At 39.6% G+C, this 115,343-nt stretch carries 109 protein-coding genes, 5 tRNA genes, 1 other RNA gene and 4 pseudogenes (2 of these 119 running past the window's edge); 51 read left to right on the forward strand and 68 right to left on the reverse strand.

The features are described from left to right. The 12 genes from EXS92_RS02160 to EXS92_RS02215 form a co-directional block, all read right to left on the reverse strand. Nucleotides 1–302, reverse strand: the beginning of a protein-coding gene (locus EXS92_RS02160) for a mannose-1-phosphate guanylyltransferase/mannose-6-phosphate isomerase (protein ID WP_165515409.1). Its footprint begins 1,117 nt before the window's first position; 302 of the gene's 1,419 nt are visible here — the first part of the coding sequence; its start codon is at nt 300–302; its stop codon lies off the left edge, out of view. A gap of 69 nt (nt 303–371) precedes the next feature. Next, nucleotides 372–1,502 (reverse strand): DNA type IV secretion system protein ComB10, encoded by a 1,131-nt coding sequence (locus tag EXS92_RS02165; protein ID WP_165515410.1) that lies wholly within the window; start codon nt 1,500–1,502, stop codon nt 372–374. Beyond that, nucleotides 1,495–2,472 carry a TrbG/VirB9 family P-type conjugative transfer protein gene (locus EXS92_RS02170; RefSeq protein ID WP_165515411.1) on the reverse strand — a complete coding sequence of 326 codons (978 nt, stop codon included), beginning with the start codon at nt 2,470–2,472 and terminating at the stop codon, nt 1,495–1,497. The genes EXS92_RS02165 and EXS92_RS02170 overlap by 8 nt, the downstream gene beginning before the upstream one ends. Further along, nucleotides 2,472–3,215 (reverse strand): VirB8 family type IV secretion system protein, encoded by a 744-nt coding sequence (locus EXS92_RS02175; RefSeq protein WP_165515412.1) that lies wholly within the window; start codon nt 3,213–3,215, stop codon nt 2,472–2,474. Before EXS92_RS02175 ends, EXS92_RS02170 begins: the two co-directional genes overlap by 1 nt. After that, nucleotides 3,212–3,325: a hypothetical protein gene (locus EXS92_RS02180; RefSeq protein ID WP_001217873.1), complete on the reverse strand. Its 114-nt coding sequence runs from the start codon at nt 3,323–3,325 to the stop codon at nt 3,212–3,214. The genes EXS92_RS02175 and EXS92_RS02180 overlap by 4 nt, the downstream gene beginning before the upstream one ends. A gap of 15 nt (nt 3,326–3,340) precedes the next feature. After that, nucleotides 3,341–4,396, reverse strand: coding sequence for a type IV secretion system protein (locus tag EXS92_RS02185; protein WP_165515543.1), 1,056 nt, complete (start codon nt 4,394–4,396; stop codon nt 3,341–3,343). A gap of 7 nt (nt 4,397–4,403) precedes the next feature. Next, nucleotides 4,404–5,408: a PDZ domain-containing protein gene (locus tag EXS92_RS02190; RefSeq protein ID WP_165515544.1), complete on the reverse strand. Its 1,005-nt coding sequence runs from the start codon at nt 5,406–5,408 to the stop codon at nt 4,404–4,406. Further along, nucleotides 5,408–5,710, reverse strand: coding sequence for a YbaB/EbfC family nucleoid-associated protein (locus EXS92_RS02195; RefSeq protein ID WP_000347926.1), 303 nt, complete (start codon nt 5,708–5,710; stop codon nt 5,408–5,410). Before EXS92_RS02195 ends, EXS92_RS02190 begins: the two co-directional genes overlap by 1 nt. A 2-nt stretch (nt 5,711–5,712) precedes the next feature. Further along, entirely contained in the window at nt 5,713–6,066 is a 354-nt protein-coding gene (gene panD / locus EXS92_RS02200) for an aspartate 1-decarboxylase (protein ID WP_000142278.1), read from the reverse strand. Continuing rightward, nucleotides 6,056–8,281: an AAA family ATPase gene (locus EXS92_RS02205; protein ID WP_165515413.1), complete on the reverse strand. Its 2,226-nt coding sequence runs from the start codon at nt 8,279–8,281 to the stop codon at nt 6,056–6,058. Before EXS92_RS02205 ends, panD begins: the two co-directional genes overlap by 11 nt. After that, nucleotides 8,281–8,556: an ATP-dependent Clp protease adaptor ClpS gene (locus tag EXS92_RS02210; RefSeq protein WP_000784907.1), complete on the reverse strand. Its 276-nt coding sequence runs from the start codon at nt 8,554–8,556 to the stop codon at nt 8,281–8,283. The genes EXS92_RS02205 and EXS92_RS02210 overlap by 1 nt, the downstream gene beginning before the upstream one ends. Nucleotides 8,557–8,576: 20 nt before the next feature. Beyond that, nucleotides 8,577–8,990, reverse strand: a complete 414-nt coding sequence (locus tag EXS92_RS02215) for a universal stress protein (protein ID WP_001023008.1) — start codon at nt 8,988–8,990, stop codon at nt 8,577–8,579. A 108-nt stretch (nt 8,991–9,098) separates the two neighbouring features. Between EXS92_RS02215 and EXS92_RS02220 the strand changes: the two genes are divergently transcribed. Continuing rightward, nucleotides 9,099–10,814 (forward strand): DUF3293 domain-containing protein, encoded by a 1,716-nt coding sequence (locus EXS92_RS02220; protein ID WP_165515414.1) that lies wholly within the window; start codon nt 9,099–9,101, stop codon nt 10,812–10,814. 3 nt (nt 10,815–10,817) lie between these two features. Next, entirely contained in the window at nt 10,818–11,474 is a 657-nt protein-coding gene (gene bioD / locus EXS92_RS02225; RefSeq protein WP_165515415.1) for a dethiobiotin synthase, read from the forward strand. On the opposite strand, the gene EXS92_RS02230 is transcribed toward bioD, so the two are convergent. Continuing rightward, nucleotides 11,451–11,978, reverse strand: a complete 528-nt coding sequence (locus EXS92_RS02230; RefSeq protein ID WP_165515416.1) for a DUF1523 family protein — start codon at nt 11,976–11,978, stop codon at nt 11,451–11,453. The two genes, bioD and EXS92_RS02230, sit on opposite strands and share 24 nt — an antisense overlap. Before the next feature lie 69 nt (nt 11,979–12,047). Further along, nucleotides 12,048–13,325 carry an isocitrate dehydrogenase (NADP(+)) gene (gene icd / locus EXS92_RS02235; RefSeq protein WP_000323961.1) on the reverse strand — a complete coding sequence of 426 codons (1,278 nt, stop codon included), beginning with the start codon at nt 13,323–13,325 and terminating at the stop codon, nt 12,048–12,050. 197 nt (nt 13,326–13,522) lie between these two features. Here icd and EXS92_RS02240 point away from each other — a divergent pair, with 197 nt between their 5' ends. From EXS92_RS02240 to lpxE, 4 genes are all read left to right on the forward strand, one after another. Then, nucleotides 13,523–14,803 carry a citrate synthase gene (locus EXS92_RS02240; RefSeq protein ID WP_165515417.1) on the forward strand — a complete coding sequence of 427 codons (1,281 nt, stop codon included), beginning with the start codon at nt 13,523–13,525 and terminating at the stop codon, nt 14,801–14,803. 684 nt (nt 14,804–15,487) lie between these two features. Then, nucleotides 15,488–17,563, forward strand: a complete 2,076-nt coding sequence (gene sabA, locus EXS92_RS02245; protein WP_165515418.1) for a Hop family adhesin SabA/HopD — start codon at nt 15,488–15,490, stop codon at nt 17,561–17,563. A 596-nt stretch (nt 17,564–18,159) separates the two neighbouring features. After that, on the forward strand, nt 18,160–19,725 hold the full coding sequence (gene eptA, locus EXS92_RS02250; protein ID WP_165515419.1) for a phosphoethanolamine--lipid A transferase EptA: 1,566 nt from the start codon (nt 18,160–18,162) through the stop codon (nt 19,723–19,725). Nucleotides 19,726–19,774: 49 nt separating this feature from the next. Next, the gene (gene lpxE / locus EXS92_RS02255; protein ID WP_242673978.1) at nt 19,775–20,308 is read left to right on the forward strand and encodes a lipid A 1-phosphatase LpxE; all 534 of its coding nucleotides are present in this window, start codon (nt 19,775–19,777) and stop codon (nt 20,306–20,308) included. A gap of 9 nt (nt 20,309–20,317) precedes the next feature. Here lpxE and nspC read toward each other — a convergent pair whose 3' ends face one another. The 3 genes from nspC to EXS92_RS02270 form a co-directional block, all read right to left on the reverse strand. Beyond that, nucleotides 20,318–21,535, reverse strand: coding sequence for a carboxynorspermidine decarboxylase (gene nspC / locus EXS92_RS02260; RefSeq protein WP_165515421.1), 1,218 nt, complete (start codon nt 21,533–21,535; stop codon nt 20,318–20,320). Then, entirely contained in the window at nt 21,532–22,497 is a 966-nt protein-coding gene (gene cheV1 / locus EXS92_RS02265) for a chemotaxis protein CheV1 (protein ID WP_000785446.1), read from the reverse strand. The genes nspC and cheV1 overlap by 4 nt, the downstream gene beginning before the upstream one ends. A gap of 107 nt (nt 22,498–22,604) precedes the next feature. Then, nucleotides 22,605–23,945, reverse strand: coding sequence for a COG3014 family protein (locus EXS92_RS02270; protein WP_165515422.1), 1,341 nt, complete (start codon nt 23,943–23,945; stop codon nt 22,605–22,607). 173 nt (nt 23,946–24,118) lie between these two features. Between EXS92_RS02270 and ffs the strand changes: the two genes are divergently transcribed. Next, an RNA gene (gene ffs / locus EXS92_RS02275) (signal recognition particle sRNA small type) lies at nt 24,119–24,216 on the forward strand. A 30-nt stretch (nt 24,217–24,246) separates the two neighbouring features. Here the strand turns inward: ffs and EXS92_RS02280 are convergent. The 6 genes from EXS92_RS02280 to dnaG form a co-directional block, all read right to left on the reverse strand. Further along, entirely contained in the window at nt 24,247–26,610 is a 2,364-nt protein-coding gene (locus EXS92_RS02280) for a VirB4 family type IV secretion/conjugal transfer ATPase (protein ID WP_165515423.1), read from the reverse strand. Nucleotide 26,611: 1 nt separating this feature from the next. Further along, nucleotides 26,612–26,875: a hypothetical protein gene (locus EXS92_RS02285; protein WP_000584958.1), complete on the reverse strand. Its 264-nt coding sequence runs from the start codon at nt 26,873–26,875 to the stop codon at nt 26,612–26,614. Further along, nucleotides 26,875–27,156: a TrbC/VirB2 family protein gene (locus tag EXS92_RS02290; protein ID WP_001272686.1), complete on the reverse strand. Its 282-nt coding sequence runs from the start codon at nt 27,154–27,156 to the stop codon at nt 26,875–26,877. Before EXS92_RS02290 ends, EXS92_RS02285 begins: the two co-directional genes overlap by 1 nt. A gap of 146 nt (nt 27,157–27,302) precedes the next feature. Continuing rightward, a complete protein-coding gene (locus tag EXS92_RS02295) occupies nt 27,303–28,130 on the reverse strand; it encodes a DUF5718 family protein (RefSeq protein ID WP_165515424.1) in 828 nt (275 codons plus the stop codon). 93 nt (nt 28,131–28,223) lie between these two features. Then, a complete protein-coding gene (locus EXS92_RS02300; protein WP_165515425.1) occupies nt 28,224–29,276 on the reverse strand; it encodes an MnmA/TRMU family protein in 1,053 nt (350 codons plus the stop codon). Beyond that, a complete protein-coding gene (gene dnaG, locus EXS92_RS02305; RefSeq protein WP_165515426.1) occupies nt 29,273–30,952 on the reverse strand; it encodes a DNA primase in 1,680 nt (559 codons plus the stop codon). Before dnaG ends, EXS92_RS02300 begins: the two co-directional genes overlap by 4 nt. 287 nt (nt 30,953–31,239) lie before the next feature. On the opposite strand from dnaG, the gene groES reads away from it, so the two are divergent. From groES to EXS92_RS02345, 8 genes are all read left to right on the forward strand, one after another. Then, nucleotides 31,240–31,596 (forward strand): co-chaperone GroES, encoded by a 357-nt coding sequence (gene groES / locus EXS92_RS02310; protein WP_001940784.1) that lies wholly within the window; start codon nt 31,240–31,242, stop codon nt 31,594–31,596. 25 nt (nt 31,597–31,621) lie between these two features. Further along, the gene (groL, locus tag EXS92_RS02315; protein WP_165515427.1) at nt 31,622–33,262 is read left to right on the forward strand and encodes a chaperonin GroEL; all 1,641 of its coding nucleotides are present in this window, start codon (nt 31,622–31,624) and stop codon (nt 33,260–33,262) included. A gap of 218 nt (nt 33,263–33,480) precedes the next feature. Next, complete coding sequence (sabA, locus tag EXS92_RS02320) at nt 33,481–35,628, forward strand: Hop family adhesin SabA/HopD (protein WP_425251218.1); 2,148 nt, start codon at nt 33,481–33,483, stop codon at nt 35,626–35,628. A 756-nt stretch (nt 35,629–36,384) separates the two neighbouring features. Next, nucleotides 36,385–36,460, forward strand: a tRNA-Lys gene (locus EXS92_RS02325). 12 nt (nt 36,461–36,472) lie between these two features. Beyond that, nucleotides 36,473–36,547, forward strand: a tRNA-Glu gene (locus tag EXS92_RS02330). Nucleotides 36,548–36,589: 42 nt separating this feature from the next. Beyond that, nucleotides 36,590–36,665, forward strand: a tRNA-Val gene (locus EXS92_RS02335). A gap of 51 nt (nt 36,666–36,716) precedes the next feature. Beyond that, a tRNA-Asp gene (locus EXS92_RS02340) sits at nt 36,717–36,793 on the forward strand. A gap of 58 nt (nt 36,794–36,851) precedes the next feature. Further along, a tRNA-Glu gene (locus EXS92_RS02345) sits at nt 36,852–36,927 on the forward strand. A 13-nt stretch (nt 36,928–36,940) separates the two neighbouring features. Here EXS92_RS02345 and panC read toward each other — a convergent pair. Both panC and pyrF read right to left on the reverse strand, forming a co-directional pair. Beyond that, on the reverse strand, nt 36,941–37,771 hold the full coding sequence (gene panC / locus EXS92_RS02350; protein WP_165515428.1) for a pantoate--beta-alanine ligase: 831 nt from the start codon (nt 37,769–37,771) through the stop codon (nt 36,941–36,943). Next, nucleotides 37,772–38,455: an orotidine-5'-phosphate decarboxylase gene (gene pyrF, locus EXS92_RS02355; RefSeq protein ID WP_165515429.1), complete on the reverse strand. Its 684-nt coding sequence runs from the start codon at nt 38,453–38,455 to the stop codon at nt 37,772–37,774. Nucleotides 38,456–38,577: 122 nt separating this feature from the next. On the opposite strand from pyrF, the gene EXS92_RS02360 reads away from it, so the two are divergent. The 8 genes and pseudogenes from EXS92_RS02360 (at nt 38,578) to EXS92_RS07840 (ending at nt 44,484) form a co-directional block, all read left to right on the forward strand. Continuing rightward, nucleotides 38,578–39,243, forward strand: coding sequence for a carbonic anhydrase (locus EXS92_RS02360; RefSeq protein ID WP_165515430.1), 666 nt, complete (start codon nt 38,578–38,580; stop codon nt 39,241–39,243). Beyond that, nucleotides 39,230–40,060: a 3-deoxy-8-phosphooctulonate synthase gene (kdsA, locus tag EXS92_RS02365; protein ID WP_165515431.1), complete on the forward strand. Its 831-nt coding sequence runs from the start codon at nt 39,230–39,232 to the stop codon at nt 40,058–40,060. The genes EXS92_RS02360 and kdsA overlap by 14 nt, the downstream gene beginning before the upstream one ends. Before the next feature lie 9 nt (nt 40,061–40,069). Then, the gene (gene ribH / locus EXS92_RS02370; RefSeq protein WP_165515432.1) at nt 40,070–40,540 is read left to right on the forward strand and encodes a 6,7-dimethyl-8-ribityllumazine synthase; all 471 of its coding nucleotides are present in this window, start codon (nt 40,070–40,072) and stop codon (nt 40,538–40,540) included. 1 nt (nt 40,541) lies between these two features. Further along, nucleotides 40,542–40,958 carry a transcription antitermination factor NusB gene (gene nusB / locus EXS92_RS02375; protein WP_000235749.1) on the forward strand — a complete coding sequence of 139 codons (417 nt, stop codon included), beginning with the start codon at nt 40,542–40,544 and terminating at the stop codon, nt 40,956–40,958. 226 nt (nt 40,959–41,184) lie between these two features. Beyond that, the gene (locus tag EXS92_RS02380) at nt 41,185–41,904 is read left to right on the forward strand and encodes a YaaW family protein (protein WP_207618829.1); all 720 of its coding nucleotides are present in this window, start codon (nt 41,185–41,187) and stop codon (nt 41,902–41,904) included. Between the two features lie 266 nt (nt 41,905–42,170). Further along, nucleotides 42,171–42,932, forward strand: coding sequence for a YaaW family protein (locus EXS92_RS02385; RefSeq protein ID WP_000323696.1), 762 nt, complete (start codon nt 42,171–42,173; stop codon nt 42,930–42,932). An 84-nt stretch (nt 42,933–43,016) separates the two neighbouring features. Further along, nucleotides 43,017–43,157: a hypothetical protein gene (locus EXS92_RS02390; RefSeq protein WP_000071328.1), complete on the forward strand. Its 141-nt coding sequence runs from the start codon at nt 43,017–43,019 to the stop codon at nt 43,155–43,157. A 348-nt stretch (nt 43,158–43,505) separates the two neighbouring features. After that, a pseudogene (locus EXS92_RS07840) lies at nt 43,506–44,484 on the forward strand (DUF3944 domain-containing protein). Nucleotides 44,485–44,505: 21 nt separating this feature from the next. On the opposite strand, the gene flgG reads toward EXS92_RS07840, so the two are convergent. The 4 genes from flgG to pdxJ all read right to left on the reverse strand — a co-directional run bounded on the left by flgG (nt 44,506) and on the right by pdxJ (nt 48,927). Next, on the reverse strand, nt 44,506–45,294 hold the full coding sequence (flgG, locus tag EXS92_RS02410) for a flagellar basal-body rod protein FlgG (protein ID WP_000946438.1): 789 nt from the start codon (nt 45,292–45,294) through the stop codon (nt 44,506–44,508). An 833-nt stretch (nt 45,295–46,127) separates the two neighbouring features. Further along, complete coding sequence (gene tsaD / locus EXS92_RS02415) at nt 46,128–47,150, reverse strand: tRNA (adenosine(37)-N6)-threonylcarbamoyltransferase complex transferase subunit TsaD (protein WP_165515435.1); 1,023 nt, start codon at nt 47,148–47,150, stop codon at nt 46,128–46,130. Nucleotides 47,151–47,213: 63 nt separating this feature from the next. Further along, nucleotides 47,214–48,137 (reverse strand): 4-hydroxythreonine-4-phosphate dehydrogenase, encoded by a 924-nt coding sequence (gene pdxA / locus EXS92_RS02420; RefSeq protein ID WP_165515436.1) that lies wholly within the window; start codon nt 48,135–48,137, stop codon nt 47,214–47,216. Between the two features lies 1 nt (nt 48,138). Next, complete coding sequence (gene pdxJ / locus EXS92_RS02425) at nt 48,139–48,927, reverse strand: pyridoxine 5'-phosphate synthase (RefSeq protein ID WP_165515437.1); 789 nt, start codon at nt 48,925–48,927, stop codon at nt 48,139–48,141. 139 nt (nt 48,928–49,066) lie between these two features. Here pdxJ and wecA point away from each other — a divergent pair. From wecA to EXS92_RS02440, 3 genes and pseudogenes are all read left to right on the forward strand, one after another. Next, nucleotides 49,067–50,073: pseudogene (wecA, locus tag EXS92_RS02430) on the forward strand (undecaprenylphosphate N-acetylglucosaminyl transferase WecA). After that, complete coding sequence (lpxF, locus tag EXS92_RS02435; RefSeq protein ID WP_000734377.1) at nt 50,073–50,669, forward strand: lipid A 4'-phosphatase; 597 nt, start codon at nt 50,073–50,075, stop codon at nt 50,667–50,669. Before wecA ends, lpxF begins: the two are co-directional and overlap by 1 nt. Nucleotides 50,670–50,678: 9 nt before the next feature. After that, nucleotides 50,679–51,110 (forward strand): hypothetical protein, encoded by a 432-nt coding sequence (locus EXS92_RS02440; protein WP_097710530.1) that lies wholly within the window; start codon nt 50,679–50,681, stop codon nt 51,108–51,110. A gap of 186 nt (nt 51,111–51,296) precedes the next feature. On the opposite strand, the gene metI is transcribed toward EXS92_RS02440, so the two are convergent. Genes metI through ribE form a run of 4 tightly spaced genes read right to left on the reverse strand, consistent with a single transcriptional unit; the run spans nt 51,297 to nt 53,844 of the window. Further along, nucleotides 51,297–51,944, reverse strand: coding sequence for a methionine ABC transporter permease (gene metI, locus EXS92_RS02445; protein ID WP_000625450.1), 648 nt, complete (start codon nt 51,942–51,944; stop codon nt 51,297–51,299). Between the two features lies 1 nt (nt 51,945). After that, the gene (locus tag EXS92_RS02450; RefSeq protein ID WP_165515438.1) at nt 51,946–52,929 is read right to left on the reverse strand and encodes a methionine ABC transporter ATP-binding protein; all 984 of its coding nucleotides are present in this window, start codon (nt 52,927–52,929) and stop codon (nt 51,946–51,948) included. A gap of 21 nt (nt 52,930–52,950) precedes the next feature. Beyond that, entirely contained in the window at nt 52,951–53,223 is a 273-nt protein-coding gene (locus tag EXS92_RS02455) for a FlhB-like flagellar biosynthesis protein (RefSeq protein ID WP_001044047.1), read from the reverse strand. Beyond that, nucleotides 53,224–53,844, reverse strand: coding sequence for a riboflavin synthase (gene ribE, locus EXS92_RS02460; protein ID WP_165515439.1), 621 nt, complete (start codon nt 53,842–53,844; stop codon nt 53,224–53,226). A 74-nt stretch (nt 53,845–53,918) separates the two neighbouring features. Between ribE and EXS92_RS02465 the strand changes: the two genes are divergently transcribed. The 10 genes from EXS92_RS02465 to EXS92_RS08075 all read left to right on the forward strand — a co-directional run bounded on the left by EXS92_RS02465 (nt 53,919) and on the right by EXS92_RS08075 (nt 61,573). Continuing rightward, nucleotides 53,919–54,683, forward strand: a complete 765-nt coding sequence (locus EXS92_RS02465; RefSeq protein WP_165515440.1) for a TatD family hydrolase — start codon at nt 53,919–53,921, stop codon at nt 54,681–54,683. Nucleotides 54,684–54,766: 83 nt separating this feature from the next. Beyond that, nucleotides 54,767–55,885, forward strand: a complete 1,119-nt coding sequence (locus EXS92_RS02470) for a lytic transglycosylase domain-containing protein (protein ID WP_165515441.1) — start codon at nt 54,767–54,769, stop codon at nt 55,883–55,885. Next, on the forward strand, nt 55,885–56,829 hold the full coding sequence (locus EXS92_RS02475; protein ID WP_165515442.1) for a septal ring lytic transglycosylase RlpA family protein: 945 nt from the start codon (nt 55,885–55,887) through the stop codon (nt 56,827–56,829). Before EXS92_RS02470 ends, EXS92_RS02475 begins: the two co-directional genes overlap by 1 nt. Then, the gene (locus EXS92_RS02480; protein ID WP_165515443.1) at nt 56,826–57,320 is read left to right on the forward strand and encodes a KdsC family phosphatase; all 495 of its coding nucleotides are present in this window, start codon (nt 56,826–56,828) and stop codon (nt 57,318–57,320) included. The genes EXS92_RS02475 and EXS92_RS02480 overlap by 4 nt, the downstream gene beginning before the upstream one ends. After that, nucleotides 57,295–57,888, forward strand: coding sequence for a hypothetical protein (locus tag EXS92_RS02485; protein ID WP_165515444.1), 594 nt, complete (start codon nt 57,295–57,297; stop codon nt 57,886–57,888). The genes EXS92_RS02480 and EXS92_RS02485 overlap by 26 nt, the downstream gene beginning before the upstream one ends. Then, entirely contained in the window at nt 57,888–58,445 is a 558-nt protein-coding gene (gene lptA / locus EXS92_RS02490) for a lipopolysaccharide transport periplasmic protein LptA (RefSeq protein WP_150200047.1), read from the forward strand. The genes EXS92_RS02485 and lptA overlap by 1 nt, the downstream gene beginning before the upstream one ends. Further along, a complete protein-coding gene (gene yihA / locus EXS92_RS02495) occupies nt 58,442–59,068 on the forward strand; it encodes a ribosome biogenesis GTP-binding protein YihA/YsxC (protein ID WP_108305572.1) in 627 nt (208 codons plus the stop codon). Before lptA ends, yihA begins: the two co-directional genes overlap by 4 nt. A 12-nt stretch (nt 59,069–59,080) precedes the next feature. Continuing rightward, nucleotides 59,081–59,524 carry a hypothetical protein gene (locus EXS92_RS02500; RefSeq protein ID WP_078271448.1) on the forward strand — a complete coding sequence of 148 codons (444 nt, stop codon included), beginning with the start codon at nt 59,081–59,083 and terminating at the stop codon, nt 59,522–59,524. Next, a complete protein-coding gene (gene mrdA / locus EXS92_RS02505) occupies nt 59,505–61,271 on the forward strand; it encodes a penicillin-binding protein 2 (protein WP_165515445.1) in 1,767 nt (588 codons plus the stop codon). The genes EXS92_RS02500 and mrdA overlap by 20 nt, the downstream gene beginning before the upstream one ends. Before the next feature lie 170 nt (nt 61,272–61,441). Beyond that, complete coding sequence (locus EXS92_RS08075) at nt 61,442–61,573, forward strand: hypothetical protein (RefSeq protein WP_001872511.1); 132 nt, start codon at nt 61,442–61,444, stop codon at nt 61,571–61,573. 415 nt (nt 61,574–61,988) lie between these two features. On the opposite strand, the gene EXS92_RS02510 is transcribed toward EXS92_RS08075, so the two are convergent. Then, on the reverse strand, nt 61,989–62,804 hold the full coding sequence (locus EXS92_RS02510; protein WP_001921499.1) for a MetQ/NlpA family ABC transporter substrate-binding protein: 816 nt from the start codon (nt 62,802–62,804) through the stop codon (nt 61,989–61,991). Nucleotides 62,805–62,950: 146 nt separating this feature from the next. After that, nucleotides 62,951–63,547, reverse strand: coding sequence for a peroxiredoxin (locus EXS92_RS02515; protein ID WP_078260505.1), 597 nt, complete (start codon nt 63,545–63,547; stop codon nt 62,951–62,953). A gap of 238 nt (nt 63,548–63,785) precedes the next feature. Between EXS92_RS02515 and EXS92_RS02520 the strand changes: the two genes are divergently transcribed. After that, nucleotides 63,786–64,787, forward strand: coding sequence for an ABC transporter substrate-binding protein (locus EXS92_RS02520; RefSeq protein WP_165515446.1), 1,002 nt, complete (start codon nt 63,786–63,788; stop codon nt 64,785–64,787). A 207-nt stretch (nt 64,788–64,994) separates the two neighbouring features. After that, entirely contained in the window at nt 64,995–66,002 is a 1,008-nt protein-coding gene (locus tag EXS92_RS02525) for an ABC transporter substrate-binding protein (protein WP_165515447.1), read from the forward strand. A gap of 24 nt (nt 66,003–66,026) precedes the next feature. Here EXS92_RS02525 and EXS92_RS02530 read toward each other — a convergent pair whose 3' ends face one another. Further along, nucleotides 66,027–67,193: an FtsW/RodA/SpoVE family cell cycle protein gene (locus EXS92_RS02530; protein ID WP_156577861.1), complete on the reverse strand. Its 1,167-nt coding sequence runs from the start codon at nt 67,191–67,193 to the stop codon at nt 66,027–66,029. A gap of 216 nt (nt 67,194–67,409) precedes the next feature. Between EXS92_RS02530 and flgB the strand changes: the two genes are divergently transcribed. The 5 genes from flgB (at nt 67,410) to EXS92_RS02555 (ending at nt 70,789) form a co-directional block, all read left to right on the forward strand. Further along, nucleotides 67,410–67,832, forward strand: a complete 423-nt coding sequence (flgB, locus tag EXS92_RS02535; RefSeq protein WP_000347746.1) for a flagellar basal body rod protein FlgB — start codon at nt 67,410–67,412, stop codon at nt 67,830–67,832. Nucleotides 67,833–67,844: 12 nt separating this feature from the next. Then, the gene (gene flgC, locus EXS92_RS02540; protein WP_000480095.1) at nt 67,845–68,330 is read left to right on the forward strand and encodes a flagellar basal body rod protein FlgC; all 486 of its coding nucleotides are present in this window, start codon (nt 67,845–67,847) and stop codon (nt 68,328–68,330) included. A gap of 126 nt (nt 68,331–68,456) precedes the next feature. Beyond that, nucleotides 68,457–68,786 carry a flagellar hook-basal body complex protein FliE gene (gene fliE / locus EXS92_RS02545; RefSeq protein WP_001147916.1) on the forward strand — a complete coding sequence of 110 codons (330 nt, stop codon included), beginning with the start codon at nt 68,457–68,459 and terminating at the stop codon, nt 68,784–68,786. Nucleotides 68,787–68,809: 23 nt separating this feature from the next. Further along, nucleotides 68,810–68,935 (forward strand): transcriptional regulator, encoded by a 126-nt coding sequence (locus EXS92_RS02550; protein ID WP_165515448.1) that lies wholly within the window; start codon nt 68,810–68,812, stop codon nt 68,933–68,935. Nucleotides 68,936–68,941: 6 nt separating this feature from the next. Then, a complete protein-coding gene (locus EXS92_RS02555) occupies nt 68,942–70,789 on the forward strand; it encodes a peptidoglycan D,D-transpeptidase FtsI family protein (protein WP_165515449.1) in 1,848 nt (615 codons plus the stop codon). Between the two features lie 397 nt (nt 70,790–71,186). Here the strand turns inward: EXS92_RS02555 and EXS92_RS02560 are convergent, their stop codons facing one another. From EXS92_RS02560 to EXS92_RS02645, 18 genes and pseudogenes are all read right to left on the reverse strand, one after another. Continuing rightward, entirely contained in the window at nt 71,187–71,723 is a 537-nt protein-coding gene (locus tag EXS92_RS02560) for a sulfatase-like hydrolase/transferase (RefSeq protein ID WP_165515450.1), read from the reverse strand. Beyond that, nucleotides 71,720–72,850, reverse strand: a pseudogene (locus tag EXS92_RS02565) (sulfatase-like hydrolase/transferase). Before EXS92_RS02565 ends, EXS92_RS02560 begins: the two are co-directional and overlap by 4 nt. Nucleotides 72,851–73,020: 170 nt before the next feature. Further along, complete coding sequence (locus EXS92_RS02570) at nt 73,021–73,878, reverse strand: cytochrome c1 (protein WP_078251466.1); 858 nt, start codon at nt 73,876–73,878, stop codon at nt 73,021–73,023. Next, nucleotides 73,875–75,113: a cytochrome b gene (locus EXS92_RS02575; protein ID WP_077642824.1), complete on the reverse strand. Its 1,239-nt coding sequence runs from the start codon at nt 75,111–75,113 to the stop codon at nt 73,875–73,877. Before EXS92_RS02575 ends, EXS92_RS02570 begins: the two co-directional genes overlap by 4 nt. 10 nt (nt 75,114–75,123) lie before the next feature. Then, on the reverse strand, nt 75,124–75,627 hold the full coding sequence (locus EXS92_RS02580) for a ubiquinol-cytochrome c reductase iron-sulfur subunit (RefSeq protein WP_000763659.1): 504 nt from the start codon (nt 75,625–75,627) through the stop codon (nt 75,124–75,126). Nucleotides 75,628–75,751: 124 nt separating this feature from the next. After that, nucleotides 75,752–78,751, reverse strand: coding sequence for a transcription-repair coupling factor (gene mfd / locus EXS92_RS02585; protein ID WP_165515451.1), 3,000 nt, complete (start codon nt 78,749–78,751; stop codon nt 75,752–75,754). Nucleotides 78,752–78,754: 3 nt separating this feature from the next. After that, a complete protein-coding gene (locus EXS92_RS02590) occupies nt 78,755–79,165 on the reverse strand; it encodes a bactofilin family protein (RefSeq protein WP_033704949.1) in 411 nt (136 codons plus the stop codon). After that, nucleotides 79,084–80,019, reverse strand: a complete 936-nt coding sequence (csd1, locus tag EXS92_RS02595) for a peptidoglycan DD-metalloendopeptidase Csd1 (protein WP_165515452.1) — start codon at nt 80,017–80,019, stop codon at nt 79,084–79,086. Before csd1 ends, EXS92_RS02590 begins: the two co-directional genes overlap by 82 nt. Nucleotides 80,020–80,027: 8 nt before the next feature. Further along, on the reverse strand, nt 80,028–80,954 hold the full coding sequence (gene csd2, locus EXS92_RS02600; protein ID WP_165515453.1) for a M23B family cell shape-determining DD-metalloendopeptidase Csd2: 927 nt from the start codon (nt 80,952–80,954) through the stop codon (nt 80,028–80,030). After that, nucleotides 80,954–82,129, reverse strand: a complete 1,176-nt coding sequence (locus EXS92_RS02605; protein ID WP_165515454.1) for a folylpolyglutamate synthase/dihydrofolate synthase family protein — start codon at nt 82,127–82,129, stop codon at nt 80,954–80,956. Before EXS92_RS02605 ends, csd2 begins: the two co-directional genes overlap by 1 nt. Beyond that, nucleotides 82,119–82,631 (reverse strand): LPS assembly lipoprotein LptE, encoded by a 513-nt coding sequence (gene lptE / locus EXS92_RS02610; protein ID WP_001264907.1) that lies wholly within the window; start codon nt 82,629–82,631, stop codon nt 82,119–82,121. The genes EXS92_RS02605 and lptE overlap by 11 nt, the downstream gene beginning before the upstream one ends. Continuing rightward, nucleotides 82,628–85,048 carry a leucine--tRNA ligase gene (gene leuS / locus EXS92_RS02615; protein ID WP_165515455.1) on the reverse strand — a complete coding sequence of 807 codons (2,421 nt, stop codon included), beginning with the start codon at nt 85,046–85,048 and terminating at the stop codon, nt 82,628–82,630. The genes lptE and leuS overlap by 4 nt, the downstream gene beginning before the upstream one ends. A gap of 10 nt (nt 85,049–85,058) precedes the next feature. Next, nucleotides 85,059–85,397 (reverse strand): DUF6394 family protein, encoded by a 339-nt coding sequence (locus EXS92_RS02620; protein WP_000383774.1) that lies wholly within the window; start codon nt 85,395–85,397, stop codon nt 85,059–85,061. 9 nt (nt 85,398–85,406) lie between these two features. Beyond that, nucleotides 85,407–86,378: a protein translocase subunit SecF gene (gene secF / locus EXS92_RS02625; RefSeq protein ID WP_078248898.1), complete on the reverse strand. Its 972-nt coding sequence runs from the start codon at nt 86,376–86,378 to the stop codon at nt 85,407–85,409. Between the two features lie 8 nt (nt 86,379–86,386). Further along, nucleotides 86,387–87,964 carry a protein translocase subunit SecD gene (secD, locus tag EXS92_RS02630; RefSeq protein ID WP_165515456.1) on the reverse strand — a complete coding sequence of 526 codons (1,578 nt, stop codon included), beginning with the start codon at nt 87,962–87,964 and terminating at the stop codon, nt 86,387–86,389. Then, on the reverse strand, nt 87,961–88,344 hold the full coding sequence (gene yajC / locus EXS92_RS02635; protein WP_000529766.1) for a preprotein translocase subunit YajC: 384 nt from the start codon (nt 88,342–88,344) through the stop codon (nt 87,961–87,963). The genes secD and yajC overlap by 4 nt, the downstream gene beginning before the upstream one ends. Before the next feature lie 47 nt (nt 88,345–88,391). Then, nucleotides 88,392–89,708 carry a sodium/proton antiporter NhaA gene (gene nhaA, locus EXS92_RS02640; protein WP_165515457.1) on the reverse strand — a complete coding sequence of 439 codons (1,317 nt, stop codon included), beginning with the start codon at nt 89,706–89,708 and terminating at the stop codon, nt 88,392–88,394. A 23-nt stretch (nt 89,709–89,731) separates the two neighbouring features. Further along, nucleotides 89,732–92,620 (reverse strand): RecB-like helicase, encoded by a 2,889-nt coding sequence (locus EXS92_RS02645; RefSeq protein ID WP_165515458.1) that lies wholly within the window; start codon nt 92,618–92,620, stop codon nt 89,732–89,734. A 250-nt stretch (nt 92,621–92,870) separates the two neighbouring features. Between EXS92_RS02645 and rpsB the strand changes: the two genes are divergently transcribed. Both rpsB and tsf read left to right on the forward strand, forming a co-directional pair. Further along, on the forward strand, nt 92,871–93,665 hold the full coding sequence (rpsB, locus tag EXS92_RS02650) for a 30S ribosomal protein S2 (protein ID WP_000258276.1): 795 nt from the start codon (nt 92,871–92,873) through the stop codon (nt 93,663–93,665). Continuing rightward, entirely contained in the window at nt 93,665–94,732 is a 1,068-nt protein-coding gene (tsf, locus tag EXS92_RS02655; protein ID WP_165515459.1) for a translation elongation factor Ts, read from the forward strand. The genes rpsB and tsf overlap by 1 nt, the downstream gene beginning before the upstream one ends. Nucleotides 94,733–94,876: 144 nt before the next feature. On the opposite strand, the gene EXS92_RS02660 is transcribed toward tsf, so the two are convergent. The 4 genes from EXS92_RS02660 to EXS92_RS02675 are packed head-to-tail and all read right to left on the reverse strand — an operon-like array spanning nt 94,877 to nt 97,585. Further along, nucleotides 94,877–95,608, reverse strand: coding sequence for a type II restriction endonuclease (locus EXS92_RS02660; RefSeq protein ID WP_165515460.1), 732 nt, complete (start codon nt 95,606–95,608; stop codon nt 94,877–94,879). Continuing rightward, entirely contained in the window at nt 95,601–96,497 is an 897-nt protein-coding gene (locus tag EXS92_RS02665) for an SAM-dependent methyltransferase (protein WP_165515461.1), read from the reverse strand. Before EXS92_RS02665 ends, EXS92_RS02660 begins: the two co-directional genes overlap by 8 nt. A gap of 12 nt (nt 96,498–96,509) precedes the next feature. Beyond that, nucleotides 96,510–96,713 carry a hypothetical protein gene (locus EXS92_RS02670; RefSeq protein ID WP_001900028.1) on the reverse strand — a complete coding sequence of 68 codons (204 nt, stop codon included), beginning with the start codon at nt 96,711–96,713 and terminating at the stop codon, nt 96,510–96,512. Beyond that, entirely contained in the window at nt 96,713–97,585 is an 873-nt protein-coding gene (locus EXS92_RS02675) for a class 1 fructose-bisphosphatase (protein WP_165515462.1), read from the reverse strand. Before EXS92_RS02675 ends, EXS92_RS02670 begins: the two co-directional genes overlap by 1 nt. Before the next feature lie 70 nt (nt 97,586–97,655). Here EXS92_RS02675 and rpe point away from each other — a divergent pair, with 70 nt between their 5' ends. Together rpe and EXS92_RS02685 are read left to right on the forward strand one after the other, a co-directional pair. Next, complete coding sequence (gene rpe / locus EXS92_RS02680) at nt 97,656–98,309, forward strand: ribulose-phosphate 3-epimerase (protein WP_077232572.1); 654 nt, start codon at nt 97,656–97,658, stop codon at nt 98,307–98,309. Continuing rightward, nucleotides 98,287–99,150 (forward strand): 3'-5' exonuclease, encoded by an 864-nt coding sequence (locus tag EXS92_RS02685; RefSeq protein ID WP_165515463.1) that lies wholly within the window; start codon nt 98,287–98,289, stop codon nt 99,148–99,150. Before rpe ends, EXS92_RS02685 begins: the two co-directional genes overlap by 23 nt. Before the next feature lie 38 nt (nt 99,151–99,188). Here the strand turns inward: EXS92_RS02685 and EXS92_RS02690 are convergent, their stop codons facing one another. From EXS92_RS02690 to EXS92_RS02710, 5 genes are all read right to left on the reverse strand, one after another. Further along, nucleotides 99,189–99,842 (reverse strand): tetratricopeptide repeat protein, encoded by a 654-nt coding sequence (locus tag EXS92_RS02690; protein WP_165515464.1) that lies wholly within the window; start codon nt 99,840–99,842, stop codon nt 99,189–99,191. Between the two features lie 136 nt (nt 99,843–99,978). Continuing rightward, a complete protein-coding gene (locus EXS92_RS02695) occupies nt 99,979–100,275 on the reverse strand; it encodes a hypothetical protein (RefSeq protein WP_000539097.1) in 297 nt (98 codons plus the stop codon). Nucleotides 100,276–100,293: 18 nt separating this feature from the next. Continuing rightward, complete coding sequence (locus EXS92_RS02700) at nt 100,294–101,601, reverse strand: NFACT family protein (RefSeq protein ID WP_165515465.1); 1,308 nt, start codon at nt 101,599–101,601, stop codon at nt 100,294–100,296. After that, entirely contained in the window at nt 101,598–103,172 is a 1,575-nt protein-coding gene (locus EXS92_RS02705) for a DNA repair protein RecN (RefSeq protein ID WP_165515466.1), read from the reverse strand. Before EXS92_RS02705 ends, EXS92_RS02700 begins: the two co-directional genes overlap by 4 nt. A gap of 12 nt (nt 103,173–103,184) precedes the next feature. Then, nucleotides 103,185–104,039 (reverse strand): NAD(+)/NADH kinase, encoded by an 855-nt coding sequence (locus EXS92_RS02710; RefSeq protein ID WP_165515467.1) that lies wholly within the window; start codon nt 104,037–104,039, stop codon nt 103,185–103,187. Between the two features lie 184 nt (nt 104,040–104,223). Here EXS92_RS02710 and EXS92_RS02715 point away from each other — a divergent pair, with 184 nt between their 5' ends. Continuing rightward, nucleotides 104,224–104,952: an outer membrane protein gene (locus EXS92_RS02715; RefSeq protein ID WP_165515468.1), complete on the forward strand. Its 729-nt coding sequence runs from the start codon at nt 104,224–104,226 to the stop codon at nt 104,950–104,952. Nucleotides 104,953–104,962: 10 nt separating this feature from the next. Here the strand turns inward: EXS92_RS02715 and EXS92_RS08175 are convergent, their stop codons facing one another. The 4 genes from EXS92_RS08175 to EXS92_RS02730 all read right to left on the reverse strand — a co-directional run bounded on the left by EXS92_RS08175 (nt 104,963) and on the right by EXS92_RS02730 (nt 109,348). Beyond that, nucleotides 104,963–105,328: an HNH endonuclease family protein gene (locus EXS92_RS08175; protein WP_425251216.1), complete on the reverse strand. Its 366-nt coding sequence runs from the start codon at nt 105,326–105,328 to the stop codon at nt 104,963–104,965. A 4-nt stretch (nt 105,329–105,332) separates the two neighbouring features. Next, nucleotides 105,333–106,700, reverse strand: a complete 1,368-nt coding sequence (locus EXS92_RS02720) for a DUF262 domain-containing protein (protein WP_425251217.1) — start codon at nt 106,698–106,700, stop codon at nt 105,333–105,335. Nucleotides 106,701–106,838: 138 nt separating this feature from the next. Beyond that, on the reverse strand, nt 106,839–107,936 hold the full coding sequence (locus EXS92_RS02725) for an NAD(P)-dependent alcohol dehydrogenase (protein ID WP_165515469.1): 1,098 nt from the start codon (nt 107,934–107,936) through the stop codon (nt 106,839–106,841). A 269-nt stretch (nt 107,937–108,205) separates the two neighbouring features. After that, nucleotides 108,206–109,348 (reverse strand): alanine dehydrogenase, encoded by a 1,143-nt coding sequence (locus EXS92_RS02730; protein ID WP_165515470.1) that lies wholly within the window; start codon nt 109,346–109,348, stop codon nt 108,206–108,208. 200 nt (nt 109,349–109,548) lie between these two features. Between EXS92_RS02730 and EXS92_RS02735 the strand changes: the two are divergent. From EXS92_RS02735 to EXS92_RS02745, 3 genes and pseudogenes are all read left to right on the forward strand, one after another. Continuing rightward, nucleotides 109,549–110,975: pseudogene (locus EXS92_RS02735) on the forward strand (amino acid permease). 12 nt (nt 110,976–110,987) lie between these two features. Then, nucleotides 110,988–111,956, forward strand: a complete 969-nt coding sequence (gene rocF, locus EXS92_RS02740) for an arginase (RefSeq protein WP_165515471.1) — start codon at nt 110,988–110,990, stop codon at nt 111,954–111,956. 342 nt (nt 111,957–112,298) lie between these two features. Beyond that, nucleotides 112,299–114,824, forward strand: coding sequence for a TonB-dependent receptor family protein (locus EXS92_RS02745; RefSeq protein ID WP_165508212.1), 2,526 nt, complete (start codon nt 112,299–112,301; stop codon nt 114,822–114,824). A gap of 99 nt (nt 114,825–114,923) precedes the next feature. Here EXS92_RS02745 and EXS92_RS02750 read toward each other — a convergent pair whose 3' ends face one another. Beyond that, a protein-coding gene (locus tag EXS92_RS02750) for a YgjP family zinc-dependent metalloprotease (RefSeq protein WP_165515472.1) crosses the window boundary here: on the reverse strand, nt 114,924–115,343 show its 3' portion. 288 nt of this gene lie beyond the right edge of the window; only the last 420 of its 708 coding nucleotides appear in the window; its start codon lies beyond the right edge, outside the window; the stop codon is at nt 114,924–114,926.

The raw sequence follows: 115,343 nt of genomic DNA on the forward strand, positions 1-115,343 counted from the left end.
TTATCGCTCATTAAAGCGCTCAAAGCAATGGCGTTAGCGGTGTTTTTACTCAAGCTCTCTAATAAAAAACCCACGCTTTTGTTTTTGATTTCATTCTTTATCTCTTCTAGGGCTAAAAAATAATGTTTTTCATTGCACACAACGAGCGTTTCATCTACTAAGGAAGCGTTTCTTTTAAAACTCAATTCAAACAAGCTTTCATTGCCAAAAAGCTTTAAAAATTGCTTAGGATATAGGCTACGGCTTAAAGGCCATAGGCGTTTGCCACTCCCCCCACTCAGTAAGATATTTTTAATTTTCATAAGTTTTCTTGTCAGGCTCTCTTTTGTTTTTTAGGGTTATTATAGCGTTTTTAATTGGGCATTTTTGAGTTACCTCAAAAACTCAGCGATGACTTCATTCTCTCTGGGTATAGGGAAGAAGATGTCAGTATTAGGCGAAATGAAAACCCTACTTCCCTCTCTAATCACCACAATAGGAGCGATTTTGCTCTTGTCTCTTAAAATTTGATTGACCACTTGATTGATCCCCATGCCGCTTTGCCTCATCAATTGCATTAAAAGATAATCCCCAAAGAAATTGGTGGCTCCTTCTTTATTGCCTCTGTTGTTTAAAGCCGAAGTGATCCCAATCAACAAGCCGTTAGTGAGAGTAGAAAGCAGTAACGGCACGCCATAGCGCTGGAAATTCCTTTCAATCAATTCCCCCACTAAGCCGTTATAACCTTTAATGTCCGCCCCCTTAGCGTTAGTGAGCATGATATTAATGCCATGGGGAGTGATGATTCGACTCCATACAATATCCAAGCGGTATTCGCCCATTTTGTTGTTGTTGCTGTAATAGCCTATGACTTTAGAGCCTTTGGGGATTAAGACGGCTTTTCCCATGTGAGCAAAAATATCGCTTTCCACTTGTGCAATCACTTTACCAGCGATCTGGCTAGAAATGGGCGTGATCAAAAAAGCGGGTATCATTTTATCGGCTGTAATGGTGCGTAAAAGCTTGTTTTCATTAGTGGCGGTGTCTTTTTCTTTAAGGTTAGTGAAACCATCAATGCCATTAGGGTTATCCACAGGGAAAATCAGGTTTTCTTCGTAATTTTTAGGGCTTTGTTTGAAAGGGGTGATGCGAGCGGCTAGTAAATCTAATTGTTTTGGAGAAAAATCTTTTTTAGGGGGGGTTGTTTTTGGATCCATGGGAGGGCTAGTAAAAGTTTCTTCTTTGGAATAGTTCATTTCTTTGGAGTTTAGGGCTTTTAAAGCGGCTTTGAGCTGTTCTTGTAAGGCTTTGATGGTAGCGTCTTTAGAGCTTTCCGTGTTAGTTGGCTGTGGGTTTTGAGTGAATGTGTAGTCTTGTAAGGGGTATTTCACCTCATCGTCATTCAAAAGATTGGGTTGGTTATTTAAGGGGGCTTTTGGTTTTTGATGATAGATTAAAGAAATGGTCATAATCGTTGCAAAACCCCCTACAAAAACAACCGCCCCTTTAATCCACTTATTCACCTTTGCTCCTTTTGACAAAACGGATACACAGATAATCCTTACCCAGCCTTAAAGTCCATTTAGCCGAAACGTCTTCAGCGATAATGTAATCGCCCACAATCCTTGTATTCACCGGGTTATCATAGCCATCAACGACTTTATAAATCACCGGGAATTTAGAGAGCGCTAATCTTTTGTCAAATTTGAAATAAGTGAATTGTTTGTCGTTAAAAATTTCTTTAGGCATTAAGGAGAGTTTGGATTTTTTAGAACAAGCCCATAAACAATACCATTTCCTTTGAGAGCTTTTTAAAGCCTTATAGCCTTTTTGGATGTCTTTTTTAATAATTTTCATCGCGTTGGTGTTATCGCCAATAATTATCACCTCTTCTTTTTCTTTAGTTTCTTCTTTTTCTTCTTTTAATGGTTTGTTGTTTATGGGGGCATCTTTAGGGGCATTTTCAGCCATATTTTCTTTATTTTGGGGCTTCAAAAAAGCGTTGGAATAATAATTTTTATCTTCTATGAAAACCTGCAAATTAGGGTGTTTGGAACTGGTGAAAGTGGTAGAAAACACATAGAAAGAAAAAATCTTACCATCGCTATCAATCACGCTGATATTGGAATCCACGCCGATTTGTAAAGGTTTGATGAGTAAAATGCGATCGTTGCTCTCTAAGATTTTCGCATCAAAGCCCACCTTATCCCCTAAAACAAAATCGCTAATGGGTTTTGAAAAAAACAATAAGGTCGCCATCGCATAACGCAAGCGGATTTTATAGGTTTGCCCTTGAAAATAATCAATGTTCAAGGTGTTGGACATTTTGGAGCGGTTTTTGTCAAAAAAGCTCCCTTGAATGGCATTTAAATCTTGCATGGGGTGGTTTAAATGCGCTGGGGCTGTTTCGTTCGCTTCTTCTAAAAAGTCATCGGCTTTTAAAGCGCTAAAAACCAACAAAAAACCCATGAGAGCGTATAAAACCTTACGCATCAATCGCCCCTGTTAGTCGGCACGATTTCAGTGATGCTGTAGCGAGTGATTTTAAAGCCGGTAGGGTTTTTAGGCATGGAAGCGTAATCAAAATCCGGGGTGTCAAACAAATAACTCAGCACGATTTTATAACGCTTTTCATACACGAGCTTGTTTTCATTCGTGAGTTTAGCCGCAATGGAAACGCTCGCAATGGGGTTATTGTCTTGCTGATAGATCGCAATATTGACGATATGGACTTCTCTTTCTAAATGGCTTTGCGCATAGATGCTGTTTTGGGCTTTGATCAAATCTTCAAAGCGTTGCCACACTTTAGAGCTGCTTTGCAAGCGCACCAGTTCATAGCGGGATTTATCGTCAATGCGATTAATACTCTCTCGGTTTAACACATACGCCCCAATGAGCGAACGAGCCAACGCTTCATTACTGGAAATGCTTTTATCCGCTCTTTGGATAATGGCGTAATGCTTGTCCTGGTTTAAAAAATCCACGAAATGGTGTTCGGTTTTTTGTAAGGGCAGGATACTGATTAAAACGATCGCTAAGACAAGCGCGATAAAGCTCATCAAACCTAAAAGCCTGTAAGCGATTTTCAAGCGGTTCCTTTCTAATCTAAATACGCTTTGCATGTCCAAATCATTCACCGAAAAACCAGAAAGCTTGTTTTCTAAATGCTTTTCTTGGTGGCTTAAAAGCTCTTCTAAATAGATCAACTGCTCGCTGTTGAAAGGCTTTTCTCTCATGCGAGATTTAACCTGTTTTCATACAAGGTGCAAGGGCTTTTTTTCATCTCATGCACCTTACTGGTGCAACCAAAAAACACAAGTCCCATGATAACAAAAAAAATTCTCATTAAATTCCTATTTATTTAAATTTCATTTTTTGTATTTATTGTATCCTTTTTAACCTTTTTTTGCTTGAAATTTGGGATTTTTACATCTAATTGAGTGGTTTCTACCTTAAAAGTGGGGGAATGCGTTTCTTTTTCTTTAGAGACGCTACCGCTTGTAGAAGGAGAAACGCTAGAGGGAGCGGGCGAGGTCGTGATATATTGTAAGGAAGTAAGAGCGTTTTGGCTGAGGTTGGCGCTCAAATTGGTGGCGAGTTTGTAAGTTTCTTTAAGGCTGTTTTGCACCCTAAACAAAGCGTTGATGAAAAAAGGCACGCCTATGATAAAAACGCAACACAAAAATAACGCTACCACCAATAAAAGGCTTAAGTCTTGTTTTTCTTGCATATGAGCGTCTATCAAAGCCTTAGTAACTGAAACATTCAAAAACCCCACCAACAACAAAAAAGGCTTGTAAAACCCAAGAGCGAAGCATTTTTTTAGGCATATAATTACAACGCTCCTCCAGGTTTTGAAAAACCCAAACGCTAAAAACAGCGCCCCTAAAGAGCACCACACATGCACTTCCAAATACACTAAAATGATGATCGCAAACAAAACGCTCAAAAAAAGCGCTTGCAAGATGCTTAAAAAAAGCCACACAGACATTTCATTATGGCTCAAATCGCTAATAAAGCTAAGGGCATAGAAACCATGATTAAAGATAAAATCTAAAGAAAGTGCATGGTTAGAAAAGTTACTCAAGCTTTGAGAAAGGCTTTGCGCGATCATGTTAGGTGCAATAAAAATAGCGTTTTGAAACAATTCATAAAAGCGCGAAGGGTTTTTTAAAGCGTAGTTAAACAGCGCAAAAAACCCCACAAACAATAACGCTTCTGTTAGCGCGCTAGCGCTGAAGAAATTCTGTTCTTTCAAACTCCTATAAGCAAAGAGCATGAACGCCAAAGCGACCACGCTATTAAACACCAATTGCGCATGCAAGGTGTAGAGGAAAAATTCAGCGAAACGCCCTAAAATCGCCGTGAGAGGCGTGATAAACCAAGAAAGAATGATTTCATAAGCGTCATTTTTCATCAATACTTCAACGGACTTTAATGTAAAATTCAAAGCCTTTACGCCACACTAATAATTCAATTTTAGGCGCGCTTAACGCTTCTCTTAAAGCCTTTGGGTTGGACGCCACATTTTTACGATTCACCCATAAAATCCTATCCCCAAGCTTTAAAAAATCCAAGCCTTTGGGCAAATGACTGCCTATTTTAGTGATAATGAAACGCTTGTCTAAAGCGATGCCATAGCGCTCTAAAAAAGTGTCTTTGAGCAAAAACCCCCCATAACGCTTATTGACTTTGAGCGTTACTTCTTTGATTTTATGGTTTCGTTTGATGCTTACTTTTGCAAGGCTTTGGTATTTAAGATTGCTCACCACCCATTCAAACTCGGCTAATGAGCGGATCTTTTGATGGTTGATCGCTAGGATTTCATCGTTTTTTAAAAAAGGGTTTTTAGGGAAAAAGGGATCAAATTGCACTACCACTAAACGCTTATGATGTTCTTTTAAACGCACCCCAATATCCCCATAATAAGGCTCTTTTTGGTTTAAAAAGCGCTTGATAAATTTCGTTTCTATAAAGCCATTCCCCCCTACCCCTAGCCCTAGCATTTGATAGCAAATATTGCTGATAACGCCATTTTTTTGGGTTTTTTGTGAAATTTGAGCGTAGCGGTCATAGCCTTTTTGCCCCGCCAATAATCGCGCTTCTAGGACTTCTTTATCCCCTATGCTAGCCATTGGCCTTATCAGGGCGTCTTTGTCCAAATCCCTTAAGGTATAAACATACTCACTTGGCGCGCTTTGCAACAAATACAACCCTACAAAGGGATCGGATTTGATGACTTTGGCGTGTTTAGGGTAGGTTTTGGAATAATACAAATACACGCCTTTAGGCAGTTCTTTTAAAGCCACGCCTCCTTTTTGAAGACTCGCTTTTTTAAAAAACGCCTGACAATGCTTGAAATCATAAGCCCCTAAGCCATTCAAAAAAAACCATAGAACGATAAAGGTAATAAGGGCTTTGTGAAACATCACAATTTAGCGAAATTCCCCAACATGTTAAAGGCTAAATTTTTTCGGTTTTCTTCTACGGCTTTATACCCATCATTCAAAGCGCTCATCAAATAGATTTGCATCGCTTCTTTATCTTCTAACAGGCTGTCATCAATTTGCAAATCCACTAATTCCCCCAACCCATTAAAACTCACGCTCACCATTCCCCCACCGCTTTTGGAAGTGTGGATCGTGTCTTTATTCTTTTCTTCTAGTTGGGAAAACTCTTTTTTCATGCCGTCTAATAACCCGCTTAACCCGCCCAATTGACTAAAATCCATCTCTAACCCTTTTCTAAAATTTCATTCTTTTCATCCACTAGCACGATGCATGGCTTGTGCGCATTGATTTCATCTTCATTCATGCTCGCATAAGCTAAAATGATCACCACATCGCCTATGGCCACCTTTCTAGCTGCTGCACCATTGACGCAAATTTCGCCCTTTTTTTTCCCTAAAATCACATAGGTGCTGAAGCGTTCGCCGTTATTGACATCCACGATTTCCACTTTCATGCCCTCTCTGAGCTTAGCGAGCTTGGCTAAATCCTCATCTATGGTGATCGAGCCTACATAATTGAGGTTAGCGTCTGTGATAGTAGCCCTATGGATTTTACTATAAAGCATTTCAAAAGTCATTTTCTTTCACCTTTTGCGCGCGCTTGATTTCTTTTAAAACCAATTGGTTTTTTTCTAGCAAGCAAGCGATCTTACAAGGTTTTTTAAGCGATTGCAAGAGCAGTAGATCGCTTAATTTAGTTTTGATTTCATGGTGAATGATTTTTTTAATTTCTCTCGCTCCTAAAGTCGTTTGGTAGCTCTTTTGCGCGATGCATTTCACAACTTCTTTATGGAATTTTAAGATCACGCCTTGCTCTAACGCTAGGGCTTTTAATTTGTCTAATTCCACAGAGACAATGCGTTCAAAATCCTCCAAACTGAGCGCGTTAAAAGGCACGATCGCATCGATTCTGGATCGCAATTCAGGGGTTAAAAGCTCTTTAACGGCTTTATCATACTTGGCGTTTTTAGCGCTAAAAAACCCTAGCGTGTCCTTATCCTTACTCCCCACATTTGAAGTCATAATCAAAATCACATGCTTAAAACTCGCCTGATTGCCTAAATTATCGCTCAAAGTAGCGTTATCCATCACTTGCAACAACAAATCATACACATTAGAATGGGCTTTTTCTATCTCATCTAAAAGCAACAAACAATGCGGGTGTTTTTTAATTGCATTCACTAGTAACCCCCCTTGCTCAAACCCCACATAACCGCTAGGACTCCCGATGAGTTTTGCCACGCTATGGGCTTCTTTGTATTCGCTCATGTCAAAGCGTTCAAAATGCAAATTCAAATTCAAGGCCAATTCTTTAGCCAATTCTGTTTTCCCCACCCCACTAGGCCCCACGAATAAAAAGCTCCCCACAGGCTTATTTTTAGAAGAAAGCCCGCAATGCTGGATTTTAATCGCATTGCTGATAAGATTGATCGCTTCTGCTTGGGCAAAAATCTTATTTTTAAGCGATTTTTCTAAATTCCTTAAAAGGGCTTTTTTATCGCTGCTCAAACGCATTTTAGGGATTTTAAGCTTTAGAGCGAGCGTTTCTTTCACGTCATCAACGCCGATTTTTTTGCCCTTTTTGGGGTTGATTTTTTTCCTCGATCCCACCTCATCTAATAATTCAATCGCTTTATCCGGCAAGAATTTATCATGCATGTAATCACTCGTTAAATCCACGCATGCCTTAAACACGCTCTCATCATAACGCACCTGGTGGTGTTCTTCATAAAGGGGAGCGATCTTTTTTAAAATCAAGTAACACGCTTCTTTGGAAGGCTCTTCAACTTTTATGACTGAAAAACGCCTGTTAAAAGCCTTGTCTTTTTCAAACACGCTGCGGTATTCTTCAAAAGTGGTCGCTCCCAAACATTTCAAGCTCCCATCCGTTAAAACCGGTTTTAATATGTTCGCCGCGTCCAAGCTCCCAGCGTTACTGCTCCCTGTGCCTAAAAGGGTGTGGATTTCATCAATGAATAAAATGATACGGCCGTTTTGTTGGATTTCTTTGAGCGTTTTTTTCAAGCGTTTTTCAAAATCCCCTCTGTATTTTGCCCCAGCCACCATTAAAGCCAAATCCAAAGAATAGACTTCATATTCTTGCAAAAACTCCGGCACTTCTTTTTGAGCGATTTTTAAAGCCAAAGCTTCAGCGATGGAGGTTTTCCCTACGCCCGCTTCGCCAATTAAAAGCGGGTTATTCTTTTTTCTGCGCCCTAAAATTTCTATCACTCTTAAAATCTCTTCTTCTCTGCCAATGACTGGATCTAAAGCGTTATCTTGGGCTAAAGCGCTCAAATTTTTAGCGTATTTTTTTAGGGGAGTGTTTTTGGGCGCTTCTTCATTATCATTAATGTCATTAGGAATACCATGGTTATCCAAATCCAATAAAGCAGGATTAGAATACAAACGAGCGATACCAAAACTATCCATGAGTTTTGAAGCGTAACAATCGGGGTGATCCAGCATTAAAATAAGCAATTCTTCCACGCCCACGCTCTCAAAACAACTCGCATACATTCTTTTAAGCATTCTTAATAGCACAAAACTCCTAGCAGGCATTTTGGCTGGATCGCTCTTTAAAGGCACATATTGCAACAAATAGTCTTTAAGGATTTGTTTTAATTTATCATAGTCATCTCTTTCTAAAGCGCCAATAATCTTTTCCCCGCTCTCATGTTCTAAAATGACTAGTAGCACATGCTCTGTGGTGCAAAGGGCGTGGTTAAGATCTAGGGCTAAATTTAAAGCTTGGTTTAGAACTTCATTGAGATCTTGATTGAATTTAGCCATTATTTTATCTCTTCTACCAATAATTTTAAGGGGAGATCTAGCTCTCTGGCCTTATCCCTAACCCATGCTGCCCTATGCCTGGCAATATCATAAGGATAGACGCCACAAACCCCCTCACCATCACGATGGATGCTTGATGTGAGAGCTTTGGCCTCTTCTAAAGACTTGTCAAAAAAATCCCTCAAAGCAGAGATGACAAATTCCGCTGTCGTAATGGGGTCATCAACCATGATCACTTGCGCCATGGTGGGGGTGGGTATGTTATACATTTTCATGTTCATGCCGCTTATCCATGCTACTTGGCGATCACAACAGGGATACTGGATTGTTCAACCAAGCTATTTTGGTGCGAAATGAACAAACGATACAACAAATTAGATTCGCTCGCCCCAATCAATAACAAATCATAATCCTTAGCCATTTCTAAAACCACATCAATCAAATCACCGCTTTTTAGAACGCTCTCGCACTCTATATTTTCTTTTTTGAAAGCGTCTTCAAATTGCTTTAACAAAGCCTTAGCCTTTTCTTCTTCTAAGGCTTCTGTTTGGCCATAATCCATCATCCCGCTTTCGCTATAAATAAACACTTCCATGCTCACATGCAACAAGGTGAAACGGACCTCTTTAAGCGAATGGGCTAATTTGACAGCGAATTTGATAGCGTTATAACATTCTTGCGTGTCGCTAATCCCAAATAAAATATTCATAAGAACCAACCTTAAATGAAGTTTTGGTATTATACCAAATAAACTCTAATGACCCGCTGAAAGCTCAAAGATAAAGCGCTACAATCTCGCTTAGAAAAAGGACACAAAATGTTATTGAATTACGACTTTTTAGAATTGGTTGATGAACCACAAAGAAACACTTCCTTGACATCAGCTATTGATAAGGCGTTAGCGGACAAGAAATTAGCTAGACAAAATAAACCTAGAGTAAAGATAAAAGCTAACTTGTCTTTAAGAGCGTCATTAGATGCCTTTGGCGATGAACTCTCACGACTTAAAAACTCACAAGATACGACTATTAAAGGCTCTACAATTGAGAGTGTTAATCTTAACAGCATTGTCAATAAAATCAAAAGCGGGCTACCTTTTGGGACTATCTCTGCGTTTAGACCTTTTAAAGACGCTTTTCTTAAAGACTTCACTGAAAAACAACGACAATTATTGATAGCTTCTTATAAGAGCGGTTATAGGAAAGACGAAGCCGATAAAATAATGAAGCTTTGGCAAGACCAATACGCTGAAGTAGATTGGCACAAACCTATAAAAGCTAATGACTTCTTTAAAGGGAATACTAACATTTACAGAACACTTCGCAATTTATTTGGACAGAAATTTATGGACAAATACACTGCCCCTAATAGTAAAGCCACAATGAAAGACTTTATGTCTAGCGATAAATTTATCAAAAAATACCGCTATACTGAAAAAGACAATATGGAAAGGACACGACAGCTAAAATCACTATTGGATAGTAAGCGACACTTTTTAGGTTATATTCAAGTAATCGGTTATTGGAAAGACAATCTTGATGACGACCTTATCCCTGATAAAGAGACTAGCTTTTTTGTATTCGCAAACGAACCTAGTATCACATTTGATTTGGCGAGCTATTTATTGTTGTTAGCGAGACTATTCAATCAAGCGGCGATTTGTTATTGTGAAAACGCCAAGACTGGCAAAGTGGATTTACTATTAGCGACACAAGAGGATTTTGGTAAAGTGTATTGGACTTTTACAGGCACTACATTCTCTGCTCCTAATCCATTACCACAATCTCTCACACGCTTACACAATAGCGTTTATACATTCTTTAAAAAAGAGGGCAAGGACAATTATGGGGTATTCTTTGATGAGTTAAGTAAGACACAAATTAAGGCGATGAATATTCCAAAGAATACTGATGGTTTTTACAGACAGCTTGCGAATGGGGTTAAAAGCTTTATTAAAGCAAGGCAATATCATGGCAGTCCTAGAACTTTTAATGCTGATGACATAGAGAAATATGAACTACAAGCTATTAAAGAGCGAGAAAACAGAAAGAAAGTTTTGAATGCTAGTTTTAGACAAAGCTATGAAAAGGCGCTTAAAGTCAATAACCTTGTCAATGCTATGCTACAAGGCAAAGAAGTAAGTAGGACATTGATTGCTAAAGTGCTTGCTAACACCATAGACACCGATGCAGGTTATTGCTTTATCTCGCCGACAGATTTAGCGACACAACTTGGTAACATCAGCCCCAGACTATCTAAAAGCATCGTTACCGCTATTGAGCAAGCAGAGGGAGTTAGACTGAATTATGCGTTGATTGACAAGGTTACTTATAACTCACTCCACAATACCTTAAGTTTCATTTTTGATATTGATAACCCTTTAAGCGACCAAGCGTTTGAGAGACTAGTCATTGAAGTCCCAAGAGAAGCGCTAAAAAATGTGAAGTTACCACAAATCAAAAATGTATTGACCGCTCAAATCTTTGAGGGCGCTTACCACTTTAGAGGTAATGACCATAAATTTAAAGGTTAAACCATGCTCTTTATCAGCGCGACTAACACCAATGCCGGAAAAACCACATGCGCCAGGCTATTAGCCCAATATTGCAACGCTTGTGGCATTAAAACGATTTTATTAAAGCCCATTGAAACGGGCGTTAATGACACCATTAACCACTTTAGCGATGCGCATTTATTCTTACAGGATAACCGCCTTTTAGATCGCTCTTTAACCTTAAAAGACATTTCATTCTATCGTTATCATAAAGCTTCAGCCCCCCTCATCGCCCAACAAGAAGAAGATCCAAACGCCCCCATTGACACCAATCATTTAACCCAACGCCTTCACAATTTCACCAAAACTTACGATTTAGTCATCGTTGAAGGGGCTGGGGGGCTATGCGTGCCTATCACTTTAGAAGAAAACATGCTGGATTTGGCCCTGAAATTAAAAGCCAAAATGCTTTTGATTAGCCATGATAATTTGGGTTTAATCAATGATTGTTTGTTGAATGACTTTTTATTGAAATCCCACCAACTAGATTATAAAATCGCTATCAATTTAAAAGGAAACAACACCGCTTTTCACAGCATCAGTTTGCCCTATATTGAGCTTTTTAATACATGCTCCAATAACCCCATTGTGATTTTCCAACAAAGCCTAAAAGAATTAATGAGCTTTGCCCTTAAATAAAGCGCAAACAGAACGCGCACTGATAAAAAAGCCCGCTAGTAGCAAGGCGTATAAAATCCAGCTAAAAACGGGTTTTGACATCTCAGCACCCTCTTTTAAGGGCTTTAAAAAAATCACATTAGGGAACATGTTAAACAAATTGATCCGCCAGCCATAGTATTGCACTTCCACTTGCTGGTTGACTAAACTTTGAGCGAGGGCTGAAATATCAGCCGAATTAAACTTAAAATAAAAAGGGAAGCTAAAGCGCGTGTCTTCGTTACGATAGACGGTCACGCTTTTTTTATCCTTAGGGTCGTAAGTTTGCACAAAATAGACATCTCTAGCGAGGGTTTTTACTTCCTTATTATTGGGCGTGTTTTCATTTTCATTCATTCTTTTGACTTCCACCCCGCTAATGACAGCCGCACTATAATGGGGCATGCAATAACTCACTAAAAGCATGAGCGCTAAAAAGATCGCTGTTAAAATGAATAAAACCACATTACGCACAAATTTTATCAACTTTATTCCTTAATGATAGTATTAGCCTATAATCGCATTCAAACACCATTTAAGAGCTTAAAGGCTCTTTCACATGTTTTCAATCATCACGCTAGCGAATTCAGAGCATTTCACTTCTTTAGCCCCATCCATTAAACGAGCGAAATCATAAGTTACTTTCTTGCTCTTAATGGCTTTTTCCATAGCAGAGACGATCAAATCAGCCGCTTCCACCCAACCCATATGCCTTAACATCATTTCCGCGCTCAAAATAATAGACCCCGGATTGACTTTATCCAGCCCAGCGTATTTAGGAGCGGTGCCATGGGTGGCTTCAAACATGCCCACCGTGTCATTGAGATTAGCCCCAGGAGCGATACCAATACCCCCCACCATCGCCGCTAACGCATCAGAGATATAATCCCCATTCAAATTCATGGTCGCAATGACGCTGTATTCGCTAGGGCGTAATAAGATTTGTTGCAAAAACGCGTCAGCGATCATGTCTTTAATGATGATTTCTTTACCGGTTTTAGGGTTTTTCAAAGAACACCATGGGCCTTTATCAATGACTTGAGCGTTAAATTCTTTTTGAGCGAGCGCATAGCCCCATTTCATGAACGCCCCTTCGGTGTATTTCATGATATTGCCCTTATGCACAAAAGTTACGCTTGGCTTGTCGTTATCAATAGCGTATTCAATCGCTTTTTTCACCAACCTCTCTGTGCCTTCCTTACTAATGGGTTTTACCCCTATGCCGCTGCTTTCAGGGAAGCGGATTTTTTTAACCTTTAGTTCATTTTGTAAAAAATGAATGAGTTTTTTCGCTTCCGCGCTGCCTTCTTGCCATTCAATGCCCGCATAAATGTCTTCAGAATTTTCTCTAAAAATCACCATATCCACTTTTTGTGGTTCTTTAACCGGACTCGGACTCCCATACCACCTTACCGGCCTCAAGCACACATACAGATCCATTTTTTGGCGTAACGCCACATTCAAAGATCTAAACCCCTCACCAATAGGCGTGGTCAAAGGCCCTTTAATGGAAACCTTATAATGGTTAATCGCTTCAATAGTGTCCGGTAACAGCCATTGCTCTTCGGGGCTTAATTCCTTGTGATCTTTAAATTTTTGATAGCATTTTTCGCCCACAAACACTTCATACCATGCGATTTTTTTCTCGCCCTTGTACGCTTTTTGAACCGCGCTATCCACCACTTTAATCATCGCCGGGGTAATATCTGATCCAATGCCATCGCCCTCAATGAAAGGGATAATGGGGTGGTTTGGCACATGCAATTTGTTGTCTTTAATCGTAATTTCTTCGCCCTCTTTAGGCTTTTGTAAAATTTTAGGGTTGTAAGCCATCTCTTGTCCTTTTTATAAAATTGAAGTAACTATACTAGCGCAAAAATACTATATAACCCCTAAAAATCTTTTTTGAATGCGTGTTTAAAAGTAGCGGTTGGAAATAACTTGAAAAAACGCAATGTTTTTAAAAAGAAATCATTTAATTTTTTGGCTTATAATGGAGTGCTATCATCCTAAAAACTTAAGGAAGTCAAATGTCTGTTACTTTAATCAATAATGAAAATAATGAACGCTATGAATTTGAAACGATTGAAAGCACTCGTGGGCCTAAAGCGGTGGATTTTTCCAAGCTTTTTGAAACGACCGGGTTTTTTTCTTACGATCCAGGGTATTCTTCTACCGCTGGGTGCCAATCTAAGATCAGCTATGTCAATGGCAAGCAAGGCGAATTGTATTACAGAGGGCATAGAATAGAAGATTTAGTCGCCAAATACAAATATGTAGATGTGTGCAAATTGCTCCTCACAGGGGAATTACCCAAAAATCAAGATGAAAGCTTGGAATTTGAACTGGAACTACGCCACAGAAGCTTTGTGCATGAGAGCTTACTCAACATGTTTTCAGCTTTCCCTAGTAACGCCCACCCTATGGCGAAGCTCTCTAGCGGTGTGTCTATTTTATCCACCCTTTATTCCACGCACCAAAACATGCACACTGAAGAAGATTACCAAACGATGGCCAGAAGGATTGTCGCTAAGATCCCCACGCTTGCGGCTATTTGCTATCGTAATGAAGTGGGAGCACCTATTATTTATCCGGATATCGCGCGCTCTTATGTGGAAAATATCCTTTTCATGCTGAGAGGGTATCCTTACAGCCGCTTGAAACACACCACTCAAGGCGAAGTGGAAATCACACCCCTAGAAGTGGAAGCCTTTGATAAAATCCTAACCTTACACGCTGATCACAGCCAAAACGCCTCTTCTACCACGGTAAGGAATGTCGCTAGCACCGGCGTGCATCCTTATGCAGCTATAAGCGCTGGCATTAGCGCTTTGTGGGGGCATTTGCATGGCGGAGCAAATGAAAAAGTGCTTATCCAATTAGAAGAAATCGGCGATGTGAAAAATGTGGATAAATATATTGCACGAGTGAAAGACAAAAACGACAGTTTCAAACTCATGGGCTTTGGGCATAGGGTGTATAAAAGCTACGATCCGCGCGCTAAAATCTTAAAAGGCTTGAAAGACGAACTGCATCAAAAAGGCGTTAAAATGGACGAACGCTTGAGCGAAATCGCCGCGAAAGTGGAAGAAATCGCCCTAAAAGACGAGTATTTCATTGAAAGGAATCTCTACCCTAATGTGGATTTTTACTCCGGCACCATTTTAAGGGCTTTAAAAATCCCGGTGCGTTTTTTCACGCCGGTGTTTGTCATTGGCAGAACCGTGGGCTGGTGCGCTCAGCTTTTAGAGCATGTCAAAAGCCCGCAAGCTAGGATCACGCGCCCAAGACAAGTCTATGTAGGGGATTAATCTTAAGCTAGGCTTTGTTTTAATAAAGCGTTGGTGATAGTTTTAAGAAACGCTCAAAGCCTTTTTAAAAGAGCAAGGATCTCGCACCAAGCAAGCGGTAATTTTTAAATAACCGCATGCAAACGCCCCAAAACTCAAGGATAACCCCGCTTTTTTAAAGAACCCTTGAGCGTTTTAAGTTTAGGGAACGCTCTTAGAAATTAGCGTTTCATTGAAACCACCGCTTTTTTAAAGAACCCTTGAGTGTTTGGGGGGAATGATTGCAAAACCTTTCTATCTCCTTAAGAAAATCCTTTTTATAACAAAATTTACAACAAATCTAAAGAAAAAATCATTTTTATAACAAACCAAACAAGCAAATCTTATTTTTTAGAAAAATCCTTTTTACAACAAACCAAAAGCAATCAAACGATCAAAGTTAAAAACCCCCCTTTTTTATAACTACCCCCATTCAAACAACCTCATTTCTTTTAAAATGACCTTTATTGGTTTAATATTTGTTTAGAAACGCTACAAAAACCTTTTTTTTTTTTTTTGAAAGGGCAAAAACGCCTAATTAATATCAAAATCCCATTAATTTATACTATATTAACGAAAGCTTGCGGTATAGTCTTACTTAAAGACACACTTCCGCAAGATTTACGGACAAAATCAATCTTATTTTAATAAAGTAAAGGAGAAAACATGAAGAAAAAATTTCTGTCATTAACCTTAGGTTCGCTTTTAGTTTCCGCTTTAAGCGCTGAAGACAACGGCTTTTTTGTGAGCGCCGGCTATCAAATCGGCGAATCCGCTCAAATGGTGAAAAACACCAAAGGCATTCAAGATCTTTCAGACAGCTATGAAAGATTGAACAACCTTTTAACGAATTATAGCGTCCTAAACGCTCTCATCAGGCAGTCCGCCGACCCCAACGCTATCAATAACGCAAGGGGCAATTTGAACGCTAGCGCGAAGAATTTGATCAATGACAAAAAGAATTCCCCGGCGTATCAAGCCGTGCTTTTAGCCTTGAATGCGGCAGCGGGCTTGTGGCAAGTCATGAGCTATGCGATCAGTCCTTGTGGTCCCGGTAAAGACACAAGCAAAAATGGGGGCGTTCAAACTTTCCACAACACGCCTTCAAATCAATGGGGAGGCACTACCATTACTTGTGGCACTACTGGTTATGAACCAGGACCATACAGCATTTTATCCACTGAAAATTACGCGAAAATCAATAGAGCTTATCAAATCATCCAAAAGGCTTTTGGAGCAAGCGGGCAAGAAATCCCAGCCTTAAGCGACACCAACACAGAACTCAAATTCACAATCAATAAAAATAATGGAAACACGAATACGAATAATAATGGAGAAGAAATTGTTACAAAAAATAACGCTCAAGTTCTTTTAGAACAGGCTAGCACCATTATAACTACCCTTAATAGCGCATGCCCATGGATCAATAATGGTGGTGCAGGTGGTGCGAGTAGTGGTAGTTTATGGGAAGGAATATATTTGAAAGGCGATGGGAGCGCGTGCGGGATTTTTAAAAATGAAATCAGCGCGATTCAAGACATGATTAAAAACGCTGAAATAGCCGTAGAGCAATCCAAGATCGTTGCTGCCAACGCGCAAAACCAGCACAACCTAGACACTGGGAAGACATTCAACCCCTATAAAGATGCCAACTTCGCCCAAAGCATGTTCGCTAACGCTAAAGCGCAAGCGGAGATTTTAAACCGCGCCCAAGCAGTGGTGAAAGACTTTGAAAGAATCCCTGCAGCCTTTGTGAAAGACTCTTTAGGGGTATGCCATGAAAAGGGTAGCGATGGCAATCTCCGTGGCACGCCATCCGGCACAGTGACTTCTAACACTTGGGGAGCCGGTTGCGCGTATGTGGGAGAGACCGTAACGAATTTAAAAGACAGCATCGCTCATTTTGGCGACCAAGCGGAGCGAATCCATAACGCGCGCAACCTCGCCTACACTTTAGCGAACTTCAGCAGTCAGTATCAAAAGCTAGGCGAACACTATGACAGCATCACAGCAGCGCTCTCTAGCTTGCCTGACGCTCAGTCTTTACAAAATGTGGTGAGCAAAAAGACTAACCCTAATAGCCCGCAAGGCATACAGGATAACTACTACATTGACTCCAACATCCATTCTCAAGTGCAATCCAGGAGCCAGGAACTCGGCAGTAACCCTTTCAGACGTGCCGGACTAATCGCCGCTTCTACCACCAATAACGGCGCGATGAATGGGATCGGCTTTCAAGTGGGCTATAAGCAATTCTTTGGGAAAAACAAACGATGGGGCGCGAGATACTACGGCTTTGTGGATTACAACCACACCTATAACAAATCCCAATTTTTCAACTCCGATTCTGATGTTTGGACTTATGGCGTGGGGAGCGATTTGTTAGTGAATTTCATCAACGATAAAGCCACTAAACACAATAAAATTTCTTTTGGCGCGTTTGGCGGTATCCAACTAGCCGGGACTTCATGGCTTAATTCTCAGTATGTGAATTTAGCGAATGTGAACAATTACTATAAAGCTAAAATCAACACCTCTAACTTCCAATTCTTATTCAATCTGGGCTTAAGGACCAATCTCGCCAGGAATAAGAGGAGAGGCGCTGATCATAGCGCGCAACATGGCATGGAATTAGGCGTGAAGATCCCCACGATCAACACGAATTACTATTCTCTGCTAGGCACTACCTTGCAATACAGAAGGCTTTATAGCGTGTATCTCAACTATGTGTTTGCTTACTAAAGCATTAAACCCCTTTTTAAACCCTCTTTTTAGGGGGTTTAATCTTTTTTCGCTGACTTCTCTCACTCGCTTTTTAACTTTTCATAAAGCTTTTATTTTTCTAAACTTTTTTAATTTTTTCCACCAAATAAAGTTTTTTGACTTCAAGCGTTAATCATAAAAAATACTCAAGGGCGTTTTTTACAATCTAAATAAAAATTAGCGTTATTCAAGCGATCATTTTTATAACCCAATGCAAACGCCCCAAAGTCAAGGACAAACCCGCTTCACATAAGGAAACCCCTAAGCTTTTTAGGCTTAGGGAACGCTCTTAGAAATTAGCGTTTTATCAAAAACACTACCTTAAACCAAGAAAAAGAAATTTCAAGGTATAATAGTTTCCAAGAGCGTTTGCCACTTTTACGCTTCATGGCATGCTCCTTATTTGGATTTGCCCCATATCCTAACTATGGGGCGTGATGAAACCCTACAACAAACACGCTTTAAAGCCCTTAAATGCAACCACCCTAAAAAATGCGCTTTCCACTTTAAAATAAACCATAAAATCCCCATACCTACGATATAATCCTAAAATTGATTGATTTTAAGGGGCGTGTTTGACATCATTATTCCATCTGAAGTTTTTAAAGCCCCTAAGTTGTCTGCAAGCCGGTTTGCTTTATAGCCTTATTTTTGGCGTTTTATACCATTTCCCTTTGTTCGCTTATGTTTATAAAGAAAGCAACCAAGTTAGTTTTATAGCCATGATTATTATCGTGCTTTTTTGCGTTAATGGCGCTCTTTTTTTGGCGTTAGGCTTGATCTCTGCTTCTTTGATGCGCTTAAGCGCGGTTGTTTTTAGTTGGCTCAATTCTGTCGCTTTCTATTTCATTAGCGCTTATAAGGTGTTTTTAAATAAGAGCATGATGGGCAATGTCTTAAACACCAACACGCATGAAGTTTTAGGCTTTTTGAGCGTTAAATTATTCGTTTTTATCGTTGTTTTTGGGATGTTACCCGGCTATATCATTTATAAAATCCCCATCAAAAATTCTTCTAAAAAAGCGCCCTTTTTAGCGATCTTGGCGTTAGTGTTTATTTTTATCGCTAGCGCTTTAGCTAACGCTAAAAATTGGCTGTGGTTTGACAAGCATGCGAAATTCATAGGGGGCTTAATCCTGCCCTTCGCTTATAGCGTGAACGCTTTTAGAGTGAGCGCTCTTAAATTTTTCGCCCCCACTATCAAGCCGCTCCCTCTCTTTTCGCCCAACCATTCTCATTCGTTTGTGGTGCTAGTTATTGGCGAAAGCGCTAGGAAACACAATTACGCCCTTTATGGCTATCACAAACCCACCACCCCAAGATTAAGCAAACGCTTAGAAAATCATGAACTCACCCTTTTTAACGCCACTTCTTGCGCCACTTACACGACAGCGAGTTTGGAATGCATTTTAGATTCTTCTTTTAAAAACAACGCTTATGAAAATTTACCGACTTATTTGACTAAAGCCGGTATCAAAGTCTTTTGGTATAGCGCAAATGACGGCGAAAAGAATGTTAAGGTTACAAGCTATCGTAAAAACTACGAATTGATTCAAAAATGCCCCAATTGCGAAGCGATCGCTCCTTATGATGAATCCTTACTCTATAATTTGCCTAACCTTTTAAAAGAACACTCTAACGAAAATGTCTTACTCATCTTACACCTTGCCGGCTCGCATGGCCCCAACTATGACAACAAAGTGCCTTTAAATTTTAGGGTGTTTAAGCCCTATTGTTCAAGCGCTGATCTGTCTTCTTGCTCCAAAGAAAGCCTGATTAACGCCTATGACAACACCATTTTTTACAACGACTATCTGTTAGACAAAATCATTAGCATGCTTGAAAACGCCAAACAGCCCGCCTTAATGATCTATTTAAGCGATCATGGCGAAAGCTTGGGCGAAGAAGCGTTCTATTTGCATGGCATTCCTAAAAGCATCGCCCCTAAAGAGCAATACGAGATCCCCTTTATCGTTTATGCCAACGATCTTTTTAAAGAGAAGCATTCCATCATTCAAACCCAAACCCCCATTAATCAAAATACCATTTTCCATAGCATTTTAGGGGTGTTTGAGGATTTTAAAACCCCTAGTGCTGTTTATCGCCCTTCTTTAGATCTGCTTAAACACAAAAAAGAGTAAAATAACACTCATGAAAAAATTCTTATTTAAACAAAAATTTTGTGAAAGCCTGCCCAAAAGCTTTTCTAAAACTTTGTTAGCGCTCAGTTTGGGCTTGATTTTATTGGGTGTTTTTATCCCTTTCCCTAAAGTCCCTAAACACCAAAATGTGCCTTTGGCGCTTCATTTCACCGAGCATTACGCGCGCTTTATCCCTACGATTTTATCTGTGGCGATTCCCTTGATCCAAAGAGATGCGATAGGGCTTTTTCAAGTCGCTAACGCCTCTATCGCTACAACCCTTCTCACGCACACCACTAAAAGAGCCTTAAACCATGTAACGATCAATGAGCAGCGTTTGGGCGAGCGCCCTTATGGGGGTAATTTCAACATGCCAAGCGGGCATTCGTCTATGGTAGGTTTGGCGGTGGCGTTTTTAATGCGCCGTTATTCTTTTAAAAAATACTTGTGGCTCTTGCCTTTAATCCCCTTAACCATGCTCGCTCGCATTTATTTAGACATGCACACCATTGGCGCTGTGTTGGCTGGGCTTGGCACTGGAATGTTGTGTGTAGGCCTTTTTACAAGCCCCAAAAAGCCTTAATCAAAAGATCTAATTTCTGTTTTTATAATCTTCATAAGAAAAGTTTTTAAGGATTTTAAACCCTTGTTGATCCAATTTAGCCAGACTTGGGAGCGGCACGCCATTAAACGAATTGTTTTTAACAATCGTATAATGGAGCATGTCTTGAAACACGATTTTATCGCCCCTTTTTAAAGGCGTTTCAAAACTAAAGCTCCCCATAAAATCCCCCGCTAAACAAGTAGGGCCGCCTAAAAAATAAGAAAACGCCCCTTGATTTTCACCCTTTTCAACTTCAATAATTTCTTCATCGTTTTCTACGGAAATTTTAAGAATACTAGGGCGATAAGGCATTTCTAAGCAATCGGGCATGTGAGCGCTAAAAGAAGCGTCTAAAATTGCAATTTCTTGATCGTTTTGAACGATGTCTATCACGCTTGCGATTAAAAACCCGCATTGCCACCCTATGGCTTCCCCAGGCTCTAAGATCACTTCTATATTGTGGTAGCGTTCTTTAAAATCCTTAATCGTTTGGATGAGCAAATTCACATCATAATCGCTCCTGGTGATATGATGCCCCCCACCAAAATTCACCCACGCCATGTTTTCTAAATAGGGCTTGAAATGCTTTTCTACATGCTCTAAAGTCCGGCACAAAGCGTCGGCGTTTTGCTCGCAATGCGTATGGAAATGCAACCCGCTCACCCCCTCTAAGCCATGCTCTTTCACCCCCTTTTCAAATCCGCTAGGCGTAATCCCTAACCGGCTTGTTTTAGAGCATGGGTTATAGATCGCTGGGGTTACTTCGCTGTAGAGAGGGTTGATCCTCAAACCCATTTTAATGGGGCTTAAGCCCAAGTTTTCTAACTGCTTGTTTTTGTCTAAAATCCTGTCTTTATAGGTAGCGTATTGGTGAAAAGAGTTGAAAATAATGCTTGTCGCTAGGGGTAAAATCGCGCTCATTTCAGCCTCTTTAAAAGCCGGGCTGTAAACGCAAATTTCTTTGTGGCTCTCTCGCCCCCCAAATTCTTCAAAAGCGAGCTTAGCCTCATAAAGACCGCTCGCGCAACACCCGTTCAATCTTTGCCTTAAAATCCCAAACTCACGCCAAAACGCATACCCCTTTAAAGCGAGCAAAACCTTTGCCCCGCTTTGCTGGCGCACAATTTCTAAAATCTTGGCGTTTTTTTCTAAGCGTTCGCTCTCTAACACATAGCAAGGGGTGGGGATAGCGCTGTATTTTTTCATGCTAATTCCAAAAATTGCTTAACCACTCGCTGGATGTCTTTAGGGTTAGACTTAGAGATGAAATCATCGGCCTTCAAACTCCTGGCCATGTCTTCATTAGAACTGCCGCTCATAGAAGAATTGACCACGATAGGGATTTTTGAAGTCAAAGGATTGTTTTTAACCTGTTTGATCACTTCAAAACCGCTCGCTTCTGGCATTTCTAAATCGGTAATAATCAGGCCAATATTACTCACATCGGTTGTTGGGTTGAACAAATGCTCTAATAAGGTTTTACCATTGATAAAATCAATGTGCTTGACGCCCAGCTTGTCTAAAATCATTTGCATGGTTTTTAAAACGCTTGGAGAGTCATCAGCGAGCAAAACGCATTGGTTAGAATGGATTTTAGAAAGCGTCTCTAAATCGTTGTGTTTTTCATCTTCAATCCAAGGGAACACATCTATAAGCATTTTTTCAATATCCACCACTTGCACCAAACGCCCGTCAAAATAGCGCGTGCGGCTCACGAGCTTGTTATTGCCTGCAGATCCCCCTAATCCAGCGCTTTGCTCCATTTCAGTCCATTTCTTGCTCAAAATCCTATCCGCTTCATAGATCCTAACCCCTATAGTCCAGCGAGAAAACTCACAAATCATAACAATATCGTCTTCGCCCTTGTCTTTTTCTATCCTATAAGGGCGTAAATCCTTGTTTTTGTTTTGGCTGTCATAATAAAACCATTTTTTCATATCAATCAAGGGAATGGTGAGCTCTCTTATAATGATCAAGCCCTCAACGAGCGAATTGTTTTCGTGGCTGATGATAGTGAGATTGCCATGGTATTTCACTACTTCACGGATCTTAAAGACATTGACCGCATACAAATCCTTGTTTTTACCCAGCCTGAAACACAACAATTGCAACTCATTATTTTTATGCAAACTCGTAACTTGATCAATGCCCGCTAAACTATCAGCCATGACTTCCCCTTAATTTAGGTTTTCGTATCGTTTTATAATTATATCGTGTTTGTGTTTAATGCCAACGACACTTAAAAACTAAAATTCCTTTGGTGGGGGTTTTGAAATCATTTTAAACGACTCAAAACAAACCCGTTTTTAAAACTGCGCACATATAAAATATTATGGCGGTTAGAGCAAAAGATTTGTGGGGCTGTTACAAACCCTGAAAGCAATTCCCTAGCGTCAATGACTTTAGGGTTTTCAAGCGATCTTTTACAAGGCTTTAAGGAAAACGAAAAAGCGTCAATAGAATCAGCTCGAACTTCATAATTTTCAAAAGCTTTGTTTTTGATACGCATAAGATAGATTTTATGGGCAAAAATGCTCGTGTTTCTAGTGTCTGCAAAGGTGCTCACACCTGAATACAAGGAAGTTACTAACCCTCCAACAAACCCCAAATAATAGTTCGCTACCGCTTGCATGCCCACCTTAAAAGTAGCCGATAAAATGGCTCTAGTGATAATATAGGGCAACTGCTTCCTAAATTCGCTAGCGACCACCGCATCTATTGAGGCTAAAGTGTCAAAGGGCGTTACTTTTTCTCCATCTTTAAGAGTGAAATTTTGATAAAACGCTTCCCCTTTTTCTAGCTTGGGCAAGGCTATACTCACGTTATAAACCGAATCGATCATAAAAATAGGCACATCAATTTTAAATTCGCTTTTTTGCGGCTCTTTACCATCTTCAATGATGATCCAAGTGAAATGACTCCTGTTAGGGTTTTTGAAAAAAACCAAGTCTTGGGCTACAAAAGGGCTTTGACTGATCCCATAGGCTTCATTAAGATAGCCTAACCCCTTATTCTTATCCCCATTTAAAGCGTAAAACAACCCTGAAAGATACGAAACCGCCGGGTTAAGCAAGCCTTGATAAGCTTCGTATTTGTCTAAATTAGAATAGGTGTTGTTTAAAATCTCGCTCACTTCTACCCTAGAGCGTTCCATATTGATATTGTGCTTTTTGCTAGAATCGATCTCTTTAATGGCTTTTTGCACTTCCTCATAATAAAATTCTTTAGCCCTGCGCTGGCGTTCGTTCGCGCGGTTGAATTGCACCCTAGCTTTCGCACTATCGTTTAAAAGCATGTAGTCTATCGCTTTGTAATAATTGATTAAAACGCCCTCATAAATATTCCCCCCATAAGCGCGCACGTTATCATTAATCATGGTAGCGCCCACATAACCAGCCCCTCTTGTGAAAGCGCTTTGGGTTTTATCAAAGCGTTGCTCGGCTTGATCTAACACCCCTAAAGAAGTCTCGTAATCTCTGGCGTATAAAGCACTCAAGCCGTTTTGCAAGTCCCATAAAAGAGCGTTCTTTTTTTTCTTAGTGAATTGTTTAGAATATTCATAAGCTTGTTTAGGGCTTTCTTCATAATAGAGCGTGTTAAAATGTTCTAAGTCCATACGATAGCCTATGCAACCTGTTAATGATATTCCTAAAATTACCGACATCAACAGAACGAATATTTTCAATCTAACCCTTTTAATTGACATTTTTTTGCTTGACTATTTGAGCGTATCATAACATTTTTAATGAAAACATAAGCTTTTTATGGCTAAAATGAGCCTTAAGCTCTTATTTAGACCTATGCAATAGGACTTTAGGGTAACGCTTCAGGGTAGGAATACAGCAGAGTCCCCTAATTTCTTGTGTGCCTTAGCCATCTGAATAGGAGTGCTTCAAATTGGTATTAACTTTTTAAAACTAGCTCTTCAAAAGTTTCTCACGCCACTCTGTAGGGTAGTCTTTTTGTAACGCTTTCACTTTATTGACATGGCTAGAATCCGAATTAAAGATTTTCAAATAACGCCCCAAGCTTTCCAAACTCACATCAATCATGTTAGAACTCCCGTTACCCAGATTTTTGACTAAAACCTGCCTGGCATACAAAGGGGTGTTTTCTAAAAAAGAAATTTCAGTTTCGCTCAAAGGCACATTGAAGTGGTGTTTCAACTCCCTAGCGTTTTTTTGCGGATACAAAATAAGAGTCCCCATGTTGCTTAAAAAACTATGGGCGTTTTTGACCCCACTTAATTGGTAAATATCTTGCAAAGCCAACACCACCACGCCATTAGCTTTTCTGGCTTGCGTGATTAAAGCGTTGATTTTAGTGTTCAATAAATCGTTTTCCACATAGGATTTAAACTCGTCTAAAAAAACCAAAAAACCGCTGTCGTTTTTCCTGGATTCTTCTAAGATTTTATAAAACAAGTAATAGGCTAAAAGCCCTAAGTCTTTGGGGTTTTGGGTGATGGTGTCTAAGTTGATTACATTTAAAAAAGCGTTGGAGTTGAATGCGTCATTCAAAGCGTTAAAAAGGGGGTTATTCAAATACGGCTCCAAGCTCAAGCTTAGTTGGTTAGATGAGGTTCTTTTAAGCGTTTCTTTAAAATCCAGCAAACTAAAATCTTTAGGGTATAAGGTCTCATAAAGGCTCTTAATCGCGCTAGAAACCGCATTCATGTCTTCTAAGGCTTCTTTATCCCTTGAGGGGGCGAGATCCAACATGCTCAAAAAGAAGGATTGCAAAAATTCTAAATTCTGCAAATTAGGCTCTAAACAAAAGGGGTTGATGCTAAAAGATTGGCCGTCATGGTAATGCCCTTTAAAAAATTTGGTGAAAGAATACAGCCCTTGCATCCTGTCAAAAGCTAGAAGGCGCATGTTTTGGTATTTCAAAGCGCTCATCATTAAAAAGCTAATCAGCGTGCTTTTACCGCTTCCGGTTGCCCCTATAACTAAAGTATGCCCATTCACTCTGGCGATTTCTTTAGCGTTGTTGTGGCTCACTTCTTGGTTGTGGAAATTGAATAAAAAAGGGGAATAATCCAAATTTTTAAACACGCTCAAAGGGCTATTCCCCCATGAATTAGCCTTAAAGCCTAAATTTTGCCTTTCAAACACCATCAAACACGCTAGGGCTTTAGAGGTTAAAAAACGCAAGCGGTGGTTTAAATGGATGCGTTCAGGGAAAAAGGAAAAATACCCCCCTTTCAAGCCAAAAGTTTCTATAACGCCCACTAAATTTTCTTTAAATAAAAGCCCTAAAACTAAGCTGGTTTGAGCGTCTAAATCCTCTAATCTAGGGGCTTTGATAAGAATGTTTAGGGCGAATTTTTGCATGGATAGGCGTTTGGTTTTGACTAATTCTTGGTATTCTAGCAGCTCGTTTTTAACGAGATTAGACATGCTAAACTTGGCTCTCTCTTTTAAAAAACTCAGCGTTTTATTGACGCTCATAGGCTCTATAGAAAAGATGATATCTAAAGGCGTTTCTTGGTATAAAAGCACTCCCACCGCTATAGAAGTGATGCGCTCGCTCTCATAAGCTTTAATGCCAATCAAGCGGTTATAGGTTTTTTGATTGAAGCTTTCTTGAATGAAATAATCTTTTTCAAAAGTGATAGAGCTAGCGATATAGCTATCGCTCAAATACCCTCCTACTAGGGGTTTTAAGGGAAGATCAAACCCGTTAATGTATTCTGCGTAAAAATTCAAAACCTCTTTAGAGTTTAAGAGTTTGGGGGCATAATTTTTGAGCTGGATTTCTAAGCTTTTAAAAGTTTCTTGTAAAAAATGCGCTTTATAAGAGAGAATATCCTTAAAATTTTCCCTATTAGCATGCATGAGAGATTTTTTCTTATGCTCTAAAACGCCCTGTAAAGAGTGCGCGCTTTCTAAAACTAAAAAATACTGATTTTCATACACTTCTTTGTTTTCAAACTGGTTCAAAATCGCTTGCAAGTATTTAGAATCAGATTGAATGCTTTGTTTATAATCAATTTTACGCCTTTTAACCACCAGGCGCGCCACGACTTTTTCTAAAGAATCCAACGCCATTTGGCGCTCGGTGAAAAGATCTTGCAATTGCTCTGTGCTTAAATGGGTGTAACTCACCCCCTCTAAACGGAGGATGCCCACTAAGTTTTCGTTTTTAGTGAGTAAAAAGTGCTCATCATACAAGCCTAAAATGTTGTTTTCTTCGCTCATAGAATAGCTTTTAGGTAAAACCCCTAAAAAATAGTTTGAAACTTTTTGTTTGACGGCGCTCAAAAGCTTTTCTAACATCCTACGCTCTATAATATTTGGTTTTAGTCTTTATTTTGCTTTTAGCCACGATAATATCTGCAATGTCTTCATCAAAAAATTCCAGCACGCTAAAGAGCGCTAAAAACCCTAAATACAATAAAAAAGCGCTCAATAAATCAATCCAAGGGAGCAAGATAAAAGGCGCAAAAACAGAAATCAAATAAGATTTAGCGTTCAGCCATAAAAATTTTTCTTTAACCGAAATTTCACGCAAATTCTTCACGCTCGCTGAGAGGATAATCATTAAAAAATTCCCATAAACCAATTCGCCAAACTCGGGGCCTTAAAGAATAAAAAAATCCCAAACACCACGCCAAGGATCGTGAATAAAATCTCTTTCCACCGGTCCAAATTCCTCCACACATAAATGGCGATCCCTATGAAAATCACCATTAAAATCCCCTTAGCGATGGGGCTTTTGAGCTGGGCTTCTAGGGCGTTAAAAAACCCTTCTAAACCTTCAGCGAACAAACTTGAAACGCACATGCCTACTAAAAAAATGATTTTTAAAAAATGAGCGGACATCAAAACCCTTTTGTTTAATTTTAATTAACTTTATAACGCTTTATTATCTCAAAAAAACCATAAAAATCCTCTAAAAGGGGGTCAAAAAGGGGTGGTTTTTATCTTTAAAAGGGTAAAAAAGCAAAGCTAAAGAGGTAAAAGCCTTACTATTCTACGATCTGATAGACATAAGAAAGATTGGTGTGTTCTTTGGTTTGTAGGGTGTCTTCTTCTAAGAGGCTTTGAATCTTTTCAAAACTATATTGTAAATGGTTGTAAGCAACAATCACCACCTCATCGCCTTTTTGTAAAAAATGCTCTTGCGCAAAAGGCATATAAGGGGTAGCCCCGATCGCAAAAATCATTTTAGTAGGGAAATTATGGTGCTCTAAAAAAGGTCTTAGAGTCTCTAAAGAATCGCCATCTTGTTGGTGGTTCAATCTGTCTTTGATCCAGTCTAAGAGTTTTTGATAAAAAAATTCGTATTTGATCAATTTGCTGTTTTCCCCATAAATGTGCCAAACATTATTGTATTTCAAAAAAGACGCGATAGAAAAATTATTGCACACCCCCCCATAAACAAACCTGTCAATAGGCAATTTCTGCCCTATACCTTTAGAAGCTGGTGAAAAATTCTTTTTTTGGGAGAGCTTTGCGGCTTCTAAATTACGCACAGAAGCGTCATTAAACGCCATGAAAAAATTAGGTACAAGCTTGGTTACCAAATGTTTTTCATCGTATTTAACATCGCATTCTAAAGCGATTTCTGGCTCTGCTTGCACCCTTAAATGTGGATCATTAGGCAAAATAATCTTATGGTTATCAATGCAACAACGCCCCAAATAGCAATTCTCATACGGGATATAAAAAGGGAATAGCCCCTTAGGGGCGTCCTTTTCTTCGCTTTTCATGTTAATAAAACTATGACTCTCTCCTGCTTGCTCCAAATGCCCTGCAAAATTCCCCACCACACCAAAACCTAAAAACTCTTGCATACAGATCTCCTAAAAAACAGCTTAACGCTAGCTAGAGCTTTTTCTATTATAGCATAAAAAGAAAACCCCTAAAACCCTCAAAAAAACTCCCTTTTAAGCGAATAAATACTCTCTAGCGCTCTCTTTATCCAAAGGGTAAAGCTCGCGCTTTTCGTTCCCTATTTGAATGAGATAAGCTTGATTTTTTAAAGTCTTAGCATAGCCTAAAGCGATACGGCCGGCCAATTCTTTATCTTCTTTGCTGGCGTTTTTATCCACTAAACTCAAAGGGCCTTTACAGCCTAGCAATTCAATCTTATCCATTAAGGGGTGTTGAATATCCAATTTATGGTTTTCTTCTTCATTCCTTGCCACCACCAAACGAGCGTTATGGGGTAGGACAAAATAACGCCCGTTTTTGACAATCACGCCATCTTCAAACACCATTTCTCTGTATTCTTTCAAATTCTTAATCTTATTACTCACTTGAATGTCCGTAAGCAAGCACCCCCCACCTGGCTTTTCATAATATTTCAAGCCGTAATCTTTGATCATTTGCAATTGCCTAACGCGCCCCCTACCGCTCACATCTAAAAGCTTTTCTCTATCAACAAAACCCTTTTTTTCCATAAAAGTAGGCTCTAAGAGTTTAGCGCTCATGGGCCTTAAGAGCAATTCATCTAAAAATTGCGGTTTTTCACCGCTTGCTTGCGTTCGGTCTAAAACGGGATCAAAACGCGCCTCTTCGCCCACTTCTCTGACTAATTTCCTCACCTGATTGAGCGCTTCTTTCCTTTGGGATTTAGGGCGTTGCCCTAGCACTTCCCCGCTCAAAACAAAATCCGCGTTCAATTCAAGCATTTTATAAAAAGCGTTCCTAAACATGTTGGCATGGCAATCAATGCAAGGGTTGAAATACTTCCCATAGCCGTATTTGGGCTTGAATAACACATCGTTAAAAAACTGCTCTCTAATATCGCACACCAAGAGCTTAGCCCCGATTTGCGCGGTGGCGTTTTCAAAATACTCTCTTTTATCTTTATTCCCTCCAAACCCTATATTAAAGTGCAAAGCGGTTACTTCAATGCCTTGATCAATGAGTAATTTCATAGACAACAAACTATCCAACCCCCCACTGAATAAGGCTAAAGCTTTAATCTTTTTCATATGGCGACTAATTCTCCTTGTTTTAATTTCATAATGGCTTGGCGAGCCTTTTTTAAACAGATCATTTTTTCGCTAAACGGGAGCGAGCTTTTAGGGATTTCCTTGAGTTGGCGCTCAAAATAGCGCAAAATCAACAAACGCAATTCCTTTTCAAACCCCCCTTTTTTTAGGGGTAAATTCGCATCTAATAATAACGCAACTAATTTAGGGTCGTCCAATTTTTCTTGACACAAAGCGTCAAATTCTTGTTTTTTATGCAAGAATACCCCACTATGGATATAACCCACCGCCAAATCCAACAAGCTTCTGTCTTCTAAAAGATAGCGGATCACTAATTTTTCTAAAAATTCCAAACTGAGCGTGCTAGGAGCATTAACCAACTTTTGAGCATGATTAGGCTTTTCTGTTTTGGGGTAAAAAGGCTGAAAAGAGACTCGCTCTCTAATCCCTAAAACATGCAAAGGCGCTTGCAAAAGAGAAGCGATTAAGGGCTTGTATTCGCTTTGCAAAAGCAAGGAAAAGTTTTTTAAAAACCCTAACATTTCTTTAAGAGCCTTATCTTTTTCTAAAGGATCGTCTAAAAGATAGGAATCTGCCATGCACCTTAAAACAAATTCAATAAAAGCCATGGGGCGCGATAACAAGTCTTTTAAGGTTTCAATCTGGCCATTAGCGATCATATCCGCAGGATCGAGATTGTTTTCAAACAAAATCACCCCCCCTTTCCTTTGCTCTTTAGCCAACATCAAGCTCGCTTTATAAGCCGCATTCCGCCCTGCCTTATCCCCATCATAGCTTAAGAGGATTTCTGGATCGCCTTTTTTAAGCAAGGGCAAATGCGATGGCGTTAAAGCTGTCCCAAGCGTGGCTATGGCGTTTTTAAAACCCGCCTGGTGCAATAAAATCACATCCAAATACCCCTCTGTTACAATGACTTGCTTTTGTTTATAGATGTGTTCTTTAGCCAAATGATAGCCATAGAGCAAACTGGATTTATCAAAAAGCTTACTTTGGGGCGAATTGATATACTTGGCCGCTTTTTCTTTTAAGGTGCGCCCTCCAAAACCCACCACTTGAGCGCTAGGGCTATAAATAGGGAACATGATGCGATCCAAAAAGCGCAAATAGGTTTTATCCTTTTTATCGCTCTTGCCTAACACGCCTAATTCAATGAGCTTGTCTTTATTCAAGCCTTTATTTTCAATGCCGTAATCAATTCTATTCGTGCATAAGCCTAATTTAAACGCTTTGATGCTCTCTAGGCTAAGCCCTCTTTTTTGCAAATAATTCAAAAAAAACGGGGCGTTAAAAAGCTCTTCTTGATACAACGAACTCACCATTTCTAAAAGGTGGTAGTCTTCTTTATGATCGTAATAAGCGCCTTTGTCATGCTCTAAAACTACATTGAATCGGTGGGCTAATTTCTCAAGCGCTTCCACAAACGAAAGTTTTTCAAACTCCATCACAAATTTAATGCTATCCCCGCTCGCCCCACACCCAAAGCAATGGTAAAACCCTTTAATTTGATTGACGCTAAAACTCGCGCTCCTTTCTTCATGAAAAGGGCAACAAGCCATGTAACTAGAACCTGATTTCCTCAAATCCACATAAGAGCTAATGACTTCTACAATATCTATCGTTTGCAAAAGGCGATCAATGGAACTTTTAAGAATCATTTTTCATGCTTTCTTTAAATGGGCTTTTTTGGTTTGACTTTCTCAAAAGGGATTATACTCAATAAATAAAATCTTAAAAAAGGTTTGTTGATAACGCCCCTTTTTCTAATCCTTATATTTTTAAACTAATGAAACTTGATATAAATAGACTTAATAATCCTTATAATTATAATCTTAGATTTGGTTTTATGGCTTGACTTATCCCTAAAAATGCGCTATAGTTGTGTCGCTTAAGAATACTAAGCGCTAAATTTCTATTTTATTTATCAAAACTTAGGAGAACTGAAATGAAGTTTCAACCATTAGGAGAAAGGGTCTTAGTAGAAAGACTTGAAGAAGAGAACAAAACCAGTTCAGGCATCATCATCCCTGATAACGCTAAAGAAAAGCCTTTAATGGGCGTAATCAAAGCCGTTAGCCATAAAATCAGTGAAGGTTGCAAATGCGTTAAAGAGGGCGATGTGATCGCTTTTGGCAAATACAAAGGTGCAGAAATCGTTTTAGACGGCACCGAATACATGGTGCTAGAATTAGAAGACATTCTGGGCATTGTGGGCACAGGATCTTGCTGTCATACAGGCAATCATGACCATAAACATGCTAAAGAGCATGAAGCTTGCTGTCATGATCACAAAAAACACTAACAAACATCATTATTAAGGATACACAATGGCAAAAGAAATTAAATTTTCAGATAGCGCGAGAAACCTTCTATTTGAAGGCGTGAGACAACTCCATGACGCTGTTAAAGTTACCATGGGGCCAAGAGGCAGGAACGTGTTGATTCAAAAAAGCTATGGCGCTCCAAGCATTACTAAAGATGGTGTGAGCGTGGCTAAAGAGATTGAATTAAGTTGCCCGGTGGCTAACATGGGCGCTCAACTCGTTAAAGAAGTGGCGAGCAAAACCGCTGATGCTGCCGGCGATGGCACGACCACCGCAACCGTGCTGGCTTATAGCATTTTTAAAGAAGGTTTGAGGAATATCACGGCTGGGGCTAACCCTATTGAAGTGAAAAGAGGCATGGATAAAGCCGCTGAAGCGATCATTAATGAGCTTAAAAAAGCGAGCAAAAAAGTGGGCGGTAAAGAAGAAATCACCCAAGTAGCGACCATTTCTGCAAACTCCGATCACAATATCGGGAAACTCATCGCTGACGCTATGGAAAAAGTGGGTAAAGACGGCGTGATCACCGTTGAAGAAGCTAAGGGCATTGAAGATGAATTAGATGTTGTAGAGGGCATGCAGTTTGATAGAGGCTACCTCTCCCCTTATTTTGTAACAAATGCTGAGAAAATGACCGCTCAATTGGATAATGCTTACATCCTTTTAACGGATAAAAAAATCTCTAGCATGAAAGACATTCTCCCGCTACTAGAAAAAACCATGAAAGAGGGCAAACCGCTTTTAATCATCGCTGAAGACATTGAGGGCGAAGCTTTAACGACTCTAGTGGTGAATAAATTAAGAGGCGTGTTGAATATCGCAGCGGTTAAGGCTCCAGGCTTTGGGGACAGAAGAAAAGAAATGCTCAAAGACATCGCTGTTTTAACTGGCGGTCAAGTCATTAGCGAAGAATTAGGCTTGAGTCTAGAAAACGCTGAAGTGGAATTTTTAGGCAAAGCCGGAAGGATTGTGATTGACAAAGACAACACCACGATCGTAGATGGCAAAGGCAATAGCCATGATGTTAAAGACAGAGTCGTGCAAATCAAAACCCAAATTGCAAGCACGACAAGCGATTATGACAAAGAAAAATTGCAAGAAAGATTGGCCAAACTCTCTGGCGGTGTGGCTGTGATTAAAGTGGGCGCTGCGAGTGAAGTGGAAATGAAAGAGAAAAAAGATCGGGTTGATGATGCGTTGAGTGCGACTAAAGCGGCTGTTGAAGAAGGCATTGTTATTGGCGGCGGTGCGGCCCTCATTCGCGCGGCTCAAAAAGTGCATTTGAATTTACACGATGATGAAAAAGTGGGCTATGAAATCATCATGCGCGCCATTAAAGCCCCATTAGCTCAAATCGCTATCAATGCCGGTTATGATGGCGGTGTGGTCGTGAATGAAGTGCAAAAACACGAAGGGCATTTTGGTTTTAACGCTAGCAATGGCAAGTATGTGGATATGTTTAAAGAAGGCATTATTGACCCCTTAAAAGTAGAAAGGATCGCTTTGCAAAATGCGGTTTCGGTTTCAAGCCTGCTTTTAACCACAGAAGCCACCGTGCATGAAATCAAAGAAGAAAAAGCAACCCCAGCAATGCCTGATATGGGTGGCATGGGCGGTATGGGAGGCATGGGCGGCATGATGTAAGCCCCCTTGCTTTTCTTGGTAAAAACCCTCTTTTTGGGGGCTTTTATTTGACAAAACCGCCCATTCTAAAAATAAAACGCACAACAAAAAGACAAAACCTAATTTTAACCCCCCTTTCAACAAAACACCAAAAAACTTTTTTTTTGAAACAACAAAACGCCAAATTAGTGCAAAAGTCTTATCAATTCATGCTATAATTAACGAAATCTTATGGTAAGATCTCATTCTTTTATAACCATTTTAATTTCAAGGAGAATATTTATGAAAAAAACCCTTTTACTCTCTCTCTCTCTCTCGCTGCTTCGCTTCTAAACGCTGAAGACAACGGCTTTTTTATCAGCGCGGGCTATCAAATCGGTGAAGCCGCTCAAATGGTGAAAAACACCGGCGAATTGAAAAAGCTCTCAGACACTTATGAGAATTTGAGCAACCTTTTAAGCAATTTCAACAACCTCAATCAGGCGGTAACGAACGCGAGCAGCCCTTCAGAAATCAATGCTGCGATCGATAATTTAAAAGCAAACACGCAAGGGTTGACCGGCGAAAAAGACAATTCCCCAGCCTATCAAGCCGTCTCTTTAGCGCTCAATGCAGCGGTGGGGCTGTGGAATGTGATAGGCTATGCGATAATGTGCGGGAATGGGAATGGCACAGATGGTGGGCCTGGTAGCGTGATCTTTAATAAACAACCAGGAAGCGGAACAACGAGCATCACTTGCAACCGGTATGAAGCGACTGGTCCTGGTAAATCCATGTCTATCCAAGAATTTGAAAAACTCAATAAAGCCTATCAAGCTATCCAACAGGCTTTAGAGAGTGGGAATGGGTTTCCTGTCTTGGATGGGAAAGGCACAAAAGTGACCGTAACCTACACCTACGAATGCAAACAAACTGCTGGTATTAATGGTGGTGTGAATCAATTCTGTCAAAAAAATGGTAGCAATAATGGTGTAACTAGCAATGGTAGTAACAACAAAGAAACGCAAACCTTTACCTTCACCAATACCGCTCAAAACCTTTTAGAACAAGCCAGCACGATCATGAATGTCCTTAACACCCAATGCCCCTTGGTGCGATCCACGCATGATGAAAACGCTCCGGGTAATGGTAGCCCATGGAAAATCAGTACAAGCGGGAATGCGTGCCAAATCTTTAGCGCTGAATTTAGCGCCGTTACTAGCATGATCAAAAACGCCCAAGAAATCGTCGCGCAAGCTCAAAGCCTTAACGCTAGCCAGCAAAGCAATCAAAACGCGCCACAAGATTTCAATCCTTACACCTCTTCTGATAGGGCTTTCGCTCAAAACATGCTCAATCATGCGCAAGCGCAAGCCAAGATGCTTGAACTAGCCGTTCAAATCAAAAAAGACCTTAACACTATCCCAAGCCAATTTATCACAAATTACTTGGCAGCTTGCAAAAATGGGGGTGGGACATTACCTAATGAAGGGGTTACTAACAACACTTGGGGAGCCGGTTGCGCGTATGTGAAAGAGACCATAACGGCTTTAAATAACAGCCTTGCGCATTTTGGCACTCAAGCCGAGCAAATCAAGCAATCTGAGTTGCTTGCGCGCACGATACTTGATTTTAGAGGCAGCCTTAGCACTTTAAACAGCACTTATAACAGCATCACCACGACCGCTTCAAACACGCCTGATTCCCCATTCCTTAAAAATTTGATAAGCCAATCCACTAACCCTAATAACCCCGGGGGCTTACAGGCCGTTTATCAAGTCAACCAGAGCGCTTATTCGCAACTATTAAGCGCCACGCAAGAATTAGGGCATAACCCTTTCAGACGCGTTGGCTTAATCAGCTCTCAAACCAACAATGGCGCGATGAATGGGATCGGTGTGCAAATAGGGTATAAACAATTTTTTGGTGAAAAGAAACGATGGGGGGCTAGGTATTACGGCTTTTTTGACTATAACCACGCTTATATCAAATCCAGCTTTTTCAACTCCGCCTCTGATGTGTTCACTTATGGGGTAGGGACAGATGTCCTTTATAACTTTATCAATGATAAAGCCACCAAAAACAGCAAGATTTCTTTTGGGGTGTTTGGGGGTATCGCCTTAGCCGGCACTTCGTGGCTGAATTCCCAGTATGTGAATTTAGCGACCTTCAATAATTTCTATAGCGCTAAAATGAATGTGGCGAATTTCCAATTCTTATTCAATTTAGGCTTGAGAATGAATCTCGCTAAAAACAAAAAGAAAGCGAGCGATCATGCGGCTCAGCATGGCGTGGAATTAGGCGTGAAGATCCCCACGATCAACACCAATTACTATTCTTTGCTAGGCACTCAACTCCAATACCGAAGATTGTATAGCGTGTATTTGAATTACGTGTTCGCTTACTAATATCTGGCTTTTTGTGAAACTCCCTTTTTTAAGGGATTTCTTTTTTAAAGCCTTTGTTTAAACTTTCTTTTTTTGAATTTCTTGTTTTTGAACCCTCTTTTTTTGAACCCTCTTTTTTTTGAATCCTTTGTTTTAGGAGGGCTTCTTTTTTTAAGGGGTTTTTTTTTGAACCCCCTTTTTCTTTGAACCCCCTTTGTTTTTTAAACTCCCTTTTTTAACTCTTTTTTTTGGGGGGGTTTGATGAAAAATCCTTTTTAGCGTTTTTGATGATTAGTTAGTGGGAAACTTGGCGTTAGTTAAGCGATAGTTTTTTAAAAAAACGCTTCTTTTTGGGGGTTTAGTGGGGTTAAAAGGGGGAGAATGGTTTCAAAAATACCCCCTACTTCCTTAAGGAAATGCGTTTTTAAATACTTTAAACAAACTTAATGAAATGATTTTTACAACAAAATGAGATCTAAACAATAAAACAAAACCCATTTTTTAACAATGAAATTTTTTAAACAAAAAAAGCATTAAATCCTAATAAGATTTGTTAGATCTTGATAAAGCTTTTTTAAAACCCCAAAAACAATACTAACCAATAACAAAAACGCATGGCACCTGTTGGATCCTTATAGCATTAAAGTGCAACCAAGTTTTTATTTAAGCAAAAGCTGTTATGCCGTTTTAAGAGCGTGTCATTTCTATGAAAACCGCAATATTTTTCAATTATTCTTGACAAGCGTTAAAAAAAATTGTATCATTATCTTTTTGTGAGACCCGTTAGCTCAGCTGGTAGAGCAATTCCCTTTTAAGGAATGGGCCGTTGGTTCAAATCCAACACGGGTCACCATTTGAGCGTAGTGGCTCCTTCATCTAGTGGTTAGGATACCACCCTTTCACGGTGGTTACAGGGGTTCAAATCCCCTAGGAGTCACCACTCTTTTAATACAGATTTAGTTGGATTTTATTTCAATATTGTGGTCGCTTAGCTCAGTTGGTAGAGCGCTACCCTTACAAGGTAGATGTCATAAGTTCGAGTCTTATAGCGACCACCATTTTTGACTTAGCTTCAAGCATGCGTTTTTAAGGCTATGGGGTTTTGATAGGGAGCGGTAGTTCAGCTGGTTAGAATATCTGCCTGTCACGCAGGGGGTCGCGGGTTCGAGTCCCGTCCGCTCCGCCACCAAACGCTTTTAAATCATTTTCTACGCTTTTTAATACAATAGTTAATCGTTAAAAATGACCCTTTCATCTAGTGGCCAAGGATACCACCCTTTCACGGTGGAAACGGAAGTTCAAATCTTTCAAGGGTCGCCACAAAGATTTCAAACTACACCCACAAATTATCTAAAAGCCTGGTTTTACCCACACGAGCCGCCACTAAAATGAGCGTGTTAGTTGGCTCTATGGTTTTTAAAGGCTCTAGCTTGTGGTTGCAAAATTCCAAATAATCCACTTCCAAGGTTTCTAAAATTTCAAGCCCTAGTTTTTTAAGCTTTTCGCACGCTTTTTCGCCCTTATCTATGGCTTGCTGGATACTTTCTAGAGCTTTTGGAATGGCTAGGGCTTGTTTTCTTTCTCTTGCATTCAAATACACATTCCTAGAGCTTAAAGCCAAATGATCGCTATCTCGCGCAATCTCGCATGGCGCTATTTCAATGTCTAAAAGCAAATCTTGGACTAAATGCTGGATGATTAAAAGCTGTTGGGCGTCCTTTTTACCAAAATACGCTCTAGTGGGATTGATAAGATGGAACAATTTTAACACGACCTGAACAACCCCATCAAAATGCCCCTTACGCACCGCTCCCTCTAAAGAGCTAGATAAAAATGTAGGGGCGTAGAGTTTTAGGCGTTGCTCTATTTCATAAGGATACATTTCGCTCATTTTAGGCGTAAACACCGCACTAACGCCTAATTTTTCACACAAAGCCAAATCCTTTTCTAAAGGGCGCGGGTAAGCGCTAAAATCCTCATTAGCCCCAAATTGCGTGGGGTTGACAAAAACGCTTACAATCGTGTGGGGATTTTCTTTCAAACTCCTTTCTATCAAGCTTTGATGCCCTTTGTGTAAAGCCCCCATAGTCGGCACAAACCCCACGCTTTCTTTCAAACTTTTACGATATTCTCTTAAAGCAGCAATCGTTTCTAACACCCGCATTTAACAATCCTTTAAAAGCTCTAAAACCACTTCTCTAGGCTCTTTAGCCTGATAAATGGGGCGGCCCACCACGATAAAATCGCTTAAATTTTGTTTAGCTTCTTTAGCGTTCGCCACCCTTTCTTGATCTTCTTTATCGTTTTTATTCAGCCTTATGCCAGGGGTTAAAGTCAAAAAGTCCTTACCTAAAGCCTCTTTAATCGCTAAACTTTCAAACACCGAACACACCACCCCATCAATCCCGCTTCCTTTACCCATAGCGCTCAATTTTATCGCTTGAGTTTTTAAAGGGGCGTTATACACCATCAAAAATTCCTCTTCGCTAAAGCTCGTTAAAGCGCTCACGCCCATGATCAAGGGGCGTTTTTTAAGAGCGTTTAGGCGTTGCATTAAAATGGTTAGCGCGCTTTTAGCGCTGCTCAAATGCACGGTGAGCATGTCAATTTCTAATTTCGCGCATTCTAGCGCGGCATTTGCCATAGTATAAGGAATATCATAAAGCTTCAAATCCAAAAAGATCTTAAAATTCCCATCAATCTTTCTGATTTCATCTAAAAAAGTCGCCCCGTCTCTTATAAAAGATCTAAGCCCCACCTTAGCCCATAAATCTAAACCTTTTAATTCTTGCAATAAAGAAAGGTTGTCCCCTTTTTTTTCTAAATCCAATGCGACACATAATTGCATGAAAGCCCTTTAAAGTGTAAAATAACGCCATTATAACAAAAAGAAATGCAAGATTTTTAGCTATGATAAGCGTTTTAAAAACAAACGAATTTTAATCAAAATAAGATTTTAAGGGTTAAAGAGTGAAAGCGTTTTTAGGGGTGTTAGAGTTTCAAGAGAGTGAATATGAAGAGCTTAAAGAGCTTTATGAGGGCTTAAAAACCAAGCAAAAGCCCCACACTTTGTTCATTTCTTGCGTGGATTCACGAGTCGTGCCTAATCTGATCACTGGCACCAAGCCGGGCGAATTGTATGTGATCCGCAACATGGGCAATGTGATCCCTCCTAAAACAAGCTATAAAGAATCCCTTTCTACTATGGCGAGCATTGAATACGCTATTGCGCATGTGGGCATTCAAAACTTAATCATTTGCGGGCATAGCGATTGTGGGGCTTGCGGGAGCGTTCATTTAATCCATGATGAAACCACCAAAGCTAAAACCCCTTACATTGCAGACTGGATACAATTCTTAGAGCCTGTTAAAGAAGAGTTAAAAAATCACCCGCAATTCAGCAACCATTTCGCCAAGCGTTCATGGCTTACAGAGCGTTTGAATGTGCGCTTGCAACTCAACAACCTCTTAAGCTATGATTTCATTCAAGAAAGAGTGATGGATAACGAATTGAAAATTTTTGGTTGGCACTATATCATAGAAACAGGCAGGATTTATAATTATAATTTTGAAAGCCATTTTTTTGAGCCGATTGAAGAAACCATTAAACAAAGGAAAAGTCATGAAAACTTCTAACACAAAAACCCCTAAACCCATTTTAATCGCTGGGCCATGCGTCATTGAGAGCTTAGAAAATTTAAGAAGTATCGCTATTAAATTGCAACCCCTAGCCAATAACGAGCGGTTAGATTTTTATTTTAAAGCGAGTTTTGATAAGGCGAACCGCACGAGTTTGGAGAGTTACAGAGGGCCTGGTTTGGAAAAAGGCTTAGAAATGTTACAAACTATCAAAGATGAATTTGGTTATAAAATTTTAACCGATGTGCATGAGAGCTATCAGGCAAGCGTGGCAGCCAAAGTAGCGGATATTTTACAAATCCCGGCGTTTTTGTGCCGCCAAACGGATCTGATTGTAGCAGTGAGCCAAACTAACGCTATTGTCAATATCAAAAAAGGGCAATTCATGAACCCAAAAGACATGCAATATTCTGTCTTAAAAGCCCTTAAAACAAGGGATAAAAGCATTCAAAGCCCCACTTATGAAACGGCGTTAAAAAATAGCGTGTGGTTGTGTGAAAGGGGGAGTAGCTTTGGGTATGGGAATTTAGTGGTGGATATGCGTTCTTTAAAAATCATGCGAGAATTTGCTCCTGTGATTTTTGACGCCACTCATAGCGTGCAAATGCCAGGGGGAGCGAACGGGAAAAGTTCAGGGGACAGCTCTTTTGCCCCTATTTTAGCCAGAGCGGCGGCGGCGGTGGGGATTGATGGGTTATTCGCTGAAACGCATATTGATCCTAAAAACGCCTTAAGCGACGGAGCGAACATGCTAAAACCTGACGAGCTAGAATATTTAGTAATCGACATGTTAAAAATCCAAAATTTATTTTAAAGGAATTTCATGCGAATCATAGAAGGGAAATTGCAATTACAAGGGAACGAAAGAGTCGCTATTTTAACATCGCGCTTCAATCATATCATCACAGACAGATTACAAGAAGGGGCGATGGATTGCTTTAAAAGGCATGGGGGCGATGAGGATCTTTTAGACGTCGTGCTGGTGCCTGGGGCTTATGAATTGCCTTTCATTTTAGAGAGATTGTTAGGGAGTGGAAAATACGATGGCGTGTGCGTTTTAGGAGCGATCATTAGAGGGGGGACTCCGCATTTTGACTACGTGAGCGCGGAAGCGACTAAGGGCATTGCCAACGCGATGCTAAAATACAGCATGCCGGTAAGCTTTGGCGTGCTTACCACAGACAATATTGAACAAGCGATTGAAAGAGCGGGCAGTAAAGCCGGCAATAAGGGCTTTGAAGCGATGAGCACCCTCATTGAATTGTTGAGCTTGTGCCAAACTCTCAAGGGCTAAAATGGCGACACGAACTCAAGCCAGGGGGGCTGTGGTTGAATTGTTGTATGCGTTTGAGAGCGGTAATGAAGAAATTAAAAAAATCGCTTCCAGCATGTTAGAAGAAAAAAAGATTAAAAACAACCAGTTGGCTTTCGCTTTAAGCCTTTTTAATGGCGTGTTAGAAAGAATCAATGAAATTGACGCCCTCATTGAACCGCATTTGAAAGACTGGGACTTCAAGCGATTAGGGAGCATGGAAAAGGCGATTTTGCGCTTAGGGGCGTATGAAATTGGCTTCACGCCCACACAAAACCCTATCATCATCAATGAATGCATAGAGCTTGGCAAACTCTACGCTGAGCCTAACACCCCTAAATTTTTAAACGCTATCTTGGATTCTTTGAGCAAAAAGCTCGCTCAAAAACCCTTGAATTGAGGGCGTTTTATGCCTAAATTAAAAAATGATGCTGTAATCACTAATCACTAATCACTAATCACTAATCACTAATCACTAATCACTAATCACTCATCACTAATCACTCATCACTAATCACTCATCACTAATCACTCATCACTAATCACTTCACTAAAGAGAGGGTTGGTGGGATTTGAGTGAGCGGTAGAAATAAATTAAAGGAAGAATATGGCATACAAATAGCGACTTGGAATTTTTAAAGCGATTAAGCTCTAATGATTTGAAAGATTTGTTTGATGTGCTTGTCTATGACAAAGATGGTAAAAAAAGATTTACTGAAGGATTAACGCTTTCAGAAGAATACAAAAGACATGGCCATGATTACGCTAAATATGCAGAAAGAATCGCTGAAGAATTGCAGCGTTATGGGGCCAATAGCTTTGCGAGCGCGTTGAGAGATACAGGGGTTTTATACAGAGAAATTTTGTGTGAAGTGTGCAATAAATTAAAAGTCAATTACAACAAAAAGTCTGACACAACTTTGATTGAAGAAAACATGCTCTCTAGCATTTTACAAAAAAGTTTGGAAAAAATGAGCGATGAGGAGATTAGAGAGCTTTGCGATGAATTAGGAGTAAAAAACACTAATAAATTAGGCAAGCAAGCCCTAAGCACAGCTGCTTTAACGCTGTTTAAAATGGGAGGCTTTAAATCTTATCAATTAGCTGTCATTGTTGCAAATGCCGTGATAAAGGCGATTTTTCAAAGAGGGTTGTCTCTAGGGGCAAATGCCGCTCTTACAAGAGGGCTAAGCATTTTAACGGGTCCTGTTGGCTGGATCATTACAGGCGTATGGACAGCGATTGATATTGCAGGGCCAGCTTATAGGGTAACCATACCGGCATGCATTTTAGTTACCACTTTACGCCTAAAAGCACAAGCAAACGAAATTAAAAATCTTCTTTAACCCTTTTTAAACCTTTTTTAAAAATATAATATAAACCTAGATGCTATAAAATGTCTGGGTTTTATTTTTAGCGTTTAAAAGAATTGACGCTTTAAATCAATCTATAGAGTTAAGAGCGTTGGGCTTTTGAGCTTAAGCCTTTTTAGAATATTAAGTATAGTTTTAGACAAATGATATTAAAATCAGTAACCACTTTAGAAAAACAGCGATGGAGTGCGAAAAGTCGTTTGTTTTTAATAAGTGATAAAACAATATAAAGGAATAATATGGCATACAAATATGATAGAGACTTGGAATTTTTAAAGCAACTGGAATCTAGTGATTTATTGGATTTGTTCGAGGTGCTTGTTTTTGGTAAAGACGGCGAAAAAAGACACAATGAAAAACTGACAAGCTCCATAGAATACAAAAGGCATGGCGATGATTACGCTAAATACGCAGAAAGAATCGCTGAAGAGTTGCAATACTATGGGAGCAATAGTTTTGCGAGTTTCATTAAAGGTGAAGGAGTCTTATACAAAGAGATTTTATGCGATGTGTGCGATAAATTGAAGGTCAATTACAACAAGAAAACTGAAACGACTTTAATTGAACAAAACATGCTTTCTAAAATCTTAGAAAGAAGTTTGGAAGAAATGGATGATGAAGAAGTGAAAGAAATGTGCGATGAATTGTCCATAAAAAACACGGACAATTTAAACAGACAAGCCTTAAGTGCGGCGACTTTAACGCTGTTTAAAATGGGAGGCTTTAAATCTTATCAATTAGCTGTCATTGTTGCGAATGCGGTCGCAAAAACCATTCTAGGGCGTGGTTTATCGCTTGCGGGCAATCAGGTGCTTACAAGAACTCTGAGCTTTTTGACAGGCCCTGTTGGCTGGATCATTACAGGCGTATGGACAGCGATTGATATTGCAGGGCCGGCTTATAGGGTAACCATACCGGCATGCATTGTGGTTGCCACTTTACGCCTAAAAACACAGCAAGCCAGTGAAGATAAGAAGTCGTTGCAAATAGAATCCATTTAAGCTTTTTTTTAGGGAAAAAGGTATAGAATGGAGACCTAGATGCGAAAACGCATCTAGTTTTTATTTTAATTTAAGGGAGACACAATGAGTAACAGTTGCAGCAATCAAAACCACAATCAAAAAGGTGATGCTAAAAATCAAAACAACGAAAGTTGTCAAAAAAATAGCCAAAACCAAGCTAATCAATGCAACGCTAACCACGAGCATAAAAACGATAAAAAGTAAGGGTTAGAGAGTTAAAAGGAGGGGGTTTCTTGTGCCAAAAATCAAAATAGCGTTTCATTAAGTTAGCCCTACCCAAAGAAATCAATAGTTTCCTACTTTCAAGTCAGATTTATCTTATTTAAAATGATAAAGCGTATCAAAACATTTTAATTATTATCATTCTTTGGTTGTAAAATCAATAAAGCCCATTAGCATTTGTAACGCAATATTCATGTGCAGTTAGCGGGTGTGTTTAAGCCTTTTAGGGCGTTAGACATGATTTTAAAAAATGATGCTGTAATCACTAATCACTAAAAAAGGGGTTTGGTGGGATTTGAGCGAGCGGTAGAAGTAAATTAAAGGGATTGCATGGCATACAGATACGATAGCGATTTGGCATTTTTAAAGCGATTAAGCTCTAATGATTTGAAAGATTTGTTTGATGTGCTTGTTTATGATGAATATGGCACACTAAGAATGAATGAATAATTGACAAATTCAACAGAATATAAAAGGTGTGGTAGCGATTACGCCAAATACCCCAGAAGAATCGCTGAAGAACTGCAGTGTTATGGGGGCAATACTTTTATTAATTTTTTAGAGATGAAGGGGTCTTATACAAAGAGATTTTGTGCGATGCGTGCGATCATTTAAAGGTTAATTACCATGAAGAATCTCCAACCTCTTTGATTGAGAAAAACATGCTTTCTAAACTTTTGAAAGATAGTTTAGAAAAAATGAGTGGGAGAGAGATTAAAGAACTCGGCCATGAATTGGGCATGACAAATATTGATAAAATGATCGCTGAAAACAAACAAGTCCTAATCGCATCTGTTTTAACGCTGTTTCAAACGGGCGGCTTTTATTCTTATGCGTTGACTATAGCTGTTGCAGATGCAATGGTAAGATAAACTCTAGGGCATGGTTTATCGTCTGTGGTGGGTAAAGTAGCGCTTAAAAAAACTCTAGGCATTTTAGCTGGCCCTATTGGTTGGGTCATTACGGGTGCGTTAGTGAGCATCAATCTTGCTGAGCCGGCTTATAGGGTAACCGTGCCTGCATGCGTTTTGGTTGCTACCTTACGCAAAAAATTGAAAGCGGAACAAGAAGCGAACAAGCAAGATTAAAAGCGGAACAAGAAAGATTAGAACAAGCAAAACGATTAGCAAAACAGAAAGCGCAACAAGAAGCGAATGAAACTGAGAAAATGTGGTATCTGGCTATCATCTCTATCATTCTTATCGGTCTAGCTGTTTTAGCTGTTTTTTACATGAAAAGGAAACACCAATCAAGCAACAACCCAAAAAGCGGTGTTGAAAACCTTAAAAATCCTAGCCACAAGAATTAAAGAATAACGACACCGCTCCAATTAGCGTTTGAGGGAATTGACGGTTTGGAGCATGGCGTCAGCGGTTTGAATGCTTTTAGAATTGGCTTCATAAGCCCTTTGAGCGGTGATTAGATCCGTCATTTCTTCTACCAATCTCACATTGCTCAATTCCAAAAAGCCTTGCCTTAACTTGCCCAATCCTTGAGAATCCGGGTTGCCCACAATCGCCTCACCGCTAGCGTTGGTGATGGAAAACAAATTATCCCCCATAGAATGAAGCCCTGCCGGATTGACAAAATTAGCCAGCGTGATTTGCCCGATCACATTAGAAGTCGTTTGCAAGCCTTGAGTCACGCTCACCGTGCCATCCACACCGATATTCACTTGCGTGGTGTCTTCAGGTAAAGTGATTTGAGGGATCAAAAGATAGCCCTCGCTCGTTACAAGATTGCCCTGTTCGTCTAGCTTAAAATTCCCGCTTCTTGTATAAGCGGTGGTGCCATCAGGCAACTGAACTTGGAAAAAGCCTTTACCCGTAATAGCGACATCTAAATTGTTTTCCGTTTCTTTAGGGCTGCCTTGCGAAAACATTTTAGTGATCGCGCTAGGGCGCACGCCTAAGCCCACTTCCATGCCATCTGGCGATAAAGTCGTGTTGCTTGTGTTGGTGCCGGCGTATTGCATCGCTTGGTAAAACAAGTCGTTAAAATCCGCACGAGATTTTTTAAACCCGGTGGTATTGACATTGGCGATATTGTTTGAAGTGGTGTCAATATGCGTTTGTTGGGCGAGCATCCCTGAAGTGGCGCTATAGAGAGAGCGGAGCATTTTTTCCCTTTAAACTAAAACTTAATCACCCAAAATTCTAACAAAAATAAGATTAAATTTGACTAAACTTGAAACGCTTTTTTAATAAAAAGGTTTAAAAAAGATTTAAACCTAGTCTCATGCAGAAATCTTATAAACGCCTTTAGCGTTTGAAATGAATGCGTTAGTGCTTTTAAGCATTATAAAAACCTTGTCAGTGGCATTATTTTGATTTTATAAGCGTTTTTACAACAACACGCTTTTCATGAATAAATACGCCAAAATCCAGCTTGAGATCAGTAGTTATAGAAATTCCATTTTACGCTTATCTTATTTAATGGGATTTAGACTAAATAAGGCTATTTTATGGCATAATAAAACACGTGGCAGTGTTTTTGCATGCCATTTGAAACCATTAGCTACCAACCTAATGGTTTGAAGAATAATGCATGCCAAGAAACACACTAAAATCTAAACAAGAAAGGAGTAAGCATGAAGCTGATCATAAATCATGATAGGTTAATGATGCTCGTAACACCACTACACTAAATACAGATCCTTAAGAGTTACCAACTCTTTAAGGATTTTTTAAACCCTTTTTGTGATGAAACTATAATGCAATAATCATTAAATTTAACTTAAATGATAGCGGTTTTTTATAAAATTGTAGATTTAATCCGTATTTAATCTAATAATCTGCCCACAATAAAACAATTCTCGTCAAGCGTTTCAAGGCTTTTTGCTTACTCGTTAATTCAGTTTAATGCGTTTTTATTCAATAATCATCTCAAATACAGATAAAAGGTTGATAAATTTTAGGGCGTTTTATCATGCGCTTTCTTTTTTGTATCCATTCATTCAAAACTTTTTAACAGCGTTCTTGGCGAAATGTTAGCCTTTTCTAAAGGGACAAAGCACTTTTTTTGATAAGCTTCTAGGCTTGATCGCCCTATCATGGCGGCATTGTCGCTGCAAAATTCTAAAGGGGCTAAAACAAGCTTGCAATCAAACTCAGCGCACAAATTTTCAAACGCCTTTCTTAACGCCAAATTTTGGCTCGCTCCTCCCACAATGCCAAAAATTTTAGGGCGTTTGATTTTAAAATAGCGTTTGGTTTGCTGGATTAAATGCTCAATCGCTGCACTTTGAAAATGATAGCCAATCTTTTGTTTCACCTCATCGTTCAAATTAGGGGCGTTTTTTTCAACCTCCAAACGCACCGCATTCTTTAAACCTGAAAAACTAAAAGCCAGATTCGGGCTGTTTTTTAAAGGGATAGGGAACATTAAAGGCTCGTTTGGGTGTGCATAATCAAGGGCTAATTTTTCCACTATGGGGCCTCCTGGATAGCCTAAATCAAGCATTTTGGAAACCTTATCAAAACTCTCCCCAAAGCTATCGTCTAAACTCGTGGCAACGATTTTAATGTCTTCATAATCTCTAGCCTCTAAAATCAAAGAATGCCCCCCAGAGACTAGCAGCACGCTTAAAGGCATGCAGGTTTGTTTTTCATTGATGAATAGCGAATACACATGCCCTCTCAAATGATCTTCTAAAATCAAGGGCAAATTCAAAGACAAGCTCAAGGCTTTTGCCATCATCAAACCCTCTATTAAAGTAACGCTCAAACCTGGCTGATTGGTGATAGCGATGGCTTTAAGTTTAGAAAAATCCTTATTCAAGCTTATTTTAATGCGTTCTAATAAAAGCGGCAAATTCTCAGCATGCAGGCGCGATGCAAGCTCAGGCACAACGCCCCCATAAGAGCTGTGGTGCTTTTCTTGAGAGATTTTAAAATGAGCGATAAGTTTGGCGTCCTCTATTCTTGTAAGGGCTAAAGAGCTGTCATCGCAAGAACTTTCAATGCTTAAAATCATGTCTTTATCTTTGGGTGGTGTTTTTGCTTGAATTATACTTTGTTGGCTTGTATTTTAAAATCTTTAAGCCAAATATTTGATCGCATTCAAATAGCTTTTGTTGTTCGCTTTATTTTGATAAGCAATATCAAACGCTGTGCCGTGGTCAGTGGAAGCGCGTAAAATGGGGGCGTTCAAACTCACATTGATGCTTTCATCAAAATAGAGCGCTTTTAAAGGGGCTAGCCCCACATCATGGCTCATGCTCACATAAAAGGGGGTTATTTTGCGTTTATTGGGGGCAAAAGCGCTATCAGCCGGCAGTGGCCCTAAAAAGCATTCAAAGCCTAGCGTTTGGTTGCTCTTTTGAATGGCTTTTAAAATCTTTTCATCTTCTCCCCCAAACAATCCCTCTTCACCCGCATGAGGGTTAAAACCACACACTTGAACGATTTTAGCCTGAGTGCTTTTTTGAAACGCTAATAAAAACTTAACTAACGCTTTCACTTGAATGAGCTGAGAAACCGTGCTTAAAGGCACATGGTCGCTAAATAGCCCCACAAAGAGTTTTGAACACCCAAGCATCATGATGATTTGATGATCTTTATAGCGTTGTTTCAAAAAATCGGTATGCCCCACAAAAGGGATTTGAGCTTGTTGCCATGCGAGTTTGTTGATAGGCAAAGTGCAAATGCCATCCACTTCTTTACTATCCGCCAACTCGCAAGCCTTTTTAAAACTCTCAAAGCTATACGCCCCACTTTGAGTGCTGACTTTGCCTATCGTGCTAGAGTTTAATAAGGGTAAGGGGGAATGGATAGCGAGCACATTGAGCGTTTTAGTTTCATAAGCGTTATCAAGCAATTGATTGGCTCGCTCTAAAAGTTCGCCATGAACGAGATACAACGGCTCACAAATCGCACTCACTTCCTTATGGCTTTTTAAGATCAATTCTAAGCCTACGCCTTGAATATCCCCACAGCTGATCGCGATTTTCTTTTTAGCCATTTTATCGCTTGATGAGTTGCGCCATTTCTAAAATCGCTTTTTCTAAACCCACTAAAACCGCTTTTGAAATCACGCTATGCCCAATATTAAGCTCTCTTAAAGAGGGGATTTTTAACAATTCTTTCACATTAGTATAATTCAACCCATGCCCCGCGCACACCACAATACCCATAAAAAACGCTTCTTTACTCATTCGTCTTAATTGCAAAAAGGCGTTGTGCAATTCTTCTTTCAATTCTTTAGGGCTTTTGTCTTTGAGCACGCTAATGGCATGGATTTGATTGTTAGCGTTAGAATACAAAGCGTTGTGCAAATTCGCATACACCCCAGTGTGGAACTCCACTTGCTTGACTTGATGCTCCCTTGCAAAATGCAAAGAGTCTTTTAAAGGATCAACAAACAAAGACACTTCAATGCCTTTATTGTGATACGCTCTAATCACCTCTCCTAAACCCTTTAATGAGCAATCCAATCCCCCCTCTGTCGTAACCTCATTTCTGTTTTCAGGCACGATTGTAACCTTACTGGGCTTATTTTTTAAAGAGCATAAAAAATCAGTGATTTCAGCATTAATAGAGCATTCAATATTGATAGGCAAAGGGCTTATTTCAAGCAGTCTCAAAACGTCTTCATTTTGAATGTGCCGTTTGTCTTCCCTCAAATGGATGGTGATTAAATCCACTTTATGGGTGTTTTTAGCGATAAACAGAGCCTCTAAAATCTCAGGCTCATAAGTCTTTCTCACTTCCCTTAAAGTAACAATGTGATCAATATTCAATCCAAAACGCATGGCTATCCTTTATTTTATAATAATGATTTTTGGAATTGTAACATAAAACCCCTCCTTATGCTTATAAGATTTTGTCATCAAGCTATCTTTTAAAAATGCTATAATACCCAAAACAAAATGCCAATTAAATCCAATAAAAGTGTTGTGGGTGCTATATTTTTTAACCAGTTTATTTATTTGCTCTTTGATTATTTTGTGGTCTAAAAAATCCATGCTCTTTGTGGATAACGCCAATAAAATACAAGGCTTTCATCATGCGAGAACCCCACGAGCTGGGGGGCTTGGGATCTTTCTTTCTTTTGCGTTGGCTTGTTATCTTGAACCTTTTGAGATGCCTTTTAAGGGGCCTTTTGTTTTCTTAGGGCTATCGCTAGTGTTTTTGAGCGGTTTTTTAGAAGATATTAATCTTTCATTAAGCCCCAAAATACGCCTTATTTTGCAAGCTGTAGGGGCGTTTGCATCATTTCATCAACGCCTTTAGTGGTGAGCGATTTTTCGCCCCTTTTTAGCTTGCCTTATTTTATCGCTTTTTTATTCGCTATTTTTATGCTGGTGGGTATCAGTAACGCTATTAATATTATTGATGGGTTTAACGGGCTTGCGTCCGGGATTTGCACGATCGCGCTTTTAGTCATTCATTATATAGAGCCTAGTAGTTTGTCTTGTTTGCTCGCTTACATGGTGCTTGGGTTTATGGTGTTAAATTTCCCTTTAGGAAAGATTTTTTTAGGCGATGGGGGGGCGTATTTTTTGGGTTTGGTGTGCGGGATTTCCCTTTTACATTTGAGTTTGGAGCAAAAAATCAGCGTGTTTTTTGGGCTAAATTTAATGCTTTATCCGGTCATAGAGGTGTTTTTTAGTATCCTTAGGCGCAAAATAAAACGCCAGAAAGCCACCATGCCAGATAACTTGCATTTGCACACCCTTTTATTCCAATTTTTGCAACGGCGCTCTTTGGGTTATCCTAACCCTTTATGCGCGTTTATCCTTATTCTGTGCAACCTGCCTTTTATTTTAATCAGCGTCTTTTTCCGCTTAAATCCTTACGTGCTCATTATTATTGGCTTAGTCTTTATCGCATGCTATTTAATAGGCTATGCTTATTTGAATAGGCAAGTTTGCGCTTTAGAAAAGCGAGCGTTTTAATGAAAAAGCTCAAAAGTCTTTTTTTGAGTCTGCTCTTATGGGTATATCCTTTAAGGAGTGAGCCGATCAATGAGGGGGCATACATTTTAGAAGAGATTGGCGATGTGCTTAGGTTTTTGCCTATTTTTGTAGGCACGGTCAGTTTAGCGATGCGCGATTATAGAGGTTTAGGGGAATTAGCGGTCGGCACATTAGTCACTCAAGGGGTGATTTATGGCCTTAAAGGAGCGTTTAATACAGCTCATAAAGATGGGGCTAGAGTGGGATTTGCTAAACGGCCATGCTGTAATTCTTGGAGAGGCATGCCAAGCGGGCATGCTGGGGGGGTGTTTAGCGCGGCTGGGTTTGTGTATTACCGCTACGGGTGGAAACCGGCTCTTCCTGTGATCGCTCTTGCAATCCTCACTGATGCTAGCAGAGTGGTGGCAGGACAACACACGATCTTGCAAGTTACGATCGGCAGTCTTATCGCATGGGGGTTTGCCTATTTATTCACTTCACGCTACAAACCCAAGCGATGGATGCTCTATCCTGAAATCTCTAGCGACTTTAAAGGCAGTAGCCGCTATGGGGTGAGCTTTTCTTATCAATGGTAAAGGGATAAAATGCTAAAAAAGTTATTGCTCATTTCACTATTTTTAGGGTTTTTAAGAGCAGAGGGCGAACATTATGAAATCATCGCTGAGCTTTCCAAGGCTTTTTTGAAAGCCAAAGAGGTTTTGACTTCGATCAATAAAACCTATAAAACCTGTATTGAAACCGGGCATGATCGCACCCAAATACGTCTTCAAAACGATTTTTTAGAGAATTTGTCTCAAACAGAGCAACAATTTGATGATTATTTTGAAAAGGATTTTAAAAGCGTAGGGGTTTTAAAAACCTTGCTTAAAGACATCCAATCCTTAGAAAAAACTTCCAACAAGCTTGCATGCACTACCCCAAAAAACGCTAAAAATTTTGAAATTTTAGAGGGAGCGATAACGCAAATCATAGGATTAGAAGAGCAGATGAATCAATTTATCAATGGCGCAAAATAAAGCCCATTTTGGCATGATGACTTAATTGAATATTCATCGTAAAAAGCTCTAATTCAGTTTGAGCGGTAACCTTTTAAAAGCGTTCTTTAGAAAGTGGGGTTTTACCATAAACAAAGCGTAAAAATCCCCTTTAAAAAGCGTATTAAAGTTGGCTTTGAATATTCGTATTTGATGAGAGCCAAATCCCTAATACTTATGCTTTCTCAAGCGTTTCACCACATAATCCCCTGCGCTTTGAATGATTTGCACCAAAACGATAATCACAACCACCGCATAAAAAAGCACATCGCCCCTATAACTTTGATAGCCAATCCTAATGGCTAAATCCCCCAATCCCCCAGCCCCTAACGCTCCAGCCATAGCCGAATAGCCTATTAGAGAAATTAAAGTGATGGTGATATTATTCACTAAAGAGGGCAGGCTCTCTAAAAGCATCATTTTAATGACTTCCAAATGAGACGCTCCCAAGCTTAAAGTGGTTTCAATCTTGCCATGCTCTACTTCCATTAAAGAATTTTCAAAAAGCTTTGCGACAAAAGGAATGGCTGAAATGGCTAACGGGATAATGCTCGCGCTAGAACCAATGCTTGTGCCAATCAAAAAGCGCGATAAAGGCAAGAGCAAAATAATCAAAATGATAAAAGGGAAAGAGCGAGTCATGTTGATGGAAGTGTCTAAAATCTTATGCAAAAGGGGTTTGTTTAACAAATGCCCTTTTTTACTCACTAACAATAAAACCCCCAAAGGCAAGCCAAAAACAACCGCCAAAAAGCTCGCCACAAACACCATATAAAGCGTTTCTAGCGTGGCTTGAATGAGCATTTGAGAAATCATTTTAATCCTTTAATTTTTCCACTTGTAAGCCTAAAGCGTTTAAATACTCTAAAGCCCTTTGAATCTCTGTGGTGCTGCCTAAAAACCGCACCACTAAATACCCTATATCTTTAGTCGTAAGCTCTTCAATGTTGCCTGAAATGATACTCACGTCTATTTTAAAACGCCTAATCAAATTAGAAATGATCGGCTCGTCTAAATGCTCCCCTAAAAACACGATGCGATAAACGTCTTGCGATTTTTGATCCCCATGCTCGTTTTTGATGCCAAGCAATTCTTTAGTAACGGCATGTTTAGGGTTAGCAAAAATTTCTTCCACCGAGCCTCTTTCCACGATTTCGCCGCTGCTGATCACGCACATTTGATTGCACAATTCTTTAACCACTTCAATCTCATGCGTGATGAAAACGATGCTCAAATCAAACTTTTTTTGAATGCCGCTTAAAAGCGTTAAAATAGAATGCGTGGTTTTAGAATCCAAAGCGGATGTGGCTTCATCGCAAAGCAACAAATTAGGGCAATTCGCTAAACTCCTAGCGATCGCTACTCGTTGTTTTTGCCCGCCGCTTAGCTGTTTAGGATAAAAATGCATTTTATCTTCTAGCCCCACTAATTCCAATAATTCATGCACCCTTGATTTAATCTTAGTTTTTTCCCATCGGGCGATTTCTAAAGCGAAAGCGACGTTTTCAAACACGTTTTTAGCGCTCAATAAATTGAAATGCTGGAAAATCATGCCTATTTTTTGGCGCGCTTTTTGCAATTCTTTAGGCTTTAAGTTTAACAGATTGACCCCATTGACTAAAACTTCGCCAGAACTGGGGCGCTCCAAACAATTGATTAGGCGGATGAGCGTGGATTTCCCCGCCCCTGAATAGCCTATCACGCCTAAAATATCGCCTTTTTTCAATTCCAAATTCACGCCTTTTAGAGCATGAAACCCGTTTTCATAAATCTTTTCAATGTTTTTTAATTCCACTACCATCGTTTTAACTTTACATCCCAATCACTTGGACATTTGCGCGTTATTTTCCACGCTATTGAGCCATAAAAACACTTGCACCACGCTTTCATACAATTCTTCAGGTATCGCGCAGTCTAATTCCACCTTTAAAAGCGAATCCACTAGCATGGGGTTAGAAAAGAGTGCTATATCGTATTCCTTAGCTTTTTGAATGATCCTTTTAGCCACTTCGCCCACCCCGCTTGCGATCACTTTTGGGGCATGATCTTGCCCCATGTTATAAGCTAGAGCGGCGGCTTTTATGGTTTTATTCATCTAATACCCTAAAGTCAAAGAATCCGCGTCATTCCAAGAGAAATTTTTTTCAAACCCTTTTGTTTTTTTCAAAATAGACGCAACGCTACGAACCAACATGTCCGTTTCAATATTCACGCGCCGTTTGAGTTTATAAGTCTTAAAAAGGGTATTCTCTAAAGTGTAAGGGATAATCGTTAGCCAAAACCCCTTTTCTTCTACCTTACTCAAGGTCAAACTCACCCCATCAACTGCAATAGAGCCTTGCTCAACGCACAACAAAAGCGTTTCTTTAGAAGCGCTGATGAAAAAATCCACTTGATTAGCGTTGTGAATGATTGTTTCAATGACCCCAATAGCGTCAATATGCCCTTGCACAAAATGCCCATCCAAACTCGCATCGGCTTTTAGGGCTGGCTCAATATGGACTAAATCTTTGTAATTTTCTAACGCTACGCTGTTTTGGGTTTTTTGGCTCAATTCCACGCTAAAATGCGTTTTTGAACTTTCTATGGCGGTCAAACACGCCCCATTAACCGCAATGCTGTCGCCAAGCTTGGGATTGAGATCGCTCTCTATGCTTAAAATATTGTTGTGGAAACTCTCCACTTTAGCTATTTTATGGATTAACCCACTAAACATAATTGATTGTTATTCTCCTTATGTTAGAATGCTTAAATATTGTAACATATTAAATAAAACCATAGGATAAAAGCATGTTTATTGATACGCATTGCCATTTGGATCACAAGGATTATGAAAACGATTTAGATGAAGTGTTAAAAGAGAGTTTAGAAAAAGGCGTTACGCAATGCGTGATTCCGGGCGCGGACATGAAGGATTTGAATAGAGCGGTAGGGATTAGCGAAAAATTTGAAGGCGTGTTTTTTGCCATAGGCGCTCACCCTTATGATGTGGAAAGCTTTGATGAAAGCCTGTTTGAAAAGTTTGTCAGTCATCAAAAATGCGTGGCGATAGGCGAATGCGGGCTGGATTACTACCGCTTGCCTGAATTGAATGAGAGAGAGGATTATAAAAGCAAGCAAAAAGAAATTTTTAAAAAACAGATTGAATTTTCTATCCAACACAACAAACCCTTGATTATCCACATCAGAGAGGCGAGTTTTGATAGTTTGAATCTTTTAAAAAGCTATCCTAAGGCTTTTGGGGTGTTGCATTGCTTTAACGCCGATAGCATGCTTTTGGAGCTGAGCGATCGTTTTTATTATGGGATAGGAGGGGTTAGCACTTTTAAAAACGCTAAAAGACTGGTAGAGATCCTCCCTAAAATCCCTAAAAACAGGCTTCTTTTAGAAACGGATTCGCCTTATCTAACCCCACACCCTTTTAGAGGCACCAGGAATAGCCCCACTTATATCCCTTTAATCGCTCAAAAAATTGCCGAAATCATCCACATAGAGACTGAAGAGCTCGCTTCTTTAAGCACGCATAACGCTCAAACGCTCTTTAACTTCCCCTAAAATTAGGGCTGTGTTAGAAAGCGTTATTCAAGTTTAGTTATAATCAAGGCTATTTTAAAAGCTAGATTAATTATTAGGATATGATGCCAAAAAGAATGAAGTGTTTTAGTCAAAAATGGTTGGTTTTTTTTGTTACCTTTTTATTGGCTTCTTTAGGCCATGCGAAGATGGCTTTTGAATCTAATATTGACACCAAAGCGTTAGAGGCTTTTGGGGTCAATGCGAGCTTTTTATCCCAAATGCCAGGCGTTTTAAAAAAAGTGAATAAAGAAGAGGAATGGAAAAAGTTAGTCAAAAGATTTGACGTGAATTACCAATTCATCCCTATCATTAAAAACATGCTCATAGAAGCGAGCATGCCGCAAGAATTTTTATTTTTAGCCATGGCCGAGTCTAAATTTTCATCAAGGGCTTATAGCAGGAAAAAAGCGGTAGGGATTTGGCAATTCATGCCAAGCACGGCCAAAGAGTTAGGGCTTAAGGTCAATCATTACATTGATGAAAGGAGAGATCCCATTAAAAGCACTCAAGCGGCTATCGCTTATTTGAAACGGCTCTACAAGCAAACCGGCGAGTGGTATTTGGTCGCTATGGCGTATAATTATGGCTTACGAAAGGTTCAAAACGCTATTAAAGCCGCCGGCACTTCAGACATTAAAGTCTTGCTAGATGAAGATAAGAAATACCTCCCTAAAGAAACACGAGAGTATATCCGCTCCATTCTAAGCCTAGCGTTGAAATTCAACAGCCTAGACAACCTCAAAGATAAAGAATATCTGCTCAATCGTGGGGCGAGGGTGAGTTTAGTGGGCGTCCCGTTTAAAAGGCACACTTCATTAGTCCAGGTGGCTAAGAATTTAAACTTGAGTTTAGAAACCTTAAAATCCTACAACCACCAATTCCGCTATAACATTCTGCCCTCTAAAGACCCCACTTACACCATTTATATCCCTTATGAAAAACTCGCCCTTTTCAAACAACGCCAACTCAAACAAAATAAAAACGCTCAAGCTAATCCTAAAAGCCCTTTCATCACCCATGTGGTCTTGCCTAAAGAAACCTTATCTTCTATCGCTAAACGCTATCAAGTCAGCATTTCCAGTATCCAATTAGCCAATAACCTTAAAGACTCTAATATCTTTATCCACCAGCGCTTAATCATCCCTACCAATAAGAAATTGATCGCTACAAGGGAATTTTAATGGGTTGGGCGTTAAAAAAAGTTTGTTTTTTAGGCGTTATTTTTTTGATTAGTGCTTGCGCGGTTAAAAAAGAGGGAATAAAGAATTTGTCTTATAAGCATGAAAGCTTGCGCGCTTATGAAAACGCTAAAGACTATGATCCGACAACCAAAAAAGCCACCTATAAACGCAATTTTTTTGAACGCCATTTCAAACGCCACTCCGATTCGCAAGATAGCAATACAAAACAACCCCTAGATAACGGCATGCGCGATTCTAGCACGATCCAAAGGGCCACCATGCGCCCTTATCAAGTAGGGGGCAAGTGGTATTACCCCACTAAAGTGGATTTAGGCGAGAAATTTGATGGCATTGCGAGCTGGTATGGCCCTAACTTCCATGCCAAAAAAACCAGTAATGGGGAAATCTATAACATGTATGCCCACACCGCTGCGCACAAGACTTTACCCATGAACACCGTGGTGAAAGTCATCAATGTTGATAATAACTTAAGCACCATTGTGCGCATTAATGATAGAGGGCCTTTTGTGAGCGATCGCATCATTGATTTGTCTAATGCAGCCGCTAGGGATATTGACATGGTTAAAAAAGGCACGGCCAGCGTGCGTCTTATTGTTTTGGGCTTTGGTGGGGTTATCTCCACGCAATACGAACAATCCTTTAACGCCAGCTCTTCAAAGATCTTACACAAGGAATTTAAAGTCGGCGAGAGCGAAAAAAGCGTGAGCGGAGGGAAATTTTCTTTGCAAATGGGGGCTTTTAGAAACCAAATAGGCGCTCAAACTCTAGCGGATAAATTGCAAGCAGAGAATAAAAATTACAGCGTCAAGGTTGCTTTTAAAGACGATTTGTATAAAGTTTTAGTTCAAGGGTTTCAAAGCGAAGAAGAGGCTAGGGATTTTATGAAAAAATATAACCAGAATGCGGTTTTAACGAGAGAATGATTAAGTTGTTGCTTTTAGATGTGGATGGCACGCTCACGGACGGGGCGTTGTATTTTGATGAGAATTTTCACGAATTCAAGGCTTTCAATGTTAAAGACGGGCTTGGCATGACGCTATGGCAAAAATTAGGCAAAAAAATCGCTATCATTACAGGAAGAACTTCAATCATGGTGAAAAAACGCATGGAGAGTTTGGGCGTTCAGTTTGTTTTTATGGGCGTTGAAAATAAAAGCGTGGTTGTGGAGCGGCTCAAAAAAGACTTGCAATTGAGCGCGCAAGAAATCGCATGCGTAGGCGATGATTATAACGATTTAGGCATGTTTAAGGCATGCACTTGGAGTTTCGCTCCTTTTGATGCGCACCCCTTGCTTAAAAGCAAGGCCTATAAAGTGTTGCAAAATTCAGGGGGCAAGGGGGCCGTTAGGGAAGCGATTGATTATCTTTTAGAATTAGAAGGCTTGCAAGATGAAGCACTCAAGTTTTACCTCTAATAGCGTTTTAAACTTTTTTGTGGTTTTATCTTTCATCACGATAGGGCTAGTTTTTTTCTTTTTGCGTTCCCAACCCACTAGCGTGGTCTCTAAAGAAAATATCCCTAAAATTGAATTAGAAAATTTTAAAGCGTTTCAAATCAACGATAAAATCCTTGATCTTTCCATAGAGGGTAAAAAAGCTCTACAATACGATGATTACGAAATCTTTTTTGATTCCAAAATCAAGCGCTATGATGAAGACACCATTGAAAGCGTTGAATCCCCTAAAGCCAAGCGGCAACAGGATTTGTATTTCTTCCCTAATGGGGTTACTTATAAAAGAAGCGATGATTCCAGTTTTTGGAGTGAAACAGGGATTTATAACCATAAAGAGCAAAATTTTAAAGGCAAGGGCCGTTTCATCCTCACTTCAAAAGATAGCAAGGTTGAAGGGCTTGACATTTCTTATTCGCATGCTTTAGCCATTATTGAGGCCCAAAGCATTCAAGTGCATTTATTCTTAGATGAAATCAAACAAAGCCAGAAAGAAAAGAAAAAACTCCCCACTTTCAAAGGAGGTTTTTAATGCGTTGGTGGTGTTTTTTGGTGTGTTGTTTTGGTATTTTAAGCGTGATGAGCGCGCAAAAAACAGATAATAAAGGTTTGAAAAAAGAAAGAGAGCTTTTAGAGATTACTGGCAATAAATTTGTAGCGAACGACAAAACCAAAACTGCTGTTATTCAAGGCAATGTGCAGATCAAAAAAGGTAAAGACCGGTTGTTTGCGGATAAGGTGAGCGTGTTTTTAAACGATAAACGAAAGCCAGAGCGCTATGAAGCCACAGGGAACACGCATTTTAACATCTTTACAGAGGATAATCGTGAAATCAGCGGGAGCGCTGACAAGCTCATTTATAACGCGCTGAATGGGGAATACAAATTATTGCAAAATGCGGTGGTTAGAGAAGTGGGGAAATCCAATGTCATCACCGGCGATGAAATCATTTTAAACAAAACTAAAGGCTATGCTGATGTGTTGGGGAGCGCGAAACGACCCGCTAAATTTGTGTTTGATATGGAAGATATTAATGAAGAAAATCGTAAGGCCAAATTGAAGAAGAAAGGCGCTAAGGCAAAACCATGATTGCCATTAAAGACGCTCATTTTCTCACTTCTTCTAGCCAACTTTCGCAATGCCCTGCGAGCTTGACTTCTGAAATGGTCATTTTAGGGCGCAGCAATGTAGGCAAAAGCTCGTTTATTAATACCTTGTTGGGGAAAAATCTCGCCAAAAGTTCAGCGACACCGGGAAAAACCCGTTTAGCGAATTTTTTTTCCACCACTTGGGAAGATAAAGAAAACGCTTTAACGACCACTTTTAATGTGATTGATTTGCCCGGGTTTGGCTACGCTAAAGTTTCTAAAAGTTTGAAAAAAGAATGGGAGGGGTTTTTATGGGAATTGTTGAGCGTTAGGGTTTCTATCAAACTTTTTATCCATTTAGTGGATGCACGCCATTTGGATTTAGAAATTGATAAAAACGCTAAAGAAAATATTCAAGCCCTTTTAAGGCCCGATCAAGCCTACCTTTCTCTTTTTACGAAATTTGACAAGTTGAATAAAAACGAGCAACACCGCCTTTTTTTAAACGCTCCTAAACCTTTTTTAATCAATACCGCCCATTTTAACGCTCTTTCTTCAAAATACCCAACCCTTGAAATAGTGCGCCAAACCCTTTTGAAATACTTGCTCACTAACCCTTTATAAGCTGCAAAAACCATGCTCTCTTTAAAACAAGATTCCTTTTTTTTCTTATGTTTAGGGATTCTTGGTTTTTATTTTTATAGCCTTTTGAGGGATTTAATGCCTTTTTTACCCCCTATGATTGGGTTTTTATTCTTGTTTTATGCGAAAAAATACGATCATTTTTTACCCAGTTTGAGCGTGTTTGGTTGTTTGTTTTGGTTTGAAAGCATGCATTTAAAGACTTTAGGCGTTTTAGCTTTGCTGTTTTTAATCTACCATCAAATCGCCTATAAAAACTCGTTAAAGCTTTTTAATGACGGCTTTTTATTCAAAACTTTGCATGTTTTTTTGGTTTATTACCTTTATTTATCGCGCTTTTTTTCGGTGTCTTTGGATTTGAAGATACTCGGTTTTCTCGCTCTTTTTGCGTTCATAGAGAGCGCTTTGTGGGGTTTGTATGAAAAATCTTCGCTATAAGCTTTTACTCTTTGTTTTTATAGGGTTTTGGGGGTTATTGGTTTTAAATTTATTTATTTTAAGCGTTAAAAATCAAGAATACTATGAAAAACTGGCCGAACGCAACATGACCAAAAAGGAATTTTTAGTCCCTACAAGGGGCAACATTACAGACAGAAATGATGAGTTTTTAGCCACTAACGAATTGGTGTTTGGCGTGTTTTTGCCTAGTAGGCTTAGACAAAAAGAGCTTTTAGAAAAAATTGAAATCATCCAAAAGTTTTTTCCTAACTTTTCCAAAGAAACGCTTTTAAACGATTACCAAAAAGAAAATTCGCTTTATAACCACAACCTCATTAAAGTGGTGGGATTCATTCCCTACGCCACCATGCAATCCCTTTATACCAAACTCATTCAAACTCAAGGCATTTTTGCGCTTCCCCTAGACAAGCGCTACTACCCTAATAACGCTTTAGCCTCGCATGTTTTAGGTTATGTGGGGGTGGCAAGTTTGCAAGATTTAAAAGACGATGAAGAGAATCAATACAGCCAGATTGTAGGCAAAACCGGCATTGAAAAAGAATACAACAAGCTTTTACAAGGCAAGGTGGGCTATAAAATCATGCATGTCAATGCGCTCAATCAAGAATTAGCCACCTTAGAGGTCGTGCCACCAAGCACCAACAACCACTTGCAATTGAGTTTAGACAAACGCTTGCAAAAAGAAGCGGACAAGCTCTTTGAAAATAAGAGAGGGGCTATTTTAGTGATGAACGCAGAAAATGGGGAATTGCTCGTTGCAGGAAGTTACCCTGAATACAATTTGAACGATTTTGTAGGCGGGATCAGTCAAGACAAATGGCAAAAACTTCAAGATGATATTTATAACCCCTTATTAAACCGCTTCGCTAACGCCTTGTATCCGCCGGGATCTGTGGTTAAAATGGGCGTGGGCTTGAGCTTTTTAGAAAACCTTCATATCACAGAAAATACCACTATCCCCACCCCCCCTTTTATTGAAGTGGGTAAGCGCAAATTCAGGGATTGGAAAAAAACAGGGCATGGCAATTCTAATTTGTATAAAGCCATTAGGGAGTCTGTGGATGTGTATTTTTATAAATTTGGGCTTGAAATCTCTATAGAAAAACTCTCTAAAACCTTAAGGGAAGTGGGCTTTGGGGAAAAAACGGGCGTTGATTTGCCGAATGAATTTGTGGGGATTGTGCCGGATAATTTGTGGAAACTCAAACGCTTCAATCAAGACTGGCGCGTTGGGGACACGCTCATTACCGCTATTGGGCAAGGTTCTTTTTTAGCCACGCCCTTGCAGGTTCTAGCCTACACGGGACTCATTGCGACGGGCAAACTGGCGACGCCTCATTTCGCCATCAACAACAAACAACCGCTCAAAGATCCCCTAAACAGCTTTCAAAAAAAGAAGCTCCAAGCCTTGCGCGTGGGCATGTATGAAGTGTGTAACCATAAAGATGGCACCGCTTATCATTCCACAAGGGGTTCTAAGGTTACTTTAGCGTGCAAAACCGGCACCGCGCAAGTCGTGGAAATTGCTCAAAACATCGTCAATCGCATGAAAGAAAAGGATATGGAATATTTCCATCGATCCCATGCGTGGATTACGGCATTCTTGCCTTATGAAAAACCCAAATACGCTATCACTATTTTAGTAGAACATGGGGAAGGGGGGTCAAAACTAGGGGGCTTGTTAGTGAAAATGAGCAACAAACTCTATGAGCTTGGCTATCTTTAATAAACTCCAAATCTTTTCAAAAACGCATTACCCTCTAAACGCTAAAGACAATCAGCCAACTTGTTTCCAACTGATTCTATCGCTCTATAACCCAGTCTAACGGGTGGTTTAAAACTGGTCTTTATTAAAATTTTAGGCATTGGCTGTGCTCCACAGATGAAATTGACAATATGAGACTGATTGAACTCTGCAAAATGATTGATCAAGTTGTGAAACACAACCCTAATGGCACTTATGTGAAGAGGTTTCGTTGCGTTTATTCGCAAGTGCGATACAACGAACAATCGTTGTTTGCGAATTGAATGAAAAGCGACACCTTGTTTAAAGGTGTCAGTGAAAATATTATCATGTTAGTGCTAGTGTTAATAATTTACCCAAAATATCTCATTGAATGCAAGTGTTTCATTCCACTAGTGAAAAATAATGTTAAGTATAATTTAAGTATAGTTCCTAGCGGAACTAAAGCATTCATCCCAAATACTAAAGATATTTGGGATTTCTGCTTGGGTGGTTTAAAGGGATAAGGGGGGTTATTTTGCACCATTTCCCCCTTTAAGAAATAACGCTTTTAAGAAATTGCTACTTGATTAGCACAAGCTCTTTTCGTTTTGTTTTAAAAAGACTTTTAGCGTTTTGAATGCTCAATGAGAAAAGAGCTTTTTATTAGTGCCTAAAAAAACCCCCTTTCATCATAAAGATGGATTTTATCCAAATGGCTTAAAAAGCCGGGATAATCGCCCCTTTATAGGTATCCAAAATAAATTTCCTGGTCTTTTCACTTTGTAAGGCTTCAATCAGCGCTTTTATGGCTTCATCTTGCGCGTTATCCTCACGAGCGGCTATTAGATTGGCATAAGGCGAGTCCTTGTCTTCTGAAAATAAGGCTCCGGTGAGTTTTGCTTGCAAGGCATAATTCCCTGTTACAATAGCCCCATCCACATCCCCTAAAACTTTAGGCAATAGCGCAGCTTCTAAAGGCTTGATTTTGATGTTGTAAGGATTTTTGACAATATCAAACTCCGTAGCGTATAGATTGCTTGGGTCTTTGAGAGCGATAAGGCCTTGTTTATGGAGTAAAATCAACGCCCTGCCTTGATTGGCCGGATCATTTGGCACAGCAATCACTGAGCCTTTTTTAAGGTTTTTAATGTCTGTGATTTTTTGAGAATAAAATCTTAAAGGCTCCACATGGATATTGGCCAAACCAACAAGGTGCATTTTTCTGTCCAAATTAAACCGATCCAAATAAGGGCGGTGCTGGAAGTAATTCGCATCTAAAGAGCCGTCATTGAGCGCTAAATTAGGCAACACATAATCGGTAAAAGACACGATCACTAACTTGATCCCTTTCTCTTTCAAATCGTCCACAACTGATTGCAAGATTTGCGCATGCGGCACAGGGTTAGCGCCCACTTTAAGCTCACGAGTGATTTTGTGGTCTTCTTTTTTTTCTTTGTGGTGTTTGGCGTCTAAAAGGTTAAACAAACCTAAAACAATTACCCCTACACTAATAACACGCTTGAATATATTCATAAAAAACCCTTTATTAAAAAAAATTAATTCAAAAATCATAAAAAGATAAAACGATACGAAAATTTTAGAAACTAGCAAAGAATAAAAAGAAAAGGATTCAACCAAGAAAAACGAAGTTTCTCTTGATTAAACAGCGAATTAAACCATTAAAGGTTAATGGAATTTTCTTTAAGATACTCTGCAACGCCTTGGTGAGTTGCTTTCATGCCTTTATCGCCTTTTCTCCAACCTGCTGGGCAAACTTCACCATGTTCTTCAAAGTGCAAGAGAGCGTCCACCATGCGAAGCATTTCATCGGCATTCCTACCTAATGGCAAGTCATTGATCACTGCGTGTCTTACTTTCATGTTTTTGTCAATCAAAAAAGCTCCTCTCAAAGCGATCGCTTCTTCAAACAGCACATCATAGTCTCTAGAAATGCTTTTGGTAATATCAGCCACCATGGGGAAAGTTACTTGACCAATACCGCCTTTTTCTACAGGGGTGTTTTTCCATGCAAAATGCACTTGTTCGCTGTCAATAGACACGCCAATCACATTAAAGCCTTTTTCGTGGAAGTCTTTCACTCTTTTGTCAAACGCAATGATTTCTGTAGGGCATACAAAAGTAAAATCTTTTGGCCAAAAGAAAAGAATCGCACCGTTCTTACCTAAATTTTTAGAAAGCTCAAAGTGTTCATCAACCTCGTTGTTTCCTAAAACGGCAGGCGCTTTAAAGTCTGGGGCAAGTTTTGTAACTAACATATACAACTCCTTAAGTGTTTTAAAATTTTGTTGGATCAAAATTAAACCTGAATAGATTTAATTTAATTATGCTTTCCACTCAACTAGTGGAAACATAGTGGAGTATATTCTTAAAAAGTTAATGGAAAGATATTTCCTTTTAAATTTTAAGATTTTGTGAAAAAAAGTTTCATTTTTACTGCTTGTATTTCCTTAATGGTGTTATAATCGCTTTATAAATCATACAAAAAGGATCGTTATGTTAGTTACTCGCTTTAAAAAAGCTTTAATCTCTTATTCTTTAGGCGCGCTCATTGTTTCATCTTTATTAGGCGTGGCTAACGCTTCAGTACAAGAAGTCCAAGTCAAAGATTATTTTGGGGATCAAGCCATCAAGCTTCCTGTTTCTAAAATAATCTACTTGGGTAGCTTTGCAGAAGTGCCTGCCATGTTCCATACTTGGGATAGGGTCGTAGGCATTTCGGATTACGCTTTTAAATCTGATATTGTTAAAGCCACTCTCAAAGATCCTAAACGCATTAAATCCATGAGCAGTGATCATGTGGCGGCGTTGAATGTGGAATTATTAAAAAAGCTTAGCCCTGATCTTGTGGTAACCTTTGTGGGTAACCCTAAAGCGGTAGAGCATGCGAAAAAATTTGGTATATTATTTCTTTCTTTCCAAGAAAAAACCATTGCAGAAGTCATGGAAGATATTGACGCTCAAGCTAAAGCCTTAGAAATTGACGCTTCTAAAAAACTGGCCAAAATGCAAGAAACTTTGGATTTCATTGCTGAGCGTTTGAAAGGCGTTAAAAAGAAAAAGGGCGTGGAGCTTTTCCATAAAGCCAATAAAATCAGCGGCCATCAAGCCCTTGATTCAGATATTTTAGAAAAAGGGGGCATAGACAATTTTGGCTTGAAATACGTTAAGTTTGGGCGTGCTGACATTAGCGTGGAAAAAATCGTTAAAGAAAACCCTGAGATTATCTTTATTTGGTGGATAAGCCCGCTTAGCCCTGAAGATGTGTTAAACAACCCTAAATTTGCTACTATCAAAGCTATCAAAAACAAGCAAGTTTATAAACTCCCCACAATGGATATTGGCGGACCAAGAGCCCCGCTCATTAGCCTTTTTATCGCTTTAAAAGCCCACCCTGAAGCCTTTAAGGGCGTGGATATTAATGCGATGGTGAAAGATTATTATAAGGTGGTTTTTGATTTGAATGATGCAGAAATTGAACCCTTTTTATGGCACTGATTTTTAAAAAGGGCTGATATTTTTTAGCCCTTAATGTATCGCACACTAAGAATAGGTCTTGTAGCTAAAACTCTCTTCTAAATTTTTAATCTTTAAATATTTAATATTTAATATTTTAAGATTTTATGAAAAATAGTTTCATTTTTACTATTGTTATTTTCTTAGTAATGTTATAATCGCTTTATAAATCATACAAAAAGGATCGTTATGTTAGTTACTCGCTTTAAAAAAGCTTTCATTTCTTATTCTTTAGGTGCGCTTGTCGCTTCATTATTATTGAACGTGTGCAACGCTTCAGTGCAAGAAGTCAAAGTCAAGGATTATTTTGGGGAGCAAACCATAAAGCTTCCCGTTTCTAAAATAGCCTATATAGGGAGTTATGTAGAAGTGCCTGCCATGCTTAACGTTTGGAATAGGGTCGTGGGCGTTTCGGATTACGCTTTTAAAGATGACATTGTTAAAGCCACTCTCAAAGGCGAAGATCTTAAACGAGTCAAACACATGAGCACCGATCATACAGCCGCATTGAATGTGGAGCTTTTAAAAAAGCTTAGTCTTGATCTTGTGGTAACCTTTGTGGGCAACCCTAAAGCGGTAGAGCATGCGAAAAAATTTGGTATATCATTTCTTTCTTTCCAAGAGACAACGATTGCAGAGGCCATGCAAGCCATGCAGGCTCAAGCCACGGTCTTAGAAATTGACGCTTCTAAAAAATTCGCCAAAATGCAAGAAACTTTGGACTTTATTGCTGATCGTTTGAAAAATGTTAAAAAGAAAAAGGGCGTGGAACTTTTCCATAAAGCCAATAAGATCAGCGGCCATCAGGCCATTAGCTCAGACATTTTAGAAAAAGGGGGTATAGACAATTTTGGCTTGAAATACGTTAAGTTTGGGCGCGCTGACATTAGCGTGGAAAAAATCGTTAAAGAAAACCCTGAAATCATTTTCATTTGGTGGGTAAGCCCGCTTAGCCCTGAAGACGTGTTAAACAACCCCAAATTTTCCACTATCAAAGCTATCAAAAACAAGCAAGTTTATAAACTCCCCACAATGGATATTGGCGGGCCAAGAGCCCCGCTCATAAGCTTATTTATCGCTTTAAAAGCCCACCCTGAAGCCTTTAAGGGCGTGGATATTAATGCGATAGTCAAAGACTATTATAAGGTGGTTTTTGATTTGAATGATGCAGAGATTGAGCCCTTTTTATGGCATTAATTTTTAAAAAAAGGGCGATATTTTTTAGCCTTTCGTGTATCGCGCTAGGCTTAGAACAAGCCCTATAGCGATACAATTCGCTAGAAGCGAACTCCCTCCATAGCTCAAAAACGGCACCGCTAGACCTTTAACCGGAAGTATTCCTCCCACCCCAAAGGCGTTGATCACCAAAGAAAAACTGATGAGCAGCACCACGCCCACGCAAAATAGCGAATATTTTGGCTCTTTCAAGCGGTTAGCGATCCTAAAAATCAAAACGATCAAAACAGAAAACAAAATAAAACAAACGCATAACCCCAAAAAACCCCATTCTTCGGCGATCCCAGCTAAGACCATGTCCGTATGCACTTCGCTCAAAAACCCAAGCTTGATTTGCCCTAGCCCAAGCCCTTGCCCAAACAACCCCCCATTATGCATGGCATTGCCTGCATGAAAGACCTGATAGGATTCGGGCAAGTCGCTTATTCTAAGAGCGTTCGCTAATTTATCCGGCAAGAGCGTGAAAAGCGAGTTTTGCAAATTAGACCACCACAATTTCAAGCGTAAAATCCTATGCTCGCTTGTAACAATCGCTAAAACGCTGATCGCAAACGCCCCTGAAACAATCAAGCCAAACAAATGCGTGCTCCCCCCAGAAAAAACCAACAACACCGCTAAAACCGCCCCCAAAAGAACAATCTGCCCCAAATCGTTTTGCAAAACCCCTACCCCAATCGCTAAGGCTACAAATACCACTGAATAAGGCACAAAAGTGATGAGTTCTTCTTTAACATTAGCCTTTTCCTTTGCCACAAAGGTGCGAGACAAACTCCACGCAAGAAAAAAGGTGAAACCAATCTTTAAAAACTCCAAAGGCGCTAGAGAGAAAAACCCCAAACGAATCCAACGCTTCGCCCCCCCTGCGCTACTGGAAAGGCTTTCTGGCAAAAAAAACATGCCAATAATGAGTAATGGTGGGACAAAAAGAAGAAAAAACCCCAAACGGCTAAACCACTTGCTAGGATCCACCCTAGACAACCCCCACATGATAACAATCCCTATGATCGCACTCACAAGTTGGCGTATGAAAAAATGGAATTCCCCATAATGATACAGCACCACTGTGGTGTAAGTTGAGAGCGAATAGCTCATCAATACCCCCAAAAAAATCAATAGCGAAGCGCAAAAAAACAGGTTTCTGTCTGTAGTCATTAGGATTCCCTTATTTTGGTTTTTTGAATAGGCGTTATTTTAAGGTATTTTAGGGGTATTTTACACTATAATGGCTCTGAATTGGCTTATCGCTCAAGCTTAAGCATGCTTTGAAATTGATCGCATTCTTTAATGAAAAAGCGAGAAAAAAGCGAGCCGATTTTGGAATGCTTTTTGCATGCTATAAATTTGCAAGGGTTTAAAAAAGGGGTTTTGATGGATTTTTCTAAAGCGTTTGGGTTGGTTTATAAAGCGCTAGATTATAGGGCTTTAAGGCAGGATATGATCGCTTCTAACATCGCTAATGTGGACACCCCTTTTTACAGGCCAAAGGATTTGGATTTTGAAAGCGTTTTAGCGGAGAAAAAAGCAGAAATTTTTGAAAACCAATCCAGTAAAGTTTTGCCTTTAGCCCACACTAACCCTAGGCATTTAGACTTTGAAAATAGCGCTAAAGATGGGGCAAGCCTTTTTTTTAGAGACGGGCATTTGGCTAAAAATGATGGCAACAGCGTGGATTTAGACATTGAAACGAGTGAAATGGGCAAGAACTCTACCATGTATTTAGCCTTGAGTTCAGCCTTAAAAAAGTATCGAGGCGTGATCAATTACGCCATTGATTCCAGTAAGAATTTATAGTTAAGGGAAAGCATGTTTTTATCTTCTTTTGATATTAGCGGTTATGGTTTGTCCGCCCAACGCTTAAGGGCTAATTTGATTTCTTCTAATATCGCTAATGCTAACACCACGCGCACGAGCGAAGGAGGCCCTTATAGGAGGCAAGAAGCGGTGTTTAAGGCTTTTGATTTCAATGAGATTTTAAACCAAAAAATCGCTCAAAACAACCAAATTACCCCCTATGAAGACCCTTTAGATGAAGGCGATGAAGCCCCCTTAATCCCCATTACAAGCGTGGTGGTGGATAAGATTGTGCGCGATGATAACGAGCCTTTAATGAAATACGATCCCAGCCACCCTGACGCTAACGCTCAAGGCTATGTGGCTTACCCCAATGTGAATGCGGTGGTTGAAATGGCGGATTTAGTGGAAGCGACTAGAGCTTATCAGGCCAATGTTGCAGCCTTTCAAAGCGCTAAAAACATGGCACAAAACGCGATTGGCATGTTACAAACATGAACGATTTTCAACAATTTATGGTAGTATAAGAAAATTTAGGTAGTATTAGCCAAAGATCAGTAGAATACAAAATGAATAAAATATTTAATAGAGTTAAATTTTTAAAAAAGAGCTTAAGGAGGTTCTATGCAAGCCATACACAATGATAAAAGCTTATTGAGTCCTTTCTCTGAGCTTAACACGGACAACAGGACTAAAAGAGAAGAATCAGGTAACGCCTTTAAAGAACAAAAAGGTGGGGAGTTTTCTAAACTCTTGAAACAATCTATCAATGAGCTTAACAACACTCAAGAGCAATCTGATAAAGCCTTAGCGGATATGGCGACAGGGCAAATCAAAGACTTGCACCAAGCGGCTATCGCCATAGGGAAGGCTGAAACGAGCATGAAACTCATGCTTGAGGTGCGCAACAAAGCGATCAGTGCTTATAAAGAGCTTTTAAGAACGCAGATCTAGTCTCTTAAGTGGCGTCTCTTTAAATGATCGCTTGGTCTTTTTTAAAGAGAGTGTTTGTTGTTGCTACACCCCATTTTAACAGATTTTGCCATCAAAAATTCATGCTCTCATGCGTTGTGAAAAACCGAAGCTACGCCATTTTCAAGTAAGCGTTCATGGATAATAAAAACATTGATCCCAACTTCAACCCAGAGCAATTTCTAAAAATCCAAAGAGACAAGGGTGTGGTTACGGCACTAATCTTTTTATTGCTTTTTTTTATTTTTTTAATGGTGGCTTTTAAAAAAGCTTTTTTTGCCCAAGCCAACATGCCCACTTTGGTGATGATCAAACAAGACACCGCTACTAGGGGGACTATTTATAGTCAAGACAACTACAGCCTGGCCGCTTCGCAAACCCTTTTCAAATTGGGCTTTGATACAAGGTTTTTAAACCCGGATAAAGAAGATTTTTTCATTGATTTCCTTTCTATTTATAGCAATATCCCTAAAGAGTCCCTAAAAGACGCGCTCAATACGAAAGGCTACACGATTTTAGCTTACAATCTCACGCCCAATATGGCCGCTAATATTAGAGATTTGAATAAGAAATTTTTAGCCTTTGGGGTTTTTCAAAATTTCAAAGACGCGCATGATAAAGTGTGGCAAAAGCAAGGGTTAAACATTGAAGTGAGCGGCGTTTCTAGGCATTACCCTTATCAAAATAGCCTAGAGCCCATCATTGGCTATGTGCAAAAACAAGAAGAAGACAAACTCACTTTAACTACCGGTAAAAAAGGCGTTGAAAAATCTCAAAATCATTTGCTTAAAGCCCAACAAAATGGCGTAAAAACAGGCAAAAGAGACGTGAGTTTTAATTTCATTCAAAACCACTCTTATACAGAGGTTGAACGGCTTGATGGCTATGAGGTGTATTTGAGCATTCCTTTAAAACTCCAAAGAGAAATTGAAACCCTATTGGATAAAACTAAAGACAAACTCAGGGCTAAAGAAATCCTGGTGGGCATTATCAACCCTAAAAGCGGGGAAATTTTATCCTTAGCTTCAAGCAACCGCTTCAATCCTAATGCGATTAAAACCAGCGATTATGAAAGCTTGAATTTGAGCGTTGCCGAAAAGGTTTTTGAGCCAGGCAGCACGATTAAGCCTATTGTCTATTCCTTGCTACTAGATAAAAATTTAATCAACCCTAAAGAGCGCATTGATTTAAACCATGGTTATTACCAATTAGGAAAATACACCATTAAAGACGACTTTATCCCCAGTAAAAAAGCCGTTGTGGAAGACGTTTTGATCCAATCTAGCAATGTGGGCATGATAAAAATCAGTAAAAATCTCAACCCAGAGGATTTCTATAACGGGCTTTTAGGCTATGGATTTTCTCAAAAAACCGGCATTGACTTATCCTTAGAAGCCACAGGAAAGATCCCTCCTTTGTCCGCTTTCAAGCGTGAAGTGTTAAAGGGCAGCGTCTCTTATGGCTATGGGCTGAATGCGACTTTTTTGCAGCTTTTAAGGGCTTATGCGGTGTTTTCTAATGAAGGCAAATTGACTACCCCCTATTTAGTGCAACGAGAAACCGCCCCTAATGGCGATATTTACATCCCTAGCCCCAAACCCACTTTTCAAGTCATCAACCCAAAAAGCGCTAGAAAAATGAAAGAAACCTTAATCAAAGTGGTGCGTTATGGCACAGGCAAAAACGCTCAATTTGAAGGGCTATACATAGGGGGCAAAACAGGCACGGCTAGGGTTGCTAAAAACGGGAGTTATAGTGCGCAGTCCTACAACAGCTCTTTTTTTGGGTTCGCTGAAGATGAAAGGCAGGTTTTCACTATCGGCGTGGTTATCTTAGGCTCGCACGGCAAGGAAGAATATTACGCTAGCAAGATTGCAGCCCCTATTTTTAAAGAAATCACCGAAATTTTAGTGCGTTACAATTATCTATCGCCCTCTATTGCGATTCAAAACGCTTTGGAAAAAAACCGCTTTAAAATAAGATAAAAGGCTCTTTTTAACCCCAACTCCAAAGAAGAAGCTTTAGACTAACCATATATATAATGTTGAATAAATGATTAAAGTTTTTTTAATAGATGTTTAGCTTTTTAAGATAGCAAAAACGGATTTTCAAAAGGAATAAATTTTATCAATAAGAATTTTTGAGCTTTTTTAAAGGATCGCTCAAGCCAATTCAAAGGGATAAAAAGAGAGAGCGTTTTACTCCACTTAAAAGAGCGTGAATTTAAAGATAAGGAAAACTTGTATCAAGTTTGTTGGAATGGATACGAAAGAATCTGCTTAAATTAGATTGACTCTGTTTTTAAGTCCTAACCACCCATACCATGGCAAGCAAGGCTTGATGGCTTTTTTAAGCTCAAAGATCAAACCATTATAATACCGCTCATTTACTCATAGGATAAACCTTATTATCGCATGGCCTCCTTGGGCGTTTATCGTTGTAATCCTCATTAAACAAATCCCTCGTTTTTTCATGATCTTTAGTCATGATTCCTGCCAATGGCAACAAGGTATGCAATAAATCATCGCTCATGAAAGGCTTGTGTAAAGCTTCTTCAAAACTTTTTACCATTTGGGGGTGTTTTTGTTTAAATGTATCGCTCATATAGATTAAAAATGGGATTTCTACGCTAGCATTTGAGCATTCATGGGTATTAAAAGCGCTTGATTCAAACATGTCATCGCCATGATCGCTCAAGCAGATAACGAGACTATCCTTGTCTTTAAACAATTCAATCAAAGAATGCAAAACATAATCATTATAATAAACGCTGTTAATATAATCAGTTACAACTTGCTTATCAGCATTGTTTGTAACCCGCAAAGACTTGTTTTTTGAAAAGTAAGAAGTGTTGTTGAGATTGAAGCGGGAAAATTCTTTAGGAAAGTGGTTTTTATATTCAAAATGATTGCCAATCAAATGAAAAACAACAAAATTTTTACGCTTTTTACTCCCTCTCTCTCGTTATCATAATAGTGCTTGAAAAGAGCGGCTAGGTTTTCATCATAAGGTTTATCATTTTCTATATAAGTATCAAAACGCTTAGCCACTTGATAATAGCTATTGCCCCACATGAGTCCATAGCCTTTGAGAGGTGATCCAAACGCTTTTGTAATCGGTCAGTTTAAGGATATGGGCTAGATTTTTATACTGATACCATGCTTTTTGGTTGAGATTATCCCTATTGGCGTAAGTTAAAAGCATGGTGAAACTTTTATCCGTATAAAAAGCCGGGCTAATCACATTATCAAACGCTAAAAGCGAACCTTTTTCTTTTAAAGCGCTTAAATAAGGGGTTGTAGGGGCTTGATAGCCATAAACACCCATAAAATTTCTGTTCAAACTCTCGCCAAAAACCAACACCACATTTTCAATACTCCCTGTATTTTTGACTAAGTAATCTTTAGGGTAAGAAGCTTTTTCTAAAGCCTGACTGGAGTTGTGGCTTTCTCTCAAACTGCTAATATTCCTACCAAAATAATACGCTCCTTTAGCCAAAGCAATGTATTCCATCGTCCCATCAGCGTTCAACAACGCTTCATCTTCTTTATATTTTTTGATGGTTTTTATAGCGTGTGGCACTTCTACAATCAAAAATAAAACGCTTAAAATACTAGCCATTTTTTTAAAGGAATTGGTTTATTAGGAACGAGACTGAATAGTTTTAGAGAACCTATAGCTATTAAAATAAGCCCTATCACAAAATACCAATGCGGATAAACATAGGCATGGAGGAATTCTAAGCTCTCTTTATAATGCGTGGTGAATAAAATATTACCCAGCTCATTAGACAAAGGCAAATGAAAATAATACGAACCAAAAATATCTATACAGCTAAACACAATCCCTAAAAACAATATAAAACTTTTTAGGCTTTCTGTTACAAACCTGTTCTTAATAAAACTAATCGCATAATAAACAATAAAAAGCCATATAAAACTATACAAGAGCGCTTTAAAAATAAAACCAACGCTCACTGAAGAGAGAAAGCATGCTGAAAGCGCATTAAAAAGAATGAACACAAAAAATTTAGCGTCTAAAATCATCAAACCACTCCATTAAGAGATTAAAGTCAGCCCCACTTGAGCGAGTTTTCTCATATCAATTTCAATAAAAGTTTTTTGTCGTCATGCCTAGAAAATATGTTCCAATCATTCCCCTAATAAACGACTGACCATAAAAAGATTATAAGATACTCCTCCCCCCTTTTTTAAATTCAATGCACTTCGCTCCAAACTTTTCTTTTCCACGCGTAAGCCAAGAACGATAGCACCGCAAAGAAAATCATGATCTTAATCCCTAAAGTATTCCTTTCATGCTTTTTCCTATCGCCCGCTTTTTCCAAATAAGAAATGACTTGTTTTTGAGCTTTTTCACTCAACCCCACTCTAGGCATAGCCGTGCCAGGCAAAAGCTTTTGCGGATCGTTGATGAAAACGTTCAAGCCATGTTCACCCTTAGCTCTAATCATCATGGATAAATCAGGTGCATGAGAGCCTAAATAATTGGCTAAATCTTTAGGATCGCTAAAGGCCTTATCTTTCGCATAATCTAAGCTATGGCATCTTTGACAGCTTTGGGCAAACACTTCTTTATCGCTCAAACTTTTAGGCAAAATAGAAGTGAGATACGCCACAATATCGCTCAAATCTTGATCGCTGAATTGAGAAAACGCCGGCATAGGATAGGGCCTTTCATCGTTGAATTTATGGCTCAATTTCGCCGTTTTCACGGGGTCTTTGATGAAGTGGGCTAAGAAATTCGCGTTCAAAACCCCCGCCACATGGCTTAAATCCGGTGGCACGACCCCAAAAGAGTTGCTCGCACTAAGGCTGTCCATAGGGGCTGGAATGTTTTGGGATTTAATGCCATGGCAAGCGGTGCAATTTTCGGCTACAAGCTGTTTTCCTTTATTAGCGTCGCCATTTTTTAAATCAATCGGCTCTAAATCCTTGAAAGCAAAATCTGCCGGAGCGACTTTAGGGTGCATCACCGAATGCGCATAAGGCTCAACCCCATAATAAATCACGCCTATCACCACAATAAGGATGATTAGAATCTTAAATTCTTTCATCTAACACCCCCTTGTTTCTTGCTCTCAGCGATAGTGATAATGGGCAATACCACAAAGAAAAGGGCTAGGAAAGTGATTGAACCAAATAAGCCGATGTATTTACCAATCCCAAGCGGAGGCAATTTGCCATAGATCGTTAAAACAATCATATCAATAATTAAAAGCCAAAACCACACCATAAACGCCGGCCGTTTGTGCGCAGGAGCGACGACCGGGCTTCTGTCTAAAAAGGGCAGTAAAAAGAAAATCACTTGCGCCACGCCAAAGGCCATTAGCCCTAAATCAGCGCTAAAGAAAAAGCCCCTTAAAACTTCATAGCTCCACAAGAAATACCATTCAGGGTAAATGTGAGGCGGCGTTTTAAGGCTGTTAGCCCTTTCAAAGTTGATAGGATCCATCGCAAAATCATAGTGGTAACACACCAAGTAAAAGAAAAAGACCATGAACGCACAAACCACAAAAATATCTTTAGACAAGAATACCGGCCAAAAAGGAATGACTTTGGATTCTTTTTTCTTGCCTTCAATGAATTTTTTTTCTTCTAATTCAAAGTCAATTTCTTCGCCTTCTTGGTTATTGACATGCGGGATGCGTAAAGAATAAAAATGCACCCCAACAAGTAGAATGATCGCAATGGGCAGTAAAAACACATGGAGCATGAAAAAACGCGTTAAAGTGGAATCCGCCACAACATAATTGCCCCTAATCCACTCCACCACATCAGCCCCAATAAAAGGAATGCCTCCAAATAAATTCGTGATAACCGCTGCGGCCCAATAACTCATCTGCCCCCAAGGCAGCATATACCCGCTAAAGGCTTCCGCGCTAAAGACCACAAACAAAACCATCCCGCTAATCCAAATCATCTCACGACCCTTTTTGTAAGAGCCATAATAGATGCCAACAAACATGTGGATATAAATGATGACAAAAATCATGCTCGCTGCCGTGGCATGCATGTGGCGCCAAAGCCAGCCATAAGCCACTTCTTGCATGATGGTGAAATTCACGCTATCAAACGCCATTTTCGCATCAGGCTTGTAATACATGAGCAAGAAAATCCCTGAGATCACAAGCACGCCAAAAAGGGTCAATAAAATCACCCCCATCGCCCATAAAAAATTGATGTTTTTAGGGATCCAATATTCTGTCATTAGCACTTTAACAAGCTTGTTAGTGCCAAGACGCATGTCTAGCCATTCGCCTAAATTCTTCGCTTTTTTTATCTCTGCCATGGAACTCTCCTTACGCTTTAGCCATCATTTTCTTGTATTCAGCCCCGGCTTCACCAAAAGTGATTTTAGTGCCTTCAATTTTAAAGGGCGGAATATCAAAAGGGCGTGGAGGGGGGGTGCCGGCAATATTCACGCCATCAGAAGTGAAACGCCCCCCATGGCATGGGCATAAAAAGCCTTTTTCTTCATCTTGATAAGTGGGGATACACCCTAAATGCGTGCAAATTTGAATGGCTGTGGTAAAAACGCTCTCGCCAATTTTAAAATCGCGCCTTTCATTAAAGCCCTCTTTTTTAGAACGCTTGAGGATATAGACCGGTTTCCCACGCCATTCCACCGTGGAAAACTGCCCTTCTTGCATGTTCGCCACATCTATGGTTGTAAAACCGGCTGAAACAACGCTTGGGAGCGGATCCCAAGTCTTTTTCATCGCTACCAGACTCGCTATCGCCCCTATAGCTGTAACGCTAGCAAGGCTCATTCCTAAAAAATCACGCCTTTGAATATCTGCCATGATCAAAAACTCCTTAATGATAATTACCTTTTAACGACTAAAGGCCTAGCAAATCCCTATTTTACAACAAACTCTCTTAATAATTTTTTTAAAATAACAAAATTGAGACTAAAATCAAACGCTTTTAACGCCGTTTTAAAGAAATTTGAGCGCGCAAATGTTTCAAAAGGGTTTCTAAAATATCGTTATCGTCTTTGCTTGGGGCTTTCAGGCTTTCTTTTTTTTCATCGTTATAAGTAATAGTGATGTTCTGATTGAAATTAGAAAGTTTAATGATGCCAAGCTGGTTGGCTAAGATTTTAAGCGTAATGATTTGCAAAAATTGAGCGCTCAAATCGTCCATTTTACCAAACCTGTCTTCTATTTCTTCATGGATTTGCCCCACCTCATCTACATTTTCACACAAACTCAAACGGCGATACAAATCCAACCTCAAACTATCGCTTGCAATGAGTTCAGGGTTTAAAAAAGCGCTCACGCCAAGTTGGATTTCTACGCTTTTTTCAAGCCTTTTCTTCCCCCCACTCAATTCATAAATCGCGTCTTCAAGCATGCGCGTATAGAGCGCATAACCGATGTTTTTAATATGCCCACTCTGATCTTGTCCGAGCAAATTCCCACCTCCCCTGATTTCTAAATCATGATAGGCGATACTCTCCCCACTGCCCAAATACGAATTTTTTTCTAAAGCGAGCAAGCGTTTTAGGGCTTGTTCATTCAAGTTTTTTTGATCTTCTATGAGGAAATAACAAAAGCCTTCTTTTTTGCCTCTCCCCACACGCCCTCTTAATTGGTGCAAATCAGCCAGCCCGAAATTTTGCGCATTATCTATAATAATCGTGTTAGCGTTAGGCAAATGGATGCCCGATTCCACAATAGAAGTGCATAATAAAACCTGATAGTTCCCCTTAGCAAACTCTAGCATGACTTCTTCGCTCTCGTTAGCGTTAATCTGGGAATGCAAAATAGCGATTTTGAGTTTAGGGATCAACTCTTCTAGCTTGGTTTTGACTTTTGAAATGCTAGCGATGTGGTTATGGATGTAAAAAATTTGCCCGTTACGGCGTAATTCTCTATAAATAATCTCTTTTAAGAGTTCGTCATTCTTTTCTTTCAAAAAAGTGCGGCTGGGTTTTCTGTCTGTGGGCGGGGTTTTTAAAGAGCTAATGCCTTTAATTTGAGAGAGCGCCATGTTTAAAGTGCGCGGGATAGGCGTAGCGGACATGCTTAAAAAATGCACGCTTTTGCTCAATTCTTTTAAAGCTTCTTTTTGTTTCACGCCAAATTTATGCTCTTCATCCACCACTACCAAGCCCAAGTTTTTAAATTTCGCGCCTAAAATCGCATGCGTGCCTACAAGAACATCAACTTGCCCTAATTCCACCGCCTTTAAAAGCTTGTTTTTTTCGCTCGCATACCGATCCAAACGAGCCACCTTAACGCCAAAATTTTCAAAACGCACCCTTAAAGTCTCAAAATGCTGGTGCGCTAATAAAGTAGTAGGCACGACTAACGCGTTTTGAAAGCCGTTCAAAAACGCGCAAAAAATCGCATGCATCGCCACTTCTGTTTTCCCAAAACCCACATCCCCACTCAATAATCTGTCCATCACTCTCTTAGAGCTTAAATCCTTTGAAATTTCAGCGATAGCCTTTTCTTGATCGCTGGTGTATTCAAACCCCGCATGCGATTTAAAGACTTCCAACTCCGCTAAATGCACATCCATCTTTTTACCCAAGATCAAATTGCGTTCAGCCGCTAATTCAATGATCTTACTAGCAATCTCTAAAAGCTTAGTCCTGACTTTAGCTTTTAATTTGAGAAAGCTCCCTTTCCCTAGCCGGTCTTTAGCTGGCACGCTATCGCTTTGCGCCACATAGCGAGCGATGAGATGCAAGTTTTCTACCGGTAACAGCAGTTTGTCTTCGCCCAAATAAGCGATTTCTAAAAAATCCCTCTTGCTCCCTAAAACGCTGTGCTGGACTAATTGAGAAAACACGCCCACCCCGTAATCATCATGCACCACCCATTCGCCCGGATTCAATTCGTTCAAAGCGAGCTTGGATTTTTGGCGTTTTTTCTTCCTTTCAAAGGAATTGAGCGAGATAAAAATCCCATCAGGGGTTTTAAAGTTTAACACAAAGGGGGCGATGACGCATTCCATGCTGCTTTTTTCAATCGTGCCTAATACATTGTCTAAAATCGTTTTATTAGGAGCTAGGAGCGTGATTTTATGATTTGAATGCAAAGCGATAAAGCCTTCTAGGGCATGCGCATGGATTTCTAAATCTTCATAGCCTTGCGCGTTTTCTAAAACCTTTAAAAATTTGAAACGCTCATAATCCAATTCGTTTAAGCTCGCTAATTCTTGAATTTCTTCTAAAGCTCTAGGGCTTATAACGCTTTTATAAACGCTTAGCAAGTCTTGCGCTTTTTCTCCTAAAAACCACAAACCAAAACTGGTTAAATCTTTAGAAAAGCTATTTAAGGGGCTTTGTTCCACTTTTGTTTTCAGATCCTTATAAAATGGTTCGTCCAAACTAAAAAGCGTGGGGGGGATTTCAATTTCTAACAAATCTTCTTTAAGGCTCATTTGAGTGGTGGGGTCAAATTCCTTAATGCTCTCACACTCGGTGTCAAAAAAACTCAAGCGATACGCTTTAGAATTGGGCGCATAAATATCCACAATATCCCCCCTAAAGCTCGCTTCGCCTTCCACTTCCACTAAGTCTAAAATTTCATAACCATAATAAAAGAGCTTGTCTTTCAAATCCTTAAGGTTATATTTTTCTAAAAGAGTGATTTTAAAGCTTTCTAAAAGTTCTTTTTTAGGTAAAGGGTGCAATAAAGCGCTAATAGGGGCAATAATGATAACTTCTTGCTTGTTTTCTAAGGCTTGATAAAATTCCCTCAAAGCCCCTAAAAGCTGTAAAAATTCTTCAAAAAACGAACGCAAATCGTCGTTTTTTTTAGCCCTAAACTCCGGGAAAAGAATGGCTTTAATATTTGTCTTAAAATAGCTTATGACTTCTTTAGCGAGCTTGGATTCTTTAAAATCCTTACAAGCGAGTATTTGGTAATCAAAGCCTTTGTTTAAGGCTCTATAAAGACTAGATTGGATCATTCCCTATTTATTTTCAATTTTCTTTTCTTGCTCATTGATCAACAACGCCCCCCCTTGAATATTCTTAGGGCGAGTCTCCCCAATCAAAATCCCTTTCCTTTCCACCACAAGCTCTTGGCTAGAGACTTTACCATCAAGGCGTCCTAAAGGCATGATTTCTACCACTTCCGCCTCCACCGTGCCAGTGAACTTGCCATTGACCACTAATTTATTAGCAAAAATCTCACCCACTACCGAGCCGGTTTGTCCGATCACCACCGTGCTTTTAGAATGCACCACCCCCTCTAATTCGCCATCTACATGCAAATGGTAATCCAAATGAAGCTCCCCCTTTATTTTTGTGCCTTGAGCGATGATAGTCGCTGGTCCTGTTTTTGCATTAACCGATTTATTATTGTTATCAAAGATTGCCATCTGATGCTCCTTTCTTTATTGAAAACTTCTTCAAAATTTTTCATGTTCCATTTGGTGAAACTCATGGGGTTTATGGGCTGATTTAAAAACCGCACTTCATAATGCAAATGCGGCCCTGTGCTCATCCCTGTGTTACCACTATACCCAATCAACTGCCCTTTTTTGACAAATTCGCCCGTTTTTACGATGATTTTATTCAAATGGGCGTAGTAGGTTTTAAAACCAAAAGGGTGGAAAACTTTAATCAAATTCCCATACCCCCCATTCCACCCCTTGCTCGCTAACCCCACTACCCCGCTTGCACTCGCATACACAGGGGTGTTAATAGCGGTGCTTAGATCAAGCCCGGTATGGTTGTGCAACACATGCAAAATAGGGTGGATTCTTTTATTAAAGGCGGCTGAAACGCGCCGATAGGATTCTAGAGGGTAGTCATTAGGGATAAGGCGCATGATAAAGCTTTTTTGAAGCCCGGTAATCCCAGCGACATCCAGGCGGCTGGAAAAATTACTCTCTTCTTTTTCTTCAGGCCTATTCACCCCCACCACTTCTTCTAAATCGTTGATGCGCTCCCCTGAAAGTTGCAAATCGTCTAAAAATTCATCCATTTGCAAAGAAAGTTTTTCATTCGTTTCTTTTTTTTTCTCAAATTCTTTAGTGATTAGGGCATGCTGCTTTTCAATATTTCTAATTTCTTTATTTAAAACCAGTAATGAAACGCCTAAAAACAATAAAGATCCCACAACGCTCAACAGCGCATACAAGCCAATTTGACGGAATAAGATATGCACATTAATGTAACGGCTCCCTTTAGAGTCCGTAACCATCACAATCAAACGCCTATCCAAAAACACTAAAATCCTTACTGGCCTATGAGCGCGTCTTTATCCACATGCTCTTGGAGCTGGACAATGTCTTCTAAAACCCAAAACAGATTCTTCCATTCAATAAATTTATTTTCTTCTAAAGCGCTTTGAAAATGATCCAAATCCCATGTTAGAAATTTTTCTGCGTCTAAAATTTTACCCAAAAAGCGCACTTCATAATGCAATTTTTCGCCGCCGCTATTACCGCTCTTCCCGCTATAGCCAATCAACTGCCCTTTTTGGATGAAGCTTTTGGGCTGCACATTGACATGATCTAAATGCGTGTAAATGGAGCTGAAACCAAACGCATGTTCAATGCGTACCAAGTTCCCATACCCCACATTAGAACGAGTCTTCACAAAATCCACAATCCCATCAGCGCTCGCATAAACAGGCGTGTTTAATGGCGTGATAAAATCAATCCCGGATTCAACGCCCTTAATCTTTTTAATGGGGTGGTTCCTTTCTTTAGTGGGTTTGATAGCGCTATAAGTTTTTAGGGGCATGCCATTAGGAATGAGCATGAGCGCTAAATGTTTTTGATTTAAGCTCAAATTTTCTAAATCCACTTCATCATAGAGATGCCCTCCCCCATTAGCCCCCTTTTTGATTTCAATCAAGGATTCCAACCCGCGAATCTTTTGCCCCACAATAAAAAGCTCTTCTCGCTTGTTTTTAATCTCTTTTGTCAAAGTGTAATTTTTTTGATACAAATCCCTAAAATCCCTTAAAACCGCATTCCTCTCGCTTGTCATCGTATCCATTTTAGCGATTAAAAATTTTAAAAACCCTACGCCAAGCCCCACGATCAATAAAAGAATGACAACAGAAATGATGAGGTTGCGTTTTAAATTTTTAGAAAATTTGAGCTGTTTAGAGCCTGATTCATCAATGATGGTGATCACAAGCTGGTTTTGTGGCATCAATCCCTCTTCTTTGGATAGCGCTTATAAAAAGCGTTGGCTACCAGAAATGAGCCATACACCAAATAATTTTCATTTTCTTTCAGTTCTTCAAACAAAGCGTGTTCTAACCCTAAAGTTTCTAAAATCCCTTTAAGTTTTTCTAATTGGATAATTCTTTCATTATGCAATTCTAAAATCAAAACCTTTTTAATGACAGGCTTTAAAATTTCTAGCACCAAAAAAGCGTCTTTATCTTGATAGCAGTTATAAATCAAAATGATTGGAGCGTTAAAAACGCGTTTGATTTCTTCTTTTAAGGCTTTGGCGCTATGGGGGTTATGCCCCACATCTATTAAGACATTAGGGCTTAAAAGCTCGCAACGGCCGATTAAATTTAGGGGCTTTAGGTTTTTTAAAACTTCTTGTTTATTGCATGGCAAAAGCGTTTCAAACGCTTTTAGAGCCACTTCTAAATTCATCGCTAAAAAATAGGCTAAATGGTGGCGTTCAATATAGTCCATGACTCCTTTTGAAATTTCATTTTGAACCACAATCAATTGCGCGTGTTTTTCTTTGGCGATTTTTTGAGCCACATTTAAAACCAATTCTTGTTGGGGAGCGATGATATTAAGAGGGCCCATCGCTTTTAATTTAGTTTGCGCAATGCTTTCTAAACTATCCCCTAAAAATTCCTTATGATCATAATCAATGGGGGTGAAAACGCTTAGGGTTTTTTCTAAAGCGTTCGTGCTGTCAAACTCCCCCCCAAGCCCCGCTTCTAAAACCAAATAATCGCAATCTTTAGCGAGCATGACGGCTAGTAAGGTGGCGTATTCAAAATACGAGCAAGCGCTGCTGAAAGCGTGCGGTTGCAATTGCTGGTGGGCGTTTTCTAAAACGCTTTCTTCAACAACAGAACCATTCAAAAAAAAGCGCTCCCTAAATTCAAAAACATGAGGGGAGGTGAAATGCAACACCTTAAAATTTTGATCGGCTAATAAAAGGGTCAAAAACCGCCCTGTGCTGCCCTTACCATTCGTCCCTACAATGTGAATGACTTTCGCTTGAATCTCAAAAAAAGCGCTTTTAAAATCCTTGTAAATTTGAATGAAACGGCTAGGATCAAACTTGTGGTATTCCTTAGGCTTTGTTTCTAAAAACGCCTTTAATCCATTCAAAGGACTATTTTTCATTATTGAATTTCCCTTCATAAGCGATTTGCGCGACAAATTTAGTCAAAGTTTGCTCCACAGCCTGATTGATTGCGTAATAGCGGTTCTGGAAAGTGTTAAGGGGGTCTTGCAAATTCACGGCGTAATTGTAGTATCCGCTATTTTGAAAAGTCTTTTGCGTGCCTCTTTTATTATCGTAGGTGTAATTCACAGACACGGTCGCGCGATAGAAAGTTGTAAAACCTTCTTTATTTTGCGTGATGCTCGTATCGGTTACATTCGTGATTTCTATGATAATAATGGAATCTGAATCCTTTTCGCTCGCTAGGCGGTTTTGGAAGCGTTGCACGACTAAACGATTCATCAAATCCTTAAACTCCACAGAGTTTTCAGGGTTAGGCAAATTCACAATGAGTTTTACATACACGCTATCGCCAAGCGCGTTTTGAGCGTAAGTGGCGATGGGTTTATACCCACAACCCTTGAACAAAAGCAGCACAATAAAAAAAAGTAAAACCCTCATGCGATGACAAAATTAACAAGCTTATTAGGCACATAAATTTCTTTTTTAACGCTCGCCTTTTCTAAATATTTCTCTAATTCTTTTTTAGCCAAAACAATGATTTCTTCTTTGCTGGCGTTAATATTGACTTTCAATTCCGCACGCCTTTTGCCATTAATGGTAAGCCCTAAAGTCATAAAGTCTTCCATCAAAGCGCTTTCATCAATTGCTATAGGCTTGAAATTCTCTCTTTTAAAAAGCATCTCGCTCAACTCCCATGCGGTGTGCGGGATAATAGGCTCTAAAATTTGCAACAACACAAAATAACCCTCGCATAAAATCCGCTCATTAGTTTGCGCGTTCAAAGCGTTTAAAGCCTCCATGCAGCTTGCGATCAAAGTGTTAAACGCGTAAGCGCTTTCAGCCTTATTGAAAATTTCATGCGATTTTTTCAACGCCTCATAGACTTTTTTGCGGGCTAGTTTTTGTGCTTCATTCAGGCTCACTCCTTTAAATTCAGGCTTAGAAGTAGTAGGGCTAATGGCGTTCGCTTTGTCGTATAAGCGCTTGATAAACCGGTGTGCCCCTTCTAAAGCGCTGTCATTCCATTCCAATTCTTTAGCCGGTGGGGCAGCAAAAAGGATAAAAAGCCTTGCAGCATCAGCCCCGTATTTTTTAAGTATCTCTTTAGGGCTAACGACATTGCCTTTAGATTTGCTCATCTTAGCGCCATCTTTTAAAACCATGCCTTGAGTGATAAGCTGTTTGAAAGGCTCATCTAAATTGAGATAGCCCAAATCCCTTAAAGCCTTAGTGAAAAAGCGCGCGTATAACAAGTGCAAAATCGCATGTTCAATGCCGCCAATATAAGTGTCCACTGGCATGAAATACTTCAAGTAATTTTGATCAAACGCTTGATTTTCACGCTGATTTTTGGGCGTGGTGTAGCGCAAGAAATACCAGCTGGATTGGATGAAAGTGTCCATGGTGTCTGTTTCTCTTAAAGCGTCTTTGTGGCATTTAGGGCATTGAGTGAATTTCCAACTCGCATGCTTTTCTAACGGATTGCCCTCCCCATCAATCACGATGTCTTCAGGTAAAGTTACCGGTAGTTGGGTTTCAGACACAATCCCGCAATGTTTGCAATGAATCATAGGAATAGGCGCTCCCCAATACCTTTGACGGCTCACTCCCCAATCTTGCAAGCGGTAGTTGATCACCCTTTTACCGAGGTTTTCTTTTTCAAAATAAGCGATGATTTTTTCTCTGGCCACTGAGCTAGAAAGATCGCTCCACTCCCCACTATTTTTTAAAACCTCTTCTTTAGTGTGGGGCAAACTTTGAGGGCTTTGAGTGATCACTTTAATAGGAATATGATAAAGATTAGCGAATTCAAAATCCCTTTCATCGCAGGCTGGCACGCCCATTAACGCCCCAGAACCATAATTGGCTAGGGCGAAATTAGCCACCCAAACAGGGATTTTTTGCTTCGTTAAAGGGTGGATAGCGTAAATGCCTAAAAACGCCCCTTTTTTCTCTAAGGCTCTTTCTCTTTGAGTCGTGTTTAAAATCGCTTTAATCATCTTTGAATCTTCTTGGCTCACTCGCTTAATGGCATGCTCTACTAAAGGGTGTTCTGGGGCGATGGCGATGTAAGTTACGCCATAAATGGTGTCCGCTCTTGTGGTAAAAACTTCAATTTCTTGAATGCCGTTGCAAGCTTTCAAGCACTCATCAGCGATTTTAAAACCAAATTGCAACCCACTAGATTTCCCTATCCAGTTTTTTTGCATGGTTAGGACTTGAGAAGGCCAATGATTTTCTAAAGTTTCTAAGTCTTTTAACAATTCTTCAGCGTAGTTTGTGATCTTCAAATAATATTGATAGAGTTCTTTTTGAACAACTTCCGTATCGCAACGCCAACACCTCCCATCAATGACTTGCTCATTAGCTAAAACGGTTTTGTCGTTAGGGCACCAATTGAGCATGGCTTTCTTGCGATAAATTAGCCCTTTTTCCCACAAATCAATGAAAAATTGCTGTTCAAATTTCGTGTAATCCGGATCTGAAGTGGCAAATTCCCTGTTTTTAGAAAAAGAAAACCCTAAAGCTTCAAACTCTTTTTGCATGGCTTCAATGTTTTCATAAGTCCAGGTTTTAGGGTGGATACCATGCTTAATGGCCGCATTTTCTGCAGGCATCCCAAAAGAATCAAACCCCATAGGGTGTAACACATTGTAATGGTGCAAACGATAATAACGCGCCAACGCATCGCCAATGGTGTAATTGCGCACATGCCCCATGTGGATTTCCCCACTAGGATAAGGCAGCATGCTTAGAATGTATTTTTTAGGGAGGTTAAAATCGTCTTTAGGTTCAAAACTCTTATTTTTCCACCAAAATTCTTGCCATTTTTTTTCTATATTGATAAAATCCATCAACTACCCCTTAATCCGTTTCGCTCGTTACAACGCTTTCAATCAATAAAAAAATGAGGCTAAAAGCGTTGCTAATCAAAGCCCCAATCATGAGCATGTAAGCTGTAACCAAATTGTTTAAAATCTGTAAAAATACAAACGCCGGTATGAGGTGCAACACGGTGGCTAAAGAGCTGGCCAACAGCTCTGATGCGAAACGCTTGCACACCCCAATTTTGAGCGTAACAGAAATAAGGTTTAAAGCTAACGCTACAAACAACACCACCGTATTAGGCTCATACAAAAACCCTGCAATGGTGGTTAAAGAAATAAGACTGAACAGCACATGAACGACCCGACCCCAATCCATAGAAACTCCTTAAACCCGACCGCTTTCATACAGACGGCGCATTTTTTCTTTCTCTTGAGCTTTTTTGATTTTTCTAGCCTCATTCTCATAGTATTTACCCATATCAAAGCCTAACAATAACGCTACTTTAGGGGCGATGAAAATAGAGCTATAAGTCCCTACAATCGTGCCTATTAACATGGGCAATGAAAAGCCAATGATGATCTTACTCCCAAACACGCACAAAATCAACACCACAAAAAACACGGTTAAAGAAGTTAAAAGCGTGCGCGTGAGCGTGCTAGAAATGGCTTCATCAATGGCTTGAATGGCATTTTTGGTTTTTTGAGAGAGCATTTCTTCTCTGATCCGATCAAAAATAATGATCGTATCATTAATGGAATACCCAATCAAGGTGAGCAAGGCCGCAATCACTTCCAAATTCATATCAATCTTAAAAACGATCACCGAGCTTGCCACTAAAATCACATCATGTACAAGCGCAATAACACTCGCTAAAGCGAAACGCCATTCATAGCGGAAACTCACATAGACCATGATCGCCATTAGCGCTAAAATCAGCGACAAAATGCCCTTTTCTTTCAACTCGCTCCCCACTCTAGGACCCACGGTGTCAAATTTACGGATTTCAAAATCGCCGCTGGGTTTTAGAATGTTAGCCACGATAGCGTTCAAATCTTCGTTTTCGGCTGTTTCCACAAAAGGGAATTTGATTAAAATTTCTTCTTTAGAGCCAAATTCGCTCACTTGCACGCCTTTAAAGCGAGCTTCTTTTTCAAAAAGATCGCGCACTTCTTTAATGGGGGCGTTTTGAGCGTAACGCACTTGCACCAAACTCCCCCCCGCAAAATCAATCCCTAAAGAAAACCCTTTAAAAAACAAAAGCCCCAACGCCAGAAGCACCAAGATCGCTGAAACGATCACCCCATAATTGGAATAACGCATGAAGCTTAAGATTCTAACTTGTTTGAATAATTCCATAAAATCTCCTAAGCTCTTTTATTCACGCCAAACCAAAAGTAAAGGCTTTTTGTTTGGGCTAATTTAGGTAAAAGGGCTTGATAAATCCCTTGCGTGCCTACAATGGCGGTGATGATAGAGGCTAAAATCCCAATGCCTGTGGTTAGGGCAAAGCCTTTAATCGCTCCTGTGCCATAAGCGTATAGCAACACCGAAGCGATCAAGGAAGTGATATTGGAATCAAAAATCGCTCTACTCGCATTGATATAGCCTAAATGGATCGCTTTAGCGATGCCCTCATTCTCTCTTAAGACTTCTCTAATACGCTCATTGATAATGATATTAGCATCCACGGCAATCCCCACGGTCAAAACAATCCCCGCCATTCCCGGTAAAGTCAGCGTCGCTCCAAAAATCGCCATGACCGCCACAATCAAAAAAAGATTGACCACTAACGCCAAACAAGCGATCACCCCCGCCATGGAGTAATAAAGCACCATAAAGCCCATCACTAAAATAAAGCCCCCAATGAGGGCGATAATGGAAGTTTTAATGCTGTCTTTCCCTAAACTCGGACCAATAATTCTTTTTTCTAAAACCTGAATGGGAGCGCTCATCGCCCCACTCCTTAAAGCGATCGCTAAATCGCTCGCTTGAGCCACGCTAAAATTCCCGCTAATTTGCCCGCTCCCCCCACCAATACGCTCCCTAATCACCGGGGCTGAATAAACCTTATTGTCTAAAACGATCGCCATGCGTTTGCCCACATTCGCGCCTGAGAAATCCCCAAAAATCTTAGCCCCTTGTGCATCAAGCGTGAAGCTCACCACCGGCTGGTTGTTTTGATCATACACCACTTTCGCGTCTGTAAGCATTTCGCCATCTAAAATAGGGATCGCTTTGAGTAAGATTTTACCCCCCATTTCCGCATCAGACAACAACACGCTGCCTAATTTTTGAGCCTCTAAATCCGTCATATTCATCGCATCTTTATTGTGCTCTTCATCCACTGCCATCATCTGCAAATGAGCGGATTTAGAAATCAAGTCTTTAGCGCGCCGTTCTTCTTCTAAAGTCTTAATGCCGGGCAATTGCACCGAAATTTCTTCTTTACCTTGCTGAATGACTACAGGCTCTGCCAAACCAAATTGATCCAAGCGGTTACGAATGATCCCTATCACTTGCAAAATCGTGTTTTTACGCAATTCTTCTTGCTCTAAAGGGGTGAGCTTCACGCTATAAAACTCCGCTTCTTTTTTGATTTCAAACTGGCTATGACCTTGCAATTCCAATAAAAGCGCGTCTAATTTTTTCGCCTCATCTTCATCTAAAAGCTCAAAACTGATCCCCTCTAAACTGGATTTAATGTCTTTAAGCAAGATATTTTGCTTTTTAGCGTTGTATTCTAAAGCGGACGCTAGGCTTAAATACTTGTTTTTTAAAGCCTCATCGGTTTGCACCCCTAAAAGCATGTTCAACCCCCCCCTTAAATCCAAACCTAAAGTGATTTTAGGGCCTTTAGTTTCTAGTAAAGAAGGCACAGAAAACCCTACCCCTAAAAGAAGCGCAAAGATAAAAACGATTAAACGAGGGTTAAAAAGTTTCATTTAGTTGTTATTTGGCGTTGTTTCAAAGTTTTAGTACCAGATAATTTTGCCGAGATTTCTTCTCTGCCTTGTTGGATAACTATAGGCTCTGCCAAACCAAATTGATCCAATTCGTCTAATTTGAACGCTACATAGTTTTTAGAAAGTTTAGCGGTGGTGTCATCATTGAGTTTCACGCTAAAAAAATTCGCTTCCGCCTTAAGCACCTCAACGATGAACCCTCCTTGAGTAACGATTTTATCGCCCTTAGTCAAGCCCTCTATCATTTCTTTGTGTTTTTTTTGCTGCTGGCGTTGCGGGCGAACAATCAAAAAATAAAAAATAAGAAACAACACCACAAGGGGTAAAAGCGTCGTTAGAATGTCTTTAATTTGTCCCATTTAATTTCCTTAAAAGATGTTTTAATCTCAAATTATAGCATTTTTAGCTATTTCTTTAAAGCCACTCTTTTGTCTAGTGCAAATAAATACAAAGCCCCTATGATCCCAGAAATCAAAGATCCGAGTAAAATCGCAATCTTTGCCACTTCCATAGCGTCCTTATGCTCGCTTGTGAAAGCCAGATTAGAAATAAACATAGACATGGTAAAGCCAATCCCTGCTAAAAGCCCAGCCCCTAAAATATGCCACCAGCTGATGCCTTTAGGGCGCGCGGTGATTTTGAGCTTTTCGCTTATAAAAGTGATTAAGAAAATCCCTAAAGGCTTGCCCAAACAAAGCCCTAAAATAACCCCTAAAAGCACCTTATCCACTTCTAAATTGATGCTAGAATCAACGCTCACCCCAGCGTTTGCAAACGCGAATAAGGGCATGATGAAATACCCGCTAATGGGGGCTAGAAAATGCTCCAATCTCTCTAAGGGGCTTTGTAAAGTGCTCGCTTTTTCTTCAATAGAATGCAAGATTTCTTGCTGCTCTTTACTCAAAAGCGCTCCTGAACTCGTTTCTGCGTATCGCTTGCCCAATTCTAAAAGCTCTCCATTTTTAGAATCTTTAGGGATCTTCACCGGTATCATAAAAGCTAGAATCACTGCAGCAATCGTCGCATGGATACCGCTTTGATGCACGCAAAACCAAAGCAACACCCCTAAAAGCAAGTAAGGGATGAGCGATCGGATATTCAGGCGGTTTAATACGGCTAAAATCAGAACCACCCCTAAAGCCCCTAAAAGCCATGCGAATTTTAAATTCGTGGTATAAAAGAGCGCGATCACCACAATAGCCCCCAAGTCATCAGCCACCGCTAGAGTGATTAAAAAAACCTTTAAGGCGGTTGGCACCCTCTTGCCTAAAAGCATGATCACGCCTAAAGCGAACGCAATATCCGTCGCCATAGGGATCCCAAAACCATGCTGAGAAGGCGTGTTAGCGTTAAGAAAAAAATAAATCAATCCTGGAGCTATCATGCCCCCTATGGCTGCAATCACAGGGAAAGAAGCTTTTTTGAAACTGGATAATTCCCCAAACAACAATTCTCGCTTGATCTCTAAGCCTATCATTAAAAAAAATAACGCCATTAAAACATCATCAATCCAGTTGTGCAAACTAAAGCCGATAAAAAAATCCCCTATTTGAAACCCAAAAGGGGTGTGCCATAGCGCAAAATAACTTTCTTTTAAAAACGAATTAGCCACCACCATCGCTAAAACAGCGTTTAAAAAGAGGAAAATCCCTCCAAAAGACTCGCTTTTAATAAAGTTCTTAAGCGTCACACTGAGTGCGTTTTCTGTTTTTTTGAGATTCATAGACAACCTTAAAATTTTTATTTTCAAACCCATAATTTTTCAAGCAGTCTTTTATGAGCGTAAATAATGCCCGCTTGTATCTTAAAATGGGGGGCTTGAGTTTTTAAAAACGCAGCGTAATGAGACACTTGAGCCTTGTGGCTTTGCTGGTAATTTTGAGAGCTTTTATAATCTAAAACACACAAATTTTGCCCCCTATCCCACAACAAAACATCAATCCTAGACACAACCCCTTCAAATAAAAAAGCCGCTTCGCCCCTTAAGATATAATTTTTAAAAAGAGCTTGTATCTCTGCATCGTTTTCAAAAAGCTCTAAACTTTCTTCTAACGCTTGGTAATCCAAACCATAAAAACCATGATGGTAGTTTAAATATTCTAAAACGCTTTTTTTAGGAATGTTATAAGCGTATTGGTATTCTAATCCCTTGTGCAAGGCGATACCGAAATTGATCGCTTCCTGGTCGTTATTCTTTTCATAATCGCTATCTGGCTCTTCTTCTATCTCTTGGACTTGCTCGCCATAGGCATGGGGCTTGATGAGAGTGCTTGTAATTAAAGGCTCTTTTTGAGGAGAAATAACCGGCATAATTTCTCCCTCTTCTAAAGGCGCAAGATCCAATTTTTCGTGCATTGTTTTGTTTTTGCTTTCTTTTTTGCTTTCTTTTTTGCTTTCTTTTTTGCTTTCTTTTTTGCTTTCTTTTTTGCTTTCTTTTTTGTCTTTGGCCACGACAATCAGCCCTAACTCAGCCCTAGTGAATGCGACATAATACACATTAATTTCTTCATGATCTTTAGCCGCTTCTTCTTTGTCTAAAGCCCTAGCGTAATCTTTATCCACGACCTCACGATTTTTCATTCTGTAATAAAGGCGAAGAAGCTCTGCGCCGTCATATTCTTCAAGGAATTGATTGGCATGGCTTGAATTAGGCTTGCCCAAGCGTTCGCACACGATCACATAAGGGAATTGCATGCCTTTAGATCCATGAATGGTCATGATCTGCGCGCCTTTTGGATTGAAAGAAGCGATCTCTTTAGCCTCTAATTTTTCTAAAAAATCATTGGCGTCTTCGCACCCAACCGCTAATTCCAAACAGCTTTGCGCAGGCTCTCCATAAAGTTTAAACTGCTCCATCACTTTCCACACAAAGCCTGCCACGCTCTCTTTTTTAGGGTTAAAACCAGGTAAAGCGATCGCATCATCATGCAAGTATCCAGCGAGTTTTAAAACGCTGTGCTTATAAAAGGGCCTGTAAGGTTCTTCCGCTAGAGCGTATTCTAAAGCGTTCTTAATGATTTTAGACTCTACCAATTGAGACAATCTCGCGCTAGATTCCGTGCTTGGGCAAATTGCGCTCAAATACTCTTGCAAATAATTTTTGATTTCTAAAGCGTCCTTATTGGTGGCGCATAAAATGGTAATGTCTTTAGGATCAATACGATGATCTAAAAGGTTTTGAGCTTCTTGTAAGATTTGTTCTAATAACAATTCTTTTTCATCAGCCACTAAAGAAACTTTAACATAGCCCTCTGTAACATGTTTATTGTTGGAAGCTTTAGGGTATTTTTGCTCCAAATAAGCGGTGGGGGAATTTTGATAAGCCTTTTTAAAAATGGTATTCACGTAATTAATGATTAAAGGCGCACTGCGGTGGTTGAATTCCAAATTATCGTGGTAAAAATCCTTAGAAACGCTTTCAAATAAGGAGCTAAAACTCCCCCTAAAGGCATAAATGCTCTGCTTGACATCGCCCACAAAAAACACGCTCCTGTGCCATTTCGCTTGTCCTATCCCGGCTTTAATCTCATCAATAAAAGGGGCTAAAATCTTATAATCGTTCAAGCTCGTGTCTTGAAATTCATCAATCAAAATGTGCGCAATTTTGCTGTCCAACCTGAAATAAAAAAACTCCGCCGGCATTTCTTCATAACCATTCAATAAAACATGGACCTTATCTTTAATCGCATCAAAATCCAGGGCTTGGATTTTAGAAGTGGCGTTATCATAAAGTTGGATGAATTTAGGGAATTTTTTAAATATTGCGGTTTCTTTGGCTTCATAATAGCGTTTTAAATCGTTTTCAATCTCTTCGCATTCGCTCTCTAAAGTGGGGATTTCATTTTTGAGTTTTTTGAAAGATTGATATTCGCTCTTTTTTTCAAGCCAGGTTAAAGAGCTGTTTAAAAATCCCCTAAAATCATCGCATTTAATGGCTGTTTTAGCCCTATCTGACGCTGTTTCTATGTTTTGAATTTGGTTGTTTAAGCTCCTTAGTTTTTCTAAAAAACCCTCTTCATCAAATACAGGCCCTTGCTTGTTAGAATCAAATAAATAAAGCTTGTTTTTTAAAAAACGCAGCCGTTCTAAAATAGAATCGCTCGTGTAACTCTCATAACTTAAGCATTGGACGATAAAAGCGCTCAATTCTTCAAGCTGTTCGCTGTTTAAAGCGCTCAAAAAACCCTCATTAAGCTGTTGTTGGTGCGCTTTGGTGTCTTCATTGACTTCAAAATTCGCGCTCAACCCCACAAACCAGCAAAATTTCCTTAAAATGCTTTGGAAAAACGCGTCAATAGTGCTAATCCTGATTTCAGCGTTTAAAAAGCGTTGGTAGATTTTTTGAGCACTATTTCGCACCAAGCTAGGGTCTAAATGGTATTTTTCTTCTAATTCTTTTAGGATATTTTGGGATTTTTCTTTTTCATTTTCAAGGTTTTCTTTTTGCAAGATTTTTAAATAGTCTAAAATGCGCTCTTTCATTTCGGCGGTGGCTTTTTTAGTGAAAGTGAGCGTTAAAATCTCGCTAGGATTAGCCCCTTTAAACAATAAAGCCAAAAACCGCACGCTCAAAGCGAAAGTCTTCCCGCTCCCTGCTGAAGCCTTTAAAGCCATGCATTGTCTTTTTGTATCCATGATAGCTATCCTAAAATTCTGTTTTGTCTTTATTATAACCTAAAAGCCTTTTTTACTTAAGCTAAAAAACCTTAATCTTTTGCTATAATCATAGGGTTTTGTCGTTTTCTCTATGATTTATAGGGATCAAAGGGCAAAGACAGCGTCAAATTCACACATGCTAATCCTTGTATTTAGGTGTTCTTAAGAATTTAAGAATCAAATGAGCATGGAGGAAGAGAACCAAAATAACTTTAAGGAGAATATTCTCATGGTAACCATGAAAGATTTATTAGAATGCGGTGTGCATTTTGGACACCAAACAAGGCGTTGGAACCCTAAAACCAAAAAATTCATTTTTGGCGTTAGGAAAAATATCCATATTATTGATTTGCAAAAAACCTTGCGCTATTTTAGATACACTTATAATATCGTGCGCGATGCGAGCGCTCAAGGCAAAAGCATCATGTTTGTAGGCACTAAAAAACAAGCCAATGAGACTTTGAAAGAATTTGCTGAAAGCATTCAAGTCCCTTATGTCAATTACCGCTGGCTTGGTGGCATGCTGACTAATTTTAGCACCATTAGAAAATCGGTGAGAAAATTAGAAATCATTGAAGAAATGGAAAATAGCGGTCAAATTGATCTATTGACTAAAAAAGAAAAGCTCATGATTTTAAGGAAAAAAGAAAAGCTGGATAAGTATCTTGGCGGGGTGCGCCACATGAAAAAAATCCCTGATATGATTTTTGTGATTGATGTGGCTAAAGAAAAAATCGCTGTCGCTGAAGCGAGGAAACTCCATATCCCTATCGTGGCCCCCTTAGACACTAACTGCGACCCTGATTTAGTGGATTACCCCATTCCTGGAAATGACGATGCGATCCGCTCTATTAGGCTATTTTGTAAAGAAATGAGCGAAGCGATTTTAGAAGGGCGAGAACTCATGCAAGAAGAAATCGTCCATGCGGATGAAAATAGCGAAGAGATAGAGTTCGTGAGCAATGAAGAAAAAGAAGAAATGCTCGCTGAAATCCAAAAAGAAATCACTCAAGGAGCCGAATAATGTCAGGAATTAGCGCTCAATTAGTCAAAAAATTAAGGGATTTAACCGATGCGGGCATGATGGATTGCAAAAAAGCCCTTGTGGAAGTGGCTGGGGATTTGCAAAAGGCCATTGATTTCTTGCGCGAAAAAGGCTTGAGTAAAGCCGCTAAAAAGGCTGATAGGATCGCTGCTGAAGGCGTGGTCGCTTTAGAAGTAGCGCCTGATTTTAAAAGCGCGATGATGGTAGAAATCAATAGCGAAACGGATTTTGTGGCTAAAAATGAGGGCTTTAAGGAATTGGTTAAAAAAACTTTAGAAACGATCAAAGCTCATAATATCCATACCCCAGAAGAACTGCTTAAAAGCCCGTTAGACAACAAGCCTTTTGAAGAGTATTTGCACTCTCAAATCGCTGTGATTGGTGAAAACATTTTAGTGAGAAAAATCGCTCATTTAAAAGCCCCTAGCTCTCATATTGTCAATGGTTATGCGCATTCTAACGCCAGAGTGGGCGTGTTAATCGGTATAAAATACGATAATGAGAAAAACGCTCCAAAAGTGGTGGAACTGGCCCGAAACATCGCTATGCATGCCGCAGCGATGAAGCCTCAAGTGCTAGATTGCAAAGACTTTAGCCTTGATTTTGTCAAAAAAGAAACCTTAGCCTTGATCGCTGAAATTGAAAAAGACAATGAAGAGGCTAAACGCTTGGGCAAACCTTTGAAAAACATCCCCACTTTTGGGAGTCGCATTGAATTGAGCGATGAAGTTTTAGCCCATCAAAAGAAAGCCTTTGAAGACGAATTGAAAGCGCAAGGCAAGCCTGAAAAAATCTGGGATAAAATCGTTCCTGGAAAAATGGAAAGGTTTATCGCTGATAATACCCTTATTGATCAACGCCTAACCCTTTTAGGGCAATTCTATGTCATGGACGATAAAAAAACTATCGCTCAAGTCATCGCTGATTATTCCAAAGAATGGGATGATGATTTAAAAATCACTGAGTATGTGCGTTTTGAATTGGGCGAAGGCATTGAGAAAAAGGCAGAGAATTTCGCTGAAGAAGTGGCTTTGCAAATGAAGTGAGATTTTAGGAAACGACCTTTAAAGGTTGTTTCTTTTAACTTTTTAACTTTCTTTATTTAATCTCGTTTATAAGACTGATCATCAATTTCTTTGCACTAAAAATAAACTCGTATTTTACAAGAAATAGATAAATGGGTAAATATGCTAATGATTGAGCGTTTTCAAAAATTTTAAGACATTTTGTTCTCTTAAAATGTGATTATGCGAAAAGAAGCTTTCAATCTGGTGGTGGTTAGAAAATTCTTTTTTATGCTCATAAGCTTTTCTAATGTAGGGGGCAAACCCAAAAGGGTTTTCTAAATCCTTTAAGGCGTTTTTCAAACTCTCTTCATCTTTATCTAAAGTATCAAAATACTTGAGCAGGACCTCTCTGGTTTCATAACTCAAAATATCTGAGCCTTTAAAAAAAGTGATGTTTGCATTAGCGACTCCATACACATAAATCGCATTGGGTTTAGGCAGGTTTGAATTCCACATGGGGCGAGATGTTTGAAGATTTTTTTCACCCTTATCGTTTTTAGAGAACTTGATTTCAATCCCCACCACATCATCAAAAATAAAAACCAAAAAATCAGGGTAATTTTGTGAGCCAAAAGGTTGGTATAAAAAATGGCTTGTAAGCTTTGAAAAAGGGTTTTTAAGGGTTTCTGGGTGATTTTTTTCTAAAACTTGCTTTTTGAGTTGGTTAAAAGTGGTTTTGATTTCCTTATTAGGCTTTTCTTCAATATGGCTTAATCCTTCTGTTAAATCGCCGTTGATTTCGCTAAAGTGTTTTTTTAATTCATTCCTAAATTTGTTTTCAAACTGCTCCCCTGTGCTAGAACTTGCAAAAAACTTTCTCTTATTGGTAATTTCTTGGAACACTTTTTCAAGCATGCATTTCCTTTAATTTGCAATATTCTTCCACAAAATCATAAGTAGAAAACCCTAAAACTTGCGTGTTTTTATGAGCGAGTTTGTTGAAATCAATTTTATGGATAATCCTTAAAGCTTCTTTAGAATGGGCTTTGATGAAAAAATATTGTCGGTTTTTAATCAGTAAATTTGCATTGGTGATCTTTTCGTTGTAGTCATAAAAGCCTTGTCTCACCACCGCAAAATCCCATTGGTATTTTTCTTTGTTGAAATATTTTAGGGTGTGTGGTGTGTTGTTATGAATGTAAGTAATAAAGTCACTATGGCGGATTTTAGGGGGTGCAATGATGCGTTCGTCTTTAAGATTTAGGGCGATATTTTTATGCATATAGATTTGAAAAACGCATTTCACATCATAGGGCCGTTCATTAAAAATAAAAGCGTTTTTCTCTAAATCAGCGTTTAAAACCAATTTTGCACGCTTATCAATGTGTTTTTGAATAGAATAGCGTTTGAATAAATTGGGCAAAATAAACGCTACAATAGGCGCTTCGTTTAAAGATTTGTTTAAAAAATCTAGGGCTAATTTCCCTCTATGCCCAAAAGGAGGGTTGCCAACAATGACACGCTTTTTATCAAACTCAATCAATTCCAACAGATAATCTTTTTTTTGAATGCCTTGAGCTTTAGGGGCAATATCAAGGGCGATGCAATCAGCAATCCCTAACTCTTTTAATGCATCAACAAAGCTTCCACTCCCTGCACTTGGCTCTAAAAAATGGAATGCGTTTAAGTCTAGCCCTAGATTTTGAGCGGTGAGATCTTTTAATAAATCCAAACAAAATCGCGCGATTTTGGGGTGGGTGTAAAAAGCGTCTAAATTCTTTTGCAAGGTAGCATTACTAGCCATTTTAATCCCATTTTAGTTGAAATCAAACCCGCCAGCTTCGCCTAAACTCATGCTCTCATAAGCCGCATCCACATAGCTGTTGCGGATCTCGCATTTTAAAACCTTCTCGCATTTCAAGCAACTCGCTACTTGCTTTTCTTCTTGGCATGCTTGTAATTTCAAAAGAGCGTCATTAAAACGCTCTTCATATTCTAATTTTTTAGCGCTATTTTGCATCATTCTCCCTTTAAATATTTTTCTAAAATCTGAGCTTCATGCGGGCTGGCTAAATAGCATTCGCTTTTTTCATGGTAGCTTTCCACGCTTTGTTCTAGCAAACGCTTTTTAACCCCTTTATCAAAATAAAACGCTTCCCCTTTAGCTTTTTCAATGATCAAGGCTAAAGGAAAGACTTCAAAAAGCTTTCGCAATTTCTTTTGCGGGTAGGAAAACATTCCGCCTTTTTTAACCAACACATGATGGACATCAGCCACCATAGATCCTGAATATCGCAAGCGGTAATTTTCTGCAAAAAACTCTTCTAAAGCCTTTTTTAAGCCCAAAGAAAAATCCTTTTGATTGCCTCCGCTAGCGACGATCTTACCCTTATTTTCTAAAACAATGGTTTCTATAAAATGAAACTTGTTTTGATAAAAAGCGTAACGATAAACCTTGTCTAAAGCCACCACTAATTCAATTTTATGCCCAAAAACCACATAAAGGCTTGCGACTAGATTTTGCGCCTTATAATCCTTTTCATAAACCCCTATAATCGTGCCTACTAAGAAATTCGCCTCCATGACTGAACTCCCGTCTAGTGGGTCATAAGCGATCAAATAAGAGCCGTTTTCTTTAGTAACAGGCGTTTCTTTTTCTTCGCTAAAAACGCTTTTGATGTTTTCTAAACTCAAAAAATTTTCTTCTAAAAATTTGTCTAGGGCTAAATCCGCTTTAATAGGCGTATCCCCACTGCTGTTTTCTAACTTAGTGTAACTCCCAGCGTCCGGCTTTTCTAAAATTTCTTGGGCTTTTTTAACCCCTTTTTCTAAAAGACTGATGATTTCTATAACGATGTTTGCATGCTTGCCTTTAAAATGTTTGTAATCCATAAAAACCCTTTTATGATTTGATTAAAGATGCTAATATTTTACTTGAAAACATTGGAAATAGGGAAGTATTTTGAAAGTAGCTCCGAGCCTTTTGAGCGCTGATTTTATGCATTTAGCCAAAGAGATAGAGAGCGTGAGTAACGCTGATTTTTTGCATGTGGATGTGATGGATGGGCATTATGTGCCTAATTTAACGATGGGGCCTGTGGTTTTAGAGAACGTTACTCAAATGAGTCAAGTGCCTTTAGATGTGCATTTAATGGTAGAAAACGCGAGCTTTTTTGTGGGATTGTTCGCTCCTTTAAAACCGCAAATCATCAGCATTCATGCAGAAAATGAAAAACACCCCCACAGGGTGTTGCAACTCATTAAAAATTCAGGCATCACGCCAGGAATTGTTCTAAACCCCCACACGCATGAAGAGAGCGTTAAATACTTGCTAGAAAGCGTGGGGCTAGTGCTTTTAATGAGCGTGAATCCAGGCTTTGGTGGGCAGAAGTTTTTAGATCTGGTGCTAGAAAAATGCCTGAAAGTCAAGGAATTGATTAAGCGCTACAACCCTAGCTGCCTTTTAGAAGTGGATGGGGGCGTGAATGATAAAAATATCTTTGAACTCCAACAAGCGGGCGTGGATGTGGTGGTTTCAGGGAGTTATATTTTTAAATCCAAAGATCGTAAGCTGGCTATTGAAGGCTTACAGAATGCCAATAAATCTCTTGCATAAAGACATTCAAGCCCTAATCGCTCGCTTAAAGCACCAGGATTTAAGCTTAAGCATGCTAGAAAAATCGCTCTCTCGCCTTATTTATGATGAAATCAATTTGGAATATTTAAAAGCGTGCGGGCTTAATTTCATAGAAACGAGCGAAAATTTAATCACGCTCAAAAACCTTAAAACCCCCCTTAAAGATGAGGTTTTTTCCTTTATTGATTTAGAAACCACCGGCTCTTGCCCCCTAAAACATGAGATCTTAGAAATTGGGGCCGTGCAAGTGAGGGGGGGGGAAATTATCAATCGTTTTGAAACCCTTGTGAAAGTCAAAAGCGTGCCTGATTATATCGCTGAGCTTACAGGCATCGCTTATGAAGACACCCTAAACGCCCCAAGCGCGCATGAAGCTTTGCAAGAACTGCGGCTTTTTTTAGGCAATAGCGTGTTTGTGGCCCACAACGCTAATTTTGATTACAACTTTTTAGGGCGTTATTTTGTAGAAAAATTGCATTGCCCCTTATTGAATTTAAAGCTTTGCACTTTGGATTTATCCAAACGCGCCATTTTGTCCATGCGTTATTCTTTGAGCTTTTTAAAAGAGCTTTTAGGGTTTGGCATAGAAGTCAGCCACAGAGCCTATGCGGACGCTTTAGCGAGCTATAAACTCTTTGAAATATGCCTATTAAACTTGCCCAGTTACATCAAAACCACAATGGATTTGATTGATTTTTCCAAATGCGCTAACACCTTGATCAAAAGACCCCCAAGATCCAAATACCAAGAGATCCCATCGCCGTTTTCTCTTTTTGAGAGGACAAAGGGTTTGTTAAATATCATAAAAGCGACCAGTTAAACGAAAGCTGTTTAATGGGGCTTGATAGGGCTAGGATTTTATTGTTTTTGTTCTTTGAGAATATCGCATGCTTCTTTTAACCCTAATTCGCAACTCTTTTTAAGGTTTTCTGTCGTTTGCTTTTCGTCCTTTGCTACGCCTTTACCCTCATTATAAAACGCTGCTAGAGCGTAACACCCTTTAGCATCGTTCAATTCACAAGCTTTAGAATAATATCCAAAAGCTTTTTTAAGATCTTGCGTTACACTTTCACCAAGAAAATAATCTCCTCCTAATTTAGAACACCCTTCACCATTATTTAATTCGCAAGCTTTAGAGTAATATTCTAAAGCATTTTTAAGATCGTTTGCATTAAAATAAAACTCTGCTAAGTCCTTGCATTTTTTAGCATCGTTTGATTTGCAAGCTTTAGCAGTAGCGGTGTGTTCAAGAGCTTTTTCAATGCTTTCTCTTGCACTTCCTTTTAGGATGACTTTAGAATAAGCCTCTCTTAAGATCGCACAACCATCAGCATCGTGTAATCCGCAAGCTTTTTCAAAGTATTCCTTAGCCCTAGTGAAATCTTTATCCGTGTAAATAGTTATACCTAAAAATATAAGCTCTTTAGGGTTTGACTCTGCCATTAACCCCCCTAAACACAACGCCCCCAAACACAAAACCCTAAAAACCGCTTTTTTGACACCCCTTAACATGACGCATTCCCTTTTGTTAAAATATAAGATTCTATTGTAATTGATATTGATAGCTAAAATCTTTTAATGTTTAAAAAACGGGAACTTGATTATTTTATTTTAAACTCATGAAAGGATAGGGGTTATTCGCGACACCCTACCCCACAATATCCAGCAAATGCTCTTCATGCCACAATTCAATTTCTTCTTCTTCCAAGCCAAACGCCTTAGCCCTTTGGCTGTTTGGATAGCGGTTTTTAGAGCCTTCTTTAGGGTCTTTATCGCTAATGGCTTGCATGTTTTCTAACGCCCTTGTTTCTTGGGCTAATTCAAGCTTACTTTGAAAGCTTTGCGCTAAATCCAACATATCACTTCTTGCACCCTGTTGGATAGCAGAATTTAAAGGAGCGTTTTGGTTGATATAAGTTACATTGCCTAAAGCTGAAACACCCATGCTAACCTCCTTAAGTGTTTAAGTGTCCTTTAGACTAATAGTTCGGTATTTTGAGTAAATGACATTAGCTCCTTTGATGATTTTGACAAATTTTCGTTGCGTGTAGTCAATTTCGTAACTATTAAACACATCTTTTTGCATTTTAATCAACATTTTGGCTAATTCCATAATGACCTCATCTTTAGGCGTGTTCTTTTGGCAAAAAACGATCAAATGCGATCCAGGAATATCTCGCACATGCATCCATAAATCATTCGCCCTTGCGTCTTGTAAGAGTTTGATATTTTCTTTTTGGTTTTTCCCTAAACCGATTTTAAAATCCTTATAATACAGCACTTCATACCCGCTCATCGGGCGTTTGATTTTAGAATTTTTAAAGGGAATAAACATTTCTAAAACGCTTTCTTCTTGCGCTCCTTTAACATAGTTGATTTGATTTTCTTTGAAGGCGATTTTTTCTTTTAGATTCTCTTCTTCTAAATACAAGAATTGCGATTTTTGTTTCTTTTTTTTGCTGAGAGTGAATTTTTTATTGATAAAAGCGTTTAAGGGCATGCTCTTATCAATTTCAATTGCGCATTCTTTATCTTCAAAATCCTTTAAAACCACGCGACTTTCATGCTTATGGATTAAATGCTGGTAAGTGAGCAACAATGAGGCTTGAGTTTGCAATTCTTTCGCTTCCAATTGTAAATTTTTAGGATCTTCTAATTTTTCTAATTTTTCTTTCAAGCGTTCTTTTTGGGCGTTTAATCGCTTGATGATTTGATTTTTTTTGTGTTCTAATTCTTTGTGTTGGTAAAATAAAAAATCTTTTTCTAAAATTTCTAACAATCCCTTAAAATCCAAATTCTCTTCTTGATGCTCGTAAATATTAGGAGGCAATGCCCCTAAAATATCGTTTTTAGCGACCCTGTCATTAAAACGAAAGGCCTCTATCACGCATTTTTCTTTATCTAAAATCATGAGATTGGCTTTTTTAGGGATCATTTCTAAACGCAAAATAAAATTTTCACTCTTATAAGCCAAATCTTTAGCGCCTGTGATTTCTAAAATCCGATCGTTATCAATGATGTTTGCTTGTAAGATTTTGGCGTTTTTAGTGAATTTATTCAAACAAAAATCTAACGCTAGGGTGTTTTTTAAAACGCTCTCTGGGGGTTTTTTTGACAAACCAATATAAGGCGCATTCAAATCTACAACAAAGGCGTGTTTGTCTTTAGAAAAAGTTTCCAATAAAAAACCAGATGCATTCAAGCGTTTGAGGTTAAAATGCGTTTGAGCGTTTAAAAATTCGCTGAATTTCTTTAAAAGAAAAAATTTCATTCTTGCGCCTTTAATTTTTCCTTAGCGAAAGAGATCGCGCTCTCTATGTTTTCGCTCCCCCCTATCATGCGCGCGATTTCTAAAACCCTTTCTTCGTTATTAAGGGTTTTTGCAAGGCTTTTGTGGTTTTCTTTGAAGACTAAAATGTGGTTTTTAGCAACGGCTGGGATATGGACTTGGTGCGAAATGGCAAAGATTTGTGAATGGCTGCTCAAGGTTTCAAGGGCTTTAGAGACCGCTAAACTCTCTTCGCCGCTCAAATTGGAATCCATTTCATCTAACACCAACACGCCTTTAAAATCCTTTAAAAACTCCATTTCTAAAAGCATGAACGCCAGCCTCAAACGGCTGTATTCTCCAGAGCTTAAAGTTTCTAATTGGGAATTTTGTAAATGTAAAACGAGTTTTTGAGTGCCTTTTTCGCTCATGGGGGCTTCTTCTAAGATCAAACTAGGGCTTTTTAGGAGCAAATCTTTAGCCTTAACGCTTAAAAGAGCGTTAAAACCGGCTAAATACTCTTTTCTAAAGCCGCTTATTTCTTCGCACAATTTCAAGCATTCGGCTTTCAATCGCTCTATTTCTTTGTGGTAAGTTTCGCAATAATGGTCAATTTCTTTTAGGTTATGCAATTCGTTTTTAACATGCCCTAATCGTTCTTTAGCATGTGCAATGCTCCCGTAATCCTTAATGATCCCACTCAGCATGCCAAGCCTTTCTAGCACTTTTTCAATATCCAAACGCTCGCACTCTTCTAATTTAGCCTGCTCTTTTTCCAACAGAGCGCTCGCTTCTAACAAAGCGCTTTTTAAAAATTCAGCGCTATGGCCCACGCTCTCTAAAGCATGCGTGATTTTATGGGTATTTTCTAGCACCTCTAACGCCAGAGCGATCTTATCGTTCAATTTTTCCTTACTGGAGAGCAATTTTTTTTGCTCTAAAAGGCGTTCGTATTCGTCTTCTTTTAAATCCAGCCTCTCTAATTTCATTTTTTCAAAATTCAATCGTTCTTCTAAATCCTTTTGGAAACGCTTTTTATCCTCTAATAACCGCCTTTCTTTTTCTAGCTTTTCTAAGCGGGTGAATTTTTCTTCAAGCACGCCTAAAAGGGGGCTAAACGCCTTGTTTTCGTTTTTAATATAGCCATCTAGTAAGGAAAGCATTAAAATATCATTGAGTTCATTCTGGCTGAATCTATCGTTAGATAAGCGTTTGATCAAACCTTTTAATAACGCTTTGAGCGTGTTTTTAGACAGGCTTGTTTGGTTTAAAAAATAGCGCGTTTTTTCTTTTTTAATCACGCTGATGACTAAAGGTTCGTGGTTATCTTCTCTAAAAATGCCGTATTCTTCCGTGTCTAAAAAAGGCGCGATCAATTCTACTTCAATGTTTGAAGCGTTGCTCTCTTTAAGCCCAAACGCCCCTAAAAGGCTCGCAATAAGAACGCTTTTTCCCACCCCACTAGCCCCACTAATCGCGCTCAAGCCGTCTTTAAACTCCAAATCCAATTTTTCAAAAACAGCGTTTTGACGCACTTTTAAGCGTGTGATTTGAGCGTTATTAAAATCTCGCATGTTTTACCCTCTTTATCTTTTTTTGCTAGGGCTTTCCCCCCATAAGAGCTTTTCTTTAAGCACTTTAAAATAATCCCTTGAATTTTTTTGTAAGAGCTTGGTGGTCGTGGGGCTTTTTTGAATGTATAGGGGTTGGTTGGCTTTTAAATCATAGGTGGCTTGCCCATCAATGACCACAAGAGCGTCTTCATGAGCACAAAAATTCAAACAAAATTCCGCTCCTAACACTAAAGGGCGTTGCGTTAAAGAAAAATCGCACAAGGGCGTTAAAATATAGCTCTGGCTTAAAGCATGCACAATCGGCCCATGAGCGCTCAAATTATAAGCGGTTGAGCCTAGGGGCGTGGCAATGATAAGCCCATCGCCTTTATAGGTGTTAAAGGGCGTATGGCCTGCACACGCTTTGATGTCTAAAACCCCTAAAGCTTTTTTTTTAGCGATCACGATTTCATTGATCGCATAAAAAGAGATTTTTCCAATACGGCCCTCTAAAGCCAGATGCTCTTCTAATTTGATCCTATCTTGCTTGAGATCTTGTAAGAAATCTTTCAAGTCGTTCAATTCAACCGCGCTCAAAAACCCTAAATTCCCAATTCTCACCCCAAAACATGGCTTATTGTAAGAATGCGTCATTCTTAACGCCCCTAAAATCGTGCCATCGCCCCCTAAACACAAAAACGCATCAGCTTTTTCTATCAATCGTTCATCTTTTGCCCCATCAAGGCTATCAACCATAAAGCTTTCAAACCCCTCATCTTCTAAAAGCTTTAAAACCCATTCTTTAGCCTGCTCTAGCTCCTTAAAAAGGGGGTTTTGATAATGGGTAGGCCGCACAAACACGCCGATAGTTTGATGTGAATCTTTCATGCGTATATTGTAGCTTAAAGCTTGAAACAAAATTTTAAAAAAGAGGGTTTTAGCCGCTTTTTTATCATCTTATGTAAAACTCTTAAAAGTTTTTATTGTGGTTAATGTTTCATTTTTTAAACTTTTTTAATTATTTTTTGGGTATTCTTTTTAAGAATGTAAACATCATGTTAAGGAATCACACATGAAAAAATTTTTTTCTCAATCTTTGTTAGCTTTGATTGTTTCTATGAACGCGCTATTAGCCATGGATGGCAATGGCGTTTTTTTAGGGGCGGGTTATTTGCAAGGGCAAGCCCAAATGCATGCGGATATTAATTCTCAAAAACAAGCCACTAACGCTACTATCAAGGGCTTTGACGCGCTTTTAGGGTATCAGTTTTTCTTTGGGAAATACTTTGGCTTGCGTGCTTATGGGTTTTTTGACTACGCCCATGCCAATTCTATTAGGCTTAAAAATCCTAATTATAACAGCGAAGTGGCGCAATTGGCGGGTCAAATTCTTGGGAAACAGGAAATCAATCGTTTAACGAGTCTCGCCGCTCCCAAAACCTTTGAACCAAACATGCTCACTTATGGGGGGGCTATGGATGTGATGGTTAATGTCATCAATAACGGCATCATGAGTTTGGGGGCTTTTGGTGGGGTGCAATTAGCCGGCAATTCATGGCTTATGGCGACACCGAGCTTTGAGGGCATTTTAGTGGAACAAGCCCTTGTGAGTAAAAAAGCCACTTCTTTCCAATTTTTATTCAATGTGGGGGCTCGCTTAAGGATCTTAAAGCATTCCAGCATTGAAGCGGGCGTGAAATTCCCCATGTTAAAGAAAAACCCCTATATCACCGCTAAAAATTTGGATATAGGGTTTAGGCGCGTGTATTCATGGTATGTGAATTACGTGTTCACTTTCTAGGGGCGCGTCCCTAGAGCTCAAGCACGCTCTCAATGATTTTAATCAGTTCTTCTTTTCTTTTTTCTAAGCTTTTGGGCGTCCATTCTGTGTATTGCGCAACATCTATGGTCATCTTATAACAAGTCATCACCTTAAAAGTTTCTTCCCTACCTCGCTTGTCCTTACCTAGCTTGACAGCGTGTCCCATATAGATTTCTTTTTTCTCTTTGAAATCTTGGTTTAAAACTTGGCTTAAAGCTTTGGTGTTTTTCTTGCCCCCTAAAAGCGTGAGGTTGGCTAAAGAATGCGTGTATAATCCTCTTTCTTCTTCGCTAAAGTCTTTCACCCATTGGCTTGAAGGATCGGGGTTTTGGGGCAAAATGCGTTCAACATGCAAATCGTCATCCATTTTTAATATAAGCGGGGTTGGCGTTATCGCTCATGAAATATTCCACTAAAATGAGAATGGGTTTGACCCATGAATTTTTTTTAGCCGTTTTACCAGTGCAGTAGAATTTCGTGTATAAGTTGCTGTCTTTTAGATTGTCCTTAAAGCGTTGCGTGATATTTTTATCATCTAAATATTTTTTTACAACAATAGAAGCGATGTATCTTACGCTTTTCTTTTCTTTCAAGGCATCAATGATATTGCAACAAGTTTGGCTGCGTGTGGATCTTGTCTGCCCTGCAACCCAATCTTGGTAGTAAAACTTGACCAACAACTCCTTTAAAGCCTCTATGTCTTGATCGCTATAGCGGTGTAACAAACTGGTGCACAAAATAACACGCAAATAATCATCATCTTTATACGAGAGCAAGTAAGCGTGTCGGTCTTGCATTCCTAACATCTCACCATAAGCGTTGTAAAAATCTTCTACGCCCTTAAGGTATTCTAATGGGGTTTTGTTAAGCTTGTTAAACCAAGTAACGAGCCTTTTTTCCATTTTTTCTTTAGAAGTTACCGGATTGAGATAGGTTAAATACCAGCTGAATAAGGTTTCTATTTTTAAATCATTATCTGAACATTTTTGGCTTAAATCATTCCAATGAGACACAAATTCTTCTCGCTCATGCTCTTTAGCGTGTTTTAACAATTCTCCCTTAAAAATATCCGTCGCATTCAAAGCCAAACCTCTAGCGTTTAAAACATTAAAAATCCTTAACGCTTTGTCTGCATCAGGGCAAGTGATGGTGATAAAGACGACCCTAAGATACAGCCACTCAATGAAATCGTTAATGTCTTCAATCTCTTTTTTCCTGAGATAGTTTTTTAAACAAACCGCATTTTTTAAGTAATTGTTTTCATCATTTTTACTTACATGATGAGGGTCATCAAAAAAATCTAATGCATCTTGAAAATCATATTCAGCGTTAGACCCTATAGTGTTAAAACTCAGTCGTTTTCTTTCTGTATGCCTATCTTTCCAACCCTCTTGTAAATGTTCTAAATTCTTAGGGTCTAAACAATCATTATAAAGATCGGATAAAACTTTTGCCAGCAGAATGAAAGTGCTTAAGCGTTGCTGGCCATCTACAATATCATAGGTTTTGGCTTTTTTAGAATCTTCGCTGATTAGAATTAAAACTAATGAGCCGCAAAAATAATCGCTTTCTCTGTCATCTTCATAATTAAAAAACAAATCGTCTAAAAGCTTTTCGCAGTTTTCTTCTGTCCATTGATAAGGGCGTTGGTAGATAGGGATTTGATAGTAGAGTTCGTCTTTTAAAATATCTCTCAGGTTGAGATCGTTGCTGTCAATTTTTGCCATAAAAACCCCTTGTATAATTTAGGATAGATTATAACATTAAAAAGTGTTTTTTTTTTTTTGAAATATTTCTATGCATTAAAACGCATGGTTTTTGTTAGAATAGACAGAAAGAACCCCTAATTTAGGGGTTTTTGGGGTTTATTTCTTAAAATTTTCCATGGATTTTTTCATATCAATCACATAGCGGAAATTCCCTTGCCCGTTTAAGAGTTTATCCCAAGTCGCATCAATTTCTTGACCGGTAACTAGCTCAATCTCAGGGTAAATGCCATGCTTGACGGAAAAATCCATCATTTCTTGGGTTTCTTTCACGCCCCCAATCCAAGAGCCATAAACCTTATGATTGCCTGAAAACAGCACCAAATCGCCAAAATCCAAATTCCTTTGCGGATCTTTTGGGGGGATACCCACGATCGCCACTTCACCGCCATATTTTAATAATTTCGTGTAGGCGAGCAAGTCATATTGCGTGGGAATGCTAGAAACGATTAGATCAAATTTTTCTTTGCATTCTTCCACGCTTGTATAAAAGTTAGTCGCGCCTAGTTTTTGAGCCATTTGTTTTTTCTTGTCGTTCCTTGCGAACACGCTCACTTGCGCTCCCATAGCCACGGCGTATTTTAAAGCCATATGCCCCAACCCGCCAAAACCAGCGATACCCACTTTAGAGCCTTTAGTAACTTTAGAAAATTTTAAAGGCGAATACACGGTGATGCCCGCGCAAAGCAAGGGGGCTGCCTTGTCTAATGGGGCTTCTTTAGGGATAGAAATCACAAAGTTTTCGCTCACCACGATATTGTTAGAATACCCGCCATAAGTAGGCTTATTATTGTGGAAAGAATCTTCCCAGCTGTAAGTGTAAATGGTTTTGTTGTTTTCGCACCATTGTTCTTGGTGTTCATGCTTACAAGTATGACACTCACCGCAAGAATTTACCATACAGCCCACTCCAGCGTGATCGCCTACTTTAAACTTCGTTACTTTAGAGCCAACCGCGCTCACTACCCCAGCAATCTCATGCCCAGGCACCATAGGATAAATTCCAGGCAACCAATCGCTATGAGCGAAGTGAATATCCGTATGACAAATTCCTGAAAAATGGGTGTCAATGACAACATCGTATTCGCCCATGGCATGGCGGCTATGCTCCCATTCGTGGAATTTCCCGTCTTTGCTGTCTATCACAAAACCTTTAAAAGGCACTCGTTGGCTGTTACAATTGCAAGCGTTATGCATAAAAACTCCTTAAAACATCAAAGTATCATTCAGTCTTATTTGTAGTTTTAACAACAAGGAAAAAAAGGATTTTTGTGTGTTTCTGTAACCGTCAAACAGGTTCAAAAGAAGAGTGTTTGTGTGTTTCTGTAACCGTCAAAAATTTAACAAAAACTATTAAAGGCTAAATGTGGAAAGATTTTAAGGGATTTATGCTTAAAGCTTTCTTAAGCTAAAGGAAAACCTTTACCCTAAAGCGGCCTTTAAAACCCTTGCTAAAGCTTATTTTTTTAAAGCTCCTTTAAAACCTCTAAAGGCGATTTGAACGCTAGATTGAACGCCTTAGCGATGCCTTCTTGAGTGATATAGCCGTTATAAGCGCTCAAGCCTCCAAGGGTGTTCGCCACGATTTTAGTGTTGGCTTTTAAAAAACCCTTCAAGCCATGCTCTAAATAATACAACAAATACGGCACGCTCGCATGGCTATAAGCTACAGAGCTTGTTTTAGCGGCAATCCCTGGCATGTTCGGCACGCCATAATGCAACAAATCCTCTTCCACATACACCGGGTTAGAATGGCTTGTCTGGTGTATGGTCTCTATGCACCCCCCTAAATCGCAAGCCACATCTATCACTACCCCTTGTTTTTGCATGTATTTTAAATGCCTTCTTAAGATCACTTTAGGGGTTTGGCTCGCTGTAACTAGCACCGCTCCCACTAGCCCCACTGCCCCATTTAAAGCCTGAATGATATTGGCTTCATTCACGCTTAAAACTTCTAAATCATACAAATGGTAATAGGGGTGGTTTTGCAATTTAGCGTAGTCTAATTCTAAAATCGTTACTTTAGCCCCCATTTGGCTTAAGACTTTCGCGCTCTCCATGCCAACCACACCGCCCCCAACTACGACGATTTTAGCCCTTTGCGCTCCCGATAACCCCCCAAGCATGACCCCCTTACCCATAAACCCCTTAACATGCTCTAAAGCCAATAAATAATGCTGGATTAAATGCGCAGCCAACCTCCCAGCCACCACGCTCATAGGCGCTAAAATAGGGTAGTCGTTTTTAGGCCCGGCAATGGTTTCAGTGCAAATGGAAGTGATTTTTTTATTAATAAACATTTCGCACAAGCTTTTTTGATACGCTAAATCCAAATAACTAAACAGCGTCGCTTTTTCTTTTAACAAAGGGTATTCATGCTCTAAAGGCTCTTTGCATTTGACCACCAAATCCTGCCCCCACGCCGTTTTAGAATCCACGATTTTAGCCCCCACGCTTTCATACGCTTCGTTACTATAACCGCTATTAGTGCCGGCGCTATTTTCAACTAAAACCTCCACGCCCTTTTGAACGATTAGCGCCACATCATCAGGCACTAAAGCCACTCGGGATTCCAAATCCATGCTTTCTTTGACTAGCCCAATAGTCATGTTAATCCTTTAAATAGTAGTGTCAGTTATGATTATATTCGCTCAATAAGACTATTTGAGCGTTTTTCTGTCAAAAATTTGAATGGTTTTACTCTTTTACACAATAAAGTCAATTTTGTTTGTTATTTTCTTATTATTTATTTTGTAATCGTTGGTTGGGATTTAAAATAGAATTCACTTAACGATTAAAGGATGCGTTTATGAAAGACAACACAACCTTAAGCAGGGACATTGGCTTCAACCAATTGATGATGATCGCTTTAGGGGGGACGATTGGCACCGGGCTTTTTGTAGGCACAGGGGGAATATCGCTAGCGCAGGCCCTTTAGCCACGCTTTTAGCGTATTTGATTGGAGGGATTATTGTCTATTCTATTGTTTTATCTTTAGGAGAATTAGCGAGCGTGTATCCCACCACAGGGAGTTTTGGGGATTATGCGAGCCGTTTCATTAACCCAAGCACCGGGTATATGGTCTTTTGGATGTATTGGCTGAGCTGGGTTTTAACCGTGGCCGTGGAATACATCGCCATAGGCTTGCTTATGCAACGATGGTTCCCGACTGTTCCTGTGTATGTGTGGGTCATCGCATGCATTGCGCTTTTATTTCTATTGAATTTCTTTTCGGTTAAAATTTTTGCCACAGGCGAATTTTTGCTCAGCACCATTAAGGTTTTAGCGGTCTTTGTGTTTATTGTGCTTGGGTGCATTGGCATTGTCTATTCGTTTTATTTGCATGGATTTGAAGGCGTGTTTGCTAATTTCTATTTTAATGGGGAGACTCAAGGGCTAGAAAAAGGCTTTTTCCCTAAAGGAGTGGGGGCGTTCTTTGGGGCGATTTTAGCGGTGATTTTTGCTTACACAGGCACAGAGATTATCGGCGTTGCAGCAGGAGAAACTAAAGACGCGAAAAAAGTCATGCCTAAAGCGATTAAGGCGACTTTATGGCGGATCGTGTTTTTCTTTTTAGGGGCGGTGTTTGTGGTATCGGTGTTTTTACCCATGACGGATAGCGGTTTGACGCAAAGCCCTTTTGTGAGCGCTTTAGAAAAAATCCCCTTACCCTTTTTGGGCGTGGGTATCCCTTATGCGGCAGATATTATGAATTTTGTCATTGTCACTGCGATTTTATCCACCGCTAATTCTGGGCTATACGCTTCAGGGAGAATGATTTATGGTTTAAGTCAAAAAAAGATGTTTTTCCCCCTTTTTGCTAAACTTAACGCCTCTGGAACGCCCACTTATGCTTTATATTTATCTTTAGGGGTTACACTTATTGGCATGCTCACCGAAGCGTTTGCGCCAGAAAAAATCATGGCAAGCTTGATCAATGTGGTGAGTTTTATGGTGATTATTGTATGGATCAGCATCAGCGTAGCGCAATACCGCTTCAGGAAAGAGTATCTGGCTTTGGGGAAATCCTTAAAAGATCTGCCTTATAAAGCCCCCCTTAATCCCTTGATCCAAATTATTGGCATCAGCGGGTGCTTGGTGGGGCTTATAGGGGCGTATATGGATGCGAATGAACGCATTGGAGGGTATCTTACGCTAGTGTTTATGGGGCTTTGCTATGGAGCGTATTATTTGAGTAAGGACAAATGGGGCTATCAGCAAGAAAAAGGAATTTAAAGGAGCAATAAAATGATTTTAGTAGGATTAGAAGCGGAGTTAGGAGCGTCAAAAAGAGGTACCGATAAAGGGGTTAGGCGTTTGAGAGAGGTTTTGAGTGCAACGCATGGCGATGTGATTAAAGGCATGCAAACGATCACTCAAGAGCGGTGCGTGCTTTATAAAGAGTTTAGATACGCTAAGAATTTTGAAGATTACTACCTTTTTTGTAAAGAAAATCTGATCCCTTGCATGAAAGAAGTGTTTAAGAAAAAAGAATTCCCTTTGATTTTAAGCTCAGAGCATGCGAACATGTTTGGGATTTTCCAAGCCTTTAGGAGCGTTCATAAAGACAAAAAAATAGGGATTTTGTATTTAGACGCGCATGCGGATATTCATACGGCTTATGACAGCGATACAAAGCACATTCACGGCATGCCTTTAGGCATGGTTTTAAATCGTGTCCGTAGCGGGGTTAATCGCATGAGCGAGAGCGAAGAAAAGGCATGGCAAAAGCTTTGCTCTTTGGGGTTAGAAAAGGGAGGGTTAGAAATTGATCCTAAATGTTTGGTGTATTTTGGGGTAAGAAGCACCGAACAGAGCGAAAGAGATGTGATTAAGGAATTAGAAATCCCCTTATTTAGCGTGGGTGCGATAAGAGAAAACATGCAAGAAGTGGTTCAAAAAACCAAAGAATCATTAAAAGCGGTGGATATTATTTACCTTAGCTTGGATTTAGACATTATGGATGGCAAGCTTTTCACTTCTACCGGCGTGCGTGAAAATAACGGGCTGAGTTTTGATGAGCTCAAGCAATTACTGGGCTTGCTTTTAGAAAGTTTTAAAGACCGATTAGGGGCGGTTGAGGTAACCGAATACAACCCCACGGTGAGTGCTAAACACAATAACGAAGAAGAAAAGCAGGTTTTGGAAATCTTGGATCTCATCATCAAGCGCTGTAAAATTAAAGATGAGAGGCGATCTTTTGCAATGAGTCGCTGATCGCTTTTCAAACCAAACGATAAAAAGTTGAAAAAAGGGGCTGTGTTTAGATGGAAAGTTAAACCGCTTTTAGCGTCAAAGAATGTCTTGTGTGTTTTGAGAACGCACGCAAGCTCATTGTGTGTCAAAAATGGGTATTTTCTACTAAAACCGAGCGAAATCAAAAAAAAAAAAGATTTTCACGGGATTGATAAAAATTTAAGAATTTTATGACAAAATTCTGCATGTTATTAAGTTTTTTTTGTTTTTATTACCTACGACCGCTATTTGCTTTTGTACAACTATACTTAAAAAACTTAAATAATTTACCATTTTAATCTCTTAAAACGCAAGGAGTTGACGTTGCATAAAAAAGTTCTGTTGGCTTTAACTGCTAGTTTGATTTGTCAAGAGTCTTTGTTCGCTAAGGAAAAAGATTACACTTTGGGCAAGGTTTCTACTGCCGGGAAAAAGGATAAATCTGATTATTCTGGGCAGGTCAATTTGGGTTATAGCGGGATCACCGCGCCTAAGAGTTGGCAAGATGAAGAAGTGAAAAAATACACAGGAAGCCGCACGGTGATCTCTAATAAAGCGCTCACCCAACAAGCTAACCAAAGCATTGAAGAAGCTTTACAGAATGTCCCAGGTCTGCAAATTAGGAACGCGACAGGTGTAGGGGCTATGCCTACTATCCAAATCCGTGGCTTTGGGGCTGGGGGTTCAGGGCATAGCGATGCGACGCTTATGTTAGTTAATGGTATTCCTGTTTATATGGCCCCCTACGCTCACATTGAGCTAGACATTTTCCCCGTTACCTTTCAAGCCATTGATCGCATTGATGTGATCAAAGGTGGAGGCAGCGTGCAATATGGGCCTAACACTTATGGGGGTATTGTCAATATCATCACTAAGCCTATCCCTAATCAATGGGAAAACCAAGCGGCTGAAAGGATCACTTATTGGGCTAAGGCTAGAAACGCCGGGTTTGCCGCTCCCCCTGATAAAACCGGCGATCCTTCTTTCATCAAGTCTTTAGGCAACAATCTCCTCTATAACACTTATGTGAGGAGCGGAGGGATGATCAATAAGCATGTGGGTATCCAAGCGCAAGCTAACTGGGTTAGAGGACAAGGCTTTAGGGACAATAGCCCCTCTAATATTTCAAACTATTGGCTAGATGGGGTCTATGACATCAATGAAAACAACGGGATTAAAGCCTATTACCAATACTACGATTTTGCTATCGCCCAACCGGGATCACTCAGCGAGCAAGATTACAAAATAAACCGCTTCGCTAATCTACGCCCTCTCAACCAAAAAGGCGGGCGCTCACAACGCTTTGGGGCTGTGTATGAAAACCGCTTCGGGGATTTAGACAGAGTGGGCGGGACTTTCAGCTTCACTTACTATGGGCAGTTGATGACTAGGGACTTTCAGGTAAGCTCTAGCTACAATAGCGCTAACATGGTTACTTGTTTTAGCGAAGTGGCATGTAGGGCGGCAGGACTTCCGGCAGGGTATAACTTGGCTGTGCCTTATTATGCCACCAACTACAATGGTTGGGCAGAAGTAGAAAACCCTGTGCGCTCCATCAACAACGCTTTTGAGCCTAAAGTGAATTTGATCGTCAATACCGGGAAAGTCAAGCAAACCTTTATCATGGGCTTGCGTTTCATGACCACCACTTTTTTACAACGCCAATACTTAAACACCAATGAATGCGCCACCAAAACGAGCGGTGAGGGGGCAGGCTTCTTGTGTGAGGGCCCTAATGTGATGAGCGGTTGGAAACCTCACATCAAGCATGGCGTTTATAGAAACTGGAATAACTGGCGTAACAATTACACAGCGGTTTATTTGAGCGATCGCATTGAAGCTTGGGACGGGCGCTTTTTTATTGTGCCTGGTTTGCGCTACGCTTTTGTGCAATACAACAACGAAAATGCGGCTAATTGGGCGCAAATCCCTGAGAAGGATTTAAGAAAAATCAAGCACATGAACAATTGGATGCCCTCAACCAACATTGGCTTTATCCCTGTGCAAGGCGATCACAATGTGCTTACCTACTTTAACTACCAACGCTCTTTTGTCCCGCCTCAATTAGATGTTTTGAGCTATGGAGGAGCGGAGTATTTTACCCAACACTTTGACACTGTGGAAGCAGGAGCGCGCTACACCTATAAGGATAAATTTAGCTTCAATGCGGACTACTTTAGGATTTGGGCGCGCGATTTTGCCACCGGGCAGTATTCAGTCTATACAAGCGGCCCCATGAAAGGTAATGTGCGCCCCATTAATGGCTATTCTCAAGGCGTGGAGCTAGAATTGTATTACAGGCCTATTAGAGGGTTGCAATTCCATGCCGCTTTCAACTACATTGACACTCGTGTAACTAGCCATGGCCCTTTAACCGACTTGAACGGGGATGTGCTAAAAGGGACTAGCTATAACAAGCATTTCCCTTTTGTAAGCCCTTTCCAGTTCATTCTTGACGCTCGTTACAATTGGCGTAAAACCACCATTGGTATTTCTAGCTATTTTTATAGCCGCGCTTATAGCGGGATTAGCAACAGCGCAGCAGGAGGCTATTATGGGATGCAATATTATAGTGGGGGGAACAACTATGAAAGCGTTCTTAATAGCGGTTATCAATGCGAAGCTTGGTGTATGACCCAACATGAAGGGCTCTTGCCTTGGTATTGGGTGTGGAATATCCAAGTGAGCCAAATTTTCTGGGAAAACGGACGACACAGAGTTACAGGAAGCTTGCAAATCAATAACATCTTCAACATGAAGTATTACTTCACTGGGATTGGCTCTAGCCCTGCAGGCTTGCAACCTGCACCTGGAAGATCAGTTACAGCGTATTTGAACTACACTTTCTAAAGGCTTTAAAAAGGAGGGGGGGTTATTGCACTATGATGAGCCGCTCAAATTAGCCGATTAGCGGTTCCACTAATTTCACTAATATTGTGGAGTCTTCATTTAAGAATATTCCAAATAAGTTTCTTTGAGGCTGGCCTTAGCCCTTTGCCAATCAGGCAAATACAAACTCAGCAAATCCCTAAAATATTCGTTATGGTGGCGCGCTTTTAAATGCAATAATTCATGCACAACCACATATTCAATGCCTTCACTAGGCGCTTTAGCCAATTCCAAATTAAAAAGCAAGGCGCGTTTAGCAATATTACAACTCCCCCATATCCGTTTCATTTTTTGGATTTTAAAGCTTTGTATGCTCTCGTTTAAAATCTTTTCGTATTGGTTGATGTAGGTTTGTATTTTTTCTCTTAAAACTTGTCTGTAGTAGTTTTCTAACACTTTTAAGCGGTTTTCTAAGCTTGTTTTTTTCTGGACATGCAAGATTAAATATTTAGGGCTTTGGAAGACGAAGTGTTTTTTTAT

It is taken from the genome of Helicobacter pylori (genome assembly GCF_011175115.1).
In the GTDB taxonomy this organism is placed as follows: domain Bacteria; phylum Campylobacterota; class Campylobacteria; order Campylobacterales; family Helicobacteraceae; genus Helicobacter; species Helicobacter pylori_DF.

What these genes read in the sequence shown, in the direction of transcription:
- EXS92_RS02170 (WP_165515411.1), bottom strand. Translation starts at nt 2,472, where the DNA reads ATGCGTAAGGTTTTATACGCTCTCATGGGTTTTTTGTTGGTTTTTAGC.
- EXS92_RS02175 (WP_165515412.1), bottom strand. Translation starts at nt 3,215, where the DNA reads ATGAGAGAAAAGCCTTTCAACAGCGAGCAGTTGATCTATTTAGAAGAG.
- EXS92_RS02180 (WP_001217873.1), bottom strand. Translation starts at nt 3,325, where the DNA reads ATGAGAATTTTTTTTGTTATCATGGGACTTGTGTTTTTTGGTTGCACC.
- EXS92_RS02185 (WP_165515543.1), bottom strand. Translation starts at nt 4,396, where the DNA reads ATGAAAAATGACGCTTATGAAATCATTCTTTCTTGGTTTATCACGCCT.
- EXS92_RS02190 (WP_165515544.1), bottom strand. Translation starts at nt 5,408, where the DNA reads ATGTTTCACAAAGCCCTTATTACCTTTATCGTTCTATGGTTTTTTTTG.
- EXS92_RS02195 (WP_000347926.1), bottom strand. Translation starts at nt 5,710, where the DNA reads ATGGATTTTAGTCAATTGGGCGGGTTAAGCGGGTTATTAGACGGCATG.
- panD (WP_000142278.1), bottom strand. Translation starts at nt 6,066, where the DNA reads ATGACTTTTGAAATGCTTTATAGTAAAATCCATAGGGCTACTATCACA.
- EXS92_RS02205 (WP_165515413.1), bottom strand. Translation starts at nt 8,281, where the DNA reads ATGGCTAAATTCAATCAAGATCTCAATGAAGTTCTAAACCAAGCTTTA.
- EXS92_RS02210 (WP_000784907.1), bottom strand. Translation starts at nt 8,556, where the DNA reads ATGAAAATGTATAACATACCCACCCCCACCATGGCGCAAGTGATCATG.
- EXS92_RS02215 (WP_001023008.1), bottom strand. Translation starts at nt 8,990, where the DNA reads ATGAATATTTTATTTGGGATTAGCGACACGCAAGAATGTTATAACGCT.
- EXS92_RS02220 (WP_165515414.1), top strand. Translation starts at nt 9,099, where the DNA reads ATGTTATTGAATTACGACTTTTTAGAATTGGTTGATGAACCACAAAGA.
- bioD (WP_165515415.1), top strand. Translation starts at nt 10,818, where the DNA reads ATGCTCTTTATCAGCGCGACTAACACCAATGCCGGAAAAACCACATGC.
- icd (WP_000323961.1), bottom strand. Translation starts at nt 13,325, where the DNA reads ATGGCTTACAACCCTAAAATTTTACAAAAGCCTAAAGAGGGCGAAGAA.
- EXS92_RS02240 (WP_165515417.1), top strand. Translation starts at nt 13,523, where the DNA reads ATGTCTGTTACTTTAATCAATAATGAAAATAATGAACGCTATGAATTT.
- sabA (WP_165515418.1), top strand. Translation starts at nt 15,488, where the DNA reads ATGAAGAAAAAATTTCTGTCATTAACCTTAGGTTCGCTTTTAGTTTCC.
- nspC (WP_165515421.1), bottom strand. Translation starts at nt 21,535, where the DNA reads ATGAAAAAATACAGCGCTATCCCCACCCCTTGCTATGTGTTAGAGAGC.
- cheV1 (WP_000785446.1), bottom strand. Translation starts at nt 22,497, where the DNA reads ATGGCTGATAGTTTAGCGGGCATTGATCAAGTTACGAGTTTGCATAAA.
- EXS92_RS02270 (WP_165515422.1), bottom strand. Translation starts at nt 23,945, where the DNA reads ATGGACTTAGAACATTTTAACACGCTCTATTATGAAGAAAGCCCTAAA.
- EXS92_RS02280 (WP_165515423.1), bottom strand. Translation starts at nt 26,610, where the DNA reads ATGTTAGAAAAGCTTTTGAGCGCCGTCAAACAAAAAGTTTCAAACTAT.
- EXS92_RS02285 (WP_000584958.1), bottom strand. Translation starts at nt 26,875, where the DNA reads ATGATTATCCTCTCAGCGAGCGTGAAGAATTTGCGTGAAATTTCGGTT.
- EXS92_RS02290 (WP_001272686.1), bottom strand. Translation starts at nt 27,156, where the DNA reads ATGTCCGCTCATTTTTTAAAAATCATTTTTTTAGTAGGCATGTGCGTT.
- EXS92_RS02295 (WP_165515424.1), bottom strand. Translation starts at nt 28,130, where the DNA reads ATGCAAGAGTTTTTAGGTTTTGGTGTGGTGGGGAATTTTGCAGGGCAT.
- EXS92_RS02300 (WP_165515425.1), bottom strand. Translation starts at nt 29,276, where the DNA reads ATGAAAAAGATTAAAGCTTTAGCCTTATTCAGTGGGGGGTTGGATAGT.
- dnaG (WP_165515426.1), bottom strand. Translation starts at nt 30,952, where the DNA reads ATGATTCTTAAAAGTTCCATTGATCGCCTTTTGCAAACGATAGATATT.
- groES (WP_001940784.1), top strand. Translation starts at nt 31,240, where the DNA reads ATGAAGTTTCAACCATTAGGAGAAAGGGTCTTAGTAGAAAGACTTGAA.
- groL (WP_165515427.1), top strand. Translation starts at nt 31,622, where the DNA reads ATGGCAAAAGAAATTAAATTTTCAGATAGCGCGAGAAACCTTCTATTT.
- panC (WP_165515428.1), bottom strand. Translation starts at nt 37,771, where the DNA reads ATGCGGGTGTTAGAAACGATTGCTGCTTTAAGAGAATATCGTAAAAGT.
- pyrF (WP_165515429.1), bottom strand. Translation starts at nt 38,455, where the DNA reads ATGCAATTATGTGTCGCATTGGATTTAGAAAAAAAAGGGGACAACCTT.
- kdsA (WP_165515431.1), top strand. Translation starts at nt 39,230, where the DNA reads ATGAAAACTTCTAACACAAAAACCCCTAAACCCATTTTAATCGCTGGG.
- ribH (WP_165515432.1), top strand. Translation starts at nt 40,070, where the DNA reads ATGCGAATCATAGAAGGGAAATTGCAATTACAAGGGAACGAAAGAGTC.
- nusB (WP_000235749.1), top strand. Translation starts at nt 40,542, where the DNA reads ATGGCGACACGAACTCAAGCCAGGGGGGCTGTGGTTGAATTGTTGTAT.
- EXS92_RS02385 (WP_000323696.1), top strand. Translation starts at nt 42,171, where the DNA reads ATGGCATACAAATATGATAGAGACTTGGAATTTTTAAAGCAACTGGAA.
- EXS92_RS02390 (WP_000071328.1), top strand. Translation starts at nt 43,017, where the DNA reads ATGAGTAACAGTTGCAGCAATCAAAACCACAATCAAAAAGGTGATGCT.
- flgG (WP_000946438.1), bottom strand. Translation starts at nt 45,294, where the DNA reads ATGCTCCGCTCTCTCTATAGCGCCACTTCAGGGATGCTCGCCCAACAA.
- tsaD (WP_165515435.1), bottom strand. Translation starts at nt 47,150, where the DNA reads ATGATTTTAAGCATTGAAAGTTCTTGCGATGACAGCTCTTTAGCCCTT.
- pdxA (WP_165515436.1), bottom strand. Translation starts at nt 48,137, where the DNA reads ATGGCTAAAAAGAAAATCGCGATCAGCTGTGGGGATATTCAAGGCGTA.
- pdxJ (WP_165515437.1), bottom strand. Translation starts at nt 48,927, where the DNA reads ATGCGTTTTGGATTGAATATTGATCACATTGTTACTTTAAGGGAAGTG.
- lpxF (WP_000734377.1), top strand. Translation starts at nt 50,073, where the DNA reads ATGAAAAAGCTCAAAAGTCTTTTTTTGAGTCTGCTCTTATGGGTATAT.
- EXS92_RS02440 (WP_097710530.1), top strand. Translation starts at nt 50,679, where the DNA reads ATGCTAAAAAAGTTATTGCTCATTTCACTATTTTTAGGGTTTTTAAGA.
- metI (WP_000625450.1), bottom strand. Translation starts at nt 51,944, where the DNA reads ATGATTTCTCAAATGCTCATTCAAGCCACGCTAGAAACGCTTTATATG.
- EXS92_RS02450 (WP_165515438.1), bottom strand. Translation starts at nt 52,929, where the DNA reads ATGGTAGTGGAATTAAAAAACATTGAAAAGATTTATGAAAACGGGTTT.
- EXS92_RS02455 (WP_001044047.1), bottom strand. Translation starts at nt 53,223, where the DNA reads ATGAATAAAACCATAAAAGCCGCCGCTCTAGCTTATAACATGGGGCAA.
- ribE (WP_165515439.1), bottom strand. Translation starts at nt 53,844, where the DNA reads ATGTTTAGTGGGTTAATCCATAAAATAGCTAAAGTGGAGAGTTTCCAC.
- EXS92_RS02465 (WP_165515440.1), top strand. Translation starts at nt 53,919, where the DNA reads ATGTTTATTGATACGCATTGCCATTTGGATCACAAGGATTATGAAAAC.
- EXS92_RS02470 (WP_165515441.1), top strand. Translation starts at nt 54,767, where the DNA reads ATGCCAAAAAGAATGAAGTGTTTTAGTCAAAAATGGTTGGTTTTTTTT.
- EXS92_RS02475 (WP_165515442.1), top strand. Translation starts at nt 55,885, where the DNA reads ATGGGTTGGGCGTTAAAAAAAGTTTGTTTTTTAGGCGTTATTTTTTTG.
- EXS92_RS02480 (WP_165515443.1), top strand. Translation starts at nt 56,826, where the DNA reads ATGATTAAGTTGTTGCTTTTAGATGTGGATGGCACGCTCACGGACGGG.
- EXS92_RS02485 (WP_165515444.1), top strand. Translation starts at nt 57,295, where the DNA reads ATGAAGCACTCAAGTTTTACCTCTAATAGCGTTTTAAACTTTTTTGTG.
- lptA (WP_150200047.1), top strand. Translation starts at nt 57,888, where the DNA reads ATGCGTTGGTGGTGTTTTTTGGTGTGTTGTTTTGGTATTTTAAGCGTG.
- yihA (WP_108305572.1), top strand. Translation starts at nt 58,442, where the DNA reads ATGATTGCCATTAAAGACGCTCATTTTCTCACTTCTTCTAGCCAACTT.
- EXS92_RS02500 (WP_078271448.1), top strand. Translation starts at nt 59,081, where the DNA reads ATGCTCTCTTTAAAACAAGATTCCTTTTTTTTCTTATGTTTAGGGATT.
- mrdA (WP_165515445.1), top strand. Translation starts at nt 59,505, where the DNA reads ATGAAAAATCTTCGCTATAAGCTTTTACTCTTTGTTTTTATAGGGTTT.
- EXS92_RS08075 (WP_001872511.1), top strand. Translation starts at nt 61,442, where the DNA reads ATGAGACTGATTGAACTCTGCAAAATGATTGATCAAGTTGTGAAACAC.
- EXS92_RS02510 (WP_001921499.1), bottom strand. Translation starts at nt 62,804, where the DNA reads ATGAATATATTCAAGCGTGTTATTAGTGTAGGGGTAATTGTTTTAGGT.
- EXS92_RS02515 (WP_078260505.1), bottom strand. Translation starts at nt 63,547, where the DNA reads ATGTTAGTTACAAAACTTGCCCCAGACTTTAAAGCGCCTGCCGTTTTA.
- EXS92_RS02520 (WP_165515446.1), top strand. Translation starts at nt 63,786, where the DNA reads ATGTTAGTTACTCGCTTTAAAAAAGCTTTAATCTCTTATTCTTTAGGC.
- EXS92_RS02525 (WP_165515447.1), top strand. Translation starts at nt 64,995, where the DNA reads ATGTTAGTTACTCGCTTTAAAAAAGCTTTCATTTCTTATTCTTTAGGT.
- EXS92_RS02530 (WP_156577861.1), bottom strand. Translation starts at nt 67,193, where the DNA reads ATGACTACAGACAGAAACCTGTTTTTTTGCGCTTCGCTATTGATTTTT.
- flgB (WP_000347746.1), top strand. Translation starts at nt 67,410, where the DNA reads ATGGATTTTTCTAAAGCGTTTGGGTTGGTTTATAAAGCGCTAGATTAT.
- flgC (WP_000480095.1), top strand. Translation starts at nt 67,845, where the DNA reads ATGTTTTTATCTTCTTTTGATATTAGCGGTTATGGTTTGTCCGCCCAA.
- fliE (WP_001147916.1), top strand. Translation starts at nt 68,457, where the DNA reads ATGCAAGCCATACACAATGATAAAAGCTTATTGAGTCCTTTCTCTGAG.
- EXS92_RS02550 (WP_165515448.1), top strand. Translation starts at nt 68,810, where the DNA reads ATGATCGCTTGGTCTTTTTTAAAGAGAGTGTTTGTTGTTGCTACACCC.
- EXS92_RS02555 (WP_165515449.1), top strand. Translation starts at nt 68,942, where the DNA reads ATGGATAATAAAAACATTGATCCCAACTTCAACCCAGAGCAATTTCTA.
- EXS92_RS02570 (WP_078251466.1), bottom strand. Translation starts at nt 73,878, where the DNA reads ATGAAAGAATTTAAGATTCTAATCATCCTTATTGTGGTGATAGGCGTG.
- EXS92_RS02575 (WP_077642824.1), bottom strand. Translation starts at nt 75,113, where the DNA reads ATGGCAGAGATAAAAAAAGCGAAGAATTTAGGCGAATGGCTAGACATG.
- EXS92_RS02580 (WP_000763659.1), bottom strand. Translation starts at nt 75,627, where the DNA reads ATGGCAGATATTCAAAGGCGTGATTTTTTAGGAATGAGCCTTGCTAGC.
- mfd (WP_165515451.1), bottom strand. Translation starts at nt 78,751, where the DNA reads ATGATCCAATCTAGTCTTTATAGAGCCTTAAACAAAGGCTTTGATTAC.
- EXS92_RS02590 (WP_033704949.1), bottom strand. Translation starts at nt 79,165, where the DNA reads ATGGCAATCTTTGATAACAATAATAAATCGGTTAATGCAAAAACAGGA.
- csd2 (WP_165515453.1), bottom strand. Translation starts at nt 80,954, where the DNA reads ATGCCACAAAACCAGCTTGTGATCACCATCATTGATGAATCAGGCTCT.
- EXS92_RS02605 (WP_165515454.1), bottom strand. Translation starts at nt 82,129, where the DNA reads ATGAAAAATAGTCCTTTGAATGGATTAAAGGCGTTTTTAGAAACAAAG.
- lptE (WP_001264907.1), bottom strand. Translation starts at nt 82,631, where the DNA reads ATGAGGGTTTTACTTTTTTTTATTGTGCTGCTTTTGTTCAAGGGTTGT.
- leuS (WP_165515455.1), bottom strand. Translation starts at nt 85,048, where the DNA reads ATGGATTTTATCAATATAGAAAAAAAATGGCAAGAATTTTGGTGGAAA.
- EXS92_RS02620 (WP_000383774.1), bottom strand. Translation starts at nt 85,397, where the DNA reads ATGGATTGGGGTCGGGTCGTTCATGTGCTGTTCAGTCTTATTTCTTTA.
- secF (WP_078248898.1), bottom strand. Translation starts at nt 86,378, where the DNA reads ATGGAATTATTCAAACAAGTTAGAATCTTAAGCTTCATGCGTTATTCC.
- secD (WP_165515456.1), bottom strand. Translation starts at nt 87,964, where the DNA reads ATGAAACTTTTTAACCCTCGTTTAATCGTTTTTATCTTTGCGCTTCTT.
- yajC (WP_000529766.1), bottom strand. Translation starts at nt 88,344, where the DNA reads ATGGGACAAATTAAAGACATTCTAACGACGCTTTTACCCCTTGTGGTG.
- nhaA (WP_165515457.1), bottom strand. Translation starts at nt 89,708, where the DNA reads ATGAATCTCAAAAAAACAGAAAACGCACTCAGTGTGACGCTTAAGAAC.
- EXS92_RS02645 (WP_165515458.1), bottom strand. Translation starts at nt 92,620, where the DNA reads ATGGATACAAAAAGACAATGCATGGCTTTAAAGGCTTCAGCAGGGAGC.
- rpsB (WP_000258276.1), top strand. Translation starts at nt 92,871, where the DNA reads ATGGTAACCATGAAAGATTTATTAGAATGCGGTGTGCATTTTGGACAC.
- tsf (WP_165515459.1), top strand. Translation starts at nt 93,665, where the DNA reads ATGTCAGGAATTAGCGCTCAATTAGTCAAAAAATTAAGGGATTTAACC.
- EXS92_RS02660 (WP_165515460.1), bottom strand. Translation starts at nt 95,608, where the DNA reads ATGCTTGAAAAAGTGTTCCAAGAAATTACCAATAAGAGAAAGTTTTTT.
- EXS92_RS02665 (WP_165515461.1), bottom strand. Translation starts at nt 96,497, where the DNA reads ATGGCTAGTAATGCTACCTTGCAAAAGAATTTAGACGCTTTTTACACC.
- EXS92_RS02670 (WP_001900028.1), bottom strand. Translation starts at nt 96,713, where the DNA reads ATGCAAAATAGCGCTAAAAAATTAGAATATGAAGAGCGTTTTAATGAC.
- EXS92_RS02675 (WP_165515462.1), bottom strand. Translation starts at nt 97,585, where the DNA reads ATGGATTACAAACATTTTAAAGGCAAGCATGCAAACATCGTTATAGAA.
- EXS92_RS02685 (WP_165515463.1), top strand. Translation starts at nt 98,287, where the DNA reads ATGCCAATAAATCTCTTGCATAAAGACATTCAAGCCCTAATCGCTCGC.
- EXS92_RS02690 (WP_165515464.1), bottom strand. Translation starts at nt 99,842, where the DNA reads ATGTTAAGGGGTGTCAAAAAAGCGGTTTTTAGGGTTTTGTGTTTGGGG.
- EXS92_RS02695 (WP_000539097.1), bottom strand. Translation starts at nt 100,275, where the DNA reads ATGGGTGTTTCAGCTTTAGGCAATGTAACTTATATCAACCAAAACGCT.
- EXS92_RS02700 (WP_165515465.1), bottom strand. Translation starts at nt 101,601, where the DNA reads ATGAAATTTTTTCTTTTAAAGAAATTCAGCGAATTTTTAAACGCTCAA.
- EXS92_RS02705 (WP_165515466.1), bottom strand. Translation starts at nt 103,172, where the DNA reads ATGCGAGATTTTAATAACGCTCAAATCACACGCTTAAAAGTGCGTCAA.
- EXS92_RS02710 (WP_165515467.1), bottom strand. Translation starts at nt 104,039, where the DNA reads ATGAAAGATTCACATCAAACTATCGGCGTGTTTGTGCGGCCTACCCAT.
- EXS92_RS02715 (WP_165515468.1), top strand. Translation starts at nt 104,224, where the DNA reads ATGAAAAAATTTTTTTCTCAATCTTTGTTAGCTTTGATTGTTTCTATG.
- EXS92_RS02720 (WP_425251217.1), bottom strand. Translation starts at nt 106,700, where the DNA reads ATGGCAAAAATTGACAGCAACGATCTCAACCTGAGAGATATTTTAAAA.
- EXS92_RS02725 (WP_165515469.1), bottom strand. Translation starts at nt 107,936, where the DNA reads ATGCATAACGCTTGCAATTGTAACAGCCAACGAGTGCCTTTTAAAGGT.
- EXS92_RS02730 (WP_165515470.1), bottom strand. Translation starts at nt 109,348, where the DNA reads ATGACTATTGGGCTAGTCAAAGAAAGCATGGATTTGGAATCCCGAGTG.
- rocF (WP_165515471.1), top strand. Translation starts at nt 110,988, where the DNA reads ATGATTTTAGTAGGATTAGAAGCGGAGTTAGGAGCGTCAAAAAGAGGT.